The organism is Gordonia sp. 852002-50395_SCH5434458 (assembly GCF_001665905.1).
Taxonomy (GTDB): Bacteria; Actinomycetota; Actinomycetes; order Mycobacteriales; family Mycobacteriaceae; genus Gordonia; species Gordonia jacobaea.
Genome location: NZ_LZTC01000048.1, coordinates 57672 through 148487, shown reverse-complemented (window position 1 = coordinate 148487; position 90816 = coordinate 57672). Strand labels below are relative to the sequence as shown.

Sequence of the window (90816 nt, the reverse complement as noted above, 5' to 3'; positions counted from 1 at the left end):
AACCTACTCCAGCGTCTTCCCGAGCCGAGCGGCGGACTCCTGGTACTCGCTGACCAGGTCGGCGATCAGTTCCGCGATCGGGGTTGGTCGGCAGCGGGGTGGGTGGTCAGGCGTACGTGCGGCCGTGGCGGGTCCAGGTTGCAGGTGAGTCGGATTCGCGGAGAGTGCGTTTGAGCGTCTTGAATGTGGCCGTCTCGGGTAATTCGTCGACGATGCGCACCCGGTGGGGCCACTGTTTGGGGCCGAGGTCGCTCTGGGCAGCGAGGAAGTCGCTGAACTCTGACGGTTCGAGGGTCGGAGCAACCAGGACAGCTTCGATCTCGTCGCCGATCTCGACGGGCACTCCGTACACGGCGACCTGTTCGATTCGGTGGTGGCGCAGTAGGATTCGCTCGATCGGGCCGGCGCCGAGGTTCTCGCCGTCGACGCGCATCCACTCGCCGAGGCGTCCGGCGAAGTGTATGTAGCCTGCATCGTCGACCCAGCCGAGGTCGCCGGTGTGATAGATCCCGCCGCGCATGCGCTCCGCAGTCGCGGCGGGGTCGCCGTAGTAGCCGCTGAAAAGTCCTGGGCCAGAGGTGTTCACGATCTCGCCGATTTCACCAGGCGGTGCCGGCTCCCCGGTTTCCGGATCGACTATGGCTGTCGGTGAGCGCAGAGGTCCGAGTGCGTCGTCGGGAGCATCGGGTGTTCGGGTGATGGCGGTACCGCCCTCGGTAGAACCGAAACCGTCGACGACGCTGCAGCCGAATCGGGTGGCGAAGCGTCGTCGATCGCGTGCCGACGCCTCGTTGCCGTAGACGATCCGCAGTGGGTTCTCGGCGTCGTCGGGCTTCTCAGGTGTCGCCAGGATGTAGTTGAGTGGCTTGCCGACGTAGTTGGCGTAGGTGATGCCGTAGCGACGAACGTCGGGCAGGAAGGCGCTCGCAGAGAACTTGCGCCGCAACGTGATCGACGCTGCGCCAGCGACCGCGACGGACCAGCCGGCGATGGTGGCGTTGGAGTGGAACATCGGCATCGAGAGGTAGACGTTGTCGGTTGGGCCGATGTCGAAACGTTCGGCGAGCATCGTGCCGCTTGCAGCGAAGGTGCGATGGGTGCAGCGAACCGCCTTCGGCTCGCCGGTGGTACCGGAGGTGAAGATGAGCATCAGGAGATCGTCGTCGGCGCAATCGGGGAACTCGACGAGTGTATCGACATGGGGTGCAAGTAGTTTCGGCCACTCGTCTGAGTCGACGTCGATTGTTCGCGCGCCGACGTCGACGTCGCCGAGGAGGTGGCGGGTGTCGGAGTTGGTGAGTACCAGATCGCAGTCGGCTGTAGCGATGTCGGCGGCGAGGGCGGCGCCGCGTCGAGTGGTGTTGAGTCCGACGACGACGAACTCGCCAAGCGCCGCCGCAGCGATCAGATAGCTGAACTCCGCGACGTTGCTCATCAGCACGCCGACGTGGGGCGGTCGGCCGTCGGTCAACAGATCGTTGACCGTGGCCGCGCGCTGCGCCGAGCGTCGCAGATGCTCACTCCACGTGACGAATTCGTCGTCGACGTAGAGTCCGCGGTCGGTGACGTCTGCCAGTTTCGACAGAAGGTCGGTGACGGTCACGACGGTGTGATCGTCATGCAGGCTCGGCCGCGAGCGCGTCGCCGAGCCGTCGGAGCGCCGTGCTTGCAGATCCGAGAGTGAACTCGTTCTGCTTGGCGCGCAGGAAGTATCGATGCGTGGGATGGCTCGTATCCAAGCCGACGCCGCCGTGGACGTGGACGGCCGTGTGCGCAACTCGATGCCCCGACTCCGCTGCCCAGAACTTTGCGGTTGCGATTGCGGCGGAAACGTCTGCGCTGCCGGTGGTTTCGGAGTCGCTGGACGAACCGGCGTCGGACTGCGCGAGGAGCCACGAGGCCTGAGTGGTGGTCAGCGACAGCGCCGAGACGTCGATGTAGCCATCCGCGAGGCGCTGCGCGACGGCCTGGAAGGAGCCGATCGGCCGCCCGAATTGCTCACGCTCGCGGGCGTAGCGAGCAGTGGCGTCCAACGCGGCGGCAAGTACACCCGACTGCTCGGCACAGACCGCGAGGGTGAGGCGATCGACGAGATCGGATACGACGTCGACGCCGTGCAGGACATGGGCGTCGTCGAGTGCGACGTCGGAGATGTCGACGTGATAGGTCGGGGTGAGTCCCGTTGTGCGGGTTTCGGTGATCGTGATGCCGGTGGCGGAGGCATCGACGACCGCGACGGCGAGCGAATCTGCAGCACTGGCCGTGACGAGCAGCAGCCCTGCCGCTGCGGCGTAGCCGACGTTGACCTTGCTGCCGCGCAACACATATCCCTTGTCGGTTTTGGTCAGAGTGGTTGTGGGCGAGAGCGCGTCGTCGCCGAGATCCTCTTCGACCGCGGCTGTTGCGATGAGTGTGCCGTCGGCGAGGCGGGGTAGTAGGTCTTTTGCGAGGGTCGTGGTGGCGTGTCGGGCGAGGATAGGGCCGGCCGCGATGGCGTGCTGTCCGAAGGGGACACGGGCGAGGTGCGTGCCGAGTTGCTCTGCAACGGTGGTGTTCTCGACGGTCGAGAGTTCGCCTGCGACGTCGCCCGCGAGGGTTTCGGGGAGTTCGAGGGCGAGCAGGCCTGCGGCCGCGAGCTCACGCCAGAGCTGGTCGTCGAGCGGCGCCGACGAGGCCTCGAGCGCCGCGACGCGTTCGTCGGTGCTGATCTTGGTCGCGATGTCGGCCGCGAGATCGCGCACCGCCGTTGCGGTCTCGGGGAGAGTGAAGTCCATTGCGGGTGCTCCTCGGTGGGTGGGTGATCTCGACAAGCTCGATCAGCGGGGTTGGTGCTCGGTCGGCGGGGTGATCTCGACAAGCTCGATCATCGGGTGCGGGCTCGATCATCGGACGGAAGCTCGGTCGGCGGGTCGATTAGCGGCGGGCGGGCGGCAGGCCGAGGGCCAGCATGCCGATGATGTCGCGCTGGATTTCGTTGGTGCCGCCGCCGAAGGTGAGGATCAGCGACGTCCGCTGGTAGCGCTCGAGGCGGCCGTGGAGTAGGGCGCCGGGTGAGTCCTGCCTCAGCGTCGCGGCAGGGCCGACGACCTCCATCAGCAAACGGTAAGCCTCAGTGGCGAATTCGGTGCCGAAGACCTTGGTGGCAGAGGCGTCGGCAGGACTCGGTGATCCGCCGGAGGCCGCCGCGGAGGCGATCTTCCAGTTGATCAGCTTCAGGTACTCGACCTTCGCGTGTACCCGCGCGAGGTTGGTGCGCACCCACGGTGCGTCGATGACCCGCTGGCCGTCGCCGGTCTTGTGTTGCTGTGCCCAGGCGACGGTTTCGCGAAGCGCGGTCTGTACGGGGGCGGCGCTGCACAGCGCGACCCGCTCGTGGTTGAGCTGATTGGTCACCAGCGGCCAGCCGCCACCCTCTTCGCCGACTCGCGCGCTCACCGGCACCCGGACGTCGGAGTAGTAGGTGGCCGATGTGTCGACGCCGGACATCGTGTGGACCGGGGTGTAGTCGAAGCCGGCGCTGTCGGTCGGGACGATGAGCATCGAGATGCCCTTGTGTTTCTTCCCGCCGGGCTCGAGGGTCGACGGGTCGGTGCGGCACGCGAGCCAGATGTAGTCGGCGTATGCGACCAGCGACGTCCACATCTTCTGCCCGTTGATCACGTACTCGTCGCCGTCGCGCACGGCGGTCGTGCGTAGAGCCGCGAGATCGGTGCCTGCCTCAGGCTCGGAGTATCCGATCGAGAAGTGCAGTTCGCCCGCCGCGATCTTGGGCAGGAAGAAGGCCTTCTGCTCGTCGGTGCCGTAGTTCATGATCGTCGGCGCAACGGAGTTGATGGTCAGGAACGGGACGGGCGCGCCCGCGATCGCGGCCTCGTCGGTGAAGATCAACTGGTCCATCATCGAACGGTTCTGGCCGCCGAACTCGGTCGGCCAGCCGAGCGCGAGCCAGCCGTCAGAGCCCATCTGCGCCACGACGTCGCGGTACGCGTCGCCCTCGCCGAGTTCGCCGTCACCGCCCGTGAGTGCGGCGCGTCGTTCGTCTGTCATCAGTCCTGCGAAATACGACCGCAGCTCGCGACGAAGATCGGCCTGTTGCTCTGTGTACGCGATGCGCATGTTCGACCCCTGTGCTTTCGGTGGGTACTCGCCAACTTCTGAAACACGTTCTAACCTGTATCCACCCAGCCGTCAACCAGCGGACCTGACAACGAAGAGGGGTACTGATGCGAATCAAGGCGGATTTCGACCTATGTGAGGCCAACGGTGTGTGCGTCGGATTCGCACCCGAGTTCTTCGACCTCGATGACGACGACTACCTGGTGATTCTGTCCGACGAGGTGCCCGACGAGAAGGTCGACGAGGTGCGTCGGGCAGTGGCCGGATGTCCGAAGTCGGCACTGCGGCTCGAGTGAATTCGACGAGTGGTTTCGGGGGTTCTGTTCCGGCGCGCAGGGAGCGCATGTTAGAACAGGTTCTAGTAATCGAAAGGGGTTCGTGATGGTGCAGTCACTTGACGATCGGGTCGCCGTGGTCACCGGCGCCGGTGCGGGTCTCGGCAGGGCCGAGGCGATCGGGCTCGCCACGGCGGGTGCGACGGTGATCGTCAACGACCTCGCGAACGCGCTCGACGCCAGCGACACGATCGAGACCATCACCGGCGCGGGCGGCCGAGCGGTGCCCGTCGCAGGCGACATCTCCGACTCCGGCGTCGCGGCCGAGATCATGCGCGTTGCCACCGAAGACCTCGGCCGACTCGACGTCGTGGTCAGCAACGCGGGCGTCGTCCGCGACAAGATGCTGTTCAACATGACCGACGACGAGTGGGATCTGGTGATCCGGGTCCATCTCCGGGGACACTTCCTGCTCAACCGCAATGCGGGCGCCTACTGGCGCAACGAGTCGAAGAAGGCGGGCGGACCCGTCTACGGGCGCCTGATCAACACCTCGTCGGAAGCCGGTCTGCTGGGCCCCGAGGGGCAGGCGAACTACGCCGCGGCCAAGGCCGGGATCACCGCGCTCACCCTCTCCTCGTCGCGCGCGCTCAAGCGCTACGGCGTGCGTGCGAACGCGATCTGCCCACGCGCGCGGACTGCGATGACCGCCGCGGTATTCGGTGATGCACCCGCCGATGGCGTCGACCCGCTGTCGCCCGAGCACGTCGTGCGGCTCGTGAATTTTCTGGCGTCGCCCGACTCCGACGACGTGACCGGACAGGTCTTCGTCGTCTATGGTCCGCGCGTTACCCTGATGGCCGCGCCGACCGTCGACGAGGTCTTCGAGGCAGAGAGTGGCACCTGGGATTCCGACGATCTCGCGAAGACGCTCACGTCGTATTTTGCCGAGCGCGATCCGTCGAAAACCTTCACGGCGCGTGGGCTGGTCAACTGACCCACTTCTGTGTGTTTTGCGTGCTAGGTTGCTTGGAAACCGGGGAAGAGGAGCAGACGTTTGTCGCGCAGGCTTGACGCGCCGCTGGAACAGGTCGGCGACTTCGTTGCCCTAGGTGTCGATTCATTCCGCGAGCTGTTTCATCGTCCTTTTCAGTGGCGGGAGACGGTCGAGCAATCGTGGGCTATCGCGCGTGTTTCGATGATGCCGACGCTGCTCGTGGCGATCCCCTTCACCGTGCTCGTCAGCTTCACGCTCAACATCCTGCTGCGCGAGATCGGTGCGCAAGACCTGTCGGGAGCAGGCGCAGCGCTCGGCACGATCACGCAGATCGGTCCCATCGTCACGGTGCTCATCGTCGCCGGAGCGGGCGCCACGGCAATCTGCGCCGACCTCGGCGCACGGACGATCCGTGAGGAAATCGACGCGATGGAGGTGCTCGGGATCAACCCGGTGCACCGACTGGTGGTTCCCCGCGTGATCGCCTCGACCGGCGTGGCGCTGTTGCTCAACAGCCTTGTGTGCACGATCGGTATCGGCGGCGGATTCTTGTTCTCGGTCTATCTGCAGGACGTCAATCCGGGTGCGTTCCTCGCCAGCCTCACGCTGCTCACCGGCTTCGGTGAGCTGATGATCTCAATGGTCAAAGCGGCGCTGTTCGGGCTGTTCGCGGGATTGGTCGGCTGCTATCAGGGACTCAACGTCAAGGGTGGGGCCAAGGGCGTCGGCGACGCGGTGAACGAGACCGTCGTCTACTCCTTCATGGCGCTGTTCGTCGTCAACGTCGTGGTGACCGCGGTCGGCGTGAAGGCGACGGCGGGCTGAGAAATGGTCCTTCCTTTCACGACGCGGCTCCAGACCGCCAGAGTCGCGATCAAACGCGCGGGCGACGACTGGAACCAGATCGGCGATCAGGCGCTCTTCTATTGGGACAGCCTGATTGCGATCCCGCGAGCGGTACGCCAGTACAAGAAGGAGACGCTCCGGCTGATCGCGGAGATCTCCATGGGTTCTGGTGCGCTGGCGATGATCGGCGGGACCGTCGTCGTGGTCGGATTCCTGACGTTGTTCACGGGCGGCACCATCGCGGTTCAGGGCTATAGCTCGCTGGCCAACATCGGTGTCGAGGCACTGACGGGATTCTTCTCGGCGTTCATCAACGTCCGCATCGCGGTTCCGGTGATCGCGGGTATCGCGCTTGCCGCGACGATCGGCGCGGGAGCGACAGCACAGTTGGGTGCCATGCGCGTCAGCGAGGAGATCGACGCACTGGAGACCATGGCGATCTCGTCGATTCCGTACCTGGTCAGCACGCGCATCGTGGCGGGCATGATCGCGATCATCCCGCTCTACTCGCTGGCCTCCCTCGCCGCCTTCGTCGCCAGCCGATTCGCAACGGTCGTGCTCTACGGGCAGTCGTCGGGTGTGTACGACCACTACTTCAATACGTTCCTGATCCCGTCGGACATCCTCTGGTCGTTCGTGCAAGCCATCTGTATGGCCATCGCGGTGATGCTGATCCACACCTACTACGGCTACAACGCCGACGGCGGTCCGGTCGGCGTGGGCGTCGCGGTCGGCAACGCGGTGCGCGCGTCGCTGGTGGTTGTCGTCGTCATCACTCTGCTCACCTCGCTCGCCATCTACGGCGCCGACGGCAAGTTCAACCTGGCGGGCTGATCAGATGGCGCGCAGACAAGAGCGGAGCCCGCTGGTCCGCAAAACGGCAGCGGTGATCATGGTGGGTGGTCTCGTCGCGGTTGTCGTCGGTGCCGGCGCACAATTCCTCGGCTGGTTCGCCGACACCCAGCCGGTCACGCTCAACACGCCGCGAGCCGGTCTGGTGATGAGTCCCGACGCCAAGGTGAAACTGCGCGGTGTGCAGGTCGGCAGGGTCGCGACGATCAGGCAGGCCGACGGTCACGCGGTGCTCGACCTCGACATCGACAGCGACAAAATGTCGCAGATCCCCGCGAACGTGACCGCAGACATCAAATCCAACACGGTTTTCGGGGCCAAAGCCGTCAACCTGGTGATCCCGGAGACCGGACCGCAGGGCCACCTCTACGCCGGGCAGGTCATCGCGGCCGACCGCGTCGTCGTCGAACTCAACACCGTTTTCCAACAGTTGGTCAACGTGCTCGCCGACCTCCAGCCCGACAAGCTCAACGCCGTGATGGGCGCCGTCGACACCGCACTGTCGGGACAGGGCAAGCAGATCGGTGCGTCGCTCGACCAATTGTCGGGGTTGCTCGCGAAGACCAACCCTCATCTGCCGGAGCTCAACGAGGCGATCGAACAGGCCGCGGGAGCGACCAATGTGTACGCCGACGCCATGCCGGATCTGATGCGGACCATCGACAACGCGACGTTCCTCGGCAACACGTTGCTCGACAACTCGGCCAACCTCGACGCGCTGCTGATCAACGCGACCGGGATGGCCAATACGATCAACGGCGTGCTCTCGCCGCCCAAGCAGACACTGATCAACACACTGTCGAACCTGAACCCCGTCGCGCGGCTTCTCGGCTACCAGTCGCCGGGACTGACGTGCTTCTTGACGGCGAGCGCGCAGGCAGCTGATCTCGCCAAGCCGATGCTCGGCGGAAAGAACAACAATCTGCTCCTATACGCGGGATTGCAGCCGGGCACCGACCCGTACACGTATCCACAGAGCCTCCCGATTGTCGGCGCCGACGGCCCGCCGACCTGCGATGGAGCCCTGAGTGATCCCACAACCGACGTCAACTCGGGTTTCTACGTGACCGATAACGCTCCGGTGCCCTACCAGCCACGCACCACTGCCAAGGCCTCACGCGAGAAGCTCTTCCAGGTGCTCTTCGGGGAGCCCGCCCGTGGTTGACAATCGCACCCGCGCATTCCGCGCCACCGTCATCAAGCTGGGCGCCTTCGCGACGGTCATGATCTTGGTTTTCGTCGGCCTCGTCGCGGTGTTCAGCAACTATCGACCGGGGTCGTCGTCGGACTACTCCGCCATCTTCGTGAGTGCGTCGGAGATGAAGTCGGGGTCGAAGGTGAAGATCGCCGGTGTGCAGGTCGGGACCGTGGACAAGGTCGCGTTGACGCGGAACAACGACGCCGAGGTGTCGTTCAGCGTCGATGAGAAGTACCGGCTGCCGAAGTCGGTGCGCGCGTTGATCCGCTACGAGAACCTGACCGGCGACCGCTATCTCGACATCGAGCAGGGCGGTGGCGATCCCGACGACACACTGCCCTCGGGTGCGACGATCCCGATCGGGCAGACCGAGCCCGCGATGGACCTCGACAAGTTGCTCGGCGGGTTCAAGCCGCTGTTCCGCACGCTCAATCCCGACGAGGTGAACCAGCTGTCGGCGTCGTTGATCGAGGTCTTCCAGGGCCGAGCCCAGCGGGAGGCGCTCACCAACCTGCTCGCGCAGACGTCGTCGTTCACCGGCGCGCTCGCCGATCGAGACCAGTTGATCGGCGACGTCATCGACAACCTCAACCAGACGCTCGGCATTCTCGACGGGGACAAGAAGGGTCTCGACACGAGCCTCGATCAGATGCAGCAGTTGATCACCGGACTGTCGGCGCAGCGCGGAACCATCGGCAATGCGCTGACGCAGACGGCCGCGGTGACCAACGGACTGTCGGGGTTGCTCGGAGCGACCCGCCCCGACCTCAAGCAGATCGTCGCCGAGACGGGCACGGTGTCGGGCAACCTGCTGAAGTCGGAACCATACCTGCGACAACTCGCGGGACGACTGCCGAACGACTTCAAGAAGCTCTCCAATCTCGGCAGCTACGGCGCATGGCTGCAGATCTACTTCTGTCGAATCCGTTTGCTGCTCAGCGGACCTGACGGCAAGCAGTACTTCTTCACCTCCAACGACGTGATGGGCGATACCACGAAGGCCGGCGGGAGGTGCGCGGCGACATGAGCGAGAAGCGGGCGCTCCTCAACGGGCGCAGCCGAGTTCAGATCGGCCTCATCGGCGTCGTCGTCACCGCGATGGTCGTGATCGTCGCGATGCAGATGGACAAGCTGCCGTATCTGTCGCCGATCAGCAGATACACCGCGTATTTCGACGACGCTGGCGGGCTGGTGAACGGCGACATCGTGACGGTCTCCGGCGTGAAGGTCGGTACGGTCGAGAACATCGCGCTCGCACCGACCGACCAGGGCACGAAGGCCGCGGTCACCTTCCGCATGAACGACACCGTGGTGATGGGTACGGATACGCAGGCAGCGATCAAGACCGAAACAGTGCTCGGCAGAAGGAATCTGACGATCCTGCCACACGGTGGTGGACGTATCCGGCCGGGCGAGTCGATCGCCAACCGGAACACCATCGCACCGTATTCACTCTCCGACGCTCTCGACGAGTCGACCAATTCGCTCGCACAGACCGACACCGATCAGCTCAACAAGGCCCTCGACACCCTGTCGGTGACGTTCTCGTCGACCCCCGACGAAGTACAGGGCGCGGTCGACGGCGTGTCACGGCTGTCCAAGGCGATTGCCGACCGCGACAACAACCTTCGTGCACTGCTGGCCAAGGCCAACGGTGTCACCGACGTCATCGGCGACCGGAGCAAGCAGATCAATCAGCTTCTCGTGGATGCCAATTCGCTCGTCGGCGAACTGCAGTTCCGACGCACCGCCATCGCGCAGCTCATCAGTGGTACCCGTGATGTCGCCGACCAGATATCCGGATTCATCAAGGAGAACAACGAACAACTGCGGCCGGCACTGACGAAACTCGACGGTGTACTCGACATCCTCAACGACAACGAGGAGAACCTCAAACAGACCCTCGACCGGCTGGGGCCGTACGCCAACGCGCTCGGCGAGGCCGTCGCGTCCGGGCCACGGTTCGAATCGCTGGTCGGTGTCAGTACTTTCGGCGATTACACCGCGACGTTCATGAAGATCCTTCAGCAGAAGTATCCCGAGGCATGGAAGGCGTTCGGCTACAGCGGGTTCCCGCTGCTGCCGCAGGCATGGAGCCAAGCGCCGCCCTTCCCGCAGAAGGACACCGCACCGGCTCCGCCGCCGACTTACCCGACCCCGACGGCAGGTGGCTGACATGGCATTCCGTCGTTCCCTCCCGGGGAGCCGAAAGGCATGGGGCGCAGCGGGTCTGGTGGCGCTGCTGGTTCTCGCGGGCATCATCGGATACGCCGTCTACGACAGGGCGACCACCAAGACGATCACCGCCTATTTCCCGTCGGTCAACGGTCTCTACACCGGCGACACCGTGCGTGTGCTCGGTGTCCGCGTCGGAAAGGTCAGCTCCATCACGCCTCGCGCGGGCGATGTGAAGGTGACGCTCGACGTCGACCGTTCGACGCCGATCCCGGCCGACGCGCGGGCGGTCGTGGTGGCTCAGAGCCTGGTTTCCGGCCGGTTCGTGCAACTGACCCCGGTCTACGCGGGCGGAAAGCAGCTCGACGACGGCAGCGCGATTCCCATGGAGCGCACCGCCGTTCCGATGGAGTGGGACGACGTCAAGAAGCAACTCTCGAGCCTGACCAAGGCGATCGGACCCGATGGTGCCGACAAGGGATCGGCCGCCAAGCTGATGGACGTCGCCGACAAGAACCTGCAGGGCAACGGTGAGGCGATCAATTCGTCCATCACGAACCTCTCCGACGTGATGTCGACGCTGTCGTCGGGTCGAGACGACCTGTTCTCGACGATCCGCAACCTGCAGAAGCTGACCGACGCGCTCTCAACGAGTCACGAGGAGCTGGTGCAGTTCAACGGCCGGATCGCCTCTGTGACGGATGTTCTCGCCGACAACACGACGCAACTCGACGGCGCGATGCACAATCTGGATTCGGCGATGAGCGATATCAACACGTTCATCGACCAGAACAAGCAATCGTTGACCACCTCGGTGGCGAAGCTGTCGGACACGACACGCATCCTCGCGGAGAAGGACAGCCAGATCCGCGGGTTGCTGCACTCTGCGCCCAATCAGCTCGCCAACTTCTACAACATCTACAACCCGCTGACCGGTTCGCTGTCCGGAGTTTTCGGCCTCGGCATGGGCAACAACCTCATCACGCTGCTCTGCGGAACGATGGAGGCCAACAACAGGCCGGGTCAGAGCAAGGCAGACGTCGAAAAGTGTGTCGATGTGCTTGCGCCCGTTCTCGGTTCGCTCTCTGTGGCATATCCGCCGTTCATGTCCGACCCCGTCGTCGGCAAGAGTGCGCTCCCCAGCCAGGTCACCTACCAGAACGCCGACGTCAAAGCCCGCGCCCAGCAGGGCATTCGCGATCAGGACGCTGCGACGCGTCGCGGCAACGGCGGCGGGCTCGGCGACCTGCTGGTGCCGTGGGGAGGTGAGGGCTGATGCTGCGCCCCAACCGAACTCGCGGGCCGCGCAGGAGCCTGCGCGCCGCACTCATGATCGCGGTGGTCACGGCCATCGCGACGGCCTGTGGATTCGACGGCGCCGACAGCCTGCCCGTGCCGGGCGCGCAGGGCACCGGCAACGGATCGTACGAGATCTCGGCGGTGATCCCGACCGCGGCGGGCCTCACCAACAACTCCCCGGTGATGTTGAACGACGTGACGGTCGGAAGCGTCGGGGATATCGATGTCGACGCGAATTGGCATGCGGCGGTTCCGATCAAACTCAATCCGGGAGTGCAGGTTCCACGCGGTTCGTATGTGAAGGTCGGGATGACCAGCGTGCTCGGGTCGACACATCTGGCGATCGTGCCGCCGGAGAAGACGACGGCCGGCTATCTGCACGCAGGCGATGAGATTCCGCTGCCCGCGTGTCCCGAGCAGAAGAACATCGCGCAGCCATCGGGTCAGCGGGTCGCAGACATCAATTCCGCGCAGCAAGTGCCCCAGTGCGCATTCCCGACCACCGAACAGGTGCTCAGTGCACTATCGGTGGTGCTCAACGGCGGTGGACTCTCGCAGCTCGGCGACATCACCCACGAGCTCAGCCAGGTCCTCGGCGGCAACGCCGAATCGATCCGCGCGCTCGTGCCGCGCCTGAACACGCTCATCTCCGACCTCTCGAGCCAGTCGGGCGACATCATCGACGCGATGGACGGCCTCGACCGGTTGAGTACGACGATCAACCAGCAGAAGCCGACCGTCGAAAAGGCTCTCGCCGACGGGCCGGCCATCTTGGCGATGCTCAACGACGAACGCGACAAGTTCACCGGCGCATTGTCGGCGCTCAGTGGCCTCTCGAAGACCGTCAACGATGTGCTGCGCGCCAACACCGACGACATCAAGACCATCGTCGCGAACCTGAATCCGACGCTCGGCGCACTCGCTGCGGCGGGTCCGGCGCTGCCGGGGGCGACCAGAATCCTGTTCACCTTCCCCTTCTTGGAGGAGACGATTCCGCAGATCGTCAAGGGCGACTACGTGAACTCCGACCTCGTGCTCGACCTGACGGTCGACAGGCTCAAGCAGACAATTCTGATGACCTCGGGTCTCGTCGGACCGGAAGGGGTGACCGGCCAACCTGCCGGAGCGGCCAAGCGCGGGCTGGATCCGTTCACGTCGCCGCTGGTACCCGGCGGTGAGAAGCGGCCCGACAGTGCGGACCCTGTCCCCGCCGGCACGCAGGAGTCGACCGCAACGGGAACGTCCACCGCCCCCCGGACGTCCGCTCCCCGGACACCCGTTCCCGCGAACGGTGGTGGCCGATGAAGATCACCAGGTTCGTCCGGATGCAGCTCACGATCTTCGCGATCGTCACCGTCGTCGCACTTGTCGCGATGGCCGTGTACTACGTGCGCTTGCCCGCGATGGCTGGTGTCGGTCGCTACGACGTGACGCTCGAACTGCCGAGCACGGGCGGCATCTACACCAACGCCAACGTCAGCTACCGCGGAGTGAACGTCGGCAAGGTCAAGGAGGTCCGCCTCACGTCGAACGGTGTCGCGGCGACGCTGTCGATCGACAGCTCGGCGAAGATCCCCGCAGACTCCACAGCGTCGATCCGCAGCGTGTCGGCGGTCGGCGAGCAGTTCGTCGAGTTCACACCCAAGTCAGGATCGGGTGGCGACTACCTCGGCGACGGTGCGGTGGTGCACAGCACCGACGTGCCGGTCGAGATCTCGTCGGTACTCGAGCAGGCCAATGCCCTGCTCGCCAAGGTGGGCGACACCCGATTGCGCAACGTGATGGACGAGGCGTTCACCGCATTCAACGGAACCGGTGAGGATCTTCGGCGCCTGCTCGACTCGATGACGCTCCTCGTCGCCGACGCCGACAAGAACGTCGACGTGACGATCGATCTGATCAAGCAGACCGGCCCGCTGCTGGAGACGCAGAACAGGACAGCGGACTCGGTCCGTGCGTGGACGGCGAACGCCGTCAAGGTGACCGATCAGTTGCGTGCCAACAAGCCGGAGATCACCGACATCCTGACCAAGGGGCCGTCGACGGCGTCGAAGTCGCAGCAGTTGTTCGCTGATATGGACCAGACACTTCCGATGCTGATCAACAACCTCGGCGTCGCGTCGAAGACGCTTGCGCTCTACCTGCCGAATCTCCAGCAGGTGGTGGTGATCTATCCGCGATTGATCAGCTCGCTGCTGACCGCGGTTCATCAGGGCTCGGCCGAGTACGGGCCGAGCGTGCTGTTCTCGCTCGGCTTCCAGGATCCCGCGCCGTGCACCGTCGGATTCATGCCGTCCAACGAGTGGCGCAGTCCCGCGGTGCAAACCGCCCGCGACCTGCCTCCCGGTCTGCTGTGCCGGTTACCGCAGGATGCGCAGATCGCGGTTCGCGGTGCCAGAAACTTCCCGTGCGCCGAGTTCCCCGGCCGACGCGCCCCGACGCCTGAGGAATGCCGGACGGGCTTCAAGGCGAGCACGGAGAAGAACGTCGCTCTGCCCAACGGGATCCCGGGCCTCGTGCCCGCCCCCGCCGGCTATACGACGCCTGGTACCCCCGGGTCGTATGAGGCTGGTCCGGCCGTTTACGGCACCACGTACGATCCGGATACGGGTGACTTCATCGGCCCGGACGGCAAGACGTACAACGCCGGAACCGGCAGGGATGCTCCTGCAAGCAGCGACAGTCAAGGACAAAGCAGCACGTGGCAGGGATTGATCACCAGCGGGATGGCAGGGTGAATCGGCAGGTGGGCGCTCAACCGGTCCGCTCGGCGCCGTTGCGGCGGGGCCGCAAGGACAAACGCGAACCGATCAAGCCCGCCGAGATCGCACCGGTTCCGGAGCAACTCGACGAGATCACCGCCGAAGCCGAAGCCGAAGCCGTTGAGAGCGCTGTGGAGCCCCCTGAGGCCGCCGAGGAAACTGCCGAGAGTACCGCCGAACCCGCCGGGGGCACCGCCGAACCCGCCGGGGAATCCGCGGTCAGCTACCGCGAACGCCGCGCCAAAAGGCAGGGTTCGACGCCGAGCCGGCCGGTGGAGCGTCGAGCAAGGGTCGGTCGCGGAAAAGGTGGCAAGTGGGTCGTCGCCGGTGCGGTGTGCGCTCTTTTCATCGTCGCGTGCGTGGTCGCGTCGACCTTCTTCGCCGTCGGCACCAGTCGGCTCGATCACCGAAACGAACTCCGGGCGTCGTACTCGACCTTCGCACGACAGATGACCATCGACCTGACATCGCTCAACCCCGGCAACGTCGACAAGGCATTGCAGACCGTGCAGGACAAGACGAGTGGCCCTGCGCAGCAACGGATCAAGCAGTCGATGGCGCAGGTGACCGACCTGATCCGTACCCAGAATCAGACCGTCACATCATCGGTGATCACCGACGCGGTCACCAAGGCGACCGACGACGACGGGTCGGTGATCGTCGTCTACGGGTGGGAGATGAAGTCACAGGATCCCAAGCAGGAGACCGTTATTCAGACGTTCCGCTGGCGGGTGGACATCACACGGATCAACGGTGATCTCAAGATGACCAACTTCGAGTGGGTGGTCTGATGTCGACCGCAATCACCACACGACGGCTCGTGGTAGTGGGTCTCGCCGTCATCGCCGTGGCGTGTGCCGTGGCGACCGGATTTCTCGGGTTCCGATACTTCGACGCTCGTGCGACGGAGGACTCGCGTGAGTCATCGCTCTCTGCGGCAAGGGATTACGCGACGACGATGTTCGGCTACGACCCGGTGAACGTCGCCGACCACGTGCAGCGATCCAAGAATGTTGTCATCGGATCGGCGAAGACCGAATACGACAGGCTGATCGCCCAACCGCTGCCCGACGATAGGGACGACTTTGTCGAGGGAGTGCGCAAGCAGCGCGTCGTGTCTCAGGCGGTCATCCAGGACGCGGGTGTCGTGACCAACACGCGCGACACCTCGACGGTGCTGCTCTTCATGAATCAGTCGGTCAGCCGCAATGGCAAGGACCTCGTGCGGGTGGACCCGAGCCGACTGACGTTCTCGATGGTCCGCCACGACGACACCTGGATGATCGAAAAGATCGAGATCATCACCGACGACTCGTTCCGCAGCCGTATCGAGCAGACATCGACTCCGCCGGCAGGTGCGGTCCCGCTCCCCGGCCCGTCATCGGAAAGCCCGTCACCTGTAAGCCCATCGCCGGCAAGCCCGTCACCTGCAAGTCCGTCGCCGGCGAGTCCGTCGGCCGTCCCCACCGAGTCCTCGGCACCTCCTGCCGGTTAGCGGCGCCGGCGTGTTTGTGCGCACGAACCAAATCCATCGACGGACTTCATGTCCGGAGGACATGGCCTAGGTCACTATTGCTGGATAGTGTCGTGTGGCACACAGCGCAGGCGACGTCTCGGTACTTTGCGCGAGTTAGTCTCCGCCGCAATGACTTTCGTGATGGTTCACGCCGTGGTCTTCGGGTTCGGTGTCTTCCGGCCCGATCGATGACGGTCGTCTCGTCTGTTGTGCAGTGCCAACAGATTCGAGAGAGGTCCGTGTAAATGTCGGAAGTATCCAATTCGGAATTGCAGGGTAAGCGCGTCTTCATCACCGGTTCTGCGCGCGGTGTCGGGCGGGGAATCGCCGAGCTGGCGATCAGCCGCGGCGCTCAGGTGGTGATCAGTGACTTCGACGAGGATGCGGCGCATAAGACGGCAGCGGACCTCGGCGCCGCGGGCGTGGCCAATTGCGATGTGACCGATGAGGCGAGCGTCGTCGACGCGATCGCGCGGGTGCAGGAACTGCTCGGTGGGCTGGATGTGCTGGTCAACAACGCAGGCATCGAGATCGCGGCCCCGCTCGCAATGCAGTCGACGGACAGCTTCGACAAGATCTTCGCGGTGAACGTCCGTGGACCGTTCGTCGTCACCAAGGCTGCCGTGCCCGCGCTCGCCGAAAGCAAGGGGAACGTCGTCAACATCGCATCGGTCGCCGGAGTCGGCGGAAGTCCACTGCTCGGCTCGTACTGCGCCACCAAGGCGGCGCTCATCCAGCTCACCCGGGTGTTCGCGATCGAACTTCGCCAGACCGGAATCCGCGTCAACGCCGTCTGTCCCGGATTTGCGGATACCTCCATGGTCGACCGGCTCGCCCCCGAGTTTGAAGCGGCGACCGACGCCCCCTTCGGTGACCTTGTCGCGGCAAAGCAGGGACGGCTCGGAACCGTGGAAGACATCGCGGAGGTCGCGTGCTTCCTCGCATCCGACCGCGCGAGTTGGGTAACCGGAAGCCACTACGTGCTCGACGGTGGACTGACCGCATCCCTTGTCTGACTTCGTATTTCGATTCACTTCAATCCACTTGTAGAGAAGAGGACCAACTCATGGCACAGAAACTGGACGGTCGCGTTGCCGTCGTCACCGGTGCGGGCGCAGGACTGGGTGCCGCGATCGCACGGCGGCTCGGACAGGAGGGTGCGCGCGTTGTGGTCTCCGACATCAACGCCGACGCCGCCAAGTCGGTCGCGTACTCGATCGACGGCGCTATCGCGTGCACAACGGATGTCACCGACGAAGAACAGGTGCAGCAACTGATCGCCGACACGCAGGAGCACTTCGGCGCGCTGCACATCATGGTTCCCAACGCGGGAGTCGGCTCCGTGCAGCCCATCGCGGAGATGTCCTACGCGGACTGGCGCAAGACCACCTCGGTCAACCTCGACGGGGTGTTCCTCTCGATCCGCTACGCCGCACCGGCGATCATCGCCTCCGGTGGAGGGTCGATCGTGACGATCAGCTCGATCACCGCGACCGCCGGCTCTGCGCTGATCGCTCCGTATGCCGCGGCCAAGGCCGCCGTACGCAACCTCACGGAGACCGCCGCCGCGGAGTTCCGCGCGCACGGCATCCGCGTCAACGCCGTGCTGCCGGGCTTCATCGATACGGAACTGGTCACCACCGCGGCGCCGCTGTTCGAAGCCGCCCTCGGACTGCCGGAAGGCGGCTTCGACGCTGTCATGGCTCAGAAGCAGGGACGCTACGGAACACCGGAAGAAGTTGCTGCAGCGGTGACCTTCTTCGCCTCGGACGAGTCGTCGTGGTGCAACGGCAGCAGCCTGGTGCTCGACGGCGGATTCGTGAGTTCGCTGCTCTGAGGCCGGTCAGGGGACTCGAGTCAGGAGACCTGATAGCCCATCGGCATCATCGTCGACTTGTGTTCGACGAACGACTCGAGTCCCTCGGGCCCGCATTCGCGGCCGATGCCCGAGCTCTTGAAACCGCCGAACGGTGAGCCGGGGTCGATGGCGTAGAAGTTAATCCCGAAGGTGCCGGTGCGGATCTTCTCGGAGATCTCGATACCGCGCTCGACGTCGGCGGTCCACACGGTGCCCGCGAGTCCGTAGTCGGAGTCGTTGGCGATGGCGATCGCGTCGTCGATGTCGTCGTAGGTGATGACCGACAGCACCGGGCCGAAGATCTCTTCCTGGGCGATCGTCATGTCGTTGGTGACGTCGGTGAAGATCGTCGGGGTGAGGAAGAAGCCGGCGTCGAGGCCTTCGGGGCGGCCGCCTTCGAGGGTCGCGGTGGCTCCCTCTTGCTTGCCCTTGGCGATGTAGCCCTCGATCTTCTCCAACTGCCGCTTGTTGATGACGGGTCCGAGCTGGCTGTCGGGTTCGCTCGGCAGGCCCACCTTCATGGCGTTGGCCGCCTCGACCATTGCCGCGACGATCTCGTCCTTGCGGCTCGCGGGTACCAACACCCTGGTCTGCGCGACGCACGCCTGCCCGGTGTTGAACAGGCCGAGGAAGACCATCATGCCGATGTTGTTGATGTCGACGTCGTCGAGGACGATCGCGGCGGACTTGCCGCCGAGCTCCAGCGAGCAGCGCTTGAGCGATTCGGCGCACGCGGCACCGATCTGCCGACCGGCGGCCGTCGATCCGGTGAACGTGATCTTGTCGACGTCGGGGTGTGCGACGAGTGCTTTACCGGTGTCCGGCCCGCCGGGGAGTATCGAGATGACGCCCTCGGGAACTCCTGCCTCGGTGAAGATCTCGGCGACGGCGTTGGCAGTGCGCGGTGTCTCCGGTGCAGGTTTGAGCACCACTGAACAGCCGGCGGCGAGTGCTGCGCCGAGCTTGTTGCAGACCAGAAACAGCGGGACGTTCCATGCGGTGATCGCGCCGACGACTCCGACCGGTTCGCGCGTGATGCGCGTGGTGCCGAACAGTCCGTTGCGGTACTCGATCCAGTCGTAGTTGCGTGCGGCCTCGGCGTACGAGCGCAGCACGCCGGTACCGGGCAGCTTCTGCAGCATGTCGACGGCACTCGGCGGGGCACCCATCTCCGACGACACCAGGGCCGAGATCGCTTCTGCGCGTTCATCGATGATGTCGGCGACGCGGTCGAGCACGGCTGCACGTTCTTCCGGCGACTTCTGCGACCACACGCCCGAATCGAAGGCGGCGCGGGCGGTACGGACTGCCGTGTCGACGTCGACCTCGTCGGCGAGCGGAACGGATGCGACTCGCTCGCCGGTCGCGGGCGAGAACACCTCGAGAGTCTCGGTCGAATGGGGCTTCACCCACGTGCCGCCGATGTAGAGCTCGGTCCGGTCGTCGGATGTGCCTGCCTCGTTCGAGGAACGAGGTTCGACGGTCTGGGTCATGCGTGCTCCTGAAGTTGGTACCCGATGTTTCCCTCGACCCGTTGTGCTCTGAGGACTGCTGAACACTCCTCGGGGAGGGGCGCGGACAGGTGTGAACCACCGCACATCCAATACTAGAACACGTTCTAACTCTGGTGTCGAGATCAGGAGTCAAAGGCGATGCGGGCGGCGAATCCCTCGACGGCGTCGTCGAGTATCGCGACCCGCGCGGGCATGTCCTGTGCTTCGAGGAGCGACTGTCGGTCGGCGGCGCCGATCGGTAGGCGGGCCGCCCAGCCGAAGAGTCCGGCGTCGTCGAAGTCGGCGTCGTCGAATGAAGGCAGGTCGTCGGGCAGGGGTGTGCCTCTGCGGGCGTAGGCGTCGACGACGATCTCGCGGATGCGGGTTCCGAGCGCGATCGAGTCGGCACGGGCTGCCGCGCTGGTCTTCGGTTCGTTGAGGACGGTCACCTCGGCGCGCGGGTACGGATCGTCGGGCAGCCATTCGGTTACCCGGAAGCGTCTGGTGCCGATGCAATGGACAAACGACAGTCCGCTGGGGTCGCGGCTCACGCGGTCGATTGCCGCGAAGGTCCCGACGTCGTGGCGAACATCGCCGCCGCCGACCTCCGAACCGCGCGCGATGAGGACGACGCCGAAGCCCGGCGGTCCGTCGGCGGCGGCGAGACAGTCGTCGAGCATCGTTCGATAGCGCGGTTCGAAGATCCGTAGCGGAAGCACCTCACCCGGCAGCAGTGCTGTGCCGAGCGGGAACATGGGTTGTGCGCTCATGTTCACACACTCCGGTGGGTCTGGTTGGCCCGCGTTGAATTGGGTTGTCAGGCAGACGGTTTGGCGTCGAGCACGACCTCGAACTCGAGAAGGTCCGCGCCGCTGGCGACAGGTTTTGCGCGCTCACCCGAATGAGCCTCGCGTGCGGGGCCGGCAGCCCATGCCTGGAAATCCTCTTCGGTCTCCCACTGCGTGACGACGAAGTACCGGTCGTCGCCCTTGACCGGACGCAGCAACTGGAATCCGAGGAAACCCTTCGAGCCGTCGACCGAGTGTGCGCGGTGTGCGAAGCGCTTCTCGAGTTCGGGCCCAGCGCCCTCGGGGACATGGATCGCGTTGATCTTCACAACAGTCATGTCCTCAGCCTAGTTCGGAATGTCTGTGCGTCGGATTAATCTCATTCACTGTGAGTGCGTACGCGATGTCTGAGGCGGGGTATGTGACGGCCGAGACGGGCCTGCTCGACCACGGTGGTCCAGACCGGGGCCTCGACGCGCAGCAGTCGACGGAGGCGCTCGGCGTGGGTCCGATCGTGCTACTCCACGGGCTCATGGGGCGGGGCCGCACCTGGCGGCGACAGATCCCCTGGTTGCGGAGGTATGGCCGGGTCTTCACGTTCGACGCCGCGTTCCACACCGGAGCCGACGCCGCGCTCATCTCCGACCCCGCGGAGGTCTCGACCGAGCGCTTCGTCGCCGACCTCGCCGAGATCCTCACCTGGATCGACCTCGGACCCGCTGTGCTGGTTGGACATTCGATGGGCGCGCTGCATGCGTGGTGCGCCGCCGCGGAGTATCCGGAACTCGTCAGTGCGCTCGTCGTCGAAGACATGGCGCCCGACTTCCGTGGCCGCACCACCGCCGAGTGGACGCCCTGGTTCGACTCGTGGCCGGACCGGTTCAGCTCACTCGGACACGCCAGGCAGATGTTCGGCGACGTCGCGGGGCGGTACTTCTACGAGGCATTCGACGACGGCGCATTGCACGGTCAACTGGCGACCTGGGCGGCGATCGCGCAGGAGTGGGGCGAGCGCGACTTCTGGGATCAGTGGCGCAGAGTGCCGGTGCCGAGTCTGCTGATCGAGGCCGGACACACCGTGACGCCCGAGGGGCAGATGCGGAAGATGGCGTCGATCAACGACCACGCCGCACACTTGAAGGTCAGCGGAGCAGGCCACCTGATACACGACGACGCCCCGGAGGTCTTCCGGGGCGCCGTCGAAGCGTTTCTCTCTGGTTTGCCGTACCGCTGAGTGCTCAGGCGGCGGGCGGTGCCACCGGCTCGCCGACGATGCGGCGGAACGCGTGCACCTGGAACAGCGCCGCGAGCGGTGCCGAAATGATCAGTCCGATGCCGCACAGCAGTGCGCCGACGACGTTGGTGAACCACACGATGATCAGTGTGAGGATCGAGTCGCCGATGTTGTCGCTGGTGACGCGGAACGATCGACCGATGGCATCGCCGGGTGAACGGGATTCGCTGATCGTCGAGAGCACGGCGAACTGTAGGAAGAACGCCGCGATGATTCCGCCGATGACACAGAAGCTGAGCACGAAGGCGATCAGCGCAACGAGGATTGCCGTGCCGACGACCGGCCAGAAGCGGAGCGGGACCAGGAACGACTTCGCGTCGATCGGTTCGCCGTTCGCGACGCGGACCGCGCCGGACAGGATGGAGACCTGGAAATACAGCAGGAGCAGAAGCCCGACGATGTAGACGGCGATCAGGCCTGCGAGAGCTCCGCCGTTAACCGTCGTCGTCTCGTAGCTGTAGGTCGTGTCGCCGTAACTGCCGACGGTATTGGTAGTGGTGGTCTCGACCCACGACGATCCCCAGAAGATGAGCGCCCAGAACAGCAGTCCAACGGCGGCCATGATCACGCCGGGCAGAACCATCGGGCCGGGGTTGGCCTTGAACTGGCTCCACGCCCAACTGAAGCTCTCGCCGACACTGAACGGGGTGCCCGGAGCGCCGGGGGCCGGTGCGGCCGGATAACCGGGTGCGGCACCGAACTGGCCGGGAGGCGGCGTGCCGCCGGGGGGAACCGAACCCGGCTGTGGTTGCCCGTACTGGGGCGTGCCGTATTGGGGTTGCCCGTACTGGGGCTGGCCGTACTCGGGTTGCCCGTACTCGGGTTGCCCGTACTGGGGCTGGCCGGGAGCAGGTTGCCCGTACTGGGGCTCACCCGGAGATTGTTGGCCGTACTGGGGCTGACCAGGAGCGGGCTGCCCGTATTGCGGTTGGCCGGGGGCCGGTTGCCCGTACTGGGGTTGGCCGGGAGATGGTTGGCCGTACTGGGGTTGGCCCGGGGTGGGATTCGTCCCATACGGCTCGTTCGGGTTGGGTCCGGAAGAAGGCGTCGATTCGTTCGGCGGCTCGGTCATCAGGCAAAGCTAGCAACCCGCGCGGCTCAGATGAAGAGTTCGAACGACATACCGTTCAACGTGTCGCGAAGTCGGCTCACCTGACGAGGGTCGCGCGGGCCATCAACCCGCCTCACCTGCCAGGCAGAAGCGGCCGTCGGAGGTGATCTCGACGAGGCCGTCGACAAGTAGTGAGTCGAGCGCACGGTCGCGTTGGGCTGTGTCGGTCGGCCAAACGATGTCGAGTCGGTCGCGGACGACCGGCCCCTCGGTGCCGCGCAGAACGTCGAGTAGCAGTCCACGAACCTGGCGATCGGTGCCCGCGAACTTCTGCACCCGCTTGGGCGGGCCCGTGTGGGCGGGTTTGCCCGCGTTGACCCACGCGCACGAGAGCGGGCATCGCGCACAGTCGGGGTTTCGCGCTGTGCACACCAGGGCGCCGAGCTCCATCAGTGCTGCGCTGAAACGAGGAGTCGACGACGCGTAGGTGCCGTCTGGGTCACGGGGCAGCACGGCCTCGGCGTCGGCAAGATCTTTCTTCGACGGATTGCCGGGCTCGGCGCGACCGTGGACGGCACGCGCGAGAACGCGTCGGACGTTGGTGTCGACGACGGGAACCGACTGGCCGTAGGCGAAGCAGGCGACTGCTCGCGCTGTGTAGTCGCCGATGCCCGGCAGGGTGAGCATCGTCGCGACATCGTCCGGGACCTTGTCGTCGTGATCGGCGGCGAGCACCCGTGCGCATTCGTGGAGGCGCAGCGCACGACGCGGATAGCCGAGTTTTCCCCAGGCCCGCAGGACGTCGCCGGGCGACGCGGCGGCCATCGCGGATGGCACCGGCCAGCGTCGGACCCATTCCCGCCACGGTTCGACGACCCGGGCGACGGGTGTCTGCTGGAGCATGATCTCGCTGATGAGGATCTGCCAGCCCGAAAGCCCTGGCTCGCGCCATGGCAGGTCGCGCTCGTTGGCGTCGAACCAGCCCAATAGCACCTGAGGTGGCAGACTAAACGACATGATCGGATTGACCCCGAAACAGGCATGGGACGTTCTGCGCGAAGGTAACAAGCGCTTCATCAACGGAGAGTCTGAGCATCCCAGCCAGGGTATCGAGGACCGCGCACGTCTCGTCGCAGGCCAGCACCCCCACGTGGTGTTGTTCGGCTGCGCCGACTCGCGACTGGCGGCAGAGATCATCTTCGACCAGGGTCTCGGCGACATGTTCGTGGTCCGCACCGCGGGCCACGTCGTCGACTCGGCGGTGATGGGCTCGCTCGAGTACGCGGCGGAGGTGCTCGAGGTGCCGCTCGTCGTCATCCTCGGCCACGACAGTTGTGGAGCGGTCAAGGCGACCCTCGACGCTCTCGACGACCTGCAGATCCCCGGTGGCTACATCCGCGACGTCGTCGAACGTGTCACGCCGAGCATCCTCGCCGGCCGCAGCGAGGGGCTGACCAGGGTCGACGAGTTCGAGGCGCGGCACGTCGTCGAAACCGGCCGCTTGCTGATGCAGCGCAGTCGGATCATCGCCGATCGGGTGGCCAACGGAAAGCTGGCCATCGTCGGACTGACGTATGCGCTCAACGAGGGTGCCGTCCAGTTGCAGGGTGCCTACGGAGATATCGGCCAGAGTTACGTCGAGATCGATACTGCTGGAAATGGCCACAAGGGCGCACACGAAGCGTCCGCCGCGGTCGACGAAGCCCAGTCGGCGTGAGGCTCACGCGGCTGAGGGATTGCGCAGCTTAAGTCAACCTTTAGACTTTGCGCCGGTCAGGCGCGGTTTTCTCAGCGACACGCCGTTGCGGGTCATCCGTCGCATAGAAGGTGGCCGTTAGCGTGGATGCGTGATCGAACCGCAGGGCCCGTTGCCATCCGAGATCTATTGGCGTCGTCGTATTGTCGCCGGTGGCGTCGGGGTGGCTGTGCTTGCTCTGGTCATCGGTTTGATCGTGTGGACGACTTCCGGAGGCGACAAGTCGCCGTCGAACGCAGCATCGTCGTCGTCGATCTCGACCACGACCTCGCCCGCGTACGGATCGTCGGCATCGTCGGAGGCCCCGTCCGGTCAAGCCGGTACCGGTGGCGGCGGCAACGGCGGAAACAACCCCGCCGGTGTATCCGGTCAGCCGGGCGCCTCGCAGGCTTCCGGGGATGTCCCCGCTCCTGCGGCCGGAGTGAACGGGACCCCGCTGTGCCCCGACCAGAACATCGCCGTGGTGCTCTACACCGACAAGCCGACCTACACGGTCGGGGACCAGCCGGTGTTCACGATCGTCACCACCAACGCCGGTTTGACCGCGTGCACCCGCGATGTCGGGAAGGCCGCGCAGAACGTCGTCGTGCGGACACTCGACGGCACGCGCACGCTGTGGTCGGCGCAGGATTGCTCGCCGCTGAAGGACGTGAACAACGTCGTACTGCAGCCGAAGCAGCAGGCCACCGACACCATCACCTGGTCGGGTACGACGAGTAACCCCGGCTGCGACAAGCCGCGCGTCCAGGTGCCCGTCGGTTCATATCAGGCCATCGGCAAGATGGGCGAGAAAGAGTCGGCGCCCATCACATTCAACGTCGTGGCGCCCGCGCAGCAGTAGCCCGACCACCCTGTCCATGCCCTCCTTCGGTTCGGGGTCAGCTGGGCTGACAGGGCATGACAAGAGTCGTGAGGTCGCCGTCGTCGGCTGAGCGCACGGTGGCCGGCTGATCGGTGGAGCGAAGGTCGAGGATCACGTCGCTGCCGAGTGCGTTGCTCAGTGCCGGGTACAGGGTGGTCAGCTCGAACCAGACCGTCATGTCACCGCCCGTCGACGTGCCGTCGAGTTCCACGGATTCCTCGGGTAGGAGGAGACTCACCCCGCCCTCGGCGACATGCAGACCGACCTTTGCCGGTGCCTGCTCCAGGGCTTTCAGGAAGTGTCGGGTGCCGACGGTGACGCGATGCGTCGGCGCGGCGAGAGAGTCGAGCAGGAGCGAGCGGTCGGGGTAATCCGCGGTGAGCAGACGGCAATGTGTCACGGCGCCGTCGGCCGTGCGTAGGCCGAGGGTCGTGGAGGAGGCCTCCAGCGCCACCGACGGACTGCGGCGCAGCAGCGAGGTCGACGCCGCGAGGTCTTTTCCGGAGACGGTTGCCGCCCAGGGCTGGTTCGCTTCCGGCAGTCGGCTCGCGACCAACGTCCTGGTGGCCAGGCGATAGCGATCGGTTGCTGTCAGGGTGATGCCGTCGGCGTCGACCTCGACACGTACCCCAGCCAGCACCGGGAAGTCGGGGTCGTCAGCGGTGGAGGCCAGGACCTGATGGACCGCCGCGGCGAGGACCGGACCGGCGACGGCGCAGAGCGGGCGGCAGGCCGCATCGTCGAGCGACGCTTTGAGAGCCGTTGCGGCATGGGCGATCTCGTCGGCCTGCGTGGTGGCTCGGGCGACCTGCTCGTCGATGAGCGTCGTGGCCTCGGCCGCGCTCGCGGTGAAGAACCGGTCGATGGTGGGCAGCGGCATCCCGATCGCGCGGAGTTGGCGCAATCGCGCGGCGCGCGTCAACTGCGACCTGCTGTAGAACCGGTAGCCCGACGCCGGGTCGACGTGGTGGGGGCGAAGCACGCCGGCGTCGTCGTAGAACCGCAGGGCGCTTGCCGTGAGTCCGGCGAGCTCGGCGAAGGCGCCGATCGACATCAGTTCCGAGTCGGTCACAAGTTCCGTGTCAGTCACTCGAACATCATCGGGTCTCGACTCACTCGAAGGTCAAGGCGGTTCGAGGGTGGAGGTAGGTGGGTTAGTCGAACCGCTCGATGCTGGTCTCGGCGAGCCGCGAGAGACCCTCGCGGATATGGCGGGCCCAGATGCCGCCGATGCCCTCGATGGCTTGCAGGTCGGCGGCCGACGACGCGAGAAGCGCTTGCAGCGTGCCGAAGCTGCGCACGAGGCGGTCGATGTGCGCGAACTGCAGCCGCGAGATGCCCGCGAGAAGGCGGTAGCCGCGTGGACTCATCGCGGTGTCCTGGGCCTCGATCGTCGTCGGATAACCGAAGGCGCCCGCGAGGAGAGAGAGGTCGAGGAGGTCGGCGTCGGAGAGCGCTTCGATCGCCTCGAGCGATCCCCGCACCTCCTCGGTGGTCGCGGGCTCCGGGCTTGCGTAGTAGTCGCGGACCAGCAGTTCACGCATCGTGTCGTTCTCGGCGATGAGCTCTTCGAGCTGCAGGCTGACCTGTCGGCCGTTGACGCCGAGTTCCAATACGTAGTCGTCGATTTCGGCCGAGACCCGACGCACCATCTCCATGCGTTGGGCTGTCGACATCGCGTCGCGGAGTAGTACGTAGTCTTCGATCTCCGCGCGCGACAGCGCGGCGCTGACGTCGTCGAGGCGCGCCTTGTAGCGTTCGAGCGTCGAGAGCGCGACGTTGGCGCGCGAGAGGATCGGGTCGGGACTCTCGACCACCTTGCGGAGTCCGTCGACGTAGACGCTGACGATCGACATCGACGCACTCACCGAGATCACCGGATGCCCGGTCTGGATCGCTGTGCGCTCGGCCGACCGGTGCCGCGTGCCCGATTCCTCGGTCGGAATCGACGGGTCGGGCACGAGTTGGACGTTGGCGCGCACGATGCGCTTGCCGTCGGTGGACAGCACCACGGCGCCATCCATCTTGGCCAGTTCGCGTAGACGCGTCGGCGCGAATTCGACGTCGAGGTGGAAGCCGCCGTCGCAGATCTTCTCGACGTCTGAGTCGTGTCCGATGACGATCAGCGCGCCGGTGCCGCCGCGCAGGATGCGCTCGAGCCCGTCGCGAAGTCCTGTTCCCGGCGCCACGCGAGCGAGCGTCTCACGCATCAGTTCCGAGCGTGTTCCAGGCTCGGTTCGCGCGATGTCGCTCATGGCTTGCGTTCCCTTCTCGCGGCCGCGAGAAGCTCACGGTCCGTCGCAGACTAGGGTAACGGCACGTGAAACGTGACTTCGTGGTGCCCACCGACCTCGACCCGCTGCAACGCCACCCCAAAGCGGCCGCGCCGGGGGAGGCGATCCGCATGCATAATCCGCTGTGCTTCGGCTGTGGCGCCGAGTCGGCGCAGGGACTGCACCTGGAGGTACGCGCGGCAGACGGGTTCGCCGTCGAGACGTCGATGCTGGTGGAGTCCCGATTCGAGGGCGGTCCCGGGGTTATTCACGGAGGCATCCTGTCGACCGCGATGGACGAGGTGATGGGGACCGTTCCGCTGCTGGTCGGACCGTCGGCCGTCACGGTGCACCTCGAGGTCGACTTCGTCGCCCCGGTGCCGATCGGCTCGACGCTGCACCTGCGGGCCGACATCCTCGGCAGGCAGCGTCGCAAGGTCTACGTCGAGGCCGTCGGCCATCTCGGCGACCCCTCGCAGCCGGTCGTCGTGGGCCACAGCATCTTCGTGACCATCGACGCGCGGCAGCACTTCGCCGAGCACGTCGAGAACAGCGCGATGGCCGACGAGTACAAGCAGCGCATGTCGCGTCCGTGAGTGTCAGAACGGTGCGCGCGACACGTCTCTGATCGTGACCGCGCGGATGGCGTCGGAGATACCCGACACACGAGTGACCCGGATGCCCTTGGGGAGCGGATCGTCGGAGCCGGCGGGGATGATCGCGTGTGTGAAGCCCAGCCGTTTGGCTTCGGCGACCCGACGTCCGACAGCCGAGACCCGACGCACCTCTCCGGCCAGGCCGACCTCGCCGATCGCGACGGTGGTGCGCGGCGTCGGCTTGTTCGTGACGAACGAGTTCACCGCGAGCGCGATGCCGAGATCGGCGGCGGGCTCGGTGACCTTCATCCCGCCGACCGTCGACAGATAGATCTCCTTCTCGCCGAGCGGCAACCCTGCCCGACCCTGCAGCACGGCGAGGACCATCGCCGAGCGTGCCGAGTCCAGACCGGACACCGCACGACGCGGGTTGGCCATCTTGGACTCGGCGAGCAGAGCCTGGATCTCGCCGACAAGCGCGCGCTTGCCGTCCATCGCGACGATCGACGACGATCCGCTCACGTCCGAATCATGTTGGTGGACAAAGATTCCCGACGGGTCGGTGACCTGATGGATGCCGTCGGAGCGCTGCTCGAAGCAGCCGACCTCGTCTGCGGAGCCGAACCGGTTCTTGATGCCGCGCACCATGCGCAACGACGTGTGGCGGTCGCCCTCGAACGACAGCACGACGTCGACGAGATGCTCGAGTGAGCGCGGTCCGGCGACGTTGCCGTCCTTGGTGACGTGCCCGACGAGGATGACCGCGATCCCGCGGTTCTTGGCGAGCGAGACGAGCGCCGTGGTGACAGCCCTGATCTGGGTGACGCCACCCGTCACGCCGTCGGTTCCGGTGGCGACCATGGTCTGCACCGAGTCGATGACGAGGAGTGTCGGGCGGACGGCGTCGACGTGGCCGAGGACCGTGGCGAGGTCGGTTTCGGCTGCGAGATAGACGTTTTCGTGGACGGCGTCGGTACGTTCGGCGCGCAACCGGACCTGTCCTGCCGACTCCTCGCCGGTGAGGTACAGCGCAATACGTCCGCCACGTGCCCAATGCTTGACCGTCTCGAGGAGCAGCGTCGACTTTCCGACGCCCGGCTCGCCTGCCAGCAGGATCACCGATCCCGGTACGACGCCGCGTCCGAGGACACGGTCGAATTCGGCTATGCCCGTTGGGATTGCGTTCGATGACGCGGCGTCGACCTGGGTGATCGGAACGGCTGGACTCGACGGCGCGACAGCGCTGTGTGCGGCGGTCGCTGCGGGGAGCGAGGCCACCTCGTCGACGGTGCCCCACTCGCCGCACTCGGGACAGCGCCCCACCCACTTTGCGACGGTATGGCCGCACGCGGAACAGCGGAACGTCGACTTGGGTTTTGCCACGAATCCGAGCCTAGGTCAGGCCACCGACACTTCTCGGCATGGCTACCGGGACGTGTCGGGAGGGGCCATGAGGCTCACCCATTTCCTTGCGGCTTATTGAATTCCATAAGCCGGAAGGAAGCGGGTGAGCGTAAACCGGGTTCACGCCGCGAGAGGCTGCGCGAGAAGTCAGTTGGGCAGGACGTTCGGCGCTTCTTCGCCGTGCTCGTCGGCAGGCGCCTCGGCCTCGCGGACCTTGTCCTGGCGGGTGAGCAGCGTGCCGGAGTCGACGGGGGTGTCGACGGTGACCGAGCCGACCGGAGAGGTGGCGCCGTTGGGGCCAACCTTCTCGAAGGTGAAGGTCAGCTTGGTGGTCAGCCCGACAGCGACGGACTTCCCGGTGCCGTCGAGAGTCGCCGACATGCGCTTCTCGTCGGTGATGCTCGAATCCTTGATCAGGGCGGCGGGCTCGCCTGCGCGCAGGGCCTTGCCGGGTTCGAGGTCGTAACGGTCCTTGAGTGTGACCGTGCCCTTTTCGGCTGTCACGCCCGTGAGGCGGTAGGTGTCGATCTCGCTCTGGTTGGCGATCACCCAGGACAGCTGGAACGGGCCGCCGTTGTCGAAGACCGACGCCGCGTTCTGCGTGGGGTAGATGATCTGCACGTCGCGCAGCTCGATGCTGCCGAGGTTGGCATTGTTGCCGTTGACGGCGGGCAGCTGGTTCGCGGTCTGCGAGATCTGTCCGGCACCGCAGCCGGTCGTCCCGAACGCGATCGCGATTCCGACTGCTGCGATGGCTGTGGCTTCGGCGAACCGACGCACACGACGAGTCGGATGGCTCGACCCACTCCGAGTTGTCCCACTCCGAGTTGCCTCATTCTGCGATGACACAGACACCCGTTCCTCCCAGGTAATCGAAAGGCCGAAATCGCTTGGCGCGAACCCTGCACTACGCAGCGTAGTGGGCGGGCGTGCCAAAAGCCCGACGGGGTACCGGATTGGTATCTGCGAGCCGGATCTCGCGCGTCTCGAACGCGGGTGGGCGGGCCGTCGAAATCGATCTCGCAGAGGCCTGTGGAGCGAGCTCTTGCGCGTTGTCGCCGAGGCTGTTATGGCCTTACCCGCTCACCTGCTGCAACGGTGAAACTCGAGGGTCTGCGACCACGCAGTAGTGCCTTGACCTGCACCGTTGGATGTGACCCAAATGACCCCCGTGCTAGACTGGGCCTACTCGAAAGGGGCACGGAACATTGAATTTCAAAGTTGGCGACACCGTTGTCTACCCCCATCACGGTGCTGCCCGGGTCGAAGACATCGTTACCCGGACCATCAAAGGTGAGCAGATCGAATACCTCGTTCTGAAGGTTGCCGATGGTGATATGACAGTCCAGATTCCCTCGACAAAGCTCGAGTATGTCGGCGTCCGAGACGTCGTCGGTCAAGAGGGACTCGACCAGGTGTTCCAGGTGCTGCGGGCACCCCACACCGAGGAGCCCACCAACTGGGCCCGACGTTTCAAGGCCAACCAGGAGAAGCTGATCTCCGGCGACATCATCAAGGTCGCCGAGATCGTGCGCGACCTGTGGCGCCGCGAGCAGGATCGTGGCTTGTCTGCAGGCGAGAAGCGCATGCTGACCCGCGCTCGTCGCGTACTGGTCGACGAGCTCTCGCTCGCACAGAACACCAACGACGAGAGGGCCACCAGCATCCTCGACGAGGTGCTGGCCGCGGCGTCTTGACGCTGACCGGCTACTGATAGACGTGGCCCAAGGGACCACGCCGACACCCGGCGGACCGTTGACCAGCGTCATCATCCCTGCGGCTGGATCGGGTACCCGACTCGGACTCGACCAGCCCAAGGCATTCGTCGACCTCGGCGGATCGACGATCCTCGAGCGTTGTGTCCATGGGGTCCTCGACGCTGACATCAACGCCGAGGTCGTCGTCGTCGTTCCCGCGGATCTCGTCGAGCATGCTGCTGTACTCGTTCCGTCGGCCGTCGTTGTGGCCGGTGGTGCTCACCGTTCTGAATCGGTGCGTGCCGGTATCGCGGTGAGTGGCAACGCCGACATCGTGCTCGTGCACGACGCCGCGCGCCCGTTCACACCTCCCCGCGTCTTTCGCGCAGTCGTCGACGCCGTGCTCGCCGGACATCGCGCTGTGGTGCCCGGACTGCCGGTGGCCGACACACTCAAACGCGTCGACCCTTCGGGCCGGGTGCTCGACACCGTCGACCGCGAACCACTCCGCGCAATCCAGACGCCGCAGGGTTTCACCCGCGACGCGCTGATCGCAGCGCATGCAGACGACTCCGGCCTTGCCACCGACGATGCCGGACTCGCCGAGCGCATTGGTATCGACGTCCACGTCGTCGAGGGCGACCCGCTGGCCTTCAAGATCACCACGCCGTGGGACCTCCGCATCGCCCGTGATCTGGTGCAAGAGGTCGCACGATGACGCAGCGCACGGTGACAAGACGGTGCCCGATGAAACGATGCCCGATGACTCCAGGAGCAACTCGATGAGAGTCGGCATCGGTACCGACGCACATGCACTCGACCCGGCCGCTCCGTGCTGGATGGTCGGGCTCTTCTTTCCCGACACGCCCGGATGTGCCGGGCATTCCGACGGCGACGTCGGTGCGCACGCTCTGTGCGACGCCGTGCTGTCGGCTGCAGGTCTCGGCGACCTCGGCTCGGTGTTCGGCACCGGGCGACCCGAATGGGACGGGGTATCGGGCGTGACGATGCTCGCGCACGTGTCGCAACTGCTTGCCGACGACGGGTTGGTCGTGGTCAACGCCGCGGTGCAGGTGATCGGGAACACACCGAAGATCGGTCCGCGCCGTGCGGAGGCGCAGCAGGTTCTCGGTGCCGCGCTCGGTGCTCCGGTCTCGGTCTCGGCGACGACAACCGACGGCCTCGGTATGACCGGCCGCGGCGAGGGTGTGGCCGCAGTGGCGACGGCGCTGGTGACCGAGGCGGATCCGACGCCGGGCGACCGGTAGAATCGCACGTCGTGACCTTGCGCCTACATGACACCGCTGCTCGAGAGGTGCGCGACTTCGTGCCGCTGCACCCCGGCCGAGTGACGATCTATCTGTGTGGCGCAACCGTGCAGGGCGTTCCCCACATCGGTCACGTGCGCAGCGGCATCGCGTTCGACGTACTGCGCCGCTGGCTGGAGTACAAGGGCGACGACGTCCTGTTCGTCCGCAACGTCACCGACATCGACGACAAGATCCTGCGCAAGGCCGCCGAAGCGGAGCGACCCTGGTGGGAGTGGGCCGCGACGCACGAGCGCGAGTTCTCGAAGGCGTATGACGCGCTGGGCGTGCAACCACCGTCGGCCGAACCGCGCGCGACCGGCTTCGTGACGCAGATGGTCGAGTACATGGAGCGACTCATCGCGCGCGGACATGCCTACGCCTCGGACGGCAACGTCTACTTCGACGTCCGCAGCCTCCCCGATTACGGTGCGCTGTCGGGGCAGAAGCTCGACGACATGCATCAGGGCGAGAGTGCCGGCACCGGCAAACGCAACCCGCAGGACTTCACCCTATGGAAGGCCGCGAAACCGGGCGAGCCGTCGTGGCCGACGCCGTGGGGTCCTGGCCGGCCCGGCTGGCATCTCGAATGCTCGGCGATGGCGACGTCGTTGCTCGGTCCCGAGTTCGATATCCATTGCGGTGGAATGGATTTGATCTTCCCGCACCATGAGAACGAGATCGCGCAGGCGCACGGCGCAGGCGATCCGTTCGCTCGGTACTGGCTGCACAACGGCTGGGTCACCATGGGTGGCGAGAAGATGAGCAAGTCGCTCGGCAACGTCGTGGCGATCCCGGCGATGCTGCAGCGGGTGCGGGCCGTCGAACTGCGCTACTACCTCGGTAGTGCGCACTACCGGTCGATGCTCGAGTACTCCGACGGCGCGCTCACCGAGGCTGCCGCGGGATATCGGCGTATCGAATCGTTTGTGGGACGGGTTGTTTCGCGCGTGGGCCAGGTTGCCGTGGGGCAGGTGCATCCCGACTTCGCCGCGGCGCTCGACGACGACCTCGGCGTGCCCGCCGCGTTGGCGACGATCCACAACGTCGTGCGCGAGGGCAATACCGCTCTCGAGGCGGGCGACGGTGGCGCGGCTGTTGCCGCCGCCGAGTCCGTCCGCGCGATGATGGATGTGCTCGGCGTCGACCCTCTCGACGAGCATTGGTTGGAAGGCTCCGACGAGACCGATGCGATGTCGGCGCTCGATGTACTGGTGCATGCGGAACTCGGTCGGCGCGCACAGGCACGTGCCGACAAAGACTGGGCGACGGCCGACGCTGTGCGAGATCGCATGTCGGAGGCCGGTATCGAGGTCACCGACACTCCCGACGGCCCCACCTGGGCGCTCAAGGGCAAGTAAGCAATTCAAGCGGACGGGACGACAACGATGGCCGGAAACTCCAAACGCCGTGGCGCAGTGCGCAAATCGGGCAGCAAGAAGGGGCAGACCGTCGGCTCCGGTGGGCAGCGTCGACGCGGACTCGAAGGCCGTGGCGCGACACCCAAGGCCGTCGACCGTCCGTACCATGCCGCACACAAGAAGGCGAAGGCCGCCGGGAAAAGCGTTGCGGGAAGGCCGAATCCGCGTCGCAAAGACGACGGTCCGGAGTACGTGCTCGGCCGCAACCCGGTGCTGGAGTGTCTGCGCGCGGGCGTTCCCGCGACGGCCCTCTACATCGCGGTCAACAGCGAACCGGACGACCGCGTCGCCGAATCGGTGAAACTCGCGGCGGACAAGGGCATCGCGATCCTCGAGGTCGGCAAGCCGGAACTCGACCGCATGTCGGCCAACGGACTGCATCAGGGTGTCGCACTGCAGGTGCCCGAGTACCAGTACGCACATCCAGACGACCTGATGCGCGACGCCATGGAGTCGGGCACCCCGCCGCTTCTCGTCGCGCTCGACAACATCACCGACCCGCGCAATCTCGGCGCGGTGATCCGTTCGGTCGCCGCCTTCGGTGGGCACGGCGTGGTGATCCCGGCGCGCCGCAGCGCGAGTGTCACCGCGGTGGCGTGGCGGACCAGTGCCGGCGCAGCCGCGCGCCTACCGGTCGCGCAGGCACCGAACCTGACCCGCACGCTCAAGGAGTGGGCGGAGACCGGCGCGCAGATCGTCGGCCTCGACACCGAGGGCGACGTGACGCTCGACGACTACGACGGCACCGGGCCGACCGTGATCGTCGTCGGATCGGAGGGCAAGGGGTTGTCGCGGCTCGTGCGCGAGACGTGCGATTCGATCCTCTCGATCCCGATGGCAGGCGACGTCGAAAGCCTCAACGCGTCGGTCGCCGCGGGCGTGGTGCTCGCCGAGTTCGCGCGCCAGCGTCGTCAGCAGTAGCCCCCTGCCGGCAGGCGTCCCATCGGACCTGTGTGACCGTGGTTGCCCGACGTTCGTTAGGTTGAGGCAATGACGCTGATCGACACCATCGTGACCACGACCGACGGACTTGTCGGGGGTCTCAGGGGAAGACGCGCCCGACGCGGCACCATCAGCTGGAAGGGCATTCCGTTCGCAGCTCCGCCCGTCGGTGAGGGCCGTTTTCGCGACGCACAGCCGGTGGCGCCGTGGCCGGGTGTTCGCGACTGCACGGCATTCGGCAACGCCGCCATCCAGGAGCGTCGATTCACGGCGACGGGTCCGGGGCGCTACGTACCGACCAGCGAAGACTGCCTGACGCTCAACGTCTTCTCCCCCGAGGAGCAGTCGTCGACGCCGCGCCCGGTGATGGTCTTCATCCACGGCGGCGCCTACATCCTCGGCACCGCGGCGACGCCGCTGTACGACGGCGCGGCGCTCGCACGCGCGCAGGACGTCGTCGTCGTGACTGTGCAGTACCGCTTCGGGGCATTCGGAATGCTCGATTTCAGTGACTATTCGACGCCGGAACGCACCTTCGACGAGAACCCGGGACTGTCGGACATGCTCGCCGCGCTTCGCTGGGTACAGCGCAACATCGCGGCATTCGGCGGCGACCCGGACAACACGACGGTGTTCGGTGAGAGTGCGGGTGGATCGGCGGTCTTGACGCTGCTCGCGACCCCGGAAGCCAAGGGTTTGTTCGCGCGCGCGATCGCCGAGAGTCCCGCGCCGGAACTCGTCGTGAGCAAGCCGAGCGCGACAACGTTCGCCGACGAGTTCCTGCGCCTGCTGCGTGACCCGGAGCGTCGCACCGGAGACCCCGACGATGGCGAAGAGCCGATCGCCCCCGTCACCGCGCGTGAACTCCTCGACGGCGCGAGCCCCGAGCAGATCTTCCGGGCGAGCAATCGGCTGATGCGCTTCGCCGCCAGGGCGCAGACCCCGGAACCGGTACCGTTCGCGCCCGTCGCGGGCAGCGCGCTGCTGCCGAAACTACCGGTCGACGCGGCGCGAGCTGGCGAAACACACCCGGTTCCGCTGATCGTCGGCGGTAACCGGGACGAGGGCAAACTCTTCGAGAAGCTGTGGAACATGCTTCCCGACGCCGAGCGCATGCTCCTGCGCGTCGAGGACGAGGGTGCCCGCGAGCAGATCTCCGCGCTGTATGCGGGTCCGGGCGAACGGCTGCGACTGTCGGCCGACGCGACCTTCTGGGCGCCAGCGGTGGCCTTCGCCGACGGGCACAGTCGCGTCGCGCCTACCTACACCTACCGCTACGACTTCTTCACCAAGGTGCTCGGCAAGCTCGGCGTCGGAGCGACGCACGCGACCGAACTGTTCGCGGTGTTCGGTGCCTACCGCTCGGCTCTCGGTGCGCCGCTGAGCGTCGGGGACTGGCGTGCCGTCGCCCGCGTCACCGCAGACATGCAGTCGCGGTGGGGAACCTTCGCGCGCACCGGCGTCCCCGGCGACGACTGGCCGCGCTACTTCGAGGACGACCGCGAGATCCTGGTCATCGACCGGACCGATCGCGTCGAAGCCGATCCCGACGGCGAACGCAGACTCGCATGGCATCGGGGGACCGGCCTGATCGTCGACGGTGACCCGATCGAGTCAGAGTTCGACGCTGCTCGGGGGATCTGACGCCAGGTAGGTCAGCACCAGTGGGTTGAACAGGTGCGGTGACTCCAACGGGAGGATGTGGGTGCCGGGGAGAACGGCGAGCCGACCGTTGGGCAGGGTCGCTGCGAGGTCGACGGAGTGCTCGATACGAACGATTCCGCAGTCGGCCGCGATGACGAGGGTCGGGGCAGTCACCGCCGCGAAGTCGGTGCTCTCGAATTCCGGCTCGAAGCGCAGCATGGTGACCGTCTTGTCGAAGACGACGTCGGATTCCCCGCCGTCGTGTTCTCCGTCGTCGTGCAGAAAGCAGTCCCGAAGGCACGCGACGACCTTCTCGTCGCTCTCGTCGAGGCGGTCGGTCAGTGCGGAGACCGTGAGTCCGTGCCGGTTGACATAGCTACCCGTTGTCACGATCCGGGCCACGAGTTCGGGACGGCGTTGCGCGATCATCAGGGCGATGACGCCACCGTCGCTCCAGCCGACGATGTTCGCGGGGCCGCGCACGACATTCTCGAGGTAGGCGATGACCTGGTCGGCCATCGACGCGAAACTGTAGGGGCCGGGGCAGTCGGGGCTGTGGCCGTGACCGCTGCGCTCGGGTACGAACAGGCGAAGGCCCGCGTCGGTGAAGTCGCCGAACTGCGCACCCCAACTCGACGCCGACGAAAACGAGCCGTGCAATAGGACGGTGGGCGGACCCATCGGGTCGCCACCTTGAAAATGCCACAGCAGATCCCCGTTGATGTCGATGTAGCTTCCACCGTCGGCGCGGTCGCCGACACTCGGTGATGCACTGCGGAAATGTGCGTCGATCATCCGCTCGATTCTCCGGCCAACCCTCCCAGGCGGCGACAACTGCCGTTGGACATGCGGCCCATGCTTCCAGAAGCCGTGGAGCCTGTGGACACGGAATGGACTCGAAACTGCAACGGCAGCACACATGCGGCAGGTCACCCGTCCCAACGCTGACACGCTGATGTGTGTTCGTTGACAGTCGCATCTGCACAGCATTAACCTCAAACGTGCAAGTGCTTCCGGCCAGACGCATTGAGGCGAGATCGGTGGAGTTCCCGTCACGGGGGATTGGGTATGCAGAGTGGGCATGTGCCGTCGGATTGTTGTGATCGCCGCGGCACTGTGTGCAGTGCTGGCGTTATCCGGAGTCGGCGACGCGTTGGCAGCGCAGGGCGACACACCACCTCCACTGGGACTGCGATCGATCGGGGCGGCTCCCGACATCACCTTTGCGGGCCAGCAGGCCCAGGTCAGCGTCTCGATTCCAGTGCCACAGAACCTGACGCCGGACAAATTGAGCGGGTTTACCGACGTCCCGCCGTTCGTCACCGGCGGGACGGTCGACGTACTGCAGGGTGACCGGGTGATCTCGCGGACGCCGATCAATCCGGCGCCGAACTCGCCGATCGAGTTGCCGCTGGCGGGTGTTCGTGTGACCCGCAACGCCGCCGACATCACGTTGCGGGCCTATCTGACCGTGAGCGGAATCTGCCAGTTCGACCCGGACAACGCGTTCCACATCCGCGACACGACGCTCTCCTTCACCGGGCGCGAGGCGATCCCCCGAAGTGTCGCCGAATTCCTTCCCCCGATCCTGCGCAAACTCACGATCTTCGTCCCGCAGAACCCGACGAGTGCCGAGGCGTCGGCGGCCGTCGGTCTGGCGACGTCCGTCGCGTCGAACTACGGCACCGCCGACTTCGACATCGACGTCGCGTCACTGGGTGCGGGCTCGCTCGTGCCGAGCGGTCAACCGGATTCGCTCGAACGTCAGATCGTGATCAGCAGCGCGGCGCCCGCCGGGCTGAGCGTCGAGAATCAGAATGGCGCTGCCTATCTGGTGATCGGCGGTCAGGCCAACGAGCTGACCAACCAGGCGCGGGCTCTGACGTCGAATCTGTCGCCGATCGCGCAGAGTTCCTCCGCGGTCGCCGGTCCGCTGCACGACGCGCCGCAGCTGACTCCCGAGGTGCAGACGCTGGCCGATCTGGGTATCAACGATCAGATCGTCACGTCGTCGGCATGGCCGTCGATCACGCTCGGGATCGACCAGACGCGCCTTGGCAGGCCGTCGCAGGACATCCGTGTGCAACTCATCGGATCGGCGACACCGGCGGCGAACGGGTCGTCGCCGGTGGTGTCGGTACGGCTGGGGGATCGCGTCATCGCGACGATCAAGACCGATGACTCGGGTGCGTTCAACCAGTGGGTCGACCTGCCAAACGGTGCGTTGAGCAGGTACAACGGGCTGGTCGTCACGCTCGAACGGGGCGACGTCAAAGAGGGCTGCGGCAACGGGACCCGTGGGTCGCTGAGCGTCTCTGCGGCAGGCGAGATACGTAGCTCGCCCGCAGATCCGCCGATCCCCGCGGGGCTCGGATCGATGCCACAGTCACTGATGCCGCGCACGCAACTCGCGTGGACCAAGGGCGACGTCCCCGACGTCGCGCGCGCGGTCTCGATCATGACGACGATGCAGCGGTTGTCCGCGGTGCCGCTCGGCGTCGACGTGGTCTCGATGTCCGACGCCGCGTCGTCGACACAGCCTGCGGTGCTGATCGCCGCCGACGGACAGGGACTACCCGACGGCGTCGCGCTGCCGGTGACGCAGAAGTCGGGGACGGTCACCGTACGCTCGTCGTCCGGCGCCGAATCGAAGGTCACGCTGAATCCGCAGGTGCAGTTCGGGTCGCTGCAGGTGACGCGGTCCGACGACCGCAGCACGCTGGTCGCGACCTCGACCAACGACGCCGGTGACCTCGACGATCTACTGCGCTGGTTCTCCGACAACGCCTCGAACGCGACCGGCGACGCCGCGCTGAAGATCTCGGGCCGCGATCCGATCACGGTCGACGCCGACGCGGGTGCCCACGACGAGACGTCGAACAGTCATCCGCTGGGGTGGCTCGTCGTCGTGGCGGTGATCCTGGGAGCGGTGATCCTGTTCCTGATCGTCGCAGCAGGACTCAAGCTGCTGCGGCGTCGACACACCGGTGACGACAGCGCGCAATGACCGTCACCGAGGCACCCGCTGACTCCTCCGGCGCGTCGTCGGAGGAATCGCGGAGTGCGGGTAGGTCGATTGTCTCGCGGCTGCTCCTCAGGTGGCTGCTGCTGGTCGCGGCGACGGTTGTCGCCTACTGGCACAACATCGGGCAGTGGTACCGCGAGATCTTCGTATACGAGTCGGATCTCAGCTACATCCTCGTGGTGCTGGTCCTTGTCGCCATGGCCGCGTACGGGGTCACGCTGCGCCGCCACGAGGAGCGGGCGATCCGCGATCGTCAGACCGACATCATCGTCGGTGTCATCGTGATGCTGCTGTCGTTCTGCTTCGACGGCGCGCTGACCAACCGGTTCACCGGTTCGCTGTATCTGCTGACGCACCTCGACATCCTCGGCCTGCTGACGTTCTTCTTCGGCGGTTCGATCCTGATGTTCGGGCTGCGGCCGACGATGCGCTACCACTGGGTGTGGCTGTTCGGACTGGTGACGTTTCCGATCGTGTACCGGGTCGCGTTGCTGAGTATCGGTGGCAACGAGTTGTCCGCGGGTCTGGTGATGACGGTGTTCGGGGCGGTGGCCGCCGCAATCGCGATCGGTCGTGATCGACGGTCGGCCCTGATCGGCTTCATCGCGGCGGTCGTGCTCGGGGTCGTGATCGTCGTGGTTGTCCACGTCCTGCATCCCGACGCCCCGCTCTTCGCGTTTCAGGCACTCCCCGCGGTTGGCAGCGTCTTCGTCGTCGGGTTGATCGCGTACCTGCATCGCCGGCGGCACACGACGTCGCGTCCGTTCGACCGCCCGTTGTACGAGCCGGGCGTCGAGACGGTCAAGGCGGGTGCCATCTGCGTGCTTGTGGTCAGTGCTGTGATCACGCTGCTCCTGCCGTTTCAGCGAGTGGTGGCTACGCCGGTGACGACGATCGCGGGATTGTCGACACAGGCACCGTTGGCGGTGCCACCCGAGTGGCGCCAGGATGGGCCGACGGTGCGCTACGACTTCGCCCACAACCTTTACGGGCGCGGTGCGCAGTTGGCGCGACAGAATCTGATCCAGCGATCCGGGGATATCGCATTCGACAAGGAGTCCCGCCCGCGCAAGGTGGTCGTCGACACGATCGAAACGCTTTACCCGCTGCAGTTCGACCTCTACCCGCAGACCTTCACCTACGACCTGTTCGGTGACCGCTTCTCCGACTCTGTCAATGTGGTACTGCCGCACGGCATCCCAGCAGTTCTCGAGGTGATCCTCGATGACAAGAGGTACCTCACCTACACCCTGCTCACCTGGCTATGGGGCAACGGTACGCACGCGCAGCAGGTGTCGGTGTGGTCGGTCGACAACCACGAGCCGAACGCCTACTTCCCGCAACCCGACCTGACGATCGCGACGAATCTGCGTGCGCTGGTCGACATCACGTTGCGGGGCAACGCGGTGACCCGTGACGACCGCCCTGATTTCAAGGACCGGCAGCTGGTACTCGACGCCGGGCGCGACATCGTCAACGAACAACTGTCCGGCGTACGGCGGGAGGATCAGCCATGACCGAATCCGCTTCGGAGCAACCGACATTCGCCTCGCCTACCACCAAAGAAGAAGTGGACGAACTGCTTTCGGACGAGAAGTACCGCACTGCAGCGCTCGACGACGCGATCAACCGGCTGCGTAGCGAAGATCCGATGATGACCGCGTCTGTCGCGTTCAGTCGGACGCAGAAGATCATCGGTGCCGTCGTGGTCGCCGTCATCGTCGTCGGATTCGTGTTCTGGCCGGTCGGTACCGCGGCGACGCTGGTGTCGATCGCGACGGTGATCTACATCGTCTCGCTCATCGAGCGGCTCAACACATTTCGGCTGGGCCTGGTCAACGGTGCGATCCGGATCTCCGACGAGGCGGCGCGAGCGATAGCCGAAGACGACCTGCCGAAGTACACTGTGCTGGTTCCCGCATACGGTGAGCCGGAGGTCGTCGGACATTTGATCGAGGCGATGGAATCGTTCGAATACCCGCAGGAGAAGCTGCAGGTGTTGCTGCTGCTCGAGGAGGACGACGCCCCGACGATCGAGGCCGCTCACGCCGTCGACTCGTCGCCCATCATCACCTCGGTGCTCACACCGCCCGGCGATCCGCGGACCAAACCAAAAGCCTGCAACTACGGATTGCATTTCGCCACAGGCGATATCGTCACCATCTTCGACGCAGAGGATCATCCCGACCCGCTCCAGTTGCGCAGGGTGGTGGCTACGTTTCGTGAACTCGACGACGATTCCGTCATCTGCGTGCAGGGCAAGCTGAGCTTCTACAACGTCACCGACAACGTTCTCACGCAATGGTTCACCGCCGACTACGGCATCTGGTTCGGCTACCTGTTGCCGGGACTGATGGTCAGCAAGGCGACGATTCCGTTGGGCGGGACGTCGAATCACTTCCGCAAGGACATGCTCATCGAGCTCGGTGCGTGGGATCCGTTCAACGTCACCGAGGACGCCGATCTCGGGGTGCGCATCGCAGGCGAGGGTTATCGCACCGCTGTGCTCGACTCGGTCACGCTCGAAGAAGCAAATGTGGATGGCATCAACTGGATTCGTCAGCGGTCGCGTTGGTACAAGGGCTACATGCAGACGTGGCTCGTGCATATGCGCAGGCCCCGGCGCCTCTTCCACTTCATGGGGCTGCTCGGGATGATTCGGTTCACCCTGCTGATCGCAGGCACTCCCTTTATCGCGTGTATGAACATGATCTTCTGGCTCATCCTGATCGTGTGGATCGCCGGGCACCCGGCGTTCGTCGCGCAGCTCTTCCCCGGGCCGATCTACTACCTGTCGCTGATCTCGTTCGTCATCGGTAACAGCGCGGCGATCTATATGACGCTCGTCGCGAATCGGGAGGACGACCGCGGCGAACTGCTCTGGTCGGGGCTCATCGTCCCGTTCTACTGGGTGATGATGAGTATCGCGGCGATCAAGGGCATGTGGCAGTTGCTGTTTCGGCCGTCGTACTGGGAGAAGACGGCCCACGGACTCACGTCCGACGCCAGTCCGTCTGACACGTCTGACGCTTCCGGTGCTTCTGACGCGTCGGCTTCGTCGGGTACGGCTTCGTCGACGCAGGCGGCTCAATGAGCCGTCGATCCGTCGCGCTGTGGCTCGTCGTGTGGCTGGCCTACCTGGCTTTCGGTGTGTACCTGGCAGTCGGCGTGCACGCCTACTTCGGCGACTCGTTGGCTCGCGTGCAAGCAGCGCAGAGCGTGCTGTTCAGTCGGGATCCGCACTTGGCCGCAATAGGATTCATCTTCACGCCCCTGACCGCGCTGGTGCAGCTACCGCTCACCGCGCTGTCGGTGTGGTGGCCGCAGATGACGACCGACGCGTTGTCGGCCGCGATCATGTCGTCGGCGTTCATGGCAGGCGCCGTGGTGCAGGTGTCTGGGGTGGCGCGCGATCGCGCACTACCCCCGGCGATGACCGTCATCGTGACGCTCGTGTTTGCGCTCAACCCCATGATCATCCTGTACGGGGCCAACGGGATGAGCGAGGCGCCGTACATCTTCTTTCTCGCGTGGGCCGTCCGACGGTTGATCCGGTGGGTCGACACCGATGACGTACACGAATTGATCGTCGCCGGAATCGCTCTCGGCCTCGCCTACCTCACGAGATACGACGGCGCGGTCGCAGCATTTGTCGCAGGGTGCTTTGTGGCATTCGTGACGTATCGACGTTCCGACAAGGCAGTCGGGCGCAGGCTGCGCGCGCAGCGGGCGCTGCTCGACGTCGTGCTCGTCGCGTCGCCGAGCCTGCTGGCGTTCATCGTCTGGGCCATCACGAGTTGGCTGATCACAGGCCAGGCGTTCGCACAGTTCACCTCGCAGTACGGAAACACCGCGATCATCGATCAGTCGGGTGGCACGGGCAGCGCGACCGGCATTGAGGCGCTGCGTTTCTCGATCACCGAACTACTTATCCTCGCGCCGCTGTACCTCGTGCTGTTCGTTCTCGTCGCGTGGGTGCGTATTCGCCGACACCGGCTGTACCCGCTCGCGGTACCGGTCCTGATCATCGGTGCCGTTGTTGCGTTTCAGGTACTGAGCTACGTCCGCGGAACCACTTTCGGATTCTTGCGCTTCTACATGACGATCATCCTGTTGGCCGCGGTGACCGCGCTGCTCGCCACCCCGGCGCGCCGCATCGAACCGTATCGTCGACTCGGACCGCGAGCGTCACTGCCGCAAGCGAATCCGCGCGCGGGACGAGGGTGGCGCTACGGTGTGATCGGCACTGTCGCGGTCCTCGCATTCGTGGTGGGACTCCCCGTCACTGCCGCCGGCATGACGTCGCCGAAGTATGCGCCGCAGGAGTTCGCATACCGCTCTGTCGTTGCGCCCAAACCCGATTCGACGGAGAAGCGCTACCTCGACGAAGCCCGAGTGTTGCGGTCGTTCTCGACTGAGCGGGCGCTCGCGGAGTACCTCGACTCGCTGCATCTGCCGGACGGCAGCGTGCTCACCGACACCGTCTACGGATTCGCGGTTGTCGTGCAGTCCCGACATCCGAAGCAGTTCGTGATTCCGTCGGATCAGGACTTCGACCAGATCTTGAACGAACCCGCTCGGTTCGGAGTGCGGTTTCTGCTCGCGGTGCCGCGAGCCGGGCGCGGGTCGTCGGACGCATTGAACATTCGATACCCCACGCTGTATGACAACGGCGATCAGATCTCAACACTCGTCCTCGAGGCCCGCAACCAGGGTGCCAACATGCCGAATTGGCGTGTGTACGAGGTGAATCCGCGGACGTCGTGAGTGCGTGTCAGGAGATTTCGCGTGCAACGACCTGCCAGGCGGGGTCGTCGTAGCCGATGTCGAACGTGCAGTCGTCGAGCCGCGGGTCGGGGACGAATGCCCACAGCAGGGCACCCGCGACCCCGACCGAGCGTAGCGACTCGTACTTGCTGGTGAACTGGCGTGCGCGACTGTCGAGTGGCAGACACGACCCGGCCTCGATCCCGATCTCGTTGACCACCAACGGTTTACCGAGTTTTCTTGCCTGGGTAAGGCGCGCAGGGAGATTGCTGCCACCCGGTGCGATCGCGCCGCCCGCGCTGTAGTCGTGGTAGTCGAGAACGTCGAGGCCGTGGGATGCGGCGACGCGCGCGTAATCGCCTCCCGTGAGCCCACATTGGTCGCCCCCGACGAAGCCTGCGAAGATCGGGTGCTTGGAGTCGATGGCCCTGATACGTTGGCCGATTTCGACGAAGAATGTTCGCAGAACCGCCGCGCCGTTGGCTGGACAGGTACGTGTCTGCCAGGCGCATCCCGTAGCTCCGCAGTTGCTCGTCTCGGGCTCTCCGACCGGCTCCCAGCCCGCGAGCGTCGGTTCGTCGTGCCAGCGTTTGATCGCAGTGGACAGCCAGTCGTCGAAGGTCATTGCCGCAGCGATTTCAGTTGTGCGCCAACCGCTCTGGTACCAGGAACGCTCTTTGAACTTCTCGTTCTCGCACGCGCCGGAGCTTCCGGTCAGCACCGGCAGGATCATCTGGTTGTGCCGCTTGGCTGCGGCGAAGACGGCGTCGAGCCGTGAAAAGTTGCTTCTGCCGGTCTTCTTGTCGACGATGAACGCCGAGTAGAGGTTGAACCGCGTCAGGGCCCGCGGTGGGAGCTTGCCGAAGTACTCGTCGAGATCGACCTGGGCGCCGCATCCGACATTGATCGCCCAATCGGTGCCGAGCTGGTAGCTGTTGAAACCTGCGGGAAACCAGGTGCGTCCGTCGAGTGTGAGCCCGGTTTCTGTCGTCGTCACCCTGCCTGCGAAGTCGTGGTGCGCCGAGGGTGCCGCCGACTCGTCGTCTAGCGTTCTGGGAGCAGGTTGGCCGCACGCGGCGGCGAAGACCATGACCAGCGCAGCGATCACGCAGAATCGGAGCGCGTGCCGGAAGGTCACGCCTCGAACCCTACTCCGCCGACTACCGTCGAAGCGGTGAGAACATTCCGGACGACGCGCGCCGCGGCGGTGCTCTCGTTGATGGTGGCGCTCGTCTTCGCGCTGACTGGCTGCGGCGCGGACTCGACGTCGAGCGCGCCGACGTCCGCGTCGGCATTGAGTGTGTCGGGGTCTGGGGCCGAGTCGAGTGTGTCGGATGCGGCGTCTGGCTCCGGGGCGCCGTCGGGTGCTGCGTCTGGGGCGCCGTCAGCGTCTCCAGTCCTCGATCCGGCGCACCCGCCGCCATATGTCGACCATGTCACGTGGGTGAGCACGGCCGTCGGACCGAGTCTGCAGATCTATCCAACGCCCAACGGCCGCGCGAGCATCGCCGACGACGGCGCGCAGGTCGCCTGGCGCGAGGTGCTCGCGCTGGCCCCCGACGCCGACACCCCCGGCATGAACGCGCAGTTCGTGTGCCACTGGAACTTCGCCCGCGCCGTCGACCCGAACAAGCCGAGCTGGAACATCGAACCGCAACGACCCGTCGTCGACGACTCGACGATGATCGCCACCCGCTGCAACCCCGGCGCGCCGGAGGAGTGAGGCGCGGCGCGTTCTGGCTCGGGCGGGCGTCTCGGCGGCGCGCGGGAAGTGGGGGAAGGGTCGTCGAGCGGCGCGGGAACTGGGGGAAAGGTCGTGGGGCCGCGCAGGCCGTTGCCGACCCAGGCCAGCGCCGCAGGCTCCGACCACAGCCCCGCCCCGACCCCTACCCCGCGGCGGCGATGGCGCGGCGGGTCGTGTGTTCGCGGCGCGCGCCGATCTGGCGGCAGATCACGTAGATCACGAACGAGATCGTCGTGACGAACACCGAGACCGGCAGCTTGGGGGCCAGCGAGAGGATCAGCCCGCCGACGGCGGCGACCTCGGCGAAGATCACCGACAGCACCATCATCAGCGTGGGGTTGGCGGTGAGGCGGGCCGCGGCGGCGCCGGGGGTGATCATCAGCGACATCACCAGCAGCGCGCCGATGATCTGCACGCCCTGCGCGCAGGCGAGTCCCATCAGGATCGCGAAGATCACCGAAAGCGTGCGCATCGGAACGCCGTTCGCCTCGGCGACGCGCGGGTCCATCGACGCGAAGAGCAGCGGCCGGTAGATCACCGCGAGCACTGCGAGCACGACGACGGTGGTGACCGCGATGGCGGTCAGGCCCTGCACGCCGACGCTGACCACCTGGCCGGTCAGCAGCGCGAAGCCCGTGCCGATCCGACCGTAGAGCGCGAGAAACAGCACGCCGAGACCCAACCCGAACGCCATCACCACGCCGATGACCGAATCACGTTCTCGTGCCTTGTTTCCCAGATAGCCGAACACGCCTGCGGCCACGACGGCGCCGATGATCCCGCCGATGTTCACGCTGATGCCGGCAAGCAGTGCAGCGGCGGCACCGGTCACCGACAGTTCGCTCGCGCCGTGCACCGCGAACGACATCTGTCGCACGACGATCAGCGGCGCCAGTACGCCGCCGAGTAGTCCGAGCAGTGCCAGCGCGAGCATGGCCTGCAGCACGAAGTCGTAGTGCAGCAGATCCGCTGTCACCGAGAAGTCCCAGAAGTCGCTCCAGTGCACGTCGGCAGCAAGCAGCGTCTGCCCGGCGGCGAGGTCGGTTGGGGTCGAGCTGATCGTCATGTCGCGGGAAGCCCCTCGGGAGCGGTGCAGTGGTGTGCGTCCTCTTCACCGCCGACGACGAGCAGACGGCCGTTGACCCGCAACACCTCGACGTCGCTGCCGTACAGCTCCGACAACGTCGCGGTGTTCATCACTTCTTCGGTGGTGCCGATGCGGAATCGGCCGCCGACCAGGTACAGCACGCGATCGACGTAGGGGAGCACGGGGTTGATCTCGTGCGTGACGAACACGACGGCTGTGCCCGCGTCGCGGCGTCGTTTGTCGATGAGTTCGACGACCCGCTCCTGGTTGGCCGGATCGAGGCTGGCCAGCGGTTCGTCGCAGAGCAGCAGTTCAGGATCAGTGGTGAGCGCTTGGGCGACGCGCAGCCGCTGCTGCTCGCCGCCGGACAGCAGGCCGACGGGTGCGTCCGCGAACTCGGTCGCGTCAACCTCGGCGAGCGCGGCGTCGACCTTCGCCCTGCGCGCCCGACGCCCGCGGATGCCGAGACCCCAGCGCGCGCCGTCGACTCCGAATCCGACGAGGTCGCGACCGCGGATCGCCATCGAGTCGGCGTCGTCCGCGTGCTGCTGCGGGATGTATCCGACCTGGTCGGTGACCGTCAGCTCACCCGCCGACAACGGGTACTGATGTAGCAGTGTGCGTAGAAACGACGTCTTGCCCGAGCCGTTGGGGCCGAGCACGGCGACGAACTCGCCGGGCATGATGTCGAGATCGAGATCATCCCAGAGCACCCGCTCGCCGAAGGCGAGTCGGGCGTGCCGGAACGATGCGACGGGTTCGCGACCGTCGGGATCAGACCCGCTCACGCCGGCAGTGCCGAGGCGAGCGCAGCGATCTGCTTCTGCTGCCAGTCGATGTAGCTGTTCTGGCCCGCAGGCAGTGTCTCGGTGAACTCCACAACAGGAACGTTGGCAGACTTCGCGATCGACAGCAACGCTTCGGTGACCGCGTCGACGGCCTGGGTGTTGTAGATGAACACCTGCACCTCACGCTTGCGGAGCAGATCCTCCATCGCGGCGCGGTCGGCGGCCGACGGCGACTGTCCCTCTTCGACGGCCGCGGTGAAGCCTTCCGGGGCAACATCGCGCAGGCCCGCCTCGGTGAGCAGGTACGCCGCGAGCGGCTCGGTCTGCGCGACCTCCGTGCCGTCGTGGGCCTTCTTGATGTCGGCGAGCGATCCGCGCAGACCGTCGATCTTCTCGTTGAACGCCTTGGCGTTGTCGCGGTACGTGGTGGCGTTGGCCTCGTCCTTCGCGGCGAGGTCGTCGGCGAGTTCGGTGGCCACCTGGCCGACGACGGGCAGGTTGTAGAAGACGTGCTCGTTGGTCTCGCCGTGCGCGGAGTGATCGGTGTCCTCGTGGTGGCCGGTCATCGTGTCGAAGGCGTTGATCACGGAGCCCTTGGCGTTCTGCGACGCCTTCTCCATGTACTCGTCGTAGTGTCCGCCGTTCATCAACACCACGTCGGCGTCGACGACCTTTGCAGAGTCGGCCGCGGATGGCTCGAACTCGTGCGGATCGCCGGTCGGATCGTTGAACAACACCGTCACCGACGCTTTGTCTCCCGCGACGGCCGACGCGACGGCACCCCACACGTTTGTCGAGGTCACGACGGTCGGCTTGCCGTCGGAACTGCCCGAGTTGTCGCCAGAACAACCGGCAAGTGTCAGTGCCCCGCCGACAGCAAGGGCCGTGGTCAGTGCCAGGACTGCGCGTTTCATCGTTCGCCTACCCTTTTCGCTAATGACAATCGTTACCGAAAGAAGTGTAGGTGATGATCGACGACGCCGCGCTGTGGGGTCGGTCCGCACGCAACGATCAGCGCGGCAGCGCCCGTCTACCTGCGTTGTTCGGGTGTGCTGAGGATCGTCGGCCGCCGGACCTTCTCTACAGTGGAGTAATGAGTTTCAGGGGGCCGCGGCGAGTCGCGCTCGTCTCGGTACACACCTCTCCGTTGGCGCAGCCCGGCACGGGCGACGCCGGCGGCATGAACGTGTACGTGTGGCAGACCGCGCAGCGCCTCGCCCGACGCGGCGTCGAGGTGGAGATCTTCACCAGAGCGACGTCGTCGTCGGATGCGCCCATCGTCGAGGCCGCGCCCGGCGTCACCGTGCGCAACGTCGTCGCCGGACCATTTGAAGGACTCGACAAACGCGATCTGCCGACGCAGTTGTGCGCGTTCACCGCCAGCGTGCTGCGGGCCGAGGCGCAGCAGCGCCCCGGCTACTACGACCTGATCCACTCGCACTACTGGTTGTCGGGGCAGGTCGGCTGGCTCGCGCGGGATCGGTGGGGAGTTCCGCTGGTGCACACCGCGCACACCCTTGCCGCTGTCAAGAATGCGTCACTCGCCGCGGGTGACACCGCGGAACCGATGCTGCGCGTGATCGGTGAGCAGCAGGTTGTCGACGAGGCTGATCGTCTCGTCGCGAACACCGCGACCGAGGCGCATGAACTGGTCTCGATGTATCACGCCGACCCGGCGCGAATCGACATCGTCACGCCGGGAGCCGATCTCGATTGCTACACCCCCGGCTCGATGGCGCAGGCGCGCGCCGAACTCGGATTGCCTTCTGAGGCAACGCTGTTGACGTTCGTCGGACGTATCCAGCCGCTGAAGGCTCCCGACGTCTTGCTGCGCGCCGCGGCTCCGCTGATCGAGCGGTCGCGGGGTGGGGATCGGCCCGTGCGGGTGCTCATCGTCGGCGGTCCGTCGGGTTCTGGTCTCGAAACACCTTCTGCGCTGGTTGATCTCGCCACGCAACTGGGTATCTCCGACGAGGTGATCTTCCTGTCGCCGCAGCCGTCCGCGAAGCTCGCGCAGGTGTATCGGGCGTCGGATGTGGTTGCGGTGCCCAGCTATTCGGAGTCGTTCGGTCTCGTCGCGATCGAAGCGCAGGCCTGCGGTACACCCGTGATCGCGGCCGATGTCGGTGGGCTGTCGGTCGCGGTCTCATCGGGACGCAGCGGTGTTCTGGTCAACGGCCACGCCATCGGCGACTGGACCAACGCGCTGGAGAAGATGATCGGTTCTCCGGACGAACTGGCCGCGATGCGTCGACACGCACGTGCGCACGCCGAGAACTTCTCCTGGGAACACACCGCAGATGCGTTGCAGGAGAGCTACTCCCGCGCGATGGCCTCGTTTGCCGCGGCCCCCGGCGCACGGGTGAGCCCGACAGGCGCCGCGCGGCGCGCGTCGAGACGGTGGCGGCGTCGTCATCGTGCGAATGTCTGATCCGAACATCCAACCGACCCAGCGTCGTCAGGAGTGATAGCGATGAGCCACATCGAGAATCTCGAACTGTTGGAGAAGTCGCTGACCGAGCGCGACATCCCCTACAGCCGAAAGAGCTCCGGCGGAGCACAATCCGAACACGTCATCCTCGATCTGCCCGGAGAGAAGAAGCTGAAGACGACGGTCCTGCTGACCGCGGGTCCGTACGGGGTGCGCGTCGAGGCATTCGTCTGTCGCCACGCCGACGAGAACCACGAGGCGGTCTACCGCTATCTGCTCAAGCGCAATCGTCGGCTCTACGGTGTCGCCTACACCATCGACAACATCGGCGACATCTATCTCGTGGGTCGGATCTCGGTGGACGCGTTGACATCTGACGAGATCGATCGCGTGCTCGGCCAGGTTCTCGAAGCCGCGGACGGCGACTTCAACACGCTTCTCGAGCTCGGGTTTGCGACGTCGATCCGCCGCGAATGGGCGTGGCGTGTCTCGCGAGGCGAGTCGCTACGCAATCTGCTCGCCTTCGAGCACCTCATCGACAAGGAATCGCTACCCGAGCCGGGGGAGCCGCTCGAAGGTCGCTACGAGCCCTCCTCGGTGGTCGACGCCGCGCAGGACGGTCCTGCGGGAGGCGCGCAGCTCGACGAGTGACGGTGCGCGAGCAGGCGGGATGCAGAGAGGGCCGTCACATCGTGGCAACAGCCGTTGGTAAGATCCTATTTGACTGATTTACCAACGGAGGTGCCATGAGCGTCAAGAGTCCCTACCCCGACGTCGAGATCCCGAATGTCAGCGTCTACGACTACCTGTTCGGCAGTATCGCCGACGACGACCTAGACCGCGTCGCGCTCGTCGACCCCAAGACCGACACGAAGACCACGTACCGCCAACTGATCGGCCAGATCAACGCCGCCGCAGGCGCTCTCGCGGCGCGCGGCATCGGCGTCGGCGATGTCGTCGGAATCCTGTCGCCGAACATTCCCGCGTTCGCCACCGTCTTCCACGGAGTGCTGCGCGCGGGTGCGACGGCCACGACGATCAACGCGCTGTTCACCGCGCGTGAGATCGCCAAGCAACTCACCGACTCCGGTGCCAAGATGCTCGTCACCATCTCGCCGATGGCCGCGCAGGCTCTCGAGGCCGCCAAAGAGGTCGGCATCGCCGACGACGCCGTCGTCATCCTCGACGGTGAGGGCGTCGAGGCGTCGGGCCATCCCAACGCCGCCGACCTGCTCGGCCCCAATCTGCCGGCGCCGGATGTCTCATTCGACCCGGCGACGCACGTCGCCGTCCTGCCCTACAGCTCGGGTACCACCGGAAACCCCAAGGGCGTCAAGCTTTCTCACACCAACCTCGTCGCCAACGTCGCGCAGATCGCCCCACTGCAGGGGATGGCGCGCGACGACGTGATCGTCGCTGTCCTCCCGTTCTTCCATATCTACGGCATGACCGTTCTGCTCAACGCCGCACTGCGCGCCCGCGCGAGCCTCGTCGTGATGGCCAAGTTCGATCTCGTCGAATTCTTGGAGAACATCCAGAATTACAAGGTCACCTACGCGTTCATCGCGCCGCCGGTCGCGGTGGCTCTCGCGAAGCATCCGATCATCGACAACTACGACCTCTCGTCGCTGCACACGATGCTCTCCGGTGCGGCGCCGCTCGACGACGAGCTCGGCAAGGCGGTCGCCAAGCGACTGAATCTGCACATGTTGCAGGGTTACGGCATGAGCGAGCTCTCGCCCGTCAGCCACCTCATCCCAGTCGACTCGCAGGCCGTGCTTGGGCTCGACGAGCCGCCGCTCTCGTCGGTCGGCTGGCCAATTCCGAACTCGGAGAACAAGATCGTCGACCCGGCAACGGGTGAGGAGTTCACAGTGCCGAGCGAGGGCTTGTCCGAGCCCGGCGAACTGTGGGTCCGCGGACCCAACGTGATGCTCGGATACCTCAACAACGAGCAGGCCACCAACGACACCATCGACGCCGACGGCTTCCTTCACACCGGCGACATGGCCCAGCTCGACGCCGACGGATCGGTCTACATCGTCGATCGCCTCAAGGAGCTCATCAAGTACAAGGGCTACCAGGTGCCGCCGGCCGAGCTGGAGGCGCTGCTGCTCACGCACCCGAAGATCGCCGACACGGCAGTCATCGGTGTCATCGAGGAGGAGTCCGGCGAGGAGATCCCGAAGGCTTTCGTCGTCAAGCAGTCTGATGTGGAGCTGACCGAAGCCGAGGTCATCGACTTCGTCGCCGCGAAGGTCGCGCCGCACAAGAAGGTGCGCGCCGTCGAGTTCATCGAGGTCATCCCGAAGTCGGCTTCCGGCAAGATCCTGCGCAAGGATCTGCGCAAGTAGCCACCCAGATCGCAAGGCAGCGGGCCGCTTTCGGATACTTCCGAGGGCGGCCCGCTCTTGTCGATGACCCGTCGACCCCGTGTGGAGGCTCGGGTGAAGCCCCCGTGCAAAGCCTCTGTATGGAAAACTGACCCCTATGAGCAACGGCACCCTGATTCTCATGCGGCACGGCGAGAGCGAATGGAACGCGTCCAACCAGTTCACCGGTTGGGTCGACGTCGCGCTGACCGACAAGGGTCGAGCGGAGGCGACGCGCGCGGGCGAGCTGCTCGTCGAGCACGATCTGTTGCCGGACGTCCTCTACACCTCGCTCCTGCGACGCGCGATCACCACCGCGAACATCGCGCTCGACGCCGCCGACCGGATCTGGATTCCGGTCGTCCGCGACTGGCGTCTCAATGAGCGTCACTACGGCGCCCTGCAGGGTCTCAACAAGGCCGACACCCTCGCGAAGTTCGGCGAGGAGCAGTTCATGCTGTGGCGCCGCTCCTACGACACCCCGCCGCCGCCGATCGAACCCGACTCGGAGTACAGCCAGACGAATGATCCCCGGTACGCCGACCTCCCCGAGGTTCCGCTGACCGAGTGCCTCAAGGACGTCGTCGAGCGACTCATCCCGTACTTCGAATCCGACATCGCCGCCGATCTCAAGGCGGGTAAGACGGTGCTCATCGCCGCGCACGGCAACTCGCTTCGCGCGCTGGTCAAGTACCTCGACGGCATCTCCGACGCCGACATCGCCGCGCTCAACATCCCTACGGGTAACCCGCTGCGCTACGACCTCGACGACAACCTCAAACCGCTCAACCCCGGCGGCACCTACCTCGATCCCGAGGCTGCTGCCGCAGGTGCTGCGGCCGTCGCGGCGCAGGGTAAGAAGTAGTCCGTAACCCAATTGTCACGGGCGGGTTGCCGTGACCGCGGTTACATTGGTTGCATGGCCGATTCTGGAACCCTGCGCATAGTCCACTCGGCACCGCAGGAGAGGTACGAGGCGATCCTCACCGATCCCGAGTCCGATCCGCGCGACGTCGAACCCACCGATCGGCTGGTCGGGTACCTGGACTACGTGTCGGAGCCCTACCAGGTGATTCTGACTCACACGGTGATCCTCGACGCCTACTCGGGACGCGGGTACGCAGGCCAGCTCGTTCGGACCGTCCTCGACGACATCCGGTCGCAGGGCAAGCAGGTTGTGCCGGTCTGCTCGTACGTTCGTCACTACATCGACCAGCACCCCGAGTACGCCGACCTGGTGGCGTCGGTCACCTCCTGAATGCAAGCGACGGCGGTGTCACGTAATGCGGGTGGAACGGTGCGTGAACAGCGGTCGAACTGTCCTGCACTGAGTGTTCCTGCAGTTTGGTGGGCCGTAAGCTGACGTTGTGACCGGTGTATTCGTGGGCGGCGTGACAGTTGCCGTCGTCCTCGTGGCAGCCGTCCTCGTCGGATTCGCGCTCGGTCGTTTCTGGCGTCGTGACGCGATGTCACGCAGCGGGCTCGACAGCAGTCGCGACGATGCGAACCACGCGACCAATGTTGCCGCCCCCGTCGTTCCCGAGATCGCCGACGATCAGCCCAGCTACGCGTTGACTCTCGCCGAGCGCCCGCGGGTGGTGCCCGAGAGCGCCGAGCTGCGCGAGACCGACGTAAACGGCGTCACGGAGGACGGTCGGATGACCACCGCGGGACTGCTCGGACTGATCGTGCGAAACTCCGACACCGCGGTCGCGGTCGTCGACCAGTTCCGCGACGTCGTCCTCTACAACCATCGCGCCGTCGAATTGGCTCTCGTGCGCGACAGGCTGCTCGACGATTCGGTCTGGGAAGCGGCGAAAGAAGTCCTCGACACCGAGGCCGAGCGTCGTTTCGATTTCGAACCCCCCGCGTCGGCGTTGGGATTTCTCTCGACGGGACGTGCACGCGGCAAGACCGTCGAATCGGTGAGCTGTATCGCGCGGCTGGTCCGTGAGGGCGAGGAGCGCTACGCCGTTGTCTACGGCGCCGACGACACCGAGCACCTGCGCGTCGAGGCGACCCGCCGCGACTTCGTCGCCAATGTGTCGCACGAACTGAAGACGCCCGTCGGTGCCATCAGCCTGCTCGCAGAGGCGCTGCTGGAGTCGTCGGACGACTCGGATTCGGTGCAGCACTTCGGTAATCGTGTGGTCGCCGAGGCCACGCGCATGGGCAACATGGTCACCGAACTGCTCGCACTATCGCGACTGCAGGAGGGCGAGACCGCCGACTTCTCACTCGTCGACATCGACACACTGATCGACGACGCGATCGAATCAGCCGGTGTCGCTGCCGAAGCGGCGTCGATCTCACTGCGCGCCGACGCCCCGGCAGGCCTGACGGTGCGCGGCGACCGGATGCTGTTGTTGACGGCACTGAACAATCTGATCGTCAATGCCATCTCCTACTCCCCGCCGCACACAACCGTCTCGGTGAGCAGGCGGGTGACCCGCCACGACGGACGGCCGATGGTGGCGATCGCCGTGACCGATCGGGGCATCGGGATCGCGCCGGCCGATCAGCAACGAGTCTTCGAGCGCTTCTTCCGTGTTGACAAGGCGCGGTCACGCAGTACCGGCGGCACCGGCTTGGGGCTCGCAATCGTCAAACACGTCGCCGCCAATCATGGTGGAGTCATCTCGCTCTGGAGTAAGCCAGGCACCGGCTCGACGTTCACGCTGTGCATTCCGCAGGACATGAGCACCGAGATCGGTTGGGGCGACGACGACACCGACGTGGCCGGCACCGGAATAGCCGGTACCGAAATAATCGAACCTACGGCAGCTGTAGCCGTGGTCCAGGGCGAGACGGTTCCGTCTGCGCCACTCGCACGACCGAAGGAAACCGACAGGTGACTCACGTTCTGATCGTCGAGGACGAGGAATCGCTGGCCGATCCGCTGGCATTCCTGTTGCGCAAGGAGGGATTCGAGGCCACTGTCGTCAACGACGGCGCTGCGGCACTCGGCACTTTCGATCGCGTCAGCCCCGACATCGTTCTGCTCGATCTGATGCTGCCCGGCATGTCCGGCACGGAGATCTGCAAGTCGTTGCGCACGCGGTCGAGCGTGCCGGTGATCATGGTGACCGCGCGCGACAGCGAGATCGACAAGGTCGTCGGACTCGAACTCGGTGCCGACGACTACGTCACCAAGCCGTACTCGGCGCGCGAGCTCATCGCCCGCATCCGTGCCGTGCTGCGCCGCGGTGGCGACGGAATCGACGACGACCTGGCCATCGGCATTCTGGAGGCAGGTCCGGTCCGGATGGACGTCGAGCGCCACATCGTCGCCGTCAACGGACAGCAGATCACGTTGCCGCTCAAGGAGTTCGACCTCCTCGAGTACCTCTTGCGCAACTCCGGCCGAGTGCTGACCCGCGGTCAGCTCATCGACCGTGTGTGGGGTGCGGACTACGTCGGCGACACCAAGACTCTCGATGTCCACGTGAAGCGGCTGCGTTCGAAGATCGAGCCCGACCCGGCCAGCCCGAAGCACCTCGTGACGGTCCGCGGGCTCGGCTACAAACTCGAGCCCTGACTGTTCGACTCCCGGCTGTCCGGGTCGTGACTGTTGGAGTTCTGACTGTTGGAGTTCTGACCCGTGCCGAGCGTGGCCTGAGCCACCTGGTCGCCGCCTGATCGTTTTGCCGTGTACATCGCCGTGTCCGCCGACGCGACCAGTTCGAACACGTCGCTGGTCGGGGTGCCGGTGGCGACGCCGAGGCTCGCCGACACGCCGAGATCGGTTTCCTGGCTGATTGTCTGCAGGACGCGGGCGGCGAGGCACTCCGCATCGGTCTTCGTTGCACGCAACACCATCGCGAATTCGTCGCCGCCCAGTCTGACGATCAGTGTCTGCGTACCCGGGACCTGGCAACGTCGGAGTACGTCGGCTACTGCGACGAGGACGTCGTCGCCTCGCTGGTGCCCGTAGATGTCGTTGACGGCCTTGAAGTTGTCGAGATCGACCGCGACGACCGTCCACGGGGTCGAGTCGGGTGATTCGATCTCGGCCTTCGCGACCTCCTGTCGAAGGCCGCGCCTGTTCAGCAATCCGGTCAGCGAGTCGACCGCCGACGCGTCAGCACTGGACCGGAACATGCTGTAGGCGATGCGCAGGAACGGCAGGACAAGCGCTGTCAGCAACAAGGCGATCAAGCCTTTGCTCATCGCGACCGGAAGCCATTGCAGGCCTTGAACGAAACCGCTTGCGACCACGGCAGTGACCACCACGGTGACCGCGAAGACGATATGGCAGATGTTGGCTGCGGTGCTGTGGAAGAAGGCGATGTAGGCCCCCGTTGCCGCGAACAGCGGTGTCGCGGCAACGCCGAGCACGAGGTTGTGATGAGCGAAACATGCTGTCGCGACACCGATGTCGGCTGCGGCGATCAATACCAACGATTCGAGATGCGACGGCCAGCGCCCGAAAAGCCACCGTGCCGCCCAGCAGATGCCGGCGACGGCCAGACCCGCCATCACGAGGTTGCCATACGGCCACAGCACGCCTGGGGGAGCGAGGGCGGCGAGCATCGCAGTCACCCCGATGGTGGCGCCGTCGATCGCTACCAGCCACCTGCTCCAGCGGAGCAGGCCGCGCGCGACGAGATAGGACACCAGCCACTCGTACTCGTCGGCCTTCAGCAACTGCCGAGCTGTATTTGGTATCCCAAATCGCATGCTCGGTAGTGTGCCCGATGCGCGGCGCCTGCGAAGCGGTTAACCCAGTTCCTCGTACTTGATGTCAGTCGTCCGGCGCGTGGTCGCCGCGGCTGTCGCCGGATGGACCGCGACGATCCCGAGGCCGTTGCGGCGTCGGCACGCCCGAGCCAACTCGTCGTATGCGGGTTTGCCGAGGAGTTCGGTCAGTTCCGGGGCGTAGGACTCGAAGACCTGCGTCGCGCCGACGTGGGCGTCGGGCGAACCCGAGCAGTACCACTTGAGATCGTGTCCGCCCTCGCCCCAACCGCGACGGTCGAACTCGGTGATCGTGGTCTTGAGGACCTGCGTCCCGTCGGGGCGCTCCACCCAGTCCTGCTCGCGCCGGATCGGAAGTTGCCAGCACACATCGGGTTTCACGCTCCACGGCTCGATGCCCTTGCGCAGCGCCATGGCGTGTAGTGCACATCCGGGTCCGCGGTCGAAACCGGGACGATTGAGAAAGATGCACGCGCCCTTGTGAGTTCGCGTCTTGAGTGCGGGCTCGTCGTCGAGGTCTCCCTCTTCGAGATACCCCTTCTTGCCGAGGGGATCTTTGCCGGATCCCTTCTCGTAGAACTGCCAGTCGTCAGGGGTGAGCATGGCGACGCTCTTCGCGAGATGCTTCCGGTCGTCCTTGTCGGTCAGGTAGGCGCCGTGGCTGCAGCAGCCGTCGTCGGGTCGGCCGTCGATGATCCCTTGGCACGCCGGTGTTCCGAAGACACACGTCCAGTGCGACAACAGCCAGGTCAGGTCGGCGTTGATGAGGTGTTCTGGGTCCGCGGGATCGAAGAACTCATACCATTCGCGCGCGAAGTCGAGTGGTACCTCGGGAGCCGGTGAGATCTGTGCGGACGGGGTGGGGCTTGGCACGCGTTCACGGTAGTCGTATCGGCAGCGTGGCGTCTGATCGCGCCCGTGTGTTTCGCCACCCACGCAACATGGCGAATCGTCGAAGCACTACCGTGTATGCGTGCGTTTAGGAGTGCTCGACGTGGGCAGCAATACTGTCCACCTGCTCGTCGTCGATGCCCATCGCGGCGGCCATCCGACACCGATGAGCTCAACCAAGTCGGTTCTGCGGCTCGCCGAACAGATCGACGAGAAGGGCAGGCTCACCGAGCGCGGTGCCCGATCGCTGATCGACTCGGTCGACGAGTTCACCCACATCGCCGCCACGTCGGGGTGTGAGCAGACGATGGCGTTCGCGACGTCTGCTGTGCGCGATGCGACCAATTCCGAAGAAGTGCTCGACCGCGTCGAAGCCAAGACCGGTGTCCGAGTGACCGTGTTGAGCGGTCGCGACGAGGCGCGGCTGACCTCGCTGGCCGTGCGGCGCTGGTACGGCTGGAGCGCCGGGCGCATCCTCGCGCTCGACATCGGAGGTGGATCGCTCGAGATCTCCAACGGCGTCGACGAGGAGCCCGACGTCGCGTTGAGCCTGCCGCTGGGCGCGGGCAGGTTGACCCGCGAGTGGCTGCCCGACGATCCGCCGGACCGTCGACGTATCGGCGTGCTGCGTGACTGGCTCGACGCCGAGCTCAGGGACCCCGCGCGCGAACTGCGTGCCGCGGGCAAACCCGACATCGCGGTTGCGACGTCGAAAACGTTCCGGTCGCTCGCGCGGCTGACAGGCGCGGCGCCGTCGGGAGCCGGGTTGCGGGTCAAGCGTCAACTCACCGCGAGCGGGCTGCGCCAGTTGATCGCCTTCATCTCGCGGATGACCCGCGACGACCGCGCAGAACTCGAGGGCGTCAGCGCCGACCGTGCAGGTCAACTCGTTGCGGGCGCGCTCGTCGCGGAGGCGGCGATGCGGGCGCTGTCGGTCGATACACTGGAGATCTGTCCGTGGGCCTTGCGCGAGGGCGTGATCCTGCGTCGTCTCGACACCGAGCTGGCGGACAACCAAGAACAGATCGGGACGACCCCCACTGAAGCGACCCGCACAGGGTCGGCGGGTTCGACACCGGCAACCCAGGGCCTGCGCTAGGCGGCCTGAGGAGGAGAGCGAGTTTCGATGGCCAAGCAACCGGGGTCACCCACGGGCGGATCGGACGACTCGGCGTCGGAGTCGAGGCCCATCTCCGTGTCGGAACTGCTCGCACGTCGCGACGCCGCCATCGCCGACGAGGAACGCACGAAGCGCCTCACCGAAACCCGCGGCAGGCGCCGTGCCGGGCGCGACGGAGCCGTCTCGGTGTCTGAGCTCACCGGCGAGATCCCGCGGATCACCGACGCGCCCAGGAGCGAAGCCCCGAAGACCAGCGCACCGAAGAACCAGGCTCCAAAGACTCAGGCTCCAAAGACTCAGGCACCGAAGACCGACACCCCGGCGGCCGGCGCGCCGAATGCCTGGGAGTCGCCTGACTCCGCGCCGCATTTCCCGCGGTCGAGCAGCCCGGTCCCGCGACGTGCGACCGACCGCCGACCGCTCCAGGATTCCGCCGACCCCGCCGGCGCGTCGACCGGATTCGACCGCGGTGTCTACGACGCTCCTCCTCAGACACGCGACTTCAGTTCCGCCGCCATCGCCGAGCGGGCATCGCGCGGCACGTCCGACGGGGAACCTGTCAGCGACGAGCACGCGAACGCTGTCACCGGAATCATCCCGATCGTCGGCGACGACGACACCGCCGATGGCGTGCGACTCGTCGAGGCCGACGACGTCGACGTCGTAGAACTCGATGCGCCGCCGCCCGCCCGCACCGGCAGGTTCGCAGACGTCATCGACGACGACTTCGACGCATACCGGTCGTTCGCCGAATACGACGATGACGACGAGAAGAGTGCGTCGTCGAAGAAGCGCTCGGCCCGACGCTCCGGCGACAAACCCAAGCGCAAGCGCGGGTGGTTCGGGCGCAAGGCCGCCGCGCGGGACGACCGCACCGACGTCGAGTCCGACTCACTCGTCGACGACGATCGCCACACCTCCGGAGCCGCGCTCGTGGAGGAGACCACGGCCATCGGGATCGTCGAGGAGTCACGCGACGTGATCCCCGACGCCGAGCGATCCGGTGACGTCGAGACATTCAGTGACGTCGAACGACCCAGTGACGCAAGTGCTTACGACGACGACAGCAAGTTCGACGCAGGCAAGTTCGACGGCGACCGCGCGTACGGCTACTCGTCCTTCGACAGTGTCCGCGAGGATGACGACGAGCGCGACGCCCGTGAGCACGCCGATCGAGATGCGGCCGAGGCGCTCGAATCAGACTCACCCGAGGCCGCGACGACAGGCTCGACCGGAGTCGGCGCCGCCGCGGTCGCGCCCGCAGTCAGCACGAGCCCAGCGGACAAGAGCCCTGCGGAAAAGAACCCAGCGGACGCGGGCGCAGCGGACAAGAGCGCGGCAGACGAGAAGGAAACGGACAGCACGGCGGCTCTCCTAGCCCCGACGTCCGACGCCCCCAAATCCAAAACCCTCACGTCGAAGGCGGCAACGTCCAAGGACTCGCAGACCGGCGACTCCGACGACGAAGACGGCCGTTCGCCGGCGAAGGCGTGGCTGTTGGTCATCGGCGAGGCGATCCTCGGGCTGGCGGTCGGTGTCGGATTGTTCTGGGGATTCACCGAGCTCTGGCGCTGGAACGTCTACTTCGCGCTGGTGTTGGCGGTGCTGGTGATCTTCGGCATCGTCTCGTTCACCCACGCCGTGCGGCACTCCCGCGACCTGTTCACCACGTTGCTGGCGCTGGGCGTCGGACTGATTGTGACCATCGGCCCGCTGGTGTTGCTCGCGACGTGAGGATCTGATGGTCACTCCTGTAGCCGACATCCCCATCGGGCTGTCGACGGCGTCGGTCTATCCGCAGAACACCGAGGCTGCCTTCGCGTACGCGGCCGAGCTGGGTTTCGACGGCGTCGAACTCATGGTGTGGGGTGAGGCTGTCAGCCAGGACATCTCTCACGTCGAGTATCTGTCCGAGCGATATCAGGTTCCGGTGCTGTCGATCCACGCGCCGTGCCTGCTCATCTCGCAGCGCGTATGGGGTCGCGATCCGCAGGCCAAGCTGGCGCGGGCGGTGTCGGCGGCGGAGGATCTCGGAGCGCCGACCGTCGTCGTACATCCACCTTTCCGCTGGCAGCGGGCGTACACCGCAGCATTCGACGATCTCGTGACGGAGCTCGAGGAGAACAGCGGCGTCGACGTCGCGGTGGAGAACATGTTCCCGATGCGCGCCGACAGGCTCTTCGGCGCGGGTAAGCGCTCGGCGCAGCGGTTGAACGCACGTGGGGGAGGACCGGGCCGCGCGGCATCGGCGTTCGGGAAGTCCACCGACCCCACCGACGACGGGTACGCGCACTACACCCTCGACCTCTCGCACACCGCGACGGCCGGGGTCGACGCGGTCGAGCTGTTCGATCGCATGGGGTCGGCGCTGAGCCATCTCCACCTCGCCGACGGCAGCGGTGCGGCAACCGACGAGCACCTGATTCCGGGCGACGGATCGCAACCCTGCGTCGAGGTGTGTCGACGCCTTGCCGCGAGCGACTTCGCCGGGGCTGTTGTGCTCGAGGTCAGCACGGGATCGGCACGCACCAAACCCGAACGCGCGGCCCTCCTCGGGCGCGCCCTCGACTTCGCGCGAACCAACCTTCGACGCGATCCCGTCCGCACTGCACCGATCCAGGAGACCGAAACCGAATGAGCGACAAGATCGCTGGGCTGTTGACCCTGCGTCCCACCGAGGGCCCCGGCGATGTGAATTACCGCGCGAGTATCGACCCGACGTTCACGATCGGACCCAAGGTGCACGGCGGCACGATGCAGATGCTGGTCGCCCGAGCGGCGCTGCACGCATACGACGAGCTCGTCGGGTCAGACGAGTCGATGCCGTCGGCAGCCGACCTCGTGCCCGTCGCCATTGCCAGCGACTACCTCGCCGCGCCCGATCCCGCCGACGTCGACCTGGCGGTGACGCTGCGCAAACGCGGTCGCACCGTCACCCTGCTGACCGTCGACCTCGCGCAGAACGGACGACTGATGGTGTCGTCGTCGGTCACCCTCGCGCGACCCGACAGCGGCACGCCGCATCACTCGGCGCCGTCCGTGCTCGACGACCTGCCCGTCGATCCCCAGCCCGGCGGCATCTCCATCGACGGCTCGCCGGTCGGTGAGGTCATGCACCTCGGGGCTGCACTCGACCTGGTGCTCGATCCGACGAGCTTCCCCGTCGCGCGTGGTGAGACCGGTGAGCCGGTCGTGCGCGGGTGGACGCGTCCGAAGAACGCCGAGCCCGACGTCGATTTCGCCGTGCTGGTCTGCGACATCTCGCCGCCGGTGGTGATGAACCTCGCGCTCTTCGGGTGGGCGCCGACCGTCCAGCTCACCACCTATGTCCGACGACATCCCGCGCCGGGTTGGCTGCGGTTCGCGGCGTCGAGTACCGAGGTAGGACCCGGAATGTTCGAGGAGGACCACCTCGTGGTGGACTCGACGGGCACCGTGGTCGCGCAGTCGCGTCAGCTCGCGCTGATCCCGCAGCGGCAGAGCTGATACGAACCCGGCTGACCCGAATTCCGCTGACCACAGATGTCACGGCTGAGAAGAAAGGCACCACGACGTGAGTGAACGGATCGCCGTCATCGGCGGCGGCAAGATCGGCGAGGCGCTCCTTGCCGGACTCATCGCAGCGGGTCACCAGCCCAAGAACCTGGCCGTGGCCGAGCCCAACGAGGGACGCGCCCGCGAGCTCTCCGAGGAGTACGGCGTACTGGTCACCGATATCCCCACCGCGGTCGAGGGCTCCCAATACGTCTTCATCGCGGTGAAACCCGACATCGTCGACGCCGTGCTGCGCCAACTCGCGCGGGTCGACGACGACGGCGAATCCGAGCGCGTCACCATCAGCCTCGCGGCGGGAGTGCCGATCGCCCGCTACGAGAACGCGCTGCCCGCAGGCGTGCCGGTCGTGCGGGTCATGCCGAATACGCCGATGCTCGTGAACGAAGCGATGTCGGCGGTCGCGCCGGGGCGCCACGTCGACCCAGAGCAGCTCACCGCGGTCGTCGGGCTGCTCGAGAGCGTCGGCAAGGTCATCGTCGTCCCGGAGAAGCAGATGGATGCGGTCACCGCGATCTCGGGCTCCGGACCCGCCTACGTGTTCCTCCTCGCCGAATCGATGATCGACGCAGGCGTTGCGCTCGGCCTCACCCGCGCGCAGGCGAGCGAATTGGCAGTGCAGACGATCCGCGGGTCGGGGATCCTGATGAGCGACTCCGGGGTCTCTCCGGTCGACCTGCGCGCAGCCGTGACATCGCCCGGTGGAACCACCGCGGCCGCGATCCGCGTGCTCGAGGAAAACGGTGCGCGAGCAGCGATGTATCGGGCCACGGAGGCGTGTGCGCAAGCCAGTGCGCGCGCGGGACGTCGACCCGACGTTGAGGGTTTGGGAGGCTGAACAGCCGACCACGTCGGGTGTCGGCTCCCAATATTTGGGGCTTCTACCGGCCAAAACCCCAGCATGTTGTGGTCGAGGGCCAGAAATGCCGCCGATCCAGGCCACTTACGTCGCTTTTTTCACATCTGCCACGCTAAGCTGCTTTAAGCACGTGCGTGTCTGGTGTCCGCCGGAGGGGAAGCCGGCGGCCGCGACGCGTGCTCCGGAGGTATGAGTAACTCATGGCAGCAGAGACTCCTGGTGACAGGTCAGGTGCGGTCAGCAACGCGGCTTCAGGGTCGCAGTTCTTGACCGTGGCCGAGGTCGCATCGTTGATGCGCGTCTCGAAGATGACCGTTTATCGCCTCGTCCACAGTGGGGAACTCCCCGCCGTGCGCGTGGGTCGTTCCTTCCGTGTGCACGCCAAGGCTGTGCATGACTACCTGGAGACGTCCTACTTCGACGCCGGTTAGTCCGACCGCGAACTACGAGGCAACTCCTGCCGAACGCGCGCAGCGCGCCGTCGGCAGGAGTTGTGGTGTTCACCAGAGGTCCCCTGATTTTTCTCTTTGCGACCTCGACCGGTAGTGTTGATGATCGCGTAGCTGATCTCGCCGCAAGGTTCCGGCGGGCAGGCCTCACCACCCAAGTGTGAGTGTCGACGACAGCGTGCCGTGAAACCGCGTGAGACCGTGTGAGTAAGGAAGTGCCCCGATGGGTTCAGTGATCAAGAAGCGCCGCAAGCGCATGTCGAAGAAGAAGCACCGCAAGCTTCTGCGTCGTACCCGCGTGCAGCGTCGCAAACTCGGTAAGTGAGCGCTCGCGCCGAGTAAGTCGGCGCGGATTCGCTCCACCGATACGTTCGCGGTCATCTCGACCGCGCGCCAAAAGAACCCGCCTGAGTGCGGGTTCTTTTTCGTCGGGCTAGCCTTGCGTTCATGCCCGATGGTTCTCAATCCGACGTCCAACAGGTTCCGCGCACGGTGCTGGTCACCGGGGCGTCGACCTTTCTCGGTGGATACCTCGTCGCCGCACTGGCGGCCAATCCCGACGTCGAGCGGGTCCTCGCAGTCGACTCACGGGTGCCGCGCAAGGACCTGATGCGGCGAATGGGGCGCGCAGAGTTCCTGCGCCTCGACATCCGCAGGCCCGCGATAGCGAAGGCGATCTCGCACTACGAGGTCGACACCGTTGTGCACGCCGCGACGTCGATCATGGAGACCGCTCCGCACTCCGCGGCCATCAAGGAGTTCAATCTCCTCGGCGCGATGCAGGTGTGCGGTGCGTGTCAGCGAAGCCCCTCGGTCAAACGGCTCATCCTGCGTTCGACGGCGATGGTCTACGGTGCGAGCCCCCGCGACCCCGCCTACTTCACCGAGGAGACGCCCGCTAAGCGTGAACCCCGTCGCGGCTACGGACGCGACATGCTCGACGTCGAGGGGTACGTGCGCGGACTCGCGCGACGACGCCAGGACATCGACGTGACGACGATGCGACTGCAGGCCATGCTCGGTCCTCGAATCAACACCAGGATGAGTTCCTATCTTTCGCTCCCGGTGGTTCCGACTGTCATCGGCTATCAACCACGTCTGCAATTTCTGCATGAAGAGGACGCACTCGCAGCAATGGAACACGTGACGCTGCGTGGGCGGCCGGGAACTTTCAACATCGCAGGCGACGGAGTGGTGACGTTGACGCAGGCCATTCGACGCGTCGGACACGTGGAACTGCCCGTGGTGAGCGGTCTGCTCGCGCCGATCACCGGGGTGATGCAGAATCTTCGCTCAGCTCGTCTGCGGTCGTCGCAGACCGAATTCCTTACGTACGGAAGGGTTCTCGACACAACGAGGATGCGCACCGAGCTCGGATTCGCGCCCCGGTACTCAACGTCGGAGACGCTCGACGACTTCGTCGACCGCAGTGGTGTGACTCCTGTGATCGCGCCGGATACGTGGCGAAAAGCGGAACGACAAGTCGTATCGGCGGCGCATCGGCTTGCCTGAACAATTCGCGCACAAATCGCACAGACTGTCTGTTTTTGGCGTCAATTTGAATCCCCAATTTGACGCATTCAATGACAATGCAAATACGGCGGCGGAACGTGCACTATCAGGGACGAACCCGTAAACTCGGGCGTCAGGCCCGGTGCGTCGACGCAGCGACACCAGGCACCCCCCTCCCGTTCTTCTGCGTCATACCCGTTGGGGGTGGAACGCCTTGTCGAATCACGTGACGTCTTCTGGTGATGCACGGACGGCAAAGGTGATCCAGTTGTACGCAAGCTCCGGTGTGGGCAACTCCAGGGCGGGCCTCGAAGCGTCTCGTCGCGATCAGCCGGGAGTCACGCGCGATGGCGGCCGCGGTCGCCACCCGAGCCAGCAGGCAACGGCGCCGTCGAGTATCGGCCACCCCAATACCGACGGCTTCGGCCGGCCGCCCGCTGCGGTCACCCCCATCAACGACGACGTCGCGCTCGAGACCGACGCCCTCGGCGTCGAGCAGCGTGGACCTGCGCGCAGCCCGTTGTTCAGTCTCGGTGGTATCCGTGGTGCAGTTGCTGATTCACTTACTGCCACAGCGGGTTTCATTCGTGAGCGGATGACCGGCGACTACGAGATCGACGACTTCGGCTTCGACCCGCACTTCACCGAGTCGGTCTGGTTCCCCGCGATCCGCCAGGTGTACGAGAAGTGGTTCCGTGTCGAGGTGACCGGTGTGGAGAACCTGCCGCTCACAGGTGGCGCTCTGCTCGTCGCCAACCATGCCGGTGCGTTGCCCATCGACGCGCTGATGACCAGCCTCGCCTTGCACGACAATCACCCAACCGGTCGGCATCTGCGAATCCTCGCCGCCGACATGGCTTTTGACACACCAGCGGTCAGCGAGGTGGCCCGCCGTATCGGCGCGACCCTCGCATGCACCAACGACGCCGACCGCCTGTTGCGAGCGGGCGAACTCACCGCGGTGTGGCCCGAGGGCTACAAGGGGATCGGAAAGCTCTACAAGGATCGGTACAAGCTCGCGCGATTCGGTCGCGGAGGCTTCGTGACGACGGCGCTGCGCAACGCCAGCCCGATCATCCCGGTGTCGATCGTCGGGTCGGAGGAGATCTACCCGATGCTCGCCGACCTCAAGCCGATCGCCCGCATCCTCGGGCTGCCGTACCTGCCCATCACGCCGACGTTCCCACTGCTCGGACCGCTGGGTCTGGTGCCGCTGCCGTCGAAGTGGCATATCCACTTCGGCCGTCCCATCGAGACGGGCGGCTACGACGAGTCGTCCGCCGACGACCCCATGGTTGTCTTCGACCTCACCGACCATGTCCGCGAAGAGATTCAGCAGACACTGTTCCGCATGCTCAGCCGTCGGGGGAGCGTGTACTTCGGCTGAGTGGCAGCGAGCGGTGGGCGATACTCTCAGGGCGTGAGTTTCGACGCCGACTTGGGCCCCATCAATTTCATTGTCGTGAGTTTTCCGTCGGCGCCCGTGCCGTCGGCCGGCTTCGCGGTGCTGACCGACCTGGTTGCTGCGGGTCGGGTCAACGTTCTCGACACGGAGTTCGTCAGCCGCGACGCCGACGGCAAGGTGCAGCGACTCGACGCCGCGAGCGTCGGCCTCGACGAATTCTCGGGTGCCGACTCGCACCTGATCGATGACGACGACGTCGCTGCTGCCGCGGAATCGCTCGCCGCAGGCGAGGTCGCCGCCATCGTGGTCTACGAGGAGCTATCGTTCCTCCCCGTCATCGGCGCGTGGGGTGCCGACGGCGGAACCGTGCTCACCGAGGGGCCGGTCCTCGTCGACGACCTGATCGACGCTCTCGACGCCACTGACGCTCTCGAAGGGAACTGATCATGAGCCTGATTCGCACAGCGGGCCGCGCGGCCGTCGCCAGCTCGGTGCACGGCCGGGTGCAGCGTCGGCAACAGGACAGGTGGGCCGCGCAGGCAGCATCGCAGCAGGCGCACGCCGCGCAGCAGCCGGTTGCGCAGCCTGTTGCCCCACAGCCGGTTGCCCAGCCTGTTGCTGCGCCGGCCGCTCAGCCGGTTGCCGCAGATCCGAAGTCGCAACTCATGAATGCGCTCACGTCGCTGCGGTCGGCGGGCGTCGTCACCGATACCGAGTTCGCCGAGATCTCGTCGCGCATCTTCTCCTGACGAGGCTCTGGCGGCTGCGACGGGCTTGTCCCGTCCGGACTTGTTCTCGCTTGGCCGGACCCAGGGCAGGGAGCCGCGTCACAGCGTCGGCGTATTGTGCGGTAGAACGTTACAACGAGTGTTGGAACATCGCACGAGAGGAAGCCGATGCGGGCAGTGGTGTGTCACGAGGGCAAGCTGAGTGTCGAGGAGATCGAGAAGCCGCAGCCAGGTCCAGGTCAGGTGTTGTTGAAGGTGCGGCGCACCGGGATCTGCGGCTCTGATCTGCACGCGCGCACGCACGGTGACGACACCGCCGATGTCACCGCCGAGGTCGGCTACGACCGCTTCATGCGCTCGACAGATCACGTCGTGATGGGCCACGAATTCATCGGCGAGATCGCCGAGTACGGCCCCAAGTGCCGCAAGAAGTGGGCGCCGGGAACCCTGGTCGCCGCACTACCGATCATCAAGCACGGCGAGACCGAGCACCTCGTCGGACTCAGCGCCGACGCCCCCGGTGCCTACGCCGAGTACGTCGTCGTCTCCGAGGACATGACGATGCCCGTGCCCGACGGCGTGCCACTCGACCACGCCGCCCTGACCGAACCGCTGTCGGTTGCCGTGCACGCGGTCAACCGCGGTGACGTGAGCAAGCGCGACGTCGCGGTCGTGGTGGGCTGCGGACCTATTGGGCTGTCGGTGATCCTGGTTCTCAAGGCCAAGGGCGTCAAGACCGTCATCGCCTCCGACCTGTCGGCGGGTCGTCGAGATCTTGCCCGACGCTGCGGCGCCGACATCGTCGTCGACCCGACTGTCGACTCCCCGTGGGACATCGCCGCCAAGAAGGGCGAATACCTCACGCGCACAGGGCAATTGCTCGGCACCGCGTTCGACGCCATGCACATCCTGCGCCGCATCTACGGCCTGCCGTGGTGGAAGGCAATCGAACTCGGCGACAAGGTCGGCGCCACCCCGAAGGGGCCGGTCGTGTTCGAGTGCGTCGGCGTGCCGGGAATGATCGAGAACATCGTGTCGGGCGTGCCGCTGCGGACGCGCATCGTCGTGGTCGGCGTGTGCATGGAGTCCGACCGCTTCCGACCCGCGATGGCGATCAACAAAGAACTCGACCTGCGCTTTGTGATCTACTACGACCCCGCCGAGTTCCGCACCGCGCTGCACCTCATCGCCGACGGCAAGGTCGACGTGACGCCACTGGTCACCGGCATCATCGGATTCGACGCAGTCGCAGACGTTTTCGAGATCCTCGGCGGCGCGGAGCACCACGCGAAGGTGCTCATCGACCCGTCGAGCCCCGTCGCGGGGCTCTGAGGCCGGCGGGGCCGGCAGGCCGGCGGGAGGTTTCTAGGGGAAGGGTTTTTCCCCTAGTTTTGGCCGTCGAGCCCGCGGGTGGTTTCTAGGGGAAAGGTTCTTTCCTCGGGTTGTGGCGCACCGGCCGGCGGAAGTTTCTAGGGGAAAGGTTTTCTCCTCGGGTTTTGTACTCGTCCCCGCGAAGTTTGCGGGGGAGAGGTCAGGAAGTGCCGGAAAGATTCCTTCCCCTACTTTCTGCGGGCGGGGCGTCGACGGTGCGGCGCGCCGTTTCGACGGTGCGGCAGGCTGTTTCGGGAGCTGCTGGCCCGAAGTTTCTAGGGGAAAGGTTCTTTCCTCGGGTTTCGTACTCGTCCCCGCGAAGTTTCCGGGGGAGGTGTCAGGAAGTGCCGGAAAGATTGCTTCCCCTACTTTCGACGCCCCGGCTGGCAGGAGGTTTCTAGGGGAAGAATCCTTCCCCTACTTTCCGCCGGCGCGCGCCGAAACCCGAAGCCCGACGCCCGACGACCCCTCGGCGTCAGCCCTTGTTGCGCAGCAGCTTCACGGCGCCGGCGCTCGCGGCGCCCGCGGCCCCGACGACCAGTGCCGTCGACGCCCCGTACTTTGCGGCCTTGCGGGCGGTACGGAAGTCGTACATCTCCCAGCCGCGCACCTTTGCGACGTCGCGCAGGTCAGCGTCGGGATTGATCGCGACGGCGCGCCCGACCAGTGACAGCATCGGGACGTCGTTGTGTGAGTCCGAGTACGCGGTGCACCGCTTGAGGTTCAGTCCTTCGCGAATTGCCAACGCGCGCACGGCATGTGCCTTGCCCGGGCCGTGCAGGATGTCGCCGACGAGTCGTCCGGTGAACTTGCCGTCGACGCTCTCGGCGACGGTGCCGAGTGCACCGGTAAGGCCTAGGTGGTCAGCGATGGTCTGTGCCAGCTCGACCGGAGTCGCGGTGACCAGCCACACCTGCTGACCGGCGTCGAGATGGCGCTGAGCCAAAGCCCTTGTGCCAGGCCAGATCTTGTCGGCGATGTACTCGTCGTAGATCTCCTCGCCGAGTCTGGCGAGCTCGGCTGTCTCGCGACCGGCGATGAACGACAACGCCTTTTCCCGACCCTCTGCGACGTCTTGGGCGTTCTCTTTGCCCGTGATGCGGAACTTCGCCTGCGTCCACGCGAAGTCGAAGATGTCGGAGTACGAGAAGTACTTTCGCGCGGCGAGTCCGCGCGCGAAGTGCACGATCGACGCTCCCTGCACCAGCGTGTTGTCGACGTCGAAGAACGCCGCGGCGGTGAGGTCGACGTCGACGTCGGGTTCGGTTTCGCTCGGTGGCCGGGCGCGCAGCGAATCGACGGCCGCCTGCGCCGACGCCTCTCCCGCGAGGGCCTGTCGCAATTCCTGCGCGGTCTGCCGGAACCGTCCGGTGGCCGCGGTAGCTCGCTCGGAGATCCAGGTCGTGACCCGGCGGGATTCTTCGTCGTCGAACTCGTCGTCGGCATGGATCTCGTCGTCATCGTCGCCGACGGAACCGTCGACGTCGTCGGCGTGCGACTCCCAGTCCTCGCCACTGCGGACCGGCCGCGCCTCGGCATCTGCGGAATCGGACGCGCCCACGCCGCCCGAAGGGGCCTCGCTACCTGGCGTTCCGCCGTCTGAGGCGCCCTTGTGCGGAGTGTCGCCGACGTCGGACACCTCGGACCCGGAATCGGGAACCTCGCCGTTCGGCTCCTCGCCCTCAGAGGTCACGCCCACCCTCCACCTCTCACGAATGCACAACCACTCAACGAATGCCGCCTCGCTCAGGCCTGCTCACCAACAGAGTAGTCATGGTGTCAGACTGTTCTGGCACCAACGTCGAAGGAGTTCGTTCGATGTCCATCACGCTGCTAACCCGCGACGGCTGCTCGGCCTGCGAGGCCGCCCGCGCCGACCTGGATCGGATCTGCGGCGAGCTGTCCGTCGAGTTCGACATCGTCGACGTCGACGCCGCCGCGAACTCCGGCGACGTCGAGCTACGCGCCGAGTACGGCGACCGTCTGCCCGTCGTCCTGCTCGACGGCGAAGAGCACAGCTACTGGGAGGTCGACGAGCCGCGGTTGCGCGCCGACCTCGACGCCGCCAAGCGCTGAACGCCCGAGCGCGCGGCGAAACCCTGAACCCGCGAACTCCCCGAACTCCCGCCGCGGGTCGCGTGCCGAGCGTCGAAGGCCGCGTATTACGCTGATCCTTCGGTCGGGTTAGTCGAAAGTGAGTGTGCGCAATGGCTATCGGGTCGGCGTCTGATCGCATCCCCGAGCCGTCGGTGACGCGCCTGGCCACCTACCTCCACGTTCTGCGCTCCCTGGGGCAGCGGGGCATTCTGATCGCCTCCAGCGGCCAACTGGCGACCGCGGCGGGAGTCAACCCGGCCATCCTCCGCAAAGATCTGTCCCATGTCGGCGCCAACGGCGTACGCGGCGTCGGATACGACGTCGGACGCCTCACCGCCCGCATCGCGCTCGCACTGCACACCGACACCGTCCACACCGTCGTGCTCGTCGGCGCAGGCACCCTCGGTCGCCTACTCGTCGCGCACACAGCCACCGACCGCACCTTCCGGGTCGTCGCGATGTTCGACGACGATCCGGACGTCATAGGGACCGTCGTCGACGACGTGGTGGTCTCCCCGTGCGCCGGTCTCGCTTCTCTTGCGAACGATCCGTCGATCGGCCAGGTCGACATCGGGGTGATCGCCACCGGTCCTGACAAGGCACAACGCGCAGCTGACGCGTTGATCGCCGCGGGAATCCGGCAACTGCTGAACGTGACCGCCGCAACGTTGTCGACGGACTCCGATGTCGTCGTCAGACAGGTTGATCTAGCCTTGGAGTTGCAGGTGCTGACGTTCCACGCGTCACGCACCCCGTTGTCTGTCGGGGAAGATGGGCAGCAGGGCCATGTCGACCTGCCTGTGGACGTGCCGCTCAGGGCCAAGGGGCCCGGCGACGATCTGGCTGTTGACCAACTGCCGGGGGTCGGCGTCGCGGACGTGCCCAGAACAGACATACGGAGTGTGGGTCAAGGATGATGAGTGCGAGATCTGCGATGGAGACGGTGACGCGGTGAGTGTTCTGCTGTTCGGAATCAGCCATCGGAGCGCACCCGTCGACGTTCTGGAGCGACTCGCGGTCGCCGACCATGACCGGCCCAAGCTCGTCGACGACCTGCTGTCGTCGCGTGCGATCTCCGAGGCGATGCTCGTCTCCACCTGCAATCGCGTCGAGATCTACGCCGTCGTCGACGCATTCCACCCCGCACTCGAAGCCGTTGGTGACGTGCTCGGCGACCATTCCGGGCTTTCCATCAACGACCTCACCCGCCACGCGTACGTCCGCTACTCCGAGGCCGCCGTCGAGCATCTGTTCACCGTCGCCGCAGGCCTCGACTCGATCGTCGTCGGCGAGCAGCAGATCCTCGGTCAGATCCGCAACGCCTACCTCGACGCCGACGCCAACAAGACCACCGGCCGTACCCTGCACGAGCTCGCCCAGCACGCCCTGCGCGTCGGCAAGCGGGTGCACTCCGAGACCGGAATCGACCGCGCGGGGGCGTCGGTCGTGTCGGTTGCGCTGCATCGCGCCCAGCATCTGCTGCAGAAGGCGGCGCCAGAGATCGATCCCGAGCAGTCGCTGCGCAGAGCCGTAGTCATCGGCGCCGGCGCCATGGGGGGTCTTGCGACCGCCCAGTTGGCCCGTGAAGGCGTCCGCGAGCTTGTCGTGGTGAACCGGACCGTCGCCAACGCGGAGCACCTCGCAGGCAATATCGCGGCCAATCATCCCGGAGTCGCCGTGCGCGGCGTCGGATTCGACGATCTGCCTGCCGTAATGGCCTCCGCGGACGTCGTCGTCGCATGCACGGGTTCCATCGGGACCGTCGTCGGCGTCGGCGAGGTGCATTCGGCACTGGCCGCACGTACCGCTGTGCAGCCGCTGATCATCTGCGACCTGGGGCTGCCCCGCAACGTCGATCCCGCCGCGGCGCGCCTGCCCGGCGTCCACGTCATCGACATCGAGAGTCTGCGCGGCGATTCCGAGGCACAGGCCGCGCACGACGACACCGCCGCTGCCCGCTCGATCGTCGGCGGCGAGCTCTCCGACTACCTGACCCTGCAGCGTCAGGCCGAGGTCACGCCGACCGTCGCGGCGCTGCGTCAACGCGCAGCCGACGTCGTCGAGGCGGAGATTCTCCGGCTCGAGACCCGCCTGCCCGACCTCGAGGGCGCTCAGCGCGACGAGGTCGCCAAAACTGTTCGACGCGTCGTCGACAAACTGCTGCATGCCCCCACTGTCCGGGTCAAACAACTCGCGTCGACGCCCAACGGCGACCACTACGCCGAGGCGCTGCGTGAACTCTTCGAGCTCAAGCCGGGCGCTGCCGAGGCCGTCTCGGCGCCGGAGAGCGGTCTGGGCGACAAGCATGGCGTCGGCGAAACGTCGGCCGATCAGGGAGAGCGTTGAGCCCCATTCGCATCGGTACGCGAGGCTCGCTGCTCGCCCGTACCCAGTCTCAGACCATCGCCGACGCCCTGACCGCCAACGGGCATCCCGCAGAGCTGGTCATCATCAAGACGGCGGGTGACGCGTCGGCGGCCCCGGTCGCCGAGATCGGCGTCGGAGTGTTCACGACGGCCATCCGCAACGCGCTGCATGCGGGCGAAGTCGACGTCGCCGTCCACTCCTACAAGGACCTGCCGACAGCACCCGATCCGGGCCTGGTAGTCGCGGCCGTCCCGCCCCGGGAAGATCCACGAGATGCGCTGGTCAGCAGGGGTAACCTCGTACTCGGGGCGCTTCCTCCCGGCGCGACGATCGGCACGTCCTCCCCGCGAAGGGCGGCACAGCTTAAAGCATTGGGTCTCGGTTTGGAAATCCGCCCCCTAAGAGGCAACCTAGATTCTCGGTTGGGCAAAGTCGCCGGCGGCGAACTCGACGCAGTCGTTGTCGCCCGTGCCGGACTCGTCCGCATCGGCAGGGCCGAAGAGGTCACCGAAGCGTTCGATCCCGTGGTGCTGTTACCAGCACCGGCGCAGGGTGCACTGGCAGTTGAGTGCCGCTCCGACGATGCCGAACTGGTGAGAATTCTCGCCGAGTTGGACGACGAGGCCACCCGCGTGGCGGTCGACGCCGAGCGTGCGGTATTGGCGGCTCTCGAAGCCGGATGTACCGCACCGGTCGGTGCGATAGCCGAAGTGGTCGAGTCGATCGATGAGGACGGGCGCATCTTCGCCGAACTGTCGCTCCGTGCGGCGGTGGCGGCCGAGGACGGATCCGATGTGATCCGCGCTTCGGTGGTGGGTCCGGTCGACAACGCCACACAACTCGGACGAGGCCTCGCCGCCGAACTGCTGGATCTGGGAGCGGGCGAACTCGTCAACTCCTGAGCAGCAGAGAAGAACTGCAGCCCTCTCGACGAGGGCAGGAGAGTGCGAACGCATGAGCCGTACGAAGAAGGCCAATCCGGGTCGAATCCTCTTCGTGGGATCGGGTCCCGGCGATCCCGAACTGCTAACCGTGCGTGCGCGGACAGTGATCGCGAATGCGACGACCGCCTTCATCGATCCCGACGTTCCAGCAGCCGTCGTGGCGATGATCGGCTCCGCCCACCGGCAGGAGCTCGCGGAATCCGCGCGTAAGAGCACCAAGAACGACACGAAGAAGGCCGACGAGGCCACCGACGAGAACGAGTCCGACGACTCGGCGACCGCCGCGGACGACACCGTCGAGGAGCAGGACCAGATCGTCCATCCCGCACTCGGCGATCCCGCTGAGGTCGCTCGCACCCTCGTCGCCGCGGCGAAGGAGGGCGACGACGTCGTCCGCGTCGTCTCCGGTGATCCGCTGACGACCGATTCGGTGCTGTCCGAGGTCAACGCCGTCTCGCGCACCTCGGTCGCATTCGAGGTGCTGCCAGGACTGCCTGCGGCTTCCGTGGTCCCGAGCTACGCGGGCATGCCGCTGGGTTCGAGCCACACCGAGGCCGACGTCCGCGCCGAAGGCGTCGACTGGGCCGCGCTCGCCGCAGCACCGGGACCGCTGGTGCTGCACGCGACGTCGGGCCATCTGGCCGAGACCGCGAGCGCACTGACCGAGCACGGTCTCGCCCCACAGACGCCCGTCGCGATCACGATCAACGGCACCACCTGCGCACAGCGCACCATCGAGGCGACGCTGGCCACGCTCAACGAGCAGGGCAACGCGCTGAGCGGACCGCTGATCCTCACGATCGGCAAGGTCGTCAGCCAGCGCGGCAAGCTCTCCTGGTGGGAGTCGCGCGCACTCTACGGCTGGACCGTGCTGGTGCCCCGCACCAAGGACCAGGCAGGCGACATGAGCGAACGCCTCGTCAGCCACGGCGCTGTGCCCAAGGAAGTGCCGACCATCGCGGTCGAGCCGCCCCGCAGCCCTGCTCAGATGGAGCGCGCCGTCAAGGGACTCGTCGACGGTCGCTACCAGTGGGTCGTGTTCACCTCGACCAACGCGGTGCGTGCCGTGTGGGAGAAGTTCGCCGAGTTCGGACTCGACGCCCGCGCGTTCTCCGGGGTGAAGATCGCCTGCGTCGGCGAAGCGACGGCCGAGAAGGTCCGGACCTTCGGCATCAACCCCGAGTTGGTTCCGTCCGGCGAGCAGTCGAGCCTCGGACTCCTCGAAGACTTCCCGCCGTACGACGACGTCTTCGACCCGGTCGACCGAATCCTGTTGCCACGCGCCGACATTGCCACCGAGACCCTCTCGGAGGGTCTGCGCGATCGCGGTTGGGAGATCGACGACGTCACCGCGTACCGCACCGTGCGGGCAGCACCGCCGCCCGCCGAGACGCGCGAGATGATCAAGACCGGCGGATTCGACGCCGTCTGCTTCACCTCGAGCTCGACGGTCCGCAACCTGGTCGGCATCGCCGGAAAGCCGCACGCGCGCACCATCGTTGCGTGCATCGGCCCCAAGACTGCCGAGACCGCAACCGAATTCGGACTGCGCGTCGACGTTCAGCCGGAGTCGGCGTCGGTGACCGAACTGGTCGACGCCCTCGCCGAGCACGCCGCTCGCCTGCGGGCCGAGGGCGCGTTGCCTCCTCCGCGCAAGAAGTCGCGGCGGTCGCGGTCGTAGAGGTGGGGCGTATGGCACCGGTTATTCGTCCCCGCAGGTTGCGCACCACACCGGCGATGCGTCGGTTGGTCGCGCAAAACGCGCTGCGCCCAGCCGATCTCGTGCTGCCGATGTTCGTCGCCGACGGCATCGACGATCCGCGTCCGATCGGATCGATGCCCGGCGTCGTGCAGCACACGCTCGACTCGCTGCGTAAAGCGGCCGACGAAGCCGTGCGCGCGGGCGTCGGCGGGCTGATGCTCTTCGGTGTTCCCAAGGCCGAGGACAAGGACGCGATAGGGTCCGGCGCTGATGATCCGGACGGCATCCTCAATCGCGGATTGCGTGTTCTCGCAGACGATCTCGGTGATTCGACCGTGCTGATGGCCGACACCTGCCTCGACGAGTTCACCGACCACGGGCACTGCGGCGTGCTGTCCGACGACGGCCGAGTCGACAACGATGCGACGCTCGAGCGCTACGTGTCGATGTCGCTCGCGCAGGCTCGTGCCGGTGCGCACCTTCTGGGTCCGTCGGGGATGATGGACGGCCAGGTCGCCGAGATTCGTGCCGCGCTCGACGCCGAAGGTCTCACCGACACAGGCATTCTCGCGTACTCGGCGAAGTATGCGTCCGCGTTCTACGGCCCGTTCCGCGAGGCTGTCGGCTCGTCGCTGCAGGGCGATCGTCGTACCTACCAACAGGATTCGGCCAACCGCACCGAGGCGCTCCGCGAAGTGCACCTCGACCTCGACGAGGGCGCCGACATCGTGATGGTCAAGCCCGCCATGAGCTACCTCGACATCGTCCGCGACGTCGCCGAGATCTCCGACGTTCCCGTCGCGGCCTACCAGATCTCGGGCGAGTACTCGATGATCACCGCCGCCGCCGAGCGCGGCTGGATCGACCGCGACGCCGCCATCCTCGAGTCACTGACCTCGATCAAACGCGCAGGCGCCTCGATCATCCTGACGTACTGGGCGACCGAGGTCGCCGCCAAGCTGGCCTAGGCCGCTTTACCGCTGGTCGCGCGGCGCGCGCTTTCTCGCTGGTCGAGCGGGCCCGAGCGCAGCGAGGACCCGAGTCGAGACCACCCCACTCGCTGGTAATGCGGGGCTGCCTCAACCGCTTGTCGAGCGGGCCCGAGCGGAGCGAGGACCCGAGTCGAGACCACTTCGCACCGCCGCTGGCCGCCTTCTCGCTGGTCGGGCGGTCCGGCATTTCCCGCTGGTCGAGCGGGCCCGAGCGCAGCGAGGACCCGAGTCGAGACCACTTCGCGCAGCCGTCGGGTACCGGCGACCGTGGTGGTCCCGCTGCGTACACGATCGTGACGTCAGCGGGTGGCGATCGAAATTATTGTCGTGGCCTCGCGCTGGCGTCCGAGTTGTGTACGTGGCCGCGCTCAGCAGGTCCTCGTCGCGCCTTCCCGCTGGCCGTGCGAGACCCGCACCGCTAGTCGGGCGAGGCCGCCTTTCCCGCTGGTCGAGCGGGCCCGAGCGGAGCGAGGTCCCGAGTCGAGACCACACGCGCCGGCCGCCGGGCCCGTCCCCGCTGGCTGGACGGCGCGGCCACAACCGCTGGTCGAGCGGGCCCGAGCGCAGCGAGGTCCCGAGTCGAGACCACTTCGCGCAGCCGTCGGGTATCGGCGGCCGTGGTGGTCCGGCGTGCGTACACAATCGTGACGTCAGCGGGTGGCGATCGAAATTATTGTCGTGGCCTCGCGCTGGCGTCCGAGTTGTGTACGTAGCCGCGCTCCGCAGGTCCTCATCGCGCACCAAGCTGCGTTCATTACGCTGGAGCTATGTCGCATTTTCTCGATCCGCGTCGCGACCCCGCGTCCGCGCAGCCCGACGGGCAGAACAAGCGCCCGAAGCTGCCCGACTCGGTGGCGATCGCGTGTGAGCTGTGGATTGTCGTGGTCATCGCCAGGATAGTCACGGCCGTCGCGCAGTATCCGACCCTGCGCGACATGATGAACCAGCGAGCCTCCGACCTCCCCGCCGATACCCCGCGCGCAGAGGTAGACCTCATGACGTCCTCGGGCTTCCTGATCGCGATTACGGTGATCACCGCGGTTGTCCTGTCCGCGATCTCGTTGACCTTCGTCTGGTTTGTGCGCAAGGGATACAACTGGGCGCGGGTCCTGCTCGGTGCGATGGGGGTTTTCGTCCTCATCGACATGGCCTTCTCGCTGATCGGGGGCGTCGATCCCTGGTGGACCGGTATTCCGCTGACCATCGGTGGCATCGCTGCGCTGGGCGCGACCATCCTCCTCCTGAGACGTGAGTCGGACGCCTACTGCCGCGCGATGGCCGACTACCGCCGACCGCAGACCACGCCGCTCGGGTACCCCGCGCCTCCCGCGTACCCACCTCAGTACCCGCAGGCCCCGCCGTACCAGCAGACACCGCCGTACCAGCAGACTCCGACGTACCCTCAGGCTCCGCCCTACCAGCAGACACCGCCGTACCCGCAGGCCGCGCCTCCGTCGTACGGACAAGCACCCGACCAGCCTCCGGTAGGCGGCCAGTATCCCGACAACGCCAACTATCCCCAGAACTCGCCGACGTCCTGGGAAGAAGAGGCGCGACTCCGGGGCTGGCAGCCGCCGACGACCAGCGAGGCGGCATCACCCCAGAGCAGGTCACCCCAAAACGCAACACCCCAGACCGGATCGCTGCAGAAAGATCCGAATACAGTCGGCACGCCGTCGGGAACGGGCCACGGCGACTACGCTTCCGAAGAGGGGGACCGATCCGTCGAGGCGCGTCTCCACAGCCACGAGAACGAGTCGACGCCGCACAGCGAGCCGTCGACAGACAGAAAGCAAAGCAGTGACCCTTCCTGACGCAAGTAAACGCCCGAAGATGGTGACCTGGGCGTATCGATGCTGGATAGCGTCCGGCGTTCTGTTGGGACTGCTCGGTGTCGTCTACATCCTGGCAGGCATTTTCGCCGACGGCCCGACGCTGCTTCCGATCGGGATCGGGATCATCGTGATCGCGGTCGGCGTGGCGTACGTGCTGCTCGGCAGCAAGGCCTACGTCGGGGATGCTCGTTGGCGCTCCTCGTTGGCGGCGCTGACGCTGGTCGTGGTGATCATGCTGGTGTTCCTCAGTTTCGGCGATCCTGCCCTGGCGTTCACGCTGCTCGCAGCAGTCATCGGACTCTTGGGATCGTTGTTCGCCTACCGGCCGGAAGCCGACGCGTGGTTCAACGCCGGCAGCCCACCCGAGTGCCCGGAGAAGTCGACGTCGGGCAAGGGTAAGTCGGGCGGCAAGGGTCGCGTCGCGAACGGCAAGAGCAGGCCGGGCGGTAATACACGCCCCGCCGAGAACCGATCGGGCGCCAACGGCGCCGCCTCCGCGCGGAACAAGCAGGACCGGAAACGGGACAGAGCGTGAGCTCTGCCGCTGACGATCCCGCCGATGGCAGCGCAGAACCCGCAGAGTCAGCGGATAGCAGCGTCGAGCCTGAAGGCGATGTCGGTAGCGAGGAATCGACCGACGGCAACAAAGCCCCCACCGACGAGTCCGAAGAAGCCGCACAACCCGAACAGACCGCAGATCTCGCCGACCCCGAGGAACCCGCCGAGCCCGAGGACCCCGCAAACCCGATCCCGGCGCCCGAGGATCGTGGCGAGACGTTGTTCGTCGAGCAGGGCGGAAGTTGGTGGGTCGTGGCGATCGGTCCGGTGCTCGCGGGTGCCGTGCTCGCGATGGACATCGCAGGCCCCGGCCGCGTGCACTGGCTGTGGATTTCGGTCCTCGGAGCGATCATCACGCTGTTCTCGATCGTCCAGGTGTATGCGGCGCGCCGTCACGTCGGCGTCGAACTGACCGAGACCACGCTGCAGCAGGGGACACTGCTGATGGCGCTCGCCGACATCGAGAAGATCTACCCGGCCAACAATGGCGCCGAACACGAGAAGTGGGAGAGCGCTCCGGCGCTCGGAGAACTCGCGGGTGTTCCGCGACGGCGCAAGGGCGTCGGCGTGAAGCTCGTCGACGGCAAGCTCGCCCAGGCGTGGGCCCGCGACGTCGAACGATTCCGGCAGGAACTCACCGAGGCGCACCTCGCGGTGCAACTCGGTGTGTCCCCGCGGGGGCCGAGCAGCTAACCCAGCCCCCGACCACTCAGTGGTTGTCGATCATCGGCGCGCCCATGAGTTCCTCGGGGATGCCGAATGCGTCGACGAGCGTCGCCGCGTGGGGACGAAGGTCTTGGCAGAGTTCATTGACGCCGCGTCGAATCGCCTTGGCGCGCTCCACGGAGATGTGGCGATGCATCATGAACCAGCCGAGGTCGGCCTCGAGGGCCGAGTAGACGAACAGATCGCACACCTTGCCGAGTACCTCGGCCGCGGCGCGTGAATCGCAGTCGTTGATGGCTTGTACGAACGCCTCCAGCACGATCCGCTCGGTGCGAGCCTGCCCGACCTTGAGCAGATGGTCCTGCGCGTTGTTGAACACCTCGAACGCATCGTTGTCGTCGTTGGTAGCTCGACGCAGACGCTGCGCGCAGGTGCGCACCAGATGGTCCTCGCGGTTGCGGAAGAGTCGAAGCTGAGTACCACGGTTGGTCAGCGCCGACTTCTCGGTGTCTTCGTCCGAACTCTCCAGGAGTGTCTGAACCACTTGTCGCGCAGCGGTTTTCTCGACGACGACGTCGCGCGCCATCGACGCGATGAACCGCACCCAACCGCCTGCCGACAGGCCTTGGACGTCGTCGGCGTAGGCCGAAAGCACTTCCTTGGCGATGAGCTGGGTGAGCACGGTGTTGTCGCCCTCGAACGTGGTGAAGACGTCGATGTCGCCGCGGATGATCGAGATCTGGTTCTCGTCGAGATAGCCTGCGCCGCCGCATGCTTCGCGAGCGACATTGATCGCGTGAGATGCGTGCCATGTCGCGTACGCCTTGAGTCCTGCGGCGTTGGCTTCGAGCTCGCGCTGGCGACCCGCCTTGGAATCGTCGGCAGAGCCGTCGGGCGATTCGGCCGGGGTGTCGGACTGCACCTCGTGAAGTTCTTCGGTGAGCTCGTTCTGTGCGAATGCGATGGCGTACGACTTCGCGATGAGCGGCAGCAGCTTTCGCTGGTGACCGAGATAGTCGAGGATGACGATCTCTTCCTCGTCGCCCGGGGCGTCGAATTGCCTGCGCACCAAGCCATATCGTGTGGCGATCGCCAACGCCTTACGCGACGCGGCTCCGGCGGTGGCCGCAACCGTGATCCGACCGCGGATGAGTGTGCCGAGCATGGTGAAGAAGCGTCGGTTGGGGTTCTCGATCGGCGACGAGTACGTGCCGTCGTCCTCGACGTCGGCATAGCGGTTGAGGAGGTTGTCCTTCGGTATGCGCACCTCGTCGAACATGATGCGTCCGTTGTCGACGCCGGGCAGTCCGCCCTTGTAGCCGCAGTCGCTCGTCGTCACACCGGGAAGGTCGTTGCCGTCGGCGTCGCGGATCGGCACCACAAAGCAGTGCACGCCATAGCTTTCCGGCTCCTGGCCGGGACCGGCAGTGATCAACTGCGCGAAAACCGATGCCATGCGGGCGTGTTCGGCAGCGCCGCCGATGTAATCCTTGCGGGCCGACGGTGTCGGCGAGTGGATCACGAATTCCTTGGTGGCTGCGTCGTACGTCGCGGTCGTCTCGAGTTCCTGCACGTTGGAACCGTGCCCGGTCTCGGTCATGGCGAAGCAGCCGAGGAGGTCGAGGCTGATGGTGTCGGCGACGTACTTCTCGTGATGCCTTGCGGTGCCGAGGTTTTCGACGGCGCCGCCGAACAGTCCCCACTGCACTCCCGCCTTGACCATCAGGGACAGGTCGGCGTAGCCGAGCATCTCGATCGCGGTGATCGACGCCCCGACGTCGCCTGTGCCGCCGTGGTCGGCGCCGAATCCGGCAGCCGCGAATCCTTCGTCGGACAGTTCGCGCATCTCCTCGAGGATGCGCGCACGCGCCTGTTCGAGAGTTCGCGACGGATCGGGAAGCAGGTCGGCGCGGTTAGCGCGTCGTCGAACTTCATCTCGGGTGGCTCGCCAGCGTCCGTCGAGTACGTAGCGCAGGTTGTCGACGAGCAGACCGCGTTCGGCTTCGGACAGTTCGCTGGTGTCGGCGACTGCCGTGTCGATGCTGGGGTCGTCGTCGGTTGCTGGCGTCGAGGGACTCTCGGTTGGGGTCGACATGAGCTCTACGTTACGGATCGATTCCGACCGTGGGGGTCGATACCCGCGAGGACAGGCTTATGACGCGCGATGAACACCGACGGCCCGGTGCTTTCCGCCTGCGAAACCGTCGACGGCAGCATGTTTGCCCGGCGCCGCGTGAGCGCTCGAATGCTGGCCGAACGGCAACAGCGGGGCGACCGCGTCGGACACCTGCTTGCTGACATCGGCGACCTGCGTCCGGAGCGTCGAGAACGGGTCTGTCGGGGCCGGACGCGTTGCCGGCTTGGCGTGAGCAACCTGTGGCGCGGCGGAGTTCGGTGCCGTCGAGGGAGCCACGCGCTCGTCGTAGCCCTGGGTGGCACGCGTGCTGCTCATCGTGACCTGGCTGCGTACCTCGACACGAGGTTGACTCGACGCCGACTTTGGCTGCGCGCCAAACGATTCCGCGATTTGATCGAGGAAATCCTGTCCGGACTCCAGCGTGACCCCGAATGCCTTCTGCAGGCCCTCGATGTTGATCGCGATGTTCTCGTTGATCTGCTTGCCGACCGCGTCCATGTTCTTGTAGAACTCCGCGGTGCTCTCGCGCAGAGCCTCCGGTGTGGTCGCGGCGCGGGCGTCGGCGAGCAATTGCTGCTGGACCTTCGGGTCCTGCCCATTGCGCACCTCGATGTAGTCGAGGCGTGACTTCTCGTCGTAGTCGGGTCGGTTGTACACCCAGTTGTGCTCGGTCTGTGGTTGCCCGAAATCGAAGAACGAGTAGTAGTTGCCGAACAGATACTGTTTCGGCAGCGAATCCGGCGCGCCCTTGATCCCGCCGAGCTGGCAGGGGAGGCAGTACGTGCCCTCGACGTTGGGGTTCAGACCGATCCACGACGCCTTGCCCAGGCGATTGAGTGCCTTGAGCCACTGGTCGGCGGTGGGCGCGGGTCGATAGCCGGTCGGGTCCTGCGTCAGCGTTTCCCAGATTGCCTTCTGCGGTCCCCACGGGTCGAGCTTGTAGTACTTGCCGGACCAATCCGGCTGGATCTCGACAACCTTGCCCTCGGGAGTGGTGTAGGTCTCGTGGTTGGGATCGATGGTGTTGCGGATCTCCGGGAAGCGATAACCCAACACCAACTGCCAGGTGGGCACCTGCCCGTACTGGTCGAAGTAGAAGACGTCCGAACACGGACCGGGGATGCCGGTGCAGTTCTCCGTCATGGGCGCGTTGGCGGCCATGGTGATCCACCACTGTTCGAAATTCGCCTGTGCGACAAGCGGAATCGGCACCATCATCAGGGTGGTGCCTTCGAGCTTCTGCTTGTCCTGCTGGTCGAACCCGATGACGTTGGTCGGGATGTAGAGCCACCAGTTACTGGAATTCTCGAGCGCTTCACTCGTCTTGTTCATGCCCTCGTACTCGACGGCAGGCATGTTGGCGATCGTCTGAAGGAGGTTCGTCGGAATGTTCGCCACGGAGTTCCCGGCGAGCCGCACGCCGTTGTCGGCGGTCACAGTCGGCACCTGAACGTCGGGGGGAGTGGGCGTATGCGACGCCAACGCCGAGACGACGCCGACTCCGACAAGTGCAGCCCCCAACGCGGTGACCGGTCGCGACCCGCCGGTCCGTCGAGACATGCTTGTGGCGTCGACGTCGGTTTTCATCAGATGCGTCCCCCCATGGAACTCCGTCTGGCTTTGAGTAGCGATTGACTGTTGTCGTGTTGTGCCCTGCCTGGCGTGAGCATCCGCGACGTTGCGACCCCCGATGCCACCTCCTTCCGGGGGTGGCGTGCACACGAGTGTGGTCCATATCGTAGGAGCACGTCAACGTCGCGGGCCTCACCCCGCGTGTCATCGATGCCAAGCAGGGAGAACACTGTGTCGTCACAGACAACCGATGTCGCTGTCACCGCGCAACTCGACGCCGAATTCGGGCGCATCGACTCCGGGACCGCCAATCGCTCGGAAATGACGCCCCTTCGCTTCCTGCAGCGCTCGGTCGAGGTGTTCGGCGATCGCACCGCCATCCGTTACGGGGCGCGTTCGGCGACCTACTCGGAGTTCGGCGACGAGGTGCAGCGCCTTGCCCGGGTCCTCGAGTCGACGATCAGGCCAGGTGAGCGGATCGCCTACCTGGCACCCAACGTGCCCGAGTTGCTCGTCGCGCACTTCGCGGTGCCGCTCGCAGGCGGAGTTCTCGTCGCACTCAACTCACGCCTTGCAGGCCCCGAACTCGTCTACATCCTCAATCACGCCGGCGTCACCACACTGTTCTTCGACGCCGAGTTCCGACACACCGTCGCTTCCATCGCCGACGAAGTTCCTGACGTGACGTCGTACGTCGAGATCACCGACCTCGAGTTCGGTCCAACGCCGAGCGACGTCGAATCGTCGGGCATCAGTGGACTTCGCTCGTACGCTGACTTTCTCGCAGGCGCCGAGGAGCTTGATTCGACGCCGCTCCCGTGGACTGTCGACGACGAAGACCGTGTCATCAGCATCAACTACACGTCGGGGACGACGGGCAAGCCCAAGGGTGTGATGTACACGCATCGGGGCGCCTACCTCAACTCGCTGGGCGAAATGCACCACAACCAATTCACCGGCAGCACAAGGTATTTGTGGACGCTCCCCATGTTCCACTGCAACGGCTGGTGCACGCCCTGGGCGGTCACCGCTGCGTCGGCGATGCACGTGTGTCTACGTCTGGTGCGCGCAGACGCGGTGTGGGACGCCATCGATGACCTCGGAGTCACGAATCTGTGCGGTGCGCCAACGGTTCTCATCACGATCGCCGGATCGCCACGCGCGCATCGCCTCGACGCGCCGCTCCGGATCACCACGGCGGGCGCACCGCCGTCTCCGACGGTGATCGCAGCGCTTGCGGCGCTCGACATCGGTGTCGTCCACGTATACGGCCTCACCGAAAGCTATGGCCCGTACACGATCTGCGAGTACCAGGAAGCCTGGGACGATCTCGACCCCGCCGACAGGGCCGCGAAACTATCGCTGCAGGGTGTCGGAATGGTTCAGGCAGAACCCGCGCGTGTCGTCGAGCGCGGCGTCGTGCCACTTGTCGACGTGCCCGCCGACGGCTCGACGATCGGTGAGATCGTGTTGCGCGGCAACAACATCATGGCCGGGTACTTCAAAGATCCCGACGCGACTCGACAAGCGTTCGAGGGTGGATGGTTTCACACCGGCGACCTCGGCGTCATGCACCCGGACGGCTACATTCAGCTCCGCGATCGAGCCAAGGACATCATCATCTCGGGCGGCGAGAACATCTCGACGATCGAGGTCGAACAAGCGCTCGTCAGCCACGACGCGGTGCTCGACGTCGCGGTCGTCGGTGTCCCCGACGAGAAGTGGGGCGAACGGGCGAGGGCGTATGTGCTCCTGAAAGAGGGGCGGTCGCTGAGCTCCGACGAGTTGATCGAGTATGCACGAACTCTGTTGGCGGGCTACAAGATTCCACGCGACATCATCTTCGCCGACGAGTTGCCGCGCACGTCGACAGGCAAGGTGCTCAAGTTCGAGCTACGCAAGAACGCCGCGAATTGACCTGCGCCGCCGATCACATCGCGTAGCGCGCGAGCAGGTCGGCGCCGACGGCAGGCGGTACGAGTTCTTCGGGGAAGACCATGGCGGGTGTCGCGAACTGGCGGGTCCTCACCACGAACATGGTCCCGAGGTGTGCGACTCCGGTGATTGCCGACGCGTGCACAGAGTTCGTCGTCGGGCCCGCCGTCAGGGTGAGGCGATCGAACGAGAACTCACTCGACATCGGCGTGCCCGCAGGAGCGAATCTCGCCCACACGGCGATGATCCGACGGTAGGCAAAGAACGGCAGCGCGAGCGTGAGCACGAGGAGTGCGCAGCCATAGATCAGTACCGAGGACGACGAGTCGTCGCTTGCCGCCATGAACGCACCGAAGACGACGAGCAGAACGCCGAACCCGCCGAAGACAGCAGCCTGGACGACGAGCTGACGGCGCAGACCGAGCAACAGGGATTTCGCCGCCCGCGACGACATGTCGGGTCCTGCGATCATCTGGCTGCGCACCACACCCGGGGGTGGAGGCGGCGTCGTCGCGTCGAAGCGGGGGATTGACGGCAAAGTGTCGGGTCCTTGCGACGACGGAACGGTCACGCGATCTCCTCTGACTGGCGAGTGGTCGTCGAAAATGTAGCCGAGAACACCCGGGTCGACGCCGTCGTCGGCCCGGGTGTCGTTCGGCTGACCAAGCGCGAGGTTCTCCGCCGACCATCGGACAATCGGTGTTCCTTTCGCACACGTCGGACGGCCGCGTGTTGGCACAACGGGATGGCCACCAGCGATACTGAATCCATGGCACCGAGTGACACAGCGGGCGGATCGGTCGATCTCCGAACCCAGGTCGTCGCGGCGTCGATCCGTCTGTTCAGCGAAAACGGCTACGAGTCGACGACGGTCGATCAGATCGCGGCCGCCGCGGGCGTGTCGCGCCGAACCCTGTTTCGACAGTTCCGGTCGAAAGAGGACATGATCTTCGCCGACCATGAGGAACTGCTGACCGACGTGGCCGCGCAACTCGCCGACAGCGACGACGTCGACCCGCCGACTGCGGTGTGCGCAGCAGCCGAGCTGGTGTTCACGCACTTTCACAACACCCGTGACCTGGCGGTTCGACGCATGGACGTCGTATCTAAGGTGCCGACTCTGCGCGAGCGCGAGTTGGTTACGACGTATCGGTACCAGCGGGTTTTCGAGGAGTATCTGCGCAGTCGGCTACCCGACGAGTCGCCGGTCGACATCGTCGCGTTCGCCGCAGCGATCACCTCGGCGCACAACTACCTGCTGCGGTCGATGATCCGCGGCGACGCGGACGCGACGCTCGGTCGGTTGCGTCGAGACCTCGAACGGATTCGGATGGCCCTCGGTGCCAGCGGACGACCCGAGGTAGCTGTGATCACCTTCCCCGCAGGCGCGTCGGCACTCGAAATCTCGCGGGCGGTCAGCGAAAAGATCGGCTCGACGATCCCCGACTCCGGCACCTGACACTCTCCGATCGCCTGATCGGATGAATACGAGCGGGTCGCGAGTGATTCAAGCGCGAAATGGTCGCTGAAGTGCCATGATGTGGTCCGTGGTCGGCGTTGCCTGCCATGTGCTGTAGGTGGCGCGGCACCCGGGGGAGCAGTTTCGAGGAGTCTCCGTGAGTGTTCAGACTCAGCGGTACTCGCACGCGCTGCGTCGGGCGTGGATGGCGCCCGACGGTTACGACGCCGTGGTTGCGTCGATCAAATCCAGCGGGATGGGCGCACTTGTGCGCGGCTGCGTCGGCATGAGCGTTGTGCTCGTGGCGATCGGCGCAATGCTGTTGCTCGCGGTCGATGGTGGACCTGACACCACCATCGCACGAGCGGTCCTCGTCGCCGACAACGTGATTGCCCTGATCATCGGGATCAGTTGGCTGATCGCTCCGTCCTGGCCGTCGCGTCGGGGCTCTCTCATTCGCGTCTACGCGATGTGCATGTTGTACGGACTCTCGCTGTTCGTGATCGGGATGCCGCTCGTCGGGTTGGTCGGCTCATGTGCGTATGCGGCACTGGCCGCGTATGTCTCGCTTTTCCACAGTGTCCGACATCTGGCGGTGATCCTGGTTGTCGCGGGCGTGTTCATCTCCGTGCTGTATGCGCTGGTTGTCGTCGATCATCACGCGATGCTCGGTCTATTCATCTGCATGATCGCGGCGGTCACGATCGTCACCGTTCCGTTCGGCCAGCAGGTGGCGGTACTCGTCTTGCGCGACGACGCCGCCGAGTCCGACCATGACCCGCTCACCCGCGCGCTCAATCGGCGGGGTCTCGAGCGCCGATTCGACCTGCTCATTCGCGATCTCTCCACCGAAGTCGAACGCCGCGCGATCTTCATCGCCATCGACCTGGACAACTTCAAACGCATCAACGACACGTTCGGCCACGGCACCGGAGACAGAATTCTCTGCGACGTCGTACGTGCGATCGGGGACGTCGTCTCGCCGCGTGCCCTGGTGGCTCGGACCGGCGGGGAGGAATTCGCCGTCGTGTGTCCGCAGCCTTCGCTCACACGAGTGGAGCAGATCGGCGATCTGATACGGCAAGCGATCGCACAGTCGTCGCCGCAGTACGACGTGCGCGCGAGCGTCGGGCTGTGTCTGGTGACGCTCTGGCCGACATCGACGGTGTCGTCGAGCGCCGACGTGCTCTGCGCTGCGCTCAGCTCGTCGGATGCGGCGATGTACCGCGCGAAGCGCGCGGGCGGTGATCGCGTCGAATGGACGTAAGGGTGGCACCGAGTGTCGACAATGGGCTTGGAGGGCGAGTAATATGACACTCAGTGTCGCGTTCATGGGAACGCATCATCATCCTAAAATCATGTCATCGTTGACTGAATGAGGAGGCTCTCATGGGGTATGCCAACCCCGATTTCGATCTATTCCAGCTGCCAGAAGAGCATCTCGCGCTCCGCGAGGCGATTCGAGCACTCGCGCTCAAGGAAATTGAGCCGCACGCGGCAGACGTAGACGAGCGTTCACGATTCCCCGAAGAAGCGCTGAAGGCGCTGACGACCTCGGGGTTCAACGCGATCCACGTACCTGAGCAGTACGGGGGCCAGGGTGCAGACTCGGTGGCCGCATGCATCGTGATCGAAGAGGTGGCCCGAGTGGACGCTTCTGCTTCGCTGATCCCGGCGGTGAACAAGCTCGGCACGATGGGCCTGATCCTCAACGGATCGGAAGAGCTCAAGCAGCAGGTCCTGCCTTCCATTGCCTCCGGCGAAGCCATGGCGTCGTACGCCCTGTCGGAGCGTGAGGCCGGTTCTGACGCAGCGGCGATGAAGACGCGTGCGCGCAAGGACGGCGACAACTGGGTCATCAACGGCACCAAGTGTTGGATCACCAATGGCGGCAAGTCCACCTGGTACACCGTCATGGCGGTCACTGACCCCGACATGGGTGCTCACGGAATCTCGGCGTTCATGGTGCACAAGGACGATCCGGGTTTCACGGTCGGGCCGCTTGAAAAGAAGCTGGGCATCAAGGGTTCGCCCACCGCGGAGCTGTACTTCGAAGACTGCACCATCCCCGCCGACCGCATCATCGGCGAGCCCGGTACCGGCTTCAAGACGGCACTCGAGACCCTCGACCACACCCGCCCGACGATCGGCGCGCAAGCCGTGGGTATCGCACAGGGTGCCCTCGACCAGGCCATCGAATACACAAAGCAGCGTCGCCAGTTCGACCGCCCGATCAGCACGTTCCAGGGCGTCGAGTTCATGATCGCCGACATGGCGATGAACATCATGGCAGCGCGCCTGATGGTCTACACCTCGGCCGCTCGCGCAGAGCGCGGCGAGAAGAACCTCGGCTTCATCAGCTCGGCATCGAAGTGCTTTGCCTCCGATGTCGCGATGCAGGTCACCACCGACGCCGTGCAGCTGTTCGGCGGCGCGGGCTACACGCGCGACTTCCCGGTCGAGCGCATGATGCGCGACGCCAAGATCACGCAGATCTACGAGGGCACCAACCAGATCCAGCGCGTCGTGATGAGCCGCGCGCTGCTGCGCTGACCTCCAATCTCGTTCGGCTACAACAGAATCAACGACGACGCCCCGCTCGGTTCGTGAGCGGGGCGTCGTCGTATCAGTGTCGTCAGCCTGCGTAGGCCGGTTGGAACAGCAGGTTGGCGCGCTGTGCCTTGGCGGCGTCGCGGAAGTTCTTCATCGCGCGCGGCATGTGGAAGTTATTGGTGACGACCACCGCTCCGGTGGCGCCCAGCGACTTGAGCATGCGGACAGTGAACTCGGCGTTCTGGACTGTCGAGGTCGACGCCGACTCGTTCACCATCTGCCACATCGGGACCCCGCGATGGATCAGGCCGATGTTCATGAACTGCGCTTCGGACACAGGCAGCCACCAGGTGTCGCCGCCGGACACGATCACACGGTTGAAGGGATGGGTGCGCGCAAGCCGGGCACCGACATTCATGCGCTGCTGCAGGATCGCGGGCGGCTGCCCCAACACCCCCTGCTTTGCGCCGAGCACCACGATGTATCGAGTCGGCGGACTCTGCCACAGGAACACACTGTTGGCGCTCAACAGGTCTGAGCTGCCGAGATCTACGCTGCCCGCGTTGATGTCGGCGTGGGCAGGAGCAGCGGCGACCGCGCCGCCCGCGAGAGCTGTCGTCAGGGCCAGCAGCACCGCGGCGCTACGCAGTCGGAGATCTGTTCGTAGACGCATGCGGCCATCCTACGGAGAAGGTTGTACGCGCTAAAGGCCACAAGGATCACTTCAGCAACAATTCTCACGAATGTAACGTTGCGATTGGGCGTGTCGACTGCGCGT

The 90816-nt window shown here is 65.8% G+C and carries 85 protein-coding genes; 61 read left to right on the top strand and 24 right to left on the bottom strand.

The genetic code is table 11. The features are described 5' to 3' along the window. Positions 1 to 106: 106 nt before the first annotated feature. The 3 genes from A5785_RS11840 to A5785_RS11830 form a co-directional block, all read right to left on the bottom strand. Complete coding sequence (locus tag A5785_RS11840; RefSeq protein WP_064866604.1) at positions 107 to 1603, bottom strand: long-chain-fatty-acid--CoA ligase; 1497 nt, start codon at positions 1601 to 1603, stop codon at positions 107 to 109. A gap of 13 nt (positions 1604 to 1616) precedes the next feature. Continuing rightward, the gene (locus A5785_RS11835; RefSeq protein ID WP_064866602.1) at positions 1617 to 2774 is read right to left on the bottom strand and encodes an acyl-CoA dehydrogenase family protein; all 1158 of its coding nucleotides are present in this window, start codon (positions 2772 to 2774) and stop codon (positions 1617 to 1619) included. Between the two features lie 139 nt (positions 2775 to 2913). Next, positions 2914 to 4116: an acyl-CoA dehydrogenase family protein gene (locus A5785_RS11830; protein ID WP_049699891.1), complete on the bottom strand. Its 1203-nt coding sequence runs from the start codon at positions 4114 to 4116 to the stop codon at positions 2914 to 2916. Positions 4117 to 4223: 107 nt separating this feature from the next. Between A5785_RS11830 and A5785_RS11825 the strand changes: the two genes are divergently transcribed. The 14 genes from A5785_RS11825 to A5785_RS11760 all read left to right on the top strand — a co-directional run bounded on the left by A5785_RS11825 (position 4224) and on the right by A5785_RS11760 (position 17873). Continuing rightward, entirely contained in the window at positions 4224 to 4412 is a 189-nt protein-coding gene (locus A5785_RS11825; RefSeq protein ID WP_005204755.1) for a ferredoxin, read from the top strand. An 85-nt stretch (positions 4413 to 4497) separates the two neighbouring features. Next, on the top strand, positions 4498 to 5388 hold the full coding sequence (locus tag A5785_RS11820; RefSeq protein ID WP_049699890.1) for a 3-oxoacyl-ACP reductase: 891 nt from the start codon (positions 4498 to 4500) through the stop codon (positions 5386 to 5388). A 60-nt stretch (positions 5389 to 5448) separates the two neighbouring features. Continuing rightward, a complete protein-coding gene (locus A5785_RS11815) occupies positions 5449 to 6213 on the top strand; it encodes an MlaE family ABC transporter permease (protein ID WP_005204758.1) in 765 nt (254 codons plus the stop codon). 3 nt (positions 6214 to 6216) lie between these two features. After that, positions 6217 to 7068, top strand: a complete 852-nt coding sequence (locus A5785_RS11810) for an MlaE family ABC transporter permease (protein ID WP_005204760.1) — start codon at positions 6217 to 6219, stop codon at positions 7066 to 7068. A 4-nt stretch (positions 7069 to 7072) separates the two neighbouring features. Beyond that, positions 7073 to 8251, top strand: a complete 1179-nt coding sequence (locus A5785_RS11805) for an MCE family protein (RefSeq protein WP_049699889.1) — start codon at positions 7073 to 7075, stop codon at positions 8249 to 8251. Further along, entirely contained in the window at positions 8244 to 9311 is a 1068-nt protein-coding gene (locus A5785_RS11800; protein WP_049699888.1) for an MCE family protein, read from the top strand. Before A5785_RS11805 ends, A5785_RS11800 begins: the two co-directional genes overlap by 8 nt. Then, positions 9308 to 10459 (top strand): MCE family protein, encoded by a 1152-nt coding sequence (locus A5785_RS11795; protein WP_049700083.1) that lies wholly within the window; start codon positions 9308 to 9310, stop codon positions 10457 to 10459. The genes A5785_RS11800 and A5785_RS11795 overlap by 4 nt, the downstream gene beginning before the upstream one ends. Position 10460: 1 nt before the next feature. Next, a complete protein-coding gene (locus tag A5785_RS11790; protein ID WP_049699887.1) occupies positions 10461 to 11735 on the top strand; it encodes an MCE family protein in 1275 nt (424 codons plus the stop codon). Continuing rightward, on the top strand, positions 11735 to 13063 hold the full coding sequence (locus tag A5785_RS11785; RefSeq protein ID WP_082937906.1) for an MCE family protein: 1329 nt from the start codon (positions 11735 to 11737) through the stop codon (positions 13061 to 13063). Before A5785_RS11790 ends, A5785_RS11785 begins: the two co-directional genes overlap by 1 nt. Beyond that, positions 13060 to 14496: an MCE family protein gene (locus tag A5785_RS11780; protein ID WP_005204770.1), complete on the top strand. Its 1437-nt coding sequence runs from the start codon at positions 13060 to 13062 to the stop codon at positions 14494 to 14496. The genes A5785_RS11785 and A5785_RS11780 overlap by 4 nt, the downstream gene beginning before the upstream one ends. 8 nt (positions 14497 to 14504) lie before the next feature. Continuing rightward, a complete protein-coding gene (locus A5785_RS11775) occupies positions 14505 to 15311 on the top strand; it encodes a hypothetical protein (protein WP_082937918.1) in 807 nt (268 codons plus the stop codon). Further along, complete coding sequence (locus A5785_RS11770; RefSeq protein WP_156525477.1) at positions 15311 to 16015, top strand: hypothetical protein; 705 nt, start codon at positions 15311 to 15313, stop codon at positions 16013 to 16015. The genes A5785_RS11775 and A5785_RS11770 overlap by 1 nt, the downstream gene beginning before the upstream one ends. Before the next feature lie 266 nt (positions 16016 to 16281). Beyond that, on the top strand, positions 16282 to 17052 hold the full coding sequence (locus tag A5785_RS11765; RefSeq protein ID WP_049699882.1) for an SDR family NAD(P)-dependent oxidoreductase: 771 nt from the start codon (positions 16282 to 16284) through the stop codon (positions 17050 to 17052). 50 nt (positions 17053 to 17102) lie between these two features. Beyond that, on the top strand, positions 17103 to 17873 hold the full coding sequence (locus tag A5785_RS11760; RefSeq protein WP_064866596.1) for a glucose 1-dehydrogenase: 771 nt from the start codon (positions 17103 to 17105) through the stop codon (positions 17871 to 17873). Between the two features lie 20 nt (positions 17874 to 17893). On the opposite strand, the gene A5785_RS11755 is transcribed toward A5785_RS11760, so the two are convergent. The 3 genes from A5785_RS11755 to A5785_RS11745 all read right to left on the bottom strand — a co-directional run bounded on the left by A5785_RS11755 (position 17894) and on the right by A5785_RS11745 (position 20513). Continuing rightward, positions 17894 to 19387: an aldehyde dehydrogenase gene (locus A5785_RS11755; protein ID WP_064866594.1), complete on the bottom strand. Its 1494-nt coding sequence runs from the start codon at positions 19385 to 19387 to the stop codon at positions 17894 to 17896. Positions 19388 to 19530: 143 nt separating this feature from the next. Beyond that, positions 19531 to 20142: an LON peptidase substrate-binding domain-containing protein gene (locus A5785_RS11750; RefSeq protein WP_064866592.1), complete on the bottom strand. Its 612-nt coding sequence runs from the start codon at positions 20140 to 20142 to the stop codon at positions 19531 to 19533. A gap of 62 nt (positions 20143 to 20204) precedes the next feature. Further along, complete coding sequence (locus tag A5785_RS11745) at positions 20205 to 20513, bottom strand: antibiotic biosynthesis monooxygenase family protein (RefSeq protein WP_049699879.1); 309 nt, start codon at positions 20511 to 20513, stop codon at positions 20205 to 20207. 65 nt (positions 20514 to 20578) lie between these two features. On the opposite strand from A5785_RS11745, the gene A5785_RS11740 reads away from it, so the two are divergent. Then, entirely contained in the window at positions 20579 to 21409 is an 831-nt protein-coding gene (locus tag A5785_RS11740) for an alpha/beta fold hydrolase (RefSeq protein ID WP_064866626.1), read from the top strand. 4 nt (positions 21410 to 21413) lie between these two features. Here the strand turns inward: A5785_RS11740 and A5785_RS11735 are convergent, their stop codons facing one another. Then, positions 21414 to 22541, bottom strand: a complete 1128-nt coding sequence (locus tag A5785_RS11735; RefSeq protein ID WP_064866590.1) for a hypothetical protein — start codon at positions 22539 to 22541, stop codon at positions 21414 to 21416. 102 nt (positions 22542 to 22643) lie between these two features. Continuing rightward, on the bottom strand, positions 22644 to 23537 hold the full coding sequence (locus A5785_RS11730; protein ID WP_064866588.1) for an A/G-specific adenine glycosylase: 894 nt from the start codon (positions 23535 to 23537) through the stop codon (positions 22644 to 22646). On the opposite strand from A5785_RS11730, the gene A5785_RS11725 reads away from it, so the two are divergent. Together A5785_RS11725 and A5785_RS11720 are read left to right on the top strand one after the other, a co-directional pair. Then, positions 23536 to 24237, top strand: coding sequence for a carbonic anhydrase (locus A5785_RS11725; RefSeq protein ID WP_049699876.1), 702 nt, complete (start codon positions 23536 to 23538; stop codon positions 24235 to 24237). The genes A5785_RS11730 and A5785_RS11725 overlap by 2 nt on opposite strands. A 130-nt stretch (positions 24238 to 24367) precedes the next feature. Continuing rightward, positions 24368 to 25117, top strand: a complete 750-nt coding sequence (locus tag A5785_RS11720) for a hypothetical protein (protein ID WP_064866586.1) — start codon at positions 24368 to 24370, stop codon at positions 25115 to 25117. Between the two features lie 37 nt (positions 25118 to 25154). Here the strand turns inward: A5785_RS11720 and A5785_RS11715 are convergent, their stop codons facing one another. Together A5785_RS11715 and disA are read right to left on the bottom strand one after the other, a co-directional pair. After that, positions 25155 to 26228 (bottom strand): DNA polymerase III subunit beta family protein, encoded by a 1074-nt coding sequence (locus A5785_RS11715; RefSeq protein ID WP_231894147.1) that lies wholly within the window; start codon positions 26226 to 26228, stop codon positions 25155 to 25157. A gap of 64 nt (positions 26229 to 26292) precedes the next feature. Further along, positions 26293 to 27393 carry a DNA integrity scanning diadenylate cyclase DisA gene (gene disA, locus A5785_RS11710; RefSeq protein ID WP_049699874.1) on the bottom strand — a complete coding sequence of 367 codons (1101 nt, stop codon included), beginning with the start codon at positions 27391 to 27393 and terminating at the stop codon, positions 26293 to 26295. Between the two features lie 65 nt (positions 27394 to 27458). Here disA and A5785_RS11705 point away from each other — a divergent pair, with 65 nt between their 5' ends. After that, positions 27459 to 28007, top strand: a complete 549-nt coding sequence (locus A5785_RS11705) for a PaaI family thioesterase (RefSeq protein ID WP_049699873.1) — start codon at positions 27459 to 27461, stop codon at positions 28005 to 28007. 3 nt (positions 28008 to 28010) lie between these two features. On the opposite strand, the gene radA is transcribed toward A5785_RS11705, so the two are convergent. Then, a complete protein-coding gene (gene radA, locus A5785_RS11700; protein ID WP_049699872.1) occupies positions 28011 to 29390 on the bottom strand; it encodes a DNA repair protein RadA in 1380 nt (459 codons plus the stop codon). Positions 29391 to 29558: 168 nt separating this feature from the next. Then, a complete protein-coding gene (locus A5785_RS11695; RefSeq protein ID WP_064866584.1) occupies positions 29559 to 30191 on the bottom strand; it encodes a hypothetical protein in 633 nt (210 codons plus the stop codon). 428 nt (positions 30192 to 30619) lie between these two features. Between A5785_RS11695 and A5785_RS11690 the strand changes: the two genes are divergently transcribed. The 6 genes from A5785_RS11690 to A5785_RS11665 all read left to right on the top strand — a co-directional run bounded on the left by A5785_RS11690 (position 30620) and on the right by A5785_RS11665 (position 36422). Further along, positions 30620 to 31108, top strand: a complete 489-nt coding sequence (locus A5785_RS11690) for a CarD family transcriptional regulator (protein WP_049699870.1) — start codon at positions 30620 to 30622, stop codon at positions 31106 to 31108. A gap of 22 nt (positions 31109 to 31130) precedes the next feature. Continuing rightward, complete coding sequence (gene ispD, locus A5785_RS11685) at positions 31131 to 31826, top strand: 2-C-methyl-D-erythritol 4-phosphate cytidylyltransferase (RefSeq protein ID WP_064866582.1); 696 nt, start codon at positions 31131 to 31133, stop codon at positions 31824 to 31826. 64 nt (positions 31827 to 31890) lie between these two features. Then, positions 31891 to 32376 (top strand): 2-C-methyl-D-erythritol 2,4-cyclodiphosphate synthase, encoded by a 486-nt coding sequence (ispF, locus tag A5785_RS11680; RefSeq protein WP_064866580.1) that lies wholly within the window; start codon positions 31891 to 31893, stop codon positions 32374 to 32376. Between the two features lie 11 nt (positions 32377 to 32387). Continuing rightward, positions 32388 to 33776 carry a cysteine--tRNA ligase gene (cysS, locus tag A5785_RS11675; RefSeq protein WP_064866578.1) on the top strand — a complete coding sequence of 463 codons (1389 nt, stop codon included), beginning with the start codon at positions 32388 to 32390 and terminating at the stop codon, positions 33774 to 33776. A gap of 27 nt (positions 33777 to 33803) precedes the next feature. Continuing rightward, a complete protein-coding gene (gene rlmB / locus A5785_RS11670; protein WP_005204812.1) occupies positions 33804 to 34757 on the top strand; it encodes a 23S rRNA (guanosine(2251)-2'-O)-methyltransferase RlmB in 954 nt (317 codons plus the stop codon). A 69-nt stretch (positions 34758 to 34826) separates the two neighbouring features. Next, positions 34827 to 36422, top strand: coding sequence for a carboxylesterase/lipase family protein (locus tag A5785_RS11665; protein WP_064866576.1), 1596 nt, complete (start codon positions 34827 to 34829; stop codon positions 36420 to 36422). Here the strand turns inward: A5785_RS11665 and A5785_RS11660 are convergent. Then, on the bottom strand, positions 36393 to 37217 hold the full coding sequence (locus A5785_RS11660; protein ID WP_064866574.1) for an alpha/beta fold hydrolase: 825 nt from the start codon (positions 37215 to 37217) through the stop codon (positions 36393 to 36395). The genes A5785_RS11665 and A5785_RS11660 overlap by 30 nt on opposite strands. Before the next feature lie 286 nt (positions 37218 to 37503). On the opposite strand from A5785_RS11660, the gene A5785_RS11655 reads away from it, so the two are divergent. The 4 genes from A5785_RS11655 to A5785_RS11640 are packed head-to-tail and all read left to right on the top strand — an operon-like array spanning position 37504 to position 44214. Continuing rightward, positions 37504 to 39429, top strand: coding sequence for a hypothetical protein (locus A5785_RS11655; RefSeq protein WP_064866622.1), 1926 nt, complete (start codon positions 37504 to 37506; stop codon positions 39427 to 39429). Further along, positions 39426 to 40964 (top strand): hypothetical protein, encoded by a 1539-nt coding sequence (locus A5785_RS11650; protein WP_064866572.1) that lies wholly within the window; start codon positions 39426 to 39428, stop codon positions 40962 to 40964. Before A5785_RS11655 ends, A5785_RS11650 begins: the two co-directional genes overlap by 4 nt. Further along, positions 40961 to 42541 carry a glycosyltransferase gene (locus tag A5785_RS11645; protein ID WP_064866570.1) on the top strand — a complete coding sequence of 527 codons (1581 nt, stop codon included), beginning with the start codon at positions 40961 to 40963 and terminating at the stop codon, positions 42539 to 42541. Before A5785_RS11650 ends, A5785_RS11645 begins: the two co-directional genes overlap by 4 nt. Further along, positions 42538 to 44214 carry an ArnT family glycosyltransferase gene (locus tag A5785_RS11640; protein ID WP_064866568.1) on the top strand — a complete coding sequence of 559 codons (1677 nt, stop codon included), beginning with the start codon at positions 42538 to 42540 and terminating at the stop codon, positions 44212 to 44214. Before A5785_RS11645 ends, A5785_RS11640 begins: the two co-directional genes overlap by 4 nt. Positions 44215 to 44221: 7 nt before the next feature. On the opposite strand, the gene A5785_RS11635 is transcribed toward A5785_RS11640, so the two are convergent. After that, positions 44222 to 45352 carry a hypothetical protein gene (locus A5785_RS11635; RefSeq protein ID WP_064866566.1) on the bottom strand — a complete coding sequence of 377 codons (1131 nt, stop codon included), beginning with the start codon at positions 45350 to 45352 and terminating at the stop codon, positions 44222 to 44224. An 81-nt stretch (positions 45353 to 45433) separates the two neighbouring features. Here A5785_RS11635 and A5785_RS11630 point away from each other — a divergent pair, with 81 nt between their 5' ends. Next, positions 45434 to 45937 (top strand): DUF2599 domain-containing protein, encoded by a 504-nt coding sequence (locus A5785_RS11630; protein ID WP_064866620.1) that lies wholly within the window; start codon positions 45434 to 45436, stop codon positions 45935 to 45937. Between the two features lie 163 nt (positions 45938 to 46100). Here A5785_RS11630 and A5785_RS11625 read toward each other — a convergent pair whose 3' ends face one another. From A5785_RS11625 to A5785_RS11615, 3 genes are read right to left on the bottom strand one after another with little or no spacing between them, the layout of a single operon-like run. Continuing rightward, a complete protein-coding gene (locus A5785_RS11625; RefSeq protein ID WP_064866564.1) occupies positions 46101 to 47024 on the bottom strand; it encodes a metal ABC transporter permease in 924 nt (307 codons plus the stop codon). Then, positions 47021 to 47833: a metal ABC transporter ATP-binding protein gene (locus A5785_RS11620; protein WP_064866562.1), complete on the bottom strand. Its 813-nt coding sequence runs from the start codon at positions 47831 to 47833 to the stop codon at positions 47021 to 47023. The genes A5785_RS11625 and A5785_RS11620 overlap by 4 nt, the downstream gene beginning before the upstream one ends. Further along, positions 47830 to 48747: a metal ABC transporter solute-binding protein, Zn/Mn family gene (locus tag A5785_RS11615; protein WP_064866560.1), complete on the bottom strand. Its 918-nt coding sequence runs from the start codon at positions 48745 to 48747 to the stop codon at positions 47830 to 47832. The genes A5785_RS11620 and A5785_RS11615 overlap by 4 nt, the downstream gene beginning before the upstream one ends. 179 nt (positions 48748 to 48926) lie before the next feature. On the opposite strand from A5785_RS11615, the gene mshA reads away from it, so the two are divergent. The 7 genes from mshA (at position 48927) to A5785_RS11580 (ending at position 56174) form a co-directional block, all read left to right on the top strand. Further along, on the top strand, positions 48927 to 50264 hold the full coding sequence (gene mshA / locus A5785_RS11610; protein ID WP_064866618.1) for a D-inositol-3-phosphate glycosyltransferase: 1338 nt from the start codon (positions 48927 to 48929) through the stop codon (positions 50262 to 50264). A 42-nt stretch (positions 50265 to 50306) separates the two neighbouring features. Next, entirely contained in the window at positions 50307 to 50915 is a 609-nt protein-coding gene (locus A5785_RS11605; protein ID WP_049699853.1) for a YbjN domain-containing protein, read from the top strand. Positions 50916 to 51010: 95 nt separating this feature from the next. Then, on the top strand, positions 51011 to 52618 hold the full coding sequence (locus A5785_RS11600; RefSeq protein ID WP_064866558.1) for an AMP-binding protein: 1608 nt from the start codon (positions 51011 to 51013) through the stop codon (positions 52616 to 52618). A 136-nt stretch (positions 52619 to 52754) separates the two neighbouring features. Further along, a complete protein-coding gene (locus A5785_RS11595; protein ID WP_049699851.1) occupies positions 52755 to 53501 on the top strand; it encodes a phosphoglyceromutase in 747 nt (248 codons plus the stop codon). Between the two features lie 54 nt (positions 53502 to 53555). After that, positions 53556 to 53894, top strand: a complete 339-nt coding sequence (locus A5785_RS11590) for a GNAT family N-acetyltransferase (RefSeq protein ID WP_049699850.1) — start codon at positions 53556 to 53558, stop codon at positions 53892 to 53894. A 109-nt stretch (positions 53895 to 54003) separates the two neighbouring features. Next, positions 54004 to 55491 carry a sensor histidine kinase gene (locus A5785_RS11585; RefSeq protein ID WP_064866556.1) on the top strand — a complete coding sequence of 496 codons (1488 nt, stop codon included), beginning with the start codon at positions 54004 to 54006 and terminating at the stop codon, positions 55489 to 55491. Next, positions 55488 to 56174 carry a response regulator transcription factor gene (locus A5785_RS11580; RefSeq protein ID WP_049699848.1) on the top strand — a complete coding sequence of 229 codons (687 nt, stop codon included), beginning with the start codon at positions 55488 to 55490 and terminating at the stop codon, positions 56172 to 56174. Before A5785_RS11585 ends, A5785_RS11580 begins: the two co-directional genes overlap by 4 nt. On the opposite strand, the gene A5785_RS11575 is transcribed toward A5785_RS11580, so the two are convergent. Together A5785_RS11575 and A5785_RS11570 are read right to left on the bottom strand one after the other, a co-directional pair. Further along, on the bottom strand, positions 56156 to 57316 hold the full coding sequence (locus tag A5785_RS11575; protein WP_064866554.1) for a GGDEF domain-containing protein: 1161 nt from the start codon (positions 57314 to 57316) through the stop codon (positions 56156 to 56158). The genes A5785_RS11580 and A5785_RS11575 overlap by 19 nt on opposite strands. A gap of 39 nt (positions 57317 to 57355) precedes the next feature. Then, the gene (locus A5785_RS11570; protein WP_416259124.1) at positions 57356 to 58180 is read right to left on the bottom strand and encodes a hypothetical protein; all 825 of its coding nucleotides are present in this window, start codon (positions 58178 to 58180) and stop codon (positions 57356 to 57358) included. 127 nt (positions 58181 to 58307) lie between these two features. Between A5785_RS11570 and A5785_RS11565 the strand changes: the two genes are divergently transcribed. The 12 genes from A5785_RS11565 (at position 58308) to A5785_RS11515 (ending at position 69182) form a co-directional block, all read left to right on the top strand. Next, the gene (locus A5785_RS11565) at positions 58308 to 59324 is read left to right on the top strand and encodes a Ppx/GppA phosphatase family protein (RefSeq protein WP_049699846.1); all 1017 of its coding nucleotides are present in this window, start codon (positions 58308 to 58310) and stop codon (positions 59322 to 59324) included. A gap of 27 nt (positions 59325 to 59351) precedes the next feature. Further along, positions 59352 to 61079 carry a hypothetical protein gene (locus A5785_RS11560; RefSeq protein WP_064866552.1) on the top strand — a complete coding sequence of 576 codons (1728 nt, stop codon included), beginning with the start codon at positions 59352 to 59354 and terminating at the stop codon, positions 61077 to 61079. A gap of 7 nt (positions 61080 to 61086) precedes the next feature. Next, positions 61087 to 61983 carry a sugar phosphate isomerase/epimerase family protein gene (locus A5785_RS11555; protein WP_064866550.1) on the top strand — a complete coding sequence of 299 codons (897 nt, stop codon included), beginning with the start codon at positions 61087 to 61089 and terminating at the stop codon, positions 61981 to 61983. Beyond that, on the top strand, positions 61980 to 62831 hold the full coding sequence (locus tag A5785_RS11550) for a thioesterase family protein (protein WP_064866548.1): 852 nt from the start codon (positions 61980 to 61982) through the stop codon (positions 62829 to 62831). The genes A5785_RS11555 and A5785_RS11550 overlap by 4 nt, the downstream gene beginning before the upstream one ends. A gap of 67 nt (positions 62832 to 62898) precedes the next feature. Further along, positions 62899 to 63735 (top strand): pyrroline-5-carboxylate reductase, encoded by an 837-nt coding sequence (gene proC / locus A5785_RS11545; RefSeq protein ID WP_049699842.1) that lies wholly within the window; start codon positions 62899 to 62901, stop codon positions 63733 to 63735. A 221-nt stretch (positions 63736 to 63956) separates the two neighbouring features. Continuing rightward, on the top strand, positions 63957 to 64187 hold the full coding sequence (locus tag A5785_RS11540) for a helix-turn-helix domain-containing protein (RefSeq protein WP_005204681.1): 231 nt from the start codon (positions 63957 to 63959) through the stop codon (positions 64185 to 64187). Between the two features lie 241 nt (positions 64188 to 64428). Continuing rightward, positions 64429 to 64530 carry a 30S ribosomal protein bS22 gene (locus A5785_RS22920; protein ID WP_003402602.1) on the top strand — a complete coding sequence of 34 codons (102 nt, stop codon included), beginning with the start codon at positions 64429 to 64431 and terminating at the stop codon, positions 64528 to 64530. Between the two features lie 122 nt (positions 64531 to 64652). After that, entirely contained in the window at positions 64653 to 65717 is a 1065-nt protein-coding gene (locus A5785_RS11535) for an NAD-dependent epimerase/dehydratase family protein (protein WP_049699841.1), read from the top strand. 214 nt (positions 65718 to 65931) lie between these two features. Continuing rightward, entirely contained in the window at positions 65932 to 67104 is a 1173-nt protein-coding gene (locus A5785_RS11530; RefSeq protein WP_049699840.1) for a lysophospholipid acyltransferase family protein, read from the top strand. A 33-nt stretch (positions 67105 to 67137) separates the two neighbouring features. Next, complete coding sequence (locus A5785_RS11525) at positions 67138 to 67566, top strand: DUF6325 family protein (RefSeq protein WP_049700076.1); 429 nt, start codon at positions 67138 to 67140, stop codon at positions 67564 to 67566. Positions 67567 to 67568: 2 nt separating this feature from the next. Next, the gene (locus tag A5785_RS11520; RefSeq protein ID WP_049699839.1) at positions 67569 to 67871 is read left to right on the top strand and encodes a hypothetical protein; all 303 of its coding nucleotides are present in this window, start codon (positions 67569 to 67571) and stop codon (positions 67869 to 67871) included. Between the two features lie 147 nt (positions 67872 to 68018). Next, positions 68019 to 69182, top strand: coding sequence for a zinc-binding dehydrogenase (locus A5785_RS11515; protein ID WP_049699838.1), 1164 nt, complete (start codon positions 68019 to 68021; stop codon positions 69180 to 69182). Positions 69183 to 69696: 514 nt separating this feature from the next. On the opposite strand, the gene A5785_RS11510 is transcribed toward A5785_RS11515, so the two are convergent. Continuing rightward, positions 69697 to 70782, bottom strand: coding sequence for an HAD family hydrolase (locus tag A5785_RS11510; RefSeq protein ID WP_082937919.1), 1086 nt, complete (start codon positions 70780 to 70782; stop codon positions 69697 to 69699). 257 nt (positions 70783 to 71039) lie between these two features. Between A5785_RS11510 and A5785_RS11505 the strand changes: the two genes are divergently transcribed. The 9 genes from A5785_RS11505 to A5785_RS11460 all read left to right on the top strand — a co-directional run bounded on the left by A5785_RS11505 (position 71040) and on the right by A5785_RS11460 (position 80409). After that, a complete protein-coding gene (locus tag A5785_RS11505; RefSeq protein WP_049700770.1) occupies positions 71040 to 71297 on the top strand; it encodes a glutaredoxin family protein in 258 nt (85 codons plus the stop codon). A 131-nt stretch (positions 71298 to 71428) separates the two neighbouring features. Further along, a complete protein-coding gene (locus A5785_RS11500; RefSeq protein ID WP_049700771.1) occupies positions 71429 to 72235 on the top strand; it encodes a redox-sensing transcriptional repressor Rex in 807 nt (268 codons plus the stop codon). 34 nt (positions 72236 to 72269) lie between these two features. Then, positions 72270 to 73664 carry a glutamyl-tRNA reductase gene (locus A5785_RS11495; RefSeq protein ID WP_049700853.1) on the top strand — a complete coding sequence of 465 codons (1395 nt, stop codon included), beginning with the start codon at positions 72270 to 72272 and terminating at the stop codon, positions 73662 to 73664. Then, positions 73661 to 74587, top strand: a complete 927-nt coding sequence (gene hemC / locus A5785_RS11490) for a hydroxymethylbilane synthase (RefSeq protein WP_049700772.1) — start codon at positions 73661 to 73663, stop codon at positions 74585 to 74587. Before A5785_RS11495 ends, hemC begins: the two co-directional genes overlap by 4 nt. Before the next feature lie 52 nt (positions 74588 to 74639). Further along, positions 74640 to 76310, top strand: coding sequence for a uroporphyrinogen-III synthase (locus A5785_RS11485; RefSeq protein ID WP_049700773.1), 1671 nt, complete (start codon positions 74640 to 74642; stop codon positions 76308 to 76310). 11 nt (positions 76311 to 76321) lie between these two features. Further along, positions 76322 to 77299: a porphobilinogen synthase gene (hemB, locus tag A5785_RS11480; protein ID WP_049700774.1), complete on the top strand. Its 978-nt coding sequence runs from the start codon at positions 76322 to 76324 to the stop codon at positions 77297 to 77299. Between the two features lie 791 nt (positions 77300 to 78090). Beyond that, positions 78091 to 79137: a DUF998 domain-containing protein gene (locus A5785_RS11470; RefSeq protein ID WP_064866544.1), complete on the top strand. Its 1047-nt coding sequence runs from the start codon at positions 78091 to 78093 to the stop codon at positions 79135 to 79137. Continuing rightward, positions 79124 to 79693, top strand: a complete 570-nt coding sequence (locus A5785_RS11465; RefSeq protein WP_082937907.1) for a hypothetical protein — start codon at positions 79124 to 79126, stop codon at positions 79691 to 79693. Before A5785_RS11470 ends, A5785_RS11465 begins: the two co-directional genes overlap by 14 nt. Further along, complete coding sequence (locus tag A5785_RS11460) at positions 79690 to 80409, top strand: hypothetical protein (protein ID WP_049700777.1); 720 nt, start codon at positions 79690 to 79692, stop codon at positions 80407 to 80409. The genes A5785_RS11465 and A5785_RS11460 overlap by 4 nt, the downstream gene beginning before the upstream one ends. Before the next feature lie 16 nt (positions 80410 to 80425). Here A5785_RS11460 and A5785_RS11455 read toward each other — a convergent pair whose 3' ends face one another. Together A5785_RS11455 and A5785_RS11450 are read right to left on the bottom strand one after the other, a co-directional pair. Further along, positions 80426 to 82477: an acyl-CoA dehydrogenase family protein gene (locus A5785_RS11455; protein ID WP_049700778.1), complete on the bottom strand. Its 2052-nt coding sequence runs from the start codon at positions 82475 to 82477 to the stop codon at positions 80426 to 80428. 57 nt (positions 82478 to 82534) lie between these two features. Continuing rightward, positions 82535 to 84106 (bottom strand): hypothetical protein, encoded by a 1572-nt coding sequence (locus A5785_RS11450; protein WP_064866542.1) that lies wholly within the window; start codon positions 84104 to 84106, stop codon positions 82535 to 82537. 216 nt (positions 84107 to 84322) lie between these two features. On the opposite strand from A5785_RS11450, the gene A5785_RS11445 reads away from it, so the two are divergent. Further along, on the top strand, positions 84323 to 86008 hold the full coding sequence (locus A5785_RS11445) for an AMP-binding protein (RefSeq protein WP_416259122.1): 1686 nt from the start codon (positions 84323 to 84325) through the stop codon (positions 86006 to 86008). Between the two features lie 13 nt (positions 86009 to 86021). Here the strand turns inward: A5785_RS11445 and A5785_RS11440 are convergent, their stop codons facing one another. Next, complete coding sequence (locus A5785_RS11440) at positions 86022 to 86597, bottom strand: hypothetical protein (RefSeq protein ID WP_231894150.1); 576 nt, start codon at positions 86595 to 86597, stop codon at positions 86022 to 86024. 198 nt (positions 86598 to 86795) lie between these two features. Between A5785_RS11440 and A5785_RS11435 the strand changes: the two genes are divergently transcribed. The 3 genes from A5785_RS11435 to A5785_RS11425 all read left to right on the top strand — a co-directional run bounded on the left by A5785_RS11435 (position 86796) and on the right by A5785_RS11425 (position 90038). Then, the gene (locus A5785_RS11435; protein WP_049700857.1) at positions 86796 to 87485 is read left to right on the top strand and encodes a TetR/AcrR family transcriptional regulator; all 690 of its coding nucleotides are present in this window, start codon (positions 86796 to 86798) and stop codon (positions 87483 to 87485) included. 157 nt (positions 87486 to 87642) lie between these two features. Continuing rightward, positions 87643 to 88752, top strand: a complete 1110-nt coding sequence (locus tag A5785_RS11430; RefSeq protein WP_064866540.1) for a GGDEF domain-containing protein — start codon at positions 87643 to 87645, stop codon at positions 88750 to 88752. A gap of 122 nt (positions 88753 to 88874) precedes the next feature. Next, positions 88875 to 90038, top strand: a complete 1164-nt coding sequence (locus A5785_RS11425; RefSeq protein WP_049700780.1) for an acyl-CoA dehydrogenase — start codon at positions 88875 to 88877, stop codon at positions 90036 to 90038. A gap of 82 nt (positions 90039 to 90120) precedes the next feature. Here the strand turns inward: A5785_RS11425 and A5785_RS11420 are convergent, their stop codons facing one another. Continuing rightward, on the bottom strand, positions 90121 to 90711 hold the full coding sequence (locus A5785_RS11420) for a YdcF family protein (protein WP_049700781.1): 591 nt from the start codon (positions 90709 to 90711) through the stop codon (positions 90121 to 90123). Between the last annotated feature and the right edge of the window lie 105 nt (positions 90712 to 90816).

Bases quoted from the DNA above. Each gene is read 5' to 3' on its own strand.
- A5785_RS11835 (WP_064866602.1), bottom strand. From the start codon at position 2,774: ATGGACTTCACTCTCCCCGAGACCGCAACGGCGGTGCGCGATCTCGCG.
- A5785_RS11830 (WP_049699891.1), bottom strand. From the start codon at position 4,116: ATGCGCATCGCGTACACAGAGCAACAGGCCGATCTTCGTCGCGAGCTG.
- A5785_RS11825 (WP_005204755.1), top strand. From the start codon at position 4,224: ATGCGAATCAAGGCGGATTTCGACCTATGTGAGGCCAACGGTGTGTGC.
- A5785_RS11820 (WP_049699890.1), top strand. From the start codon at position 4,498: ATGGTGCAGTCACTTGACGATCGGGTCGCCGTGGTCACCGGCGCCGGT.
- A5785_RS11810 (WP_005204760.1), top strand. From the start codon at position 6,217: ATGGTCCTTCCTTTCACGACGCGGCTCCAGACCGCCAGAGTCGCGATC.
- A5785_RS11805 (WP_049699889.1), top strand. From the start codon at position 7,073: ATGGCGCGCAGACAAGAGCGGAGCCCGCTGGTCCGCAAAACGGCAGCG.
- A5785_RS11795 (WP_049700083.1), top strand. From the start codon at position 9,308: ATGAGCGAGAAGCGGGCGCTCCTCAACGGGCGCAGCCGAGTTCAGATC.
- A5785_RS11790 (WP_049699887.1), top strand. From the start codon at position 10,461: ATGGCATTCCGTCGTTCCCTCCCGGGGAGCCGAAAGGCATGGGGCGCA.
- A5785_RS11785 (WP_082937906.1), top strand. From the start codon at position 11,735: ATGCTGCGCCCCAACCGAACTCGCGGGCCGCGCAGGAGCCTGCGCGCC.
- A5785_RS11780 (WP_005204770.1), top strand. From the start codon at position 13,060: ATGAAGATCACCAGGTTCGTCCGGATGCAGCTCACGATCTTCGCGATC.
- A5785_RS11770 (WP_156525477.1), top strand. From the start codon at position 15,311: ATGTCGACCGCAATCACCACACGACGGCTCGTGGTAGTGGGTCTCGCC.
- A5785_RS11765 (WP_049699882.1), top strand. From the start codon at position 16,282: ATGTCGGAAGTATCCAATTCGGAATTGCAGGGTAAGCGCGTCTTCATC.
- A5785_RS11760 (WP_064866596.1), top strand. From the start codon at position 17,103: ATGGCACAGAAACTGGACGGTCGCGTTGCCGTCGTCACCGGTGCGGGC.
- A5785_RS11755 (WP_064866594.1), bottom strand. From the start codon at position 19,387: ATGACCCAGACCGTCGAACCTCGTTCCTCGAACGAGGCAGGCACATCC.
- A5785_RS11750 (WP_064866592.1), bottom strand. From the start codon at position 20,142: ATGTTCCCGCTCGGCACAGCACTGCTGCCGGGTGAGGTGCTTCCGCTA.
- A5785_RS11745 (WP_049699879.1), bottom strand. From the start codon at position 20,513: ATGACTGTTGTGAAGATCAACGCGATCCATGTCCCCGAGGGCGCTGGG.
- A5785_RS11740 (WP_064866626.1), top strand. From the start codon at position 20,579: ATGTCTGAGGCGGGGTATGTGACGGCCGAGACGGGCCTGCTCGACCAC.
- A5785_RS11735 (WP_064866590.1), bottom strand. From the start codon at position 22,541: ATGACCGAGCCGCCGAACGAATCGACGCCTTCTTCCGGACCCAACCCG.
- A5785_RS11725 (WP_049699876.1), top strand. From the start codon at position 23,536: ATGATCGGATTGACCCCGAAACAGGCATGGGACGTTCTGCGCGAAGGT.
- A5785_RS11730 (WP_064866588.1), bottom strand. From the start codon at position 23,537: ATGTCGTTTAGTCTGCCACCTCAGGTGCTATTGGGCTGGTTCGACGCC.
- disA (WP_049699874.1), bottom strand. From the start codon at position 27,393: ATGAGCGACATCGCGCGAACCGAGCCTGGAACACGCTCGGAACTGATG.
- ispF (WP_064866580.1), top strand. From the start codon at position 31,891: ATGAGAGTCGGCATCGGTACCGACGCACATGCACTCGACCCGGCCGCT.
- rlmB (WP_005204812.1), top strand. From the start codon at position 33,804: ATGGCCGGAAACTCCAAACGCCGTGGCGCAGTGCGCAAATCGGGCAGC.
- A5785_RS11665 (WP_064866576.1), top strand. From the start codon at position 34,827: ATGACGCTGATCGACACCATCGTGACCACGACCGACGGACTTGTCGGG.
- A5785_RS11660 (WP_064866574.1), bottom strand. From the start codon at position 37,217: ATGATCGACGCACATTTCCGCAGTGCATCACCGAGTGTCGGCGACCGC.
- A5785_RS11655 (WP_064866622.1), top strand. From the start codon at position 37,504: ATGTGCCGTCGGATTGTTGTGATCGCCGCGGCACTGTGTGCAGTGCTG.
- A5785_RS11650 (WP_064866572.1), top strand. From the start codon at position 39,426: ATGACCGTCACCGAGGCACCCGCTGACTCCTCCGGCGCGTCGTCGGAG.
- A5785_RS11645 (WP_064866570.1), top strand. From the start codon at position 40,961: ATGACCGAATCCGCTTCGGAGCAACCGACATTCGCCTCGCCTACCACC.
- A5785_RS11640 (WP_064866568.1), top strand. From the start codon at position 42,538: ATGAGCCGTCGATCCGTCGCGCTGTGGCTCGTCGTGTGGCTGGCCTAC.
- A5785_RS11630 (WP_064866620.1), top strand. From the start codon at position 45,434: ATGGTGGCGCTCGTCTTCGCGCTGACTGGCTGCGGCGCGGACTCGACG.
- A5785_RS11625 (WP_064866564.1), bottom strand. From the start codon at position 47,024: ATGACGATCAGCTCGACCCCAACCGACCTCGCCGCCGGGCAGACGCTG.
- A5785_RS11615 (WP_064866560.1), bottom strand. From the start codon at position 48,747: ATGAAACGCGCAGTCCTGGCACTGACCACGGCCCTTGCTGTCGGCGGG.
- mshA (WP_064866618.1), top strand. From the start codon at position 48,927: ATGAGTTTCAGGGGGCCGCGGCGAGTCGCGCTCGTCTCGGTACACACC.
- A5785_RS11605 (WP_049699853.1), top strand. From the start codon at position 50,307: ATGAGCCACATCGAGAATCTCGAACTGTTGGAGAAGTCGCTGACCGAG.
- A5785_RS11600 (WP_064866558.1), top strand. From the start codon at position 51,011: ATGAGCGTCAAGAGTCCCTACCCCGACGTCGAGATCCCGAATGTCAGC.
- A5785_RS11595 (WP_049699851.1), top strand. From the start codon at position 52,755: ATGAGCAACGGCACCCTGATTCTCATGCGGCACGGCGAGAGCGAATGG.
- A5785_RS11590 (WP_049699850.1), top strand. From the start codon at position 53,556: ATGGCCGATTCTGGAACCCTGCGCATAGTCCACTCGGCACCGCAGGAG.
- A5785_RS11575 (WP_064866554.1), bottom strand. From the start codon at position 57,316: ATGCGATTTGGGATACCAAATACAGCTCGGCAGTTGCTGAAGGCCGAC.
- A5785_RS11560 (WP_064866552.1), top strand. From the start codon at position 59,352: ATGGCCAAGCAACCGGGGTCACCCACGGGCGGATCGGACGACTCGGCG.
- A5785_RS11555 (WP_064866550.1), top strand. From the start codon at position 61,087: ATGGTCACTCCTGTAGCCGACATCCCCATCGGGCTGTCGACGGCGTCG.
- A5785_RS11550 (WP_064866548.1), top strand. From the start codon at position 61,980: ATGAGCGACAAGATCGCTGGGCTGTTGACCCTGCGTCCCACCGAGGGC.
- A5785_RS11540 (WP_005204681.1), top strand. From the start codon at position 63,957: ATGGCAGCAGAGACTCCTGGTGACAGGTCAGGTGCGGTCAGCAACGCG.
- A5785_RS22920 (WP_003402602.1), top strand. From the start codon at position 64,429: ATGGGTTCAGTGATCAAGAAGCGCCGCAAGCGCATGTCGAAGAAGAAG.
- A5785_RS11535 (WP_049699841.1), top strand. From the start codon at position 64,653: ATGCCCGATGGTTCTCAATCCGACGTCCAACAGGTTCCGCGCACGGTG.
- A5785_RS11520 (WP_049699839.1), top strand. From the start codon at position 67,569: ATGAGCCTGATTCGCACAGCGGGCCGCGCGGCCGTCGCCAGCTCGGTG.
- A5785_RS11515 (WP_049699838.1), top strand. From the start codon at position 68,019: ATGCGGGCAGTGGTGTGTCACGAGGGCAAGCTGAGTGTCGAGGAGATC.
- A5785_RS11505 (WP_049700770.1), top strand. From the start codon at position 71,040: ATGTCCATCACGCTGCTAACCCGCGACGGCTGCTCGGCCTGCGAGGCC.
- A5785_RS11500 (WP_049700771.1), top strand. From the start codon at position 71,429: ATGGCTATCGGGTCGGCGTCTGATCGCATCCCCGAGCCGTCGGTGACG.
- A5785_RS11485 (WP_049700773.1), top strand. From the start codon at position 74,640: ATGAGCCGTACGAAGAAGGCCAATCCGGGTCGAATCCTCTTCGTGGGA.
- hemB (WP_049700774.1), top strand. From the start codon at position 76,322: ATGGCACCGGTTATTCGTCCCCGCAGGTTGCGCACCACACCGGCGATG.
- A5785_RS11470 (WP_064866544.1), top strand. From the start codon at position 78,091: ATGTCGCATTTTCTCGATCCGCGTCGCGACCCCGCGTCCGCGCAGCCC.
- A5785_RS11455 (WP_049700778.1), bottom strand. From the start codon at position 82,477: ATGTCGACCCCAACCGAGAGTCCCTCGACGCCAGCAACCGACGACGAC.
- A5785_RS11450 (WP_064866542.1), bottom strand. From the start codon at position 84,106: ATGAAAACCGACGTCGACGCCACAAGCATGTCTCGACGGACCGGCGGG.
- A5785_RS11435 (WP_049700857.1), top strand. From the start codon at position 86,796: ATGGCACCGAGTGACACAGCGGGCGGATCGGTCGATCTCCGAACCCAG.
- A5785_RS11425 (WP_049700780.1), top strand. From the start codon at position 88,875: ATGGGGTATGCCAACCCCGATTTCGATCTATTCCAGCTGCCAGAAGAG.
- A5785_RS11420 (WP_049700781.1), bottom strand. From the start codon at position 90,711: ATGCGTCTACGAACAGATCTCCGACTGCGTAGCGCCGCGGTGCTGCTG.